The organism is Rhodocytophaga aerolata (genome assembly GCF_030503435.1).
Classification (GTDB): Bacteria; Bacteroidota; Bacteroidia; order Cytophagales; family 172606-1; genus Rhodocytophaga; species Rhodocytophaga aerolata.
Genome location: NZ_JAUKPO010000009.1, coordinates 1 through 115,343, shown reverse-complemented (window position 1 = coordinate 115,343; position 115,343 = coordinate 1). Strand labels below are relative to the sequence as shown.

Genomic DNA, 115,343 nt, shown 5'->3' with positions numbered 1-115,343 from the left:
AAAATCCATATTCCACCAACTAAATTAAGGAAAACGCGGATGTACATATCTAGGACATAGATTAAGGAGTTTGCTCTATTTTTTCAACCAGATACAAATAAGGTTGTATTAAATGATGTATAAATATTTTAGTATCGCTATCAGGAAATTGCTGAAAATAGGCTTCGTCTGGCTGCAGGACAACAAAAGTACCTGTGCGTACATAATGATTGGAATCTACAAAATCCGGCACTTTTATCCCTTTTAGCTGAGATTTAACAAACCGGGAGGTTTTTCTGCCCAGGTATTTCTGGTACCTCCGTTGGGCTCTTAAGGTATGTTTGGTTAACTGTGAATACACATGGTTAAGTACTACCTTTCTGGGAAAAGATTGCTTTTTTATCCCCGCTTTGGCATTCTTAAATGGATTAGTCTGGTTAAAGTCATTCACTGTCTGAATAGAGATAGGAACTTCCGGCACCCAGTCGGCAGCATTGACTACGGTAAAAGCCCACCCTCCCCGCGTCCGTTCTTCATAGTCGTAGGCGTAATACAGGTTACCTGGTTTAGGGGCTGCCATACAATAGGTTTTTAGCCGGATATCAGCGGGCAGTTTTCCGGTTTCCCTCAAATGATACAGATGCGAAGTAAGCAGATAGGCCAGTGCTCCACCCTGGCTATGGCCCATAATCAGAAAATCGCGGACACCTGCCTTGTAGCAGGAATCTATTTTAGGCAACATATCCGTGGCCAGAAAACCCATTCCAATCAGCCATCCCACATGTACTGCTGCTTTAGGATGGGTAGCCAGTTGATAGTCGAAAGTTAGCTTTTTACTTAATGTAATAGATCCGTTGGCCGGCACCATAGCCGCATAAAAATTCTCCAGCCAGCTTACCGGGTCTGTGGTAGTACCCCGGATATTGAGAAGGGCAATATTGTTTTGCTTGCCTGTATATAATTCCCACCGGTTTTCCAGACCCATCGTTGGGGAACCGTATACCCGCTTAAAATCTTCCGATTCAGGTATACCCTGGTAAAACGTAGAATCTCCCCACCTGGAAAAAACCTTCAGCAGTTCCATACATTCTCGTTTATCAAACCCCGGTTGCAGGTTTTGTGTGTAAGAGGTAATAGATACTAGCGTAAAAGTCAGATACAGAATCAGTGTTTTTTTGTACATAGGTTGAATAGTTAAAGTCCGTAGATAGTGGTGAGGCGTTGTGGAAAACTATTGAGCAAAAGCAATAAGAAGACTGCAATAAAGGCCGCCTGTATTAACCTGGGGGCCATCTGAGAGACGTGTGTTCTGGGTTTTCCAGACTTGCGCTGCCAAGGGTAAATAATAACCTGCCCGTAAACCCAATACCAGGTTCTCTCCCAGCTTGCTTTTACCAACTGCTTTTCTGGCTATTTGCAACCCGGCATTTGCCATAAACCCATTAGCAGCCGTATGTAGCTGATTAGGCTGACCGGCGAAATAGCCGCTAAACGAAGTACTGGCAGGCTCCTGTTTGGCTACACGTACCCCAAACCAGGAGTATACTATACCCCCATAGGGAATAAGCTGAAAGGTGCGGTTATTTATAATGGTGAGGCCTATGGCTGTGCCTGCTTGCGTTGCTCTTACCCAACTGCTTCTCCCCCCTTCACTATTGGTTGCTGTATAAGAAGACAGCGTAAACAGCGTGGCAATAGGAATTTTTGGAAAAATAGTGTAAAACCCTCCCCCTCTGCTAAAATATACATCCCTCACTGGCAAGAATCCTTCTTGGCTGAGAACCTCATTTAACGCAGAAGTAGTAGGTATCTGAACTCCAACAACGCTATTTAAGTAGAGTATCTTATTGTCGCGTTCAGTGGATTGTGCCTGTACACCAAAGAAGCCTAAGCTGAGAAGAATACACCCAACTATAGTTGTTGGCAAGGATGGTTGCATAATCATCGGATACGTTATGTAAAACAGCTTTATGCCCTTACCTAAGCAAGGCCATCATTTTCGTAAGGTTACCGAAAGAAGACTAGCAGAAACAGGGAGAGTACAGGAACATAGCTGTTTCAGAAGACATAGGTTGTAGAATGGCAAGATAGGTTGGTATTCGTACCTATGGCATACACACTTTATGGATTGGCTTTCGTAAGTTTCATTAACTCCTGTCCTTGAGAAAGCAAGGTTAATACTCCACCATCTAGTTTAAAGTTGGTGACTTTATTTAGGGCATCCATAAATGCATTTTCTCCATTACCCGGACATGCCATTTTAGTTGCCGCCAGCTGGCTAAAACTAATTTTGTTGCCATCTTCAATGGTTAGCGGACCAGAAAGATTATTGCATCCATTATTTCCACTTACCCGCTTGGCAGCAGTATCAAATTGCAGAAATGGCAGTTTATTGCTGAACAATTCGCCTAAATTGCTTTGCCCGGCAAGCGATTGAAGCGCCCACTTGGCATTTAATAGATTCATCATGCTTGCCAGTGAATTTTTAGAAGTTGTGCAGGAGGAGGTAAGCAGAGCCAGTGTGCACAGCAACAGAACAGACTTTTTCATAGGTTAGTGGCATGTTTATAGAAAGTACTGCAGGGAATTACTGTCTGTAAAAAGCAGACCAAATATATAACTACTTTACTAACAGAATGTTTTACTACAGCCTAGACTTGCAATTATTCTTATCAAAATCTGCCCTAGCCTACTGTTTACCCATCAGCAAGCAGCTTCCCTCGTATTCAGATAAGTTCTGTTTAACACATAGCTATTCTTCTATGGAGCCTACATTCATTCATACTTTAAGGGACAATCACCTTTAAACTATTGGACAATATTTTCACCTCCAGTTTATCTACAGTGTCGACCGGCTCGCCATCAATCTGGATGAGTTCTTTTTCTAGGTTAAGAATTGTGGCATATTTACATTTAAATACATTGCTGTAGGGTGAGTTGTTAATATCTGCCTGGTACATCTGGTACAAAATATTAATGCCTGCGGTTTTAGGAAACTCTGTTAAAATACAAATCTCAAAAATACCATCGTCCACTTCTCCATCCGGATTGATCGTAGCATTGCTTCCGAACATATTGGCATTGGCTATGGTCACCATAAATGCCTTTCCTTTGAAATAATCTTTATCGGTTTTTATTTCATACTCCTTTGGCTGATAGCCTACATATTCTTTCATCAAATTCCAGGCATACGCACCTGGCCCCCGCCTGTCGCCTTCCGAAAACCGCTTAACTATCAGGGCATTAAACCCAATATCACTCAGGTGTAAAGAGGGTATTTGGTTAATTCGTAAGGTATCTATTTCGGCTACTTTAAACTGGCTAAGTACAGTTAATGCTTGTTCAAAATCTTGTGGAATTTTCAAATCTTTCGATAGACCATTGCCAGATCCCTGTGGAATAATGCCTAAAGGAATATGTTTGTTAATAAGCATGGTCCCCACCAGATTCACTGTTCCATCTCCCCCTACAGCTACCACGGCATCTGGCTTTTCTACTGCACAAAGATCAAGAATCTGCATATCGTCAGCCTGGCCAGTAGTACGGTAGATGGTGCAATCGATACCTTTATGCAAACAGAATCCCTGGATACTTACCTCTGTATCGTTTTTATCAAGCCCTCCGGATATGGGGTTGATAACAAATACTAATTTTTTTGGTGCTTTTTGCATAGTTTACCTGCCGTGGCTGTTAAGAAAAATAGGAATTGAAATATAGCTAAATAAAAAATTATCGTCCATCTATACGCAAGCAATTTTTATAAGTTAAGCTTTCTATAGGGATGAAAATAATTTATTATTTAACAGGGGGTTAAAAGAGATATAAACAAAAAACCATGCAATTCTGCATGGTTTAAATCTGAATAAACATAGCTAAATTTATATAGGAGAGTAGGAAAACTAAGGCAGGCAAACAATAGCTTTTCTCCTGAAGTTGGCCATTCCTCCCTGACATTCTGCTGTATTGCAGAAATACTTATACGTTTATGTTTACACTATGGCTTTGTAGGAAGTAAACTGCTTTTTCTACCAAGGCCGAATCTATCTGGTTTACCTCTTTGCCTTTTCCAATTCTTTCAAGTAAGGTAATTGTCAGGCGGCCACCCAGATGTTCCCGGAATTCGGACAATCCTTTAATAACAGCCAGCTGTGAAACTTGCTGGGCATTTTCTTCTCTTTGCAACAGCACTGGGTCAAATAGCTGAAAGCCTATTTCTTCCATCACTTCTATTATCTCATTTAATTCATCCTTTGTAAGCATGCCTGCCAGGTAAGCATACGCACAATCCAGGGCTATGCCAATAGCTACAGCTTCTCCATGGCGTAACTGATAGTTGGTTAACTGTTCCATCTTATGAGCAGCCCAGTGGCCAAAATCGAGTGGCCTGGCTGAGCCCATCTCAAAAGGATCGCCCCCCGCAATATGATCCAGATGCATCTGGGCGCAACGGTGGATGAGGTATTGCATGGCATTCATCTCGCGGTTGGCCAGAGCTTGTGCATGCGTTTTAATAAACTGCCAGAAATGAATATCTTTTATCAGGGCAACCTTTATAGCTTCTGCAATACCAGAACGCCAGTCGCGGTCATCTAACGTAAGAAGAAAGTCAAAATCGTTGAGTACAGCAAAAGGGGGAGCAAAGGTGCCTAAAAAGTTTTTCTTATGAAAAGCATTTATACTGTTTTTCACCCCTACGCCGGAATCATTCTGCGCCAGCACCGTAGTAGGAATTCGTACCAGCCGCACTCCCCTATGCGAAACAGCAGCAGCAAAACCCACCATATCCAGAATAGCCCCTCCACCAATCCCTACAATATACGAATGCCTGTCTATACCATACTCATTCACGGCTTGCTGGATTTGCTCTACCAGCGAATAATCTGTTTTACAGGCTTCTCCTCCAGGCATAATAACAGGCTTACCGCTCAATTTGAACACCTGCTGATAGTGTTGCACATATTTTTCTATATCTGCTACTAATTGGGGATGATGTGCTGCCACGCCACTATCTACAACAAAAAATAATTTGCGGGGAGTGTTGTTACCGTCTTGTAGAAATATTTGGCTGAATAATGGATTGTTGAGATTAAATATTCCATTGGTAAAATGAACAGTGTACTGAAAGGGAACACTGAATTTCTGAACTATAGGCTGCATGTATGGTAAAGTCTATCTGAACTTAACAAATGGGTATGAATGAAACAGCAAATATTAAATTAAAATTCTATTTATGTATAAGTGATACACGAATAATAGCAAAAATACGGAATCTGGTTTTGGTAATACCCGCAATGTATATGCCATTCATACATGGAGAAATTTGCCGGCACCTGATAAAAATAAACCTAACAGACAAACTCGTCCTGTTAGGTTTATTCGCATTTTATAATTTTTTACCAATTACTTCAAAGAGATTGTCTGACTCCTGGCTGGTGTCTGGTTGCTGTTGTGGAAATATATCCAGTTCAGGTTTACAGCTCCTTGTTGCCCCTGGTCAGCTACATATACTATATAAAGATCATGTTTGCCATTTACAGCGCTGATCGGCGCAGTTCCCTCCTGCCACTTATTTTCTGTTCCTGGAGTTAATGCTATACTTCCAATAGCTTGGCCGTTTTGCTTATCTAAGCGTACTTCCAGTTTACCACTTGTATTTCTGGCGTAATAGCTAAACGTAAGTTTGTTTACCTCTTTCAGGTCTATCCCTTTGAAGGAAATGTATGCATTATTACCCATGCCAGTTATGGCAGGTTGCCCGGCAAAATTTCCTTTATTAACTCCCTGAGCAGCATCATAGTCTTCTACCTGCACTTTTGGATGACGCAATATAGACATACCTCTACCCATTAGCGGGCCTACTTCTTTGGTACCTTTGTCTGTATAATAAGCAGAGATTACGTAAGAACCTTCTTCCCCTTTACCCACATGTTGATTAGCTGTGAATGTACCTTGTGGGTCCAGACTGGTTTTGGCTGCCTTCTCGTTGGCTAATGACAACACATAATTTACCATTTCTTTGGCATCGGCTTCGGATAATTGTGGGTGGGCACTCATGACGTTTTCGCCCCATACTCCTCCTCCGCCATTTATTACTTTTCTGGCCAGACGGTCTACAGCGCCTTTGTCATTCTGATACTTTTTAGCCACATCAATATAGGCCGGGCCGATGGACTTTTTATCAATCGCATGACAGGCTTTGCAATCACTTTTGTTCATTAAGAGTGATCCTGGATGAACGGCGGTAGGCGCTTCAGCATCTTTCGTCTGATGGCCCAGTACCTCAATCATATCTTTCCCCTGTGGCAGATAATCTACATATACTTTTACTTTGGACGGATCAACCCCTGATTTCAGGTTGCCATCTTCTTTATCCGTTACCTGCACATCATAATTAATGGTGGCATTGTCCCAGAAAAACGTACTATTGCCGGCAGTATTCACTGCAATTACCGGTGTGCTGTTGCCTACTTTAATAGCAATATTGGCTACAGAACTTTTACCTTTGGCATCGGTTACTGTCAGGCTGGCATTATACACTCCTGGCTTGTCGAAGGTGAATTCCGGATTTTGCTCATTTGAGGTAATGCGTTTATCTGTGAAGCGCCAGTCGTAACTAAGTTTGTCCCCATCGTCGTCGTAGGTGCCTTCGCTGGAAAACTTCACTTTTAACGGAACAGCTCCGGCATTTTCAGAGGCACTGGCTACAACTACCGGTGCCCGGTTACCCCGGATATACTCAACTTTTACCAGTTTGGCATTGTCATTTGCTGCAAACCAGTTGCTTCCATATTCCAGAATGTACATAGTGCCATTTTTATCAAAGGCCATGTCGCTGGGCTTTTCAAATTTCAGGTGGGAGGCAACTGGTTCCATCTTATCAAAATCGCCGTTTTCTTTCAGCGTTACTGCCATAATCCATCCCCGCATCCACTCATAAATGAGCAGTTTGCCATCGTAATATTTTGGAAACTTCACTTCAGAATCGGCATTAAAATCGTCATAATAATAGGTGGGGCCTGCCATGGCTGTACGTCCACCAGTACCTACATCCGGAAAATCTGGGGAGACATCATACGGATAATAAATAAAGGCTGGCTGTGCCGGAGGCAAGTTTTTTCCACCAGTATTGTTAGGAGATGTATTCATTGGGGCTTTAGGGTCATGTGCCTGGCCAATTTCACCGGTAGCAAAGTTTACCTTGTGGTAGGCTTTGTTGTTGCCCACAAAATACGGCCAACCAAAGAAGCCTGCTTTCCGTGCCTGATTAACTTCATCGTGCCCACGTGGCCCTTGTGTACTGTCTTTTCTGGCATCTGGTCCTACATCACCCCAGTATAAATAGTACCGTTTGCTATCGATGGCAATCCGGTAAGGGTTACGCATACCCATACCATAAATTTCAGGTCTGCCTTTGGAGCCATCTTTAGGAAATAAGTTGCCATCGGGAATAGTATAACTTCCGTCTCTTTCCGGATGAATTCGCATTACTTTTCCACGCAGGTCATTCATGTTGGCAGACGATTTTTGTGCATCCCAGGCACTTCTGCCAGGACGTTCATCGGAAGGAGAATACCCGTCGGAGGCAAAAGGGTTAGTGTTATCCCCAGTGGAGATAAATAGATTTCCATAGGCATCAAAGGCCAGAGAACCACCGGAATGGCAGCACTCGTCGCGCTGGGTAGCAATTTCCAGAACAACCTTTTCAGAATCCATATTCACTGTATAATCTTTGTTTAAAGTGAATCTGGATACATGCTGCTTTGGTGCACCTCCCAAGGGAGAATAGAACAAATAAACCCAGCGGTTGCTGGCAAATCCTGGATCTAAGGCAATGCCTAATAGACCATCTTCTGCTTCTTTACCACCAGTATATTTGGTGTTGACTGGAATTTCTCCGACCACTGTTGTTTCGCCAGAAGAAGGATCATACATTTTTACTTTGCCTTTTCTTTCCACAAAAAATACGCGGCCATCGGCGGTAACATCCAGCTCCATTGGCTCATCCAGATTAGCTGTTAACTCTGTTTTCGTGAAGCGATTCTGCTCCGGTACCTGGGTAGTTTTCGCCAGTTGATAGTTTAATGGTTCGTTGCCACCCATCACGTAGGTAATCCCTCCCAGCAAATGCTTCAGAAACTGAGGATCTTTGTAACTTTCAGCTGTATGGCCGCCTGCTGTATAATAGGCTCTACCCCCATCAAACTCATGATACCAGGCAAAGGGATGTTTATCTCCATTTTTTCCGCCTTTGTAGGTTTTTTCATCCAGGTAAGCAAGTACTTTTACGTCCGGATTGATGGATTTAAAATTATACCACTCATCAAAGCGTTTCCATTCTTTGGGCAAATCTTTGGTAGACGGATGGTTGCTATCTACAACACGGATAACGGCATTTTGCTGTTCCGGATGGCTTTCAAACCAGGCTCCTGAGAGTTTGTTATACCAGGGCCAGTTATATTCGGTATCGGCTGCCGCATGTACCCCCATAAATCCGCCTCCGGCTTGTATGTAGCGTTCAAAATTAGCTTGTTGTACAGCATTCAAGGGATCGCCGGTTGTGTTCAGAAAGACAACAGCACTATACTGCTTGAGATTGTTTTCCGTAAATTTTTCAGCATCCTCTGTGGTATCTACTTTAAAGCCATTTTCAGCACCTAGCTTTATAATAGCAGCTATGCCATCTGGAATGGCCTGATGCCGGTAGCCGGTTGTTTTGGAGAATACTAATATTTTGGGTTCTCTTTTCTCCTCCTGATGGCAAGAGGCTAAACCAAAGATCACTAGCACTGCCGTTAGCAGATGCAGATACCGCAGGTTACGGGAATAGGTAAATTTTAAATAAAACATAGTCAGAAAGTTACAGCAGTAATTAGTAATTGATCGTTTAATAGAAAACATCTATCTGTTTCAACCTATAAAATTACGACAAAAGCTTAGAAATTTTTAATTACTTCTGACATTTGTTATATTATTTTTACTAATTAAGCCATTATAGTAGGAAATAACAGATCTACCCAATCCTGCAGAATATGTTATAAGTAATGATGCTGTAGCTTATTGTATAATATTTCTTTCAGCTTTTGCAGCACCACACCTTTGTTTTCCTCCCTTCCTGTACCTCTCCTTAAGTAGTATACATCGCTGCATACGCCTTCTGGATGTGGTTTTAGGATGTCTCTTGGCTAATGGGCTTTCAAGTGAATCTTGCATATCACACACCTTTACTAAAGATTTACAACTTTTACTGGCTATTTGCTGTATCAAGCAGCAGGAGCTGATACTCAGAAAAGAAAATCAGCCTTGCTAATTTTCAATGAAACGTATCTTCCTATCATGTGTATTGGGGCTGTGCCTATTTCAGTTTAGTGTTGCACAGATGCATACGAACAAAATTACTACGCAATGGCTAGGCTGGTACCATCTGGAAGGTGTACTGGATATATCTCCCAAATGGCAAACTGTTCTGGAACTGGAAGACAGGCGATTTCAATATGTCAGCAATGAGCATCAATATTTTAGCCGTTTTCAGCTTACTTACAAACTCAACAAAGTGTTATCTGCCGGAGCAGGATTTGCTTATTTTGGGCAGGAGGCTGATTCGTTACGGTCATTCGACGATCCCTTAGGCACCGAGCTTAGGCCTCACCAGCAGCTAAGCTTTGAAAAGGAAAACAACCGTCATACGTGGCTGTTCCGTCTCCGGCTGGAAGAACGTTTTTTACGGGATATCACCGCAGTTGAAATAGACAATACGTATAGCTTAACTTTCCGGCTACGGTTGCGGCCGGAGTGGCAATTTACATTGATTAAACAAAAAAAAGACGATGCCTCGCTGGTAGATTTTACGTTGTACGACGAATTTATGATCCAGGCAGGCAACGAGGCAAATCTGTTTAACCAGAACAGGCTGTATGGAGGATTTATTTATTCTCCATCAAAATCTGTCACCGTCGAAGCAGGCTATCTCAATGCCTTTCAGTTACGTGATTCCGGAGATGCCTACTGGAGCCGCCATATTATCCGGCTGGGACTCATTTTTCAGTGGCAGCTTCATCCATAAAAACTTATGACTACATTGCTTTTTACATTAGCAGAGATAGTTGTTGTAAGCCGTTACTCTAGTAAGCTGTAACTAAATCAGTCGATGAGCAACCCGGAAGTTTCCAGATCAATACAGTTTCTTATTCTTTGTAATTTCCCAGTCCTGAAATACCTGCAAGGCTTCTTGTCTCAGCAGGGGTTCCATGGGAATATGCCTTTCTTCAATGGGAAGATCCAGTTCACAGTAAATAAAATCATCATTAAAGCCAATGGTTGCCGCATCTTTCCGGGTATTGGCATAATAGATTTTCCGGATTCTGGCCCAGTAAATGGCACCTAAGCACATAGGGCAAGGTTCGCAGGAGGTAAACAAGATACACTCTTCCAGGTGAAAAGTTTGGAGCGTGGCGCAAGCGTTACGAATAGCTACCACTTCTGCATGGGCCGTAGGATCGTTGGTGAGCAACACCTGATTGGAGCCTTTACCCACTACCTGAGTATCTTTTACGATGACAGCGCCGAATGGGCCGCCTTTGCCACTTTCAGCACCTTCTCTGGACAGGCGTATAGCCTCCCGCATATATTTCTCTATCTCTTCTTTAGTCATGCTTGTTAGTCGTTAAGTACTCCATACTCTTTGCAAATATTTCTATATTTACAGGAAAATCCACCGGATGCGGCAATCATTTTTATACTTTCTGATTATTCTTTGTATTGGTATTCATTCGTGCGCAAAGAAAACCCTCAGCCCTGCTTCTTCAACTGAAGAACTTCATATTTTGTTAGGCAACCCCAGTAAAGCTACTGCAGATCCGGCCAATAGTGAAAATTTTCTGGTCATCCGGCCACAGTATGCCCTATCCTATAACAGCGCCAGAGGTACTGCCAACTGGGTAAGCTGGCACCTGAATGCTACCTGGAAAGGCACCGTAAAACGGCAGGATAATTTCCGCCCAGATCATACCCTGCCAGACAGCTGGTACCGGGCCACACCGGGCGACTATACCAATACTGGTTTTGACCGGGGCCACCTCTGCCCTTCCGACGACCGCGATAAAAGTGAAGAAGATAACCAGGCCACTTTTCTGATGAGCAACATTGTACCGCAAGCGCCCAACAACAACCGGACTACCTGGCGTAACCTGGAAGAATACTGCCGCACATTAATTGACAGAGGAAATGAACTATATATAGTGGCAGGGGTGTATGGCCGTGGAGGCAGCGGATCTAACGGAGGAACAACCAATACCCTTGCTTCCGGTAAAATAACCGTGCCTGCCCGATTCTATAAAATTATAGTCATACTCCCCGAGGGAGACAAGGATGTAAGCCGGATATCGTCCTCTACAAGAGTCATTGCCGTGGATATGCCTAATAAACAGGCTGTAGACGAACAGCCCTGGTCCGAGTACAGGGTATCTGTAGATGATATAGAAAAGGCTACCGGCTACGATTTTCTAAGCAACCTTCCGGCAGCACTACAACAATCCCTGGAAGCTAAGCCAGACACAGAGCCGGTACGGGCCGAGTAATTCATTCTTACTGATAGCAAATCACGTTCATATACTTATGCAAAAAAAAATTATGCTGCTGGGCTCTGGTGAACTCGGCAAAGAGTTTGTAATCGCTGCTAAACGACTTGGCCAGTATGTAATTGCTGTGGATTCTTATGCCGGTGCACCGGCTATGCAAGTAGCCGACAGCTTTGAAGTGATAGACATGCTAAATGGCACAGCACTTGACCGGATAGTAGACCTTCACCAACCGGATATTATTGTACCTGAAATTGAAGCCATCCGCACGGAGCGTTTTTATGAGTACGAGAAAAAAAATATCCAGGTAGTGCCCAGTGCCAAAGCAGCCAACTATACCATGAACCGGAAAGCCATACGCGACCTGGCTGCTAAAGAACTGGGTGTTCGTACGGCTAAATATACCTACGCTGGTTCCTTAGAAGAATTAACAAAAGCAGTTTCTTTTACCGGATTGCCTTGTGTGGTAAAACCGTTAATGTCTTCCTCAGGAAAGGGGCAGTCGGTCATTTATACAGAAGCCGACATAGCCAAAGCCTGGGAAATAGCCGCCACCAAAGGCCGGGGCGATTATACAGAAGTAATTGTAGAAGCATTCATTACGTTTACTTCTGAAATTACCCTGCTTACCGTAACACAGAAAAACGGCCCTACCCTCTTTTGCCCGCCTATTGGCCACCGGCAGGAAAGAGGCGATTACCAGGAAAGCTGGCAACCTACCGCCATTACGCCTACCCAGCTGGAAGAAGCCAAACAAATGGCCGGTAAAGTAACCAACGCATTAACAGGTGCTGGCATCTGGGGAGTAGAGTTCTTTCTGGCGGATGATGGTGTATATTTCTCCGAACTTTCACCCCGTCCGCATGATACTGGCATGGTTACCCTGGCAGGCACCCAGAATTTATCTGAGTTTGAGTTGCATGTACGGGCGGTTTTAGGTCTGCCTATCCCGGAAATTACGCTGGAAAGAACGGGGGCAAGTGCCGTTATTTTGGCGCATTCCGATGGCATTACTCCTGAATTTACCGGTTTAGCGGAAGCATTAGCCGTACCCAAATCGGATGTACGCATTTTCGGCAAACCTATTACCAGACCCTACCGGCGAATGGCTGTGGCACTGGCCTATGATCAGGCAGATATAGATCCTGCTGAGTTAGTGGAAAAAGCCAAAGCCGTTGCCGGAAAAATTTCTATAAATGATAAACAAGCTTTTTGAAATTTTGGCGACAGCTGGCAGTAAAATATGTACATTAGGGAAAATGCACCAGAGGCCCACGCAAACGGTGCGGCTTCGGTGAGGCATTGCGACAAGAAGGCCGGTTGACCTGGGACTGGTGTTATGCCTTGGCTTAGTTTTTATTTATCAACTTGTTGTAAAATACTCAATTAGCAATTCGTTGCCCCTCTTCCACCTTATCCATCCCCTTTTCAATGGTGTTTTGTTATCAGTGTAGCTTTCATCACAGTAGTCTGCTGTGTAAATTTCTATCCAATCCCCTTTCATTGATTTTACACCAAAACAATCTTCTCCTTGGTACTTTATCTCCGCCGAGTTGTCTGTCGGTGAAGACCTTATTTTTTGGTGATTGGTTGGTAGCCTTTTTACCCCAAACATCCCCTTCAAGTAATTCTCCCAAGTGTTGAAAGTCGTCATTTTGCTATTCTTCAGCCAATACCTCTCTCCATTTTCTTGGTTGGTGATTACTTGGAACCAACCCTCCTTATTTACTACACATCGAAAAATAAATGAGGAATAATCCAACCACAATACTTCTGGTTTTAACCAATTCTTTTGTTTGTCGAGTTCTTTGATATTCCAACTGTTAATTGTCTTGTCGTTGAAGAACTCAATGGTTTTTGAAGGCGCTTTGTCAGTGATATTTTTATAAAAATGTAAAACTGTTTTGTCGTTCAAGTTGATAGAGACAAGTCCCAATCCAAGCTCTGTTTGTGACCACAGATTGGTTGTCAATAAAAGCAATAAGTTAACCAATAATATTTTCATCTTTTAGTTTAGGCATGATGTACGATTGGTGATACTTTTTGGTAAAAATATTTTTCATAAACTCTATTTCTTCTTCTAAAGCTGCGCAAAGCTTTTAAAAAGAAAAATACAATGCTGTTAGCTATAAACTACTAGTAATTGGTATAGCCTAATATAGCATATGGAACGGTTCTACAAAAAAGTCAAACAAACGTACATTTTTAATTAAGATACTCTTGTACTATTTTCTGTAGAAATAATTTATCAATTAATAGAAGTATAGCATGCTGATTTCGAATATATTGCAGTTTCTCCTGACCATATGTTTAGAACAACATACTATAGCTTCTGCATAGCTCTATTCCTGTTATGCCTTTTCAATTCTGCTTCTTTACTGGCACAAACCCGGCTTGGTTTGCATGTAACCTTAGAAGAACTTTCTGTTTGGAAACAAAGGGCCTTAAATGGACCTTATAAAACCCGGTCAGATGTATCCGCCAACTCCCCTGACGACTGGACAAGAATTGTAAATAATACCAATGCGTTCAAAGCAAATCCGGCTGCTTACCGCTGGCAAGGACCTACCCTGTTCGAAACCTCAGGTACTTTTACCGGGGCAGTAAAGAAAGGAACCGGTGAGGATGTCAGGCTTAGCAATGAACCCAATGGCAATACCCTGGGCTATCACATCCGCGATGCTGCTTTTGTATGTATAGTAGATGAAAACCGCGCCGACAGGGCAATATTGAAAGCTACTGTAAAAGCGGAATTATTGCATGCCACAACCATACCCACGCTTGACCTGAAAAATACTACCCTTTGGCCTGCTACCTATTTCCGCGATATTAATCCTTTGTTTCAAATCGTAAACTGGTTCAATAATTATTTACACGCCTATGACTACATAGAGATATCGGATAAGCTAACCGGAGAAATAACCTTTACGTCAGATGAAAAAACCCGCATACATACCTGGCTATTGGCAGCAGCAGCATTTGCCCAGAAAGAGCAAGACTGGGATGTAAACAGAAACTTTATCAACCGTAGTAGTTCCAGTCCGGATGCAGCCTATACGGTTGCTGCCATTCAATATCCTGTCCAGCGGAACGGCCTGAATCTGACCACTCACTATACTGCAACAGGTCCCGGCCATACCATTTATGGCTTGATGCAAACTTTTAACAACCGCCGCATGGCTTGCTACCGGTTTGCTGCAATGGTTGGGATCAAGGTAGGTAATACGCAACTGATAGATGCCGCCAAGAGATATGTCAAAGACTGGATAAAATATTCCGTATTTACAGATGGTGTGGTAGGAGAAATGGAAAGATGGAGCAATACCATCCCTGACTTAGGCTGGGGATACGCAACCAGTGTAGCCGCCCCTGCCCTCTCAATAGTAGATGCCTTAGCCCGTACAGGCGACCTAAGCTTGTATGAGTATAGTACCAGTATTGGCTTGTATGGTACCGAAGGAAGCAATGGAGAAACAAAAAATCTGTACAAGGTATTGAAGATGATGTATGCTATTGCCGCTAAACAAGTGTTCTGGTATGGGACAAACATCGCAGAAAATGCCAGCGCCGCTTACTTGATAGATGGGCAGACTGACACCTGGAAAGCACTACACGATGTATGGCTGGCTATGGGCAATCTGCGGTTTAAAGATAACAACATTAAAGCCATGTATATGCGGCAAGGCCCGGGCATTACTCCGTACTGGACTTATCCGGAAGTAAACGGCAAGCATCTGGTATGGACAGGAGACTGGGGTATCTATCCTGGCTTGTTATTTATGTACGGACAAATGGAAGACAAGGTAAATCCTTATCCTGGTACTGGTCCACAACCAGGTACGGGTACTATTGGAAGGGAATACTGGAATACTATTGCTGGTACTACTATTAGTGCTATTCCATTGAATACACCGCCGTCCGGCACTCAGATTCTCACACTTTTTGAAGGACCCGTAAATGCCGGAGACAATTATGGAGCCCGTATCAGGGGGTATGTGCATGCGCCGGCAAGCGGAAATTATATTTTCTGGATTGCCAGTAACGATAACAGTGAGTTATGGTTGAGTCCTGATGAAAGCCCTTTCAGTAAGAAGAAAATAGCCTTAGTTAAAGGAGGAACCAACTCCCGGGAGTGGACCAAAAGCAATACGCAGAAGTCTGCTAAAATAGCGTTGCAGGCAGGAAAAAAATACTATATAGAAGTTCTTCACAAAGAAGGAACCGGTATAGATAATGTTGCGGTAGGCTGGCAATTACCCAACGGTATCCTGGAAAGACCCATTCCTGGCATGCGGTTATCGCCTTTCTTAGCTTCCCCTGCTGCCAGAATAGCCGCTTCTGATGCAGAAGAACAAACAGTTACTCCCCCACAAGTTTACCCAAATCCTTTTACTGATGTACTTTACCTGGAGACCGTTCCCGATAATGGCGAGTTGCTGATTACTATTTCAGATATATTGGGGAAAACGTATTCTCAGCAAAGAATCCAACCTTCCAAGACCCGTACACCACACGATTTATCCCTGGCAACCAATGGTTTAACACCTGGAATATACTTTCTGGTTGTAAAAGATATGCATGGCAAACGTAAAACATACCGTCTGATCAAAAGTAAGTAACCGCACCATGAATAATTGGCAGAATACTGCCCTGTTATGTATACCGTTGGAAAATTTAAAAGGCTCCAATCATCCATAGTATTTTCCGCTTGCGTAATTCATCCGCCTTTTCTGTAGAATATCCGGTAACTTGCCACTACTGGAACTGTTCTTGAACGAGCGGACATAGCTTACAAACTAGTAAGCCCTTTGCACAAACATTCCCCTGATAAAATACGAATACAGGAGATATTGTTTTGTTAGCGGGCAGGATAGAAAAACTAGTTGAGTGGCTATACTACCAGCATATTTGCAAAAGTAAGGAGGCAACCAGTCATTCGCTGCATAGCTGGCTAGCACTTAACTTTTGAACAGTATTAACCAATATTTAACACATGAAAAAAATTGTAATGAGTTGCTTGGCTTGCATGACAGCCATCACCATGGCCCTAGCCGACACCGGAAAGCCTGAGAAGAATCTGTATCAGTACTCCATAGATTTAACCAAGGTGCAAAACGACCAGCTTACCGTAAATCTGATTGTGCCGGCCATGAAGAAGAAGGAAGTAGTGTATTATATGCCCAAGATAGTGCCCGGTACCTATGCCAACTATAATTTTGGCCGATTTGTCTCTAACTTCACCGCCCGCGACAAAAAAGGAAAAGTGCTGCCTGTAGAGAAAATTGATGAAAATAGCTGGCGTATAAAAAATGCCAAAAACCTGAACCGCATCAGCTATGATGTACAAGATACCTGGGATACCGACATCCGTGAAGATTTTGTGTTTGAACCCGGAGGCACCAACATTGAGAAAGACACCAATTTTGTACTGAACACCCACGGTTTTTTTGGATATATTGACGACCTGAAACGGGCTAAGTATGAAATAAACATCACCAAACCAGACGGGTTTTATGGCTCAACTTCCCTAACCGCTGCCAAAACTAGCAACACACAAGATGTATATGAGGTAGGTTCTTATATGGATCTGGTAGATGCTCCTATGATGTACAACCGCCCGGATACTACCGTATTAAAAATAGGCGGAGCCGACATTCTGGTTTCTGTTTACTCTCCCAACAAAGTAGCTTCTTCTAAAGAAATAGCCGCCAATATTGATGAAGTACTGAATGCCCAGAAAGAATACCTGGGTGGCCAGTTACCGATTAAAAAGTATGCATTTATCATTTATTTGTTTGACAAACCAACAAAATCCGGTTCCATGGGAGCCCTGGAGCATTCTTACTCTTCTTTGTACACCTTACCGGAAGCCCAGCCGGAGTACCTGGCTCAAACTGTACGGGATGTATCGGCTCATGAGTTTTTCCATATTCTTACCCCATTAAGCATCCACTCGGAAGAAATCCACAATTTTGATTTTAACAGCCCTAAAATGTCCAAACATTTATGGTTGTATGAAGGCGTAACTGAATACTTTGCAGGCCATATGCAGGTGAAACATGGGATTATTGATGTGCCTCAATATATAGGCATGATTCAGGAGAAAATGATGGCTGCCGAACAATTTAATGATACCTTGCCGTTTACGGTGATGAGTAAAAATGCCCTGGATATTCACAAAGACCAATATGGCAATGTGTACCAAAAAGGAGCTTTGATTGGCCTGGCACTCGATATTAAATTACGGGAACTATCTCAGGGCAAATATGGCCTGCAGAATCTTATGCAAGACCTGGCCAAAACCTACGGCAAAGAAAAAGCTTTTAACGACGATGAATTATTTGATCAGATAGCTAAGCTTACCTATCCGGAGATACGCACGTTTTTTGCCAAACATGTAGAAGGCAACGAACCCCTTCCATTGAAAGAACTGTTGAGCAAAGTGGGTGTTACCTATGAGCCAAATTCTGTAACCAAAGGTGTTACCTTAGGAAATATGGAAGTAAATTTTAATCCCGAAACACAACGCCTGGTAGTAACCAATACCGAGCAACTGGATCAGTTTGGCAAAGAGATGGGCTTTAAAGAAGGCGACGAATTTGTAGCATTTAATGGCACAAAATTAAGCATTGAGAACATTCAAAAGGTAATTATGGATTACATGATGAATGGAAAGGCTGGTGACGAAGTAACTATGCTGGTAGCCCGGAAAGATGATCAGGGCAAAGAAAAAGAAGTGAAGCTACGTGCAAAAGCCATAGAAACTGAAAAGCAACAACGCCATGTGTTAAAACCAGTTGAAGCGCCAAGCGCTGAACAAACAGCCTTACGTAAAGCCTGGCTACAACCCTAAGAAATAAACTGACTAGCGAATGGCGAATGAGTAATGCTGAAGCCAGTCATTATTCATTCGTCATTATGCATCTCTCTATACTATGCAATTAACCATTACTAATCTATCTAAAACGTATTCGAATGGTGTGCAAGCTTTGCGGAACATTTCGCTGAGCATCCCTCAGGGTATGTTCGGATTATTAGGTCCCAATGGCGCCGGAAAATCCTCCCTGATCCGGATACTGGCCACGTTACAGGAAGCCGACAGCGGAACCATTTTTTTAGGGGAGACAGATGTATTAAAACAGAAAGAGGCTGTACGAAAAATACTAGGTTACCTACCACAGGAATTTGGCTTGTATTCGAAAATAAGTGCCGAAAGTTTTCTCGATCATATTGCCTATCTGAAAGGCATTATCCGGAAAAAAGAACGCGAAGAAACCGTAAAAGCCCTGTTACATAAAGTAAATCTCTACGACGCCCGTAAGAAAAACCTGGGCACCTACTCTGGCGGGATGAAACAACGGTTTGGCATTGCACAAGCCCTGATCGGACACCCCAGATTAATAATTGTAGATGAACCCACTGCCGGCCTCGATCCAACCGAACGGAACCGTTTTCATAACTTGCTTAGTGAAATCGGCGAAAATACCATTGTCATTCTATCTACGCATATTGTAGAAGATGTTAGCCACTTGTGCAGCAATATGGCTATTATTTCCAGAGGAGAACTACTCATCAGTGGCCAACCCTCCCAGATTATTGACTCCATGGAAGGTAAAATATGGAAAAAAACGATCCTGAAAACGGATCTTCCAGGCTATCTACAAGAACATAAGGTAATTTCAACTACACTATTGGCCGGCAAATCGGTTATACATGTATACAGCGACGACCGTCCTGATGATACCTTCCTGCCGGTAGAAACCGACTTGGAAGATGTTTATTTTACAGTTATTTCAGATAAAACGAATGTGATGGCTCTTTGATCTATTCATTTATACGGGCTAGGTAATTTTTCACAAATGTTATTGATTTTATCTGGCTAATATTATAAAAAATCGTAGATTAATGCAGTATGTTCAACACTTTTTATATGCATAAGCTACTTCTTAGTATAAGTATTGTATTTTTCCCTCTCGTGTATATGAAGGCTCAGGTTGAGAAAACCTATTATATTATTAAAAGTGGCCAGATACCCATAGAAGTTATTCCCAAAGCGGACCAAACACGATATTCGGAATTTAGAGATGGGGTTGTTCAGTATTTAAATGGAAGAACAGAAGCAGGAAAATTCAACTATAATTTCCTCTACAAAGAGATGCACTATATCAATGCCGCAGGGGATACTATCGTGCTGCGCAATAATGATCCGGTAAAAACAATAAGCATCGGCGAAGATCAATATTTTTTACTATTCGGACAAGGGTATATAGAACTGCTTACCGCTACTTTTCCCATTGCATTAGCCCGTACAGAATCTATGTCCGTTATTTTGGGTGGATACCCAACTTCCAGGTATTCCAGTGAGAATACATATATAGGCGAACCCCCTACCCTTAGGCAGGTGTACCACCATAGATCAGATAATTTAATGAGAGTTTTGAAGCGGGCAGATTATATATTTATGGACCGGAACCTGCGGTTTCACCCGGCAAAGAAGGCCATCTTATTTAAACTTTTCCCGGAAAAACGGCGAGAAATTCATGAATTTATTAAAAATCACCAGATCAATTTCAATAACCCTGCCCATTTACAAAAGGTAATAGAATTTACCGCCCAGGCAGTGGAAGCTACCCATCCATAAGAAAATATCTTGTAATTTTACTGCGCCAGACGTATTGTTCTGTTCTATACTAGAAACCTACTCCATACAGAAAAAATTTGCTTGAATTTATAGATGCATCTGCATAAATGGTAAACCAGATTATCTCATTTGAATTAAAGTATAGGAGCAAACGGCCGGCTACTTATATTTACTTTCTTATCTTTTTTCTGCTACCCTTTCTGGCGATGGTTTCCGATGTAGTGCAAATTGGTGGAGGCAACGGCAGGTTATATAAAAATACCCCGTTTATCATCAATAACATGGTCATTATCCTGAGCATCATTGGTACCGTGGTAGCCTCTGCTGTTATGAGTGTACCAGTTTACCGGGATCTGGAGCAAAAAGTACACACCTTTTACTATACCTTCCCTATCAACAAAACCCAGTACTTATCCGGCCGGTTTATTGGTTCTTTTTTAGTATTACTATTTATCTTCCTGAGTGTTGAACTGGGCATTTTTGCCGCTACTTTGTGGCCCTCACAGCCAGACGATCAACTGGTTCCTTTTCAATGGCAAGCCTATTTACGCCCCTTCGTCGTATTTCTGCTACCCAATCTGCTTTTTACCGGAACTATATTTTTTGCACTGGTAGCCCTTACCCGCACCATTATGGCAGCCTATCTGGGAAGTGTTGTATTTTTGGTAGCTTATCTGATTGCATTGGACGCAGTGAGCACTCTGGAAGATCAGTGGATGGTAGCCCTGATTGATCCTTTCGGCATATCGGCCAGTGAATATGTAACCCGTTACTGGACAATTGCAGAGAAAAACACGGCCTTGCTTCCTATTGACAGGCTTATTTTACTCAACCGGCTCATCTGGATTAGTATTAGTTTGTGTTTGCTGGGCTTAACCTACCTCCGGTTTGATTTATCGTTGCTAACACGTGCATCTGCTAAAAAAGCCAGTAAAAAGCAGGAAAAAGAGGTAATCAGCATTCAATATGAAAATGAGATAGTACTGCCCAAGGTTAAAAAACGGTTTCATTTATTTGCCAGTTACAGAAAACTGATTTCCTTAGCTGTACTTGAAACAGTAGCCATCCTGAAAGATATATACTTTATTGCCATCCTGGCTGCCGGAGTAATTTTTCTGGGAGTAGATGCCTATTACAGCAACCGTATTTATGGTACCCCTACCTATCCCCTCACCTACCTGGTACTGGCCATAAAAGAGTTTAATTTCATTTTATTTGCTGTCGTCATCACTATTTTTTATGCTGGTGAACTTGTCTGGCGCGAAAGAGTTACCAGAGTTGCTACGTTTGCAGACGCATTTCCAGTACCTAACTGGCTATCGTATGGGTCCAAACTTCTGGCGTTGTATGCCATCTGCTGTATCTTATGTATATGCATAATGGTAGTAGGGCTAGCCACCCAACTTCTCCAGGGATATACGCACCTTGAACTGGACTTGTATATAAAGGAGCTTTTTTTGCTCACCTTGCCCTTCTATCTCATGCTGGCAACCTTCAGCTTTTTTGTGCAGGTGCTCGTCAATAACAAATTTATCGGCCACTTACTGGTTATTTTGCTGTTCATAATCAATACCCTTGTATTGCCTCAGCTGGACTATCCTCATCATCTCTACCGGTTTGCTACCCGTCCGGATTATATTTATTCGGATATGAACGGGTATGGACATTTTAGAAAATCTTTGTTCTGGTTTACCTTATACTGGAGTGTTTTTACAGGGATTCTGATAGTTGTGGGTAATGTTTTCTGGAGAAGAGGCACCGACTTGCGGCCACAATATGGATTAATGCCATGGGCTACTCTCTTCTTATTAGGTGTATCCTTTTGTGCGATCGGAGGATATATTTACTTCAACACCAATGTACTCAATGCGTATTACAGCCCTGGCGATCAAAGTATATTAGCGGCGGACTATGAAAAGCAATACAAACAATACCAGCATGTTCCCCAGCCACGTATTACAGATGTAAAGCTACAGGTAGATCTTTTTCCGGAAGAGAGGCGCGTATACATTCAAGGCACCTATATTTTACAGAATAAAACCAACCGTATAATCGATTCATTGCACATCAATACTGGAACCGAGGCCGATCTTCATTCCAAAATAAAGTTATCTACCCTGCAACTAGACAATAAACCAGGCCGCAATATCCTCACAGATAACCGGGTGGGCTATTATATTTACAAACTTCCACAGCCTTTGCAACCTGGTCAGCGCATCACTATGCAGTACACCTTAGAGATGTATACCCTCGGTTTCCGTTCGTCTACTGAAAATAACCAACTGGTGAAGAACGGCACTTTTTTTAACAGCAATTTACTGCCCAGCATCGGATACAATCCAGATGCCGAGCTGGCTGGTAATACACAAAGAGAAGATCTGGGCCTGCCTGCCAAAGAGCGGATGGCCAGTGTAACCGACAGTGCTGCCTTGAAAAACAACTATATATCGCGGAATGCCGACTGGATCACTTTTGAGGCTACCCTTAGCACTACACCTGACCAGATAGCCATTGCTCCCGGATATTTACAAAAAGAGTGGCTGGAAAATGGAAGGCGGTACTTTCAGTATACAATGGATGCCAAAATGCTGAACTTTTATTCTTTTTTATCTGCACATTATCAGGTAAAAAAAGATGTATGGCAACCCAAAGATACCTCTAGCAATCAGGTTAACATCGAAATTTACTACCACCCAGGGCACGAATACAACCTTGGCCGGATGATTAAATCTGTTAAGCAGTCTCTGGATTATTTTACGCAGAATTTCAGCCCTTACCAACACCGGCAAATACGTATTATAGAATTTCCAAGGTACGCAACGTTTGCCCAGTCTTTTCCTAACACCATCCCCTATTCCGAGTCGCTGGGCTTTATTGCCAGAGTATCTGACAAACAAGACGATATAGATTACCCTTATTATATTACGGCACATGAAGTGGCGCACCAGTGGTGGGCACATCAGGTAATTGGCGGGCATGTACAAGGAGCTACATTCCTTTCCGAAAGCCTCTCCCAATACGCGGCTTTAATGGTAATGGAAAAAGAGTATGGGAAAGAGCAAATGAAGCGGTTTCTTCGCTATGAACTAGACAACTATCTTACCGGACGTAGTGCCGAATCTGAAAAAGAATTGCCGCTCTATAAGGTAGAAAACCAGGATTATATTCATTACAACAAAGGCAGTTTGGCCATGTATACCTTGCGTGATTATATTGGTGAAGACAAAGTAAACCAGGCATTGGCAGCTTTTATTAAACAAACTTCTTTCCAGGAACCTCCTTATACCAACTCCCTGGAATTGCTAACATTCATTGAAAAAGCAACGCCCGATTCGCTACACTATCTGCTTACAGACTTATTTAAGGAAATCACCCTGTACGAAAACAGAGTAACGGATGCAACCTATCAGCACACCGGAGGAAATAAGTATAAGGTAGCCTTACAAGTAGAGGCAAAAAAACTGATAGCCGACAGCCTCGGATATGAACGTGAAACTGCGCTGAACGATTGGATAGAAATAGGTGTATTTGCGGAGGAAAACAGCAAATCCGCACGTGGACAGAAGCCCCTATACCTGGCAAAACACCGCCTTCATGCCGGAAGTAACAGTATTGAAGTAGCTATAGAAGGAAAGCCGGCAAGAGCAGGAATTGATCCTTATTATAAACTCATCGACCGCAATCCGGAAGATAACACGCAGCCGGTAAAGCTTAAAAGAAAATAACCCTGTAAGCCATGCAGAAATTTCAGGCCGATAGTCCTGAAAAGCCAAAATAAACCTTTAGTTTTGGCATTTACCTGAGAATTTTTAAACTTTTATAGAAATTCGTTTGCGGCGTTCACTGCAGATTCCAGTAAATTTAACTTTACTACCCATATGGCTCAGACAAAACCTATGAATACTTTTTCGTTGGAACACTCTTTTGCGCGGATCAAAGAAATACAACAGTTGCTACAGCAGGGAGAAGTACCCTTTGAAGATTCCCTGAAATTATTTGCAGAAGCTGAAAAGCTGATCCATCAATGTCAGCAATACCTGAACCAGGCTGAAATTACTATTCAGAATTTAATTGAGGCGGACAAAGAGTAAACGCTTAGCTTACAGCTTCACTTTTCTTAAGGAACAAGCGCACTGGTAGAAAAAACAACCAGATCCCGAGTGCTGCTAGTCCTACAATCAACACCCATGAATAATCTGCCGGAGCGGCCCCGTCTGCGTTGTTTAATTTCAGCAGAATAATTAAGCAAACAAACAGCAGGGTATTGCCGATAAACACAAAACTATTGATCCAGTTACGCACCAACGACAAAAACTCAAAACGGCTCTCTTTATCAGCCAGCCAGTAGTGGCGCTTAGGCATTGGAAACAATTGTGCCGGCACAGAGAAGATGAATTTAGCGGCTAAGGAAAGCAATACATTGAATAGCACAATAAAAATACCCCCGACATAAAACAACACAGACTTATCAACATATTCATCTGCCTGCCCTGCGGAGTTAAAATGAATAGCCACCGGATTGGGTAACCGATAATAGGCCAACAGCAACATACCCACAAAAGCAAGCAGCGAAAATATTTTTAGAAACCGGATTAACAAGTACGTACCTTTCATAAATGGCTTTAACAAATAAATGCTCCCTAGTAGGAATAAGTAGTGCAAAAATCCGAAGTTCTATCCACAATTCACAGTAAACAGCTATACAAATTGACAATCTACCTTAAAATCTCCCGTAGCTATGACTTCAGGCGTATACGATAAGCTTCTATTCCCTTCATTCCAGAACAGGATGTTACTTACCATATGGCATAACATTAGGTGAGTAATGTGTAGGATTTCAATTACAAAAAGATAGATTAATAGAATTGATTAGACAAAGGTAGATTTAGGTTAACTAATTTTCTTTCAGCAAGGTGTTGGTAACAGGCAGAAGCCTTGTGCAGAGCAGAAAATGAATTAGCCCTGCAACTCTTCAGAGGAGATAATACCGTAGGAAATGTATCTGGACTCCAGAAGAGTGGTCAGCAATTTGTAGCTTTTTTTAGGAATATACACACAAGCAATCTCCTGCTCTTCAATCTTGCGGGATAGCATGGTCAACTGGCGGCTGATGTCTTTATTTTTCTCCAGGTCTCTTTTCCAGACCATTACTTTTACTTCCTTCAAGGGAGTCATACGTTATTTACCTGATTCAATATACACACAGACGTAGTAAAGCAGGAATGTGTTTTAATAAACTCGCATTTATATAAAAACAAGCAGGTAATTTTCTTTTAGAAAAAAGTATATTTTCGCATTGGTACAAGAAACAAGCATGGCCGTATTACGATCCGGAATTTAGAAAAGAAGGCCCATCTCCAGTACCAAGGGCAGAATTTTGTCCATTTTTGTACGGGTACAAGGGATCGATGCTATAAATAACTACAGCCAGGGAGTGGCATATGCAATAATTGTAATACCAGCGTAAAAACGAGAAAAAAGGTAAGAATTCTGGAAAGAATATAATATATTTAATTAAAAGCAAGTAACATTTACGTGAGTCCACCTATGCCATTGAATAGTTTTAGTAAAGCAAAGGAGCAACACGCTGCCAGTGAAGAGGCTGTCCGGTTAGCTATCTTAGGCAGTTATGATATTCTGGATACGGCTCCTGAAAAAGAGTTTGATGCTCTTACTAAACTTGCCGCCTATATTTGCCATACCCCTATTGCTTTCATTACCTTGATTGATAAAGACAGGCAATGGTTTAAATCTTCTGTTGGGATGGATGCCACGGAAGTAGCCCGTGAAATATCTTTCTGCCAGCATACGATTAGAAGTAAAGCAACAATGGAAGTACCAGATGCGCAACAAGATGCCCGCTTTCAGAGCAATCCTTTTGTTACCGGCGATCCGCATATACGCTATTATTGTGGGGTTCCGCTTACCTCGCCTGAAGGGTCCAATATTGGGTCTTTGTGTGTTATTGACCTGGCTCCTACTACTATTTCTGAACACCAGAAACAAGCCCTGCAAACCTTAGCTGGTGAAATAATGGCCAGGCTAGAGCTTAGACGCCAGAAAAAACAACTGGAAGTAGAAAAAAAGAAACTGGCAGAAAGTGAGAAACGCTACAAAGCCCTGGTAGACAATAACGAAGGCTATATTTTCACCCATGATTTGCAGGGAAAACTTTTATCTGTAAATCCTAAAATGGCCCGTGCCTTAGCTTACAAGCCTGAAGAACTACTTGAAACCAATCTACAGAACCTGCTTACATCCGATAAAGGTTCTTTCCATAACTATTTACTCCAGATACAGGAGTCAGGCATAGCTAATGGCATATTGCAGATAAAAAATGCGCCTGGAGAAGAAAAATTCTGGGTTTACCGCAATTTCAAGTATACCGATGATGAAGGAAACTGTTATGTCATTTGTTCTGCTCAGGATATTACAGACAAAGAGATAGCACAGCAACTGCTGGAAAAAGCAAAAACTGAATTGGAACTAAAGGTAGAAAGCCGTACCAAGCAACTACTGGCACTGAATACAACCCTTACCAAAACAAAAACAAACTTAGATACTTTTATTTACCGGGCCTCACATGATTTACTGGGCCCGCTTTGCTCGCTGAAAGGCTTACTAAATGTTGCACGCCAGGATCATGAAGCCCCGAATCACCATGAATACCTGCGATTGATGTACCATACGGTGGAGAAACTGGAAAACATCCTGAATAGCTTATTGAGCTACTCCAATAATACTCATTACAGCCTGCTTAACAAGCCTGTTGATTTTCAGAAGATTGTGTCAGAAAGTATACATGCCTGCACCCATATTGACTTTTATAACCGCATTCAGTTCCAAACAGATATTAAAACGGATGGCCGTTTCTGGTCGGATGAAGAAAGAATACGCGTTATATTTAAATGCCTCATTTCCAATAGTATCACTTTCCAGAATTTCTCTTCTGTTTCTCCTTTTATCAAGATTTCCGTTTATAGTGATGCACAAAAGGCAACTATTCATATTCAGGATAATGGAATTGGAATTTCGGCTAAAACGATTGCCACCATCTTTGATATTTTTTCAAAATCTGCTGTATTGTCCAAAGGTCCGGGCCTGGGTTTATTTATTGTGAAAGAAGTAATCAATAAATTGAACGGCACTATTGAAGTTACCTCCACCGAAGCCGAAGGAACCTTATTTGTCATAAACATCCCGAATAAACGGCTTGAGTGTACGGCTCAGGAAACTTCAGCTGTTACGTGAGCAAAAGTAGAGTCCAATTCAGGTTTACAGAGGGTAAAATAAAACGTAGATCCTTCGCCCAACACAGACTCCACCCATATTTTGCCGCCATGGCGCTCTACAATTTTCTGGCAAATCGCCAGACCCAAGCCTGTTCCTTCGTATTCGTTGCGGGTGTGCAAGCGCTGAAACGCACCAAAAATTTTAGAGGCATCAGCCATATTCATGCCGATCCCAGTATCGCGGATGCTAAAATGCCAACCATCAGGCAGTACGCTTCCGCTTATTTCGATATGCATCGGCTTATGAGATCTGAATTTAATTGCATTGCCAATCAGGTTTTGAATGAGCTGCGTCATTTGCGCCTGGTCTGCGTGAATAACCGGCAAGTTATCATAAACAATCACCGAACCAGTGTCAGCGATGCGTTTGGCCAGTGAGCCAAGCACTACCTGTATCACATCCTCCATCGGAAACTCCGTTACCTGAATCTTTGCCGAATCAATTTTAGAGTACTCCAGCAGATTTTTTATTAATTGCTGCATACGGCTAATAATACCCGGAACCAACGTTAACAGCTTTTGCATCTCCTCATCCGAAGTGATACCGGCCTGATAATTCAGCAGGGTAACCAGCCCCGATAATGTATTTAAGGGTTCCTGTAAGTCATGCGCCGCTACATAGGCAAACTTTTCCAGTTCACTGTTAGAATCTTTTAATGCTAGTGCCTTCTGTTCCAGTTTTTGCCGGATATTCTGTAATTCGGTAATGTCCAGAACAAAGCTGGCTCCTTTGGTATAATAGCCGGAAAGAAATGCAGAACCTAGCAAGACTGGTATGCGCTTTCCATTTTTGTGAAAAAACTCTTTTTCGGTCGTTGTATTTGCACTAGCAGATAAAAAGATTTGCAGTGCTTTAGGGTTGAGCTCTTCCCAAGGGACTGGTGTAAGATGCCGCCAGTTAACCTCTCCGGCCTCTAGGTTCTGCCGGGTATAGCCCAGCATCTTCAGAAAATAATCATTGGCATGCGTAATCTTTCCTAAAATGTCCCAGAAAATAATCCCCACAGTGTCTGATTCAAACAAACTATTCATCTGCGCCTCTTGCTCTTTTACCTTTTCTTCTAAAATAGATTGTTCGGTAACGTCCATAGCAGCACCAAATAGCCTATACGGAAGTTCATTCAAATACTCCAAGGGTCTGGCATACAGCTGCACGTACTTTTGTTTTCCTGAAAGAAACCGGATGGGAATGGTTATCTTAAAATCGGTACGCAAACTGTGGGCTCGCTGTGCATGGCGGATTAGCTTGTTCCAATCTTCCGGGGAAACCAGTTCTTTAAAGAACGAAACCTGCGGAACCGGATCATCTTTTCGCCTGTCGAATATCTCATACATCATCTCCGACCATTTTAGCTGCTGATTTTCCGGATAATATTCCCAAAAACCAAGTTTGGCCAGCTGCTGGGCCTCCTGCAAATTGGCTGTAAAATGCTCTACATCTTGCTGTAATTTTACTTGTTCGCTAATGTTGCGGACAATACATAAAATGCGGAGAATACGCCCGTCTTTTTCCGGAAGGGGGGTTCCCGTAAATTCATAATGCTGTCCCAGGATTGAATCAGTAAAAGTGATGGTTTCACCTTGTAATACCCTGTCCAGGTTTGCATACAAGCCGTTCAACTGGTGCTCATTATTCACAAATACGGCGGCGGTTTTCCCTACAAATGCATCAGAAGTTAACCCTCTTTCCCGCATACTTCCCCCTTCAGCGAATATAATGGTAAACTGATGGTCCAGGATAAATATATTTCCTTTGGGAAAATGATGTGTAATGGCTCTGTATACTTGGTTACTTTCTTCTAAAGCTTGTTGGGTGGTAAGCAGTTCTGTCTGGTCTTGGGCAAGTACATAAAACCCGTTAACCGTGCCATTAGTTATGGATGGAAGCAACAATATCCGCAGAAAAGCCTTTGTCCCCTGCTTAAGTACCTGTTCGGTAAACTCTGTTTTTTCGCCACCAAGGGCTTTTTTGTAATAGGATTTATGTTGTTCGTATAAATCATCTCCAGCCACTTCATGCAGCGTTTTGCCAAGCATATACTCTTTAGGAATACCGAACCAGGTTTCATAATTCTGGTTTACAAACCTGTAGTATTCTTTTGCATCTACAAAAGAGATAAGGATGGGTAAGGCATTGGTAATATGCTGCAACTGGGTTTCTTTTTCCTGTAGAGACGATTCAATTTTTCTAAAAGAAGAGATATTGATAGCAGCCGTCGTAATTCCGGTAACTTCCTGCAACTCATTCAATACCGGGTCTATGGTAAACAAATACGTGAAGGTGCCTGACGGGTGGCTGAATGAAATTTCGTGCTGTTCGCCAAGCCCTTGCCGGAGTACCCGTTTTTTTATGGGAATAATTTTATTGCTGAGTGCCTTGGGAAATATATCTTCATCTGTTTTTCCTAGTGCCTCTACCCCTTCAAACTCATCTTGCTGGTTGTAAAAATAGGTATAGTTTAAGTGAATATCCTGGTTTGCTAATATAATGGGAGAGTTTCTGGTAGCCGCTTCCAGCAGGCTTTGTGTTTTTCGTAAGCCGGCCTCCAGTTCTTGCTGGCGGGTAATATCTTTCCCTACACTGACCGTGCCTTCCAGAAGGCCCGCAGAGTTGTAGATAAAGTTGATAGAAAGTTCAACACATTTTGGATTACCTTGCTTGTGCTGCTGTTCAATCTGTCCAGTCCAGAAATCCTTTCTCGGCAAACCCTCAGCAGATACTGCAGAATATACGTTTGTATCGCTGAGTTGTAAAAACCCTGAGATTGGTTTCCCGATTACCTCTTCTGTACGCCATCCAAATAACTTTTCGGCTTCATGGTTCCAAGAGAGAACATTAAATTGTGCATTGGTAGTAAAGACAGCAGCAGGCAGATGTTCCAGAAGTTGTACCTGGGACAAAACCTGTTTATCAAAAAGCATGTATGCAGTTAGCTAGTATATCTTGTAATATTAAAGGGTTAATAAATTAATGCCTGGCTATTTATCTTTAGATGTTCAGGTGGTATGGATAAACAGCCTTTTCATAGCAGAATCGGAAAATTTTAGTTAACATTTTTTTAAATATACAAAAAATTTATATGCTTCCATGCAAGGCTAATTTATTCAATTATTTTTATTTCCAGAGCTCTAAGCAACTCTATAGATTAGTTGAGACATGCATTAAAAGGCACGACACAAGTACTAAGTTCAGTAAAGTATTACTGCAATAAATAGAGGATAATCTTTTCTAAACCAGGGTCTTATCTTGTTCAGCAGATAGAGTTGAATTTAAGGGCTCAGTTCCTTTTTGTAAGGCAAGCGCATTTTTCACTGGATCAAACTCTTTCTCACTTTTAGCTACTACAATGGTAGCTACGCCATTCCCGATTAAGTTCGTAATGGCTCTGGCCTCAGACATAAAACGGTCTACTCCTAAAAGTAAAGCCAGGCCTTCTACCGGCACCACCTGCAAGGCAGATAAGGTAGAGGCCAAAACAATAAAGCCCCCTCCGGTAACAGCGGCAGCCCCTTTAGAGGTTACCATTAAAATACCGATGATGGCTATTTCCTGGCTCAGAGTCAGGTCTACATTGAAAACTTGTGCCAGAAAAATAGTAGCCATGGCCAGGTAAATCGTGGTACCATCCAGGTTGAAAGAATAGCCTGTTGGGATTACAAGCCCTACTACTGGCTTAGAACAGCCAAATTTTTCCAGCTTATACATCATTTGTGGCAACGCGGCTTCAGAAGAAGAAGTGCCTAACACAATAAGTAACTCTTCTTTAATATAGACCAGGTATTTCCACAGACTGAACCCATATAGGCGGGCTATGATGTTTAAGACCACAAATACAAACAGAAACATAGTTAGGTAGACGGTGAGCATGAGTTTAGCCAGCGGAATCAGTGTATCCAGGCCATACTTGCCAATACTAAAAGCCATTCCTCCAAAAGCACCCAGGGGGGCAAGTTTCATGACAATGGCCAGAATGTTGAAGAATATTTTTGATAATTTTTCAAAAAAAGCGATGATGGAATGTCCGGCACTGCCTGCTTTGGTAAGGGCCACGCCAAACAGTACGGAAAAGAATAATACTTGCAGAATGTCTCCATCGGCAAAGGCTTTTACCACATTGGAAGGCACAATATGGGTAATAAACTGAACCCAGTCTATTTCTTCTGCCCCTTTTTTATAAGCAGATATATCCCCACCTCCTACTCTGGACGTATCTACTCCAACCCCAGGTTTGGTCAGGTTGGCTACTACCAACCCGATGAGTAAAGCAAAAGTAGTGACCACTTCAAAATACAACAGGGCTTTGCCTCCTACCCTGCCTACTTTCTTCAGGTTGCCCATACTGCCAATCCCCAGCACAATAGTGAGGAAAATAATGGGGGCAATCACCATTTTTATCATATTGATAAACGTATCCCCAATGGGTTTGAGCCTAGTCCCTACTTCCGGAAACAGTGCCCCTACAAGTATACCCAAGGTGATCGCTACGAGTACCTGGAAGGTGAGGTTCTTGTACAATTTACGCATGAACAAAATTCAATAACTAGTTACGCTAAAAGAGACTGCATTGCCATATTATATTGTATGCCTTTATCTGGTGTACGATGGCTTACTAGCCATAACCGGGCAAAGGGGTAACTTTCCAAGTTACTGAGAAATACTATAAGAATAAACCTTCCCGCAACTTTTGCTGTTCATCTTCCATAAACAGTTTGTTCGACGCAACTGCTTTACTGCCTATTTTTCTTATTTTTGCAACCTCAATTTTCGCATATAGTATTTTGGACACGCCTGTTATTCTGCTGGTTACCCCTCCCCTGACACAAATTAATACGCCGTATCCGGCCACAGCCTATATTAAAGGGTTTCTTTCAACAAAAGGCTTCACCGTGCATCAGGCTGATCTGGGAATAGAACTGGTACTGAGCTTATTTAGCAGAACTAACCTCCGGAAAGCCTTTGCCATTGCCAGCCAAGCTGAATCTGCGATGGTTCCTGCTTACAAGCGTATGCTCCATCTGGAAAAAGATTATCTGCAAACGATTGATACGGTCGTCCGCTTTTTGCAAGGCAAAGACAATACAGTTGCTAACCGGATTGCTTATGGCGGATACCTGCCCGAAGGCAACCGTTTCGCCGCCCTGGAAGATATGGACTGGGCTTTTGGCAGCCTGGGTGTAACCGACAGAGCTAAATTTCTCGCTACACTTTACCTGGAAGATCTGGGCGACCTGATAACAAACTATGTAAGTCCGTATTTCGGATTTAGCCGTTATGCAGAAAAGCTAGGATTATCGGCTACCAGCTTCGATCCCATAGAAGGGGCCTTGCAACAGCCATCCAACCTGACCGACCAGTTAATGGAAGAACTGCTCGACAAGCATATTCAAACGGCCAAACCAGATTTAGTTGGTTTTACTGTTCCGTTTCCTGGCAATCTGTACGGGGCTTTGCGTTGCGCTAAGTTTATAAAAGAAAAGTATCCTTCCATTAAAACAGTAATGGGTGGTGGATACGCCAATACTGAGCTTCGCACCCTGAAAGAACCTCGGATATTTCAGTACATGGATTATATTTCCCTGGATGATGGCGAAAGTCCTTTGCTGCGGGTTATTGAACACTGGCAGGGCAAACGTCCGAAAGAACAGTTGCACCGGACTTTTATGCTGGAGTTAGGGGAAGTAACCTATTTTAATGGCTGTCAGGATAAAGACATTGCCCATACAGAAGTAGGTGTACCAGATTACACTGGCCTGCCATTAGATAACTATTTATCTGTGCTGGAAATAGCAAACCCTATGCACCGGCTCTGGAACGATGGCCGATGGAACAAACTGACCATTGCGCATGGCTGTTATTGGAAAAAATGTTCCTTCTGCGATATCACCCTCGATTATATCCATCGTTACGAAACAGCGCCTGCAGCCCTTTTAGTCGATAGAATTGAACATATTGTGGCAAAAACCGGGCAAACCGGATTTCACTTTGTTGATGAAGCGGCACCTCCTCTGGCACTTCGCGATCTGGCCATAGAGCTGCTCCGGCGGGGTACCAGCATCACCTGGTGGACGAATATCCGTTTTGAAAAAACCTTTACCCCAGACCTTTGCCGGCTGCTGGCCGCCTCGGGTTGTATTGCTGTATCCGGCGGACTGGAAGTTGCCTCCGACCGCTTATTGGCCTTAATGGAAAAAGGTGTAACCATAGATCAGGTTGCCAGAGTAACGCATGCCTTTACAGAAGCAGGCATTATGGTGCATGCGTATCTGATGTATGGTTTTCCTACCCAAACCGCTCAGGAGACTATTGACTCGCTGGAAGTTGTCCGGCAATTGATGGAGCAAGGGGTTATACAATCCGGTTTCTGGCACCGCTTCTCTATGACTGCTCATAGCCCTGTCGGAAAAAATCCGGCGAAATATGGGGTTGTAAAAGTAGGTCCGGAAGAAGGTTTATTTGCCAATAATGATCTGATCCATGAAGACCCGAAAGGGTGTGATCACTCCCTGTTTAGTGAAGGCTTAAGCAAATCTATGTATAACTTTATGCATGGGCTTTTCCTGGATGAGCCTGTAAACTATTGGTTTCCATTTAAAACTCCCAAGACCACAGTTCCAAAAACGCTGATTGCCAAAGCTATTGCTACACCTGCTAAAAGTGACCTGATGCGGCAAAACAGCCGGGTAGTATGGGTAGGAAATATGCCGGAATTCACCCTGATTCAGGAACAGAAAAAAGACAAGTTCCGGGAAAAAGGTTTGCTTACGTTCTTTGAAAAGACAGAAGACCTGGAGATTAAAGTTACGAAGGAAATAGGGCAATGGCTGCTGGCATCCTTTCCCAGAATGCTGGCAACTTCGGAACAGCCCATACTACTTAAAGATCTGATACAAACGTTTCCAGCTTCTGAAAGCTATTCCTTTGAACTATTTCTGGAGAGTCATGCCTGGAAAACCCTCAGAAGCAAAGGATTACTGATTGTATAAACAAAAATGCCCGTAGGTCCATCCTACGGGCAAACTATTTATTTGTCAATCATCCTTACCCATTACCTAAGGTTTGCCGTATTTTTTCGGCAGTGGCGGCCAGTTCTTCCTGGCTCAGTTTGAGTTTAGGTTTACTGAAATTAATGTCGTTCATAGTATTGAGTGGAATCAGATGCACATGGGTATGCGGTACTTCCAGGCCGATAACGGCAACTCCAATACGCAGGCAAGGAACAGACTTGGCTAAAGCCGGTGCAATCTTTTTTGCAAATAACATAAGCCCAGTATATGTATCATCATCCAGATTAAAAATATAATCTACCTCTGCTTTGGGAATAACCAACGTATGCCCCACCGCCGCCGGATTAATATCCAGAAAAGCCAGATACCGGTCGTCTTCTGCAATTTTATGACAAGGGATTTCTCCGTTAATAATTCTGGTGAACAAGGTGGCCATTTTGTACTGATTAGTGGTGAATGATTACTATTTAGACAATAGTCATTAATCATTTATCTGTCAATTTCTACTACTTCAAAGGTCATCATGCCGGCAGGCACTTTAATTTCAGCGGTTTCGCCAACTTTTTTGCCTAGCAAGCCTTTTCCTATCGGTGACTGTACAGAGATTTTACCCGACTTAAGGTCAGCTTCTTCTTCAGAGACTAAGGTATAACACACGGTGGTACCGTTTTTTTTGTTTTTAATTTTCACTTTGGATAAAATAGAAACCTGGGAAGTATCTATCGTGGATTCGTCCACTATTCGGGCATTGGCAACCACCTCCTCTAACTTAGAAATTTTCAATTCCAATAAGCCTTGTGCATCTTTGGCTGCATCATATTCTGCATTTTCGCTTAAGTCTCCTTTATCCCTTGCTTCTGCGATCTGCCGGGCAATGTCAGCCCGCCCTCTAATTCTAAGTTCATTCAGCTCATCTTTTAGTTTTTGTAAGCCTTCCTCAGTGTAATACGAAATTTTGGATGCCATATGGTTAAAACCGTTTAATATGATACAATAAAAAAGAACGGCAAATTTGATTTAGCCGTTCTACAATACTACAATCTGCAATTGATAGTTGTAGAAAATCAATCAAAACCCGAAAATTGTTTATCAGAATAAGTTATCAATTGTATTTTCGATTTTGGAAAGTTAAACTTACTAATTATTGCCTAACATGGCAAGTAGTGCCTACAAAATTTATAAATTTTTCATTTAATAGTTTAATATTCAGACCACCGTTTTTAGCTGGCACTATTGCTTGCGTATACAAGATAAACTATGGATTCTACCTTAAAAATTATTTTTATGGGAACACCAGAATTTGCTGTTCCCAGCCTGGAAATATTACTACAACATAACTACCCGGTTGTGGCCGTTATTACCGCACCCGACAAACCTTCCGGCAGAGGGTTAAAGCTAACCCCATCGCCGGTGAAGGAAGTAGCTGTAAAATATCATATTCCGGTGCTTCAACCTACCAACTTAAAATCGCCGGAATTTATTGAAGAGCTTAAAAGTTACGGAGCTACCCTGCAGATTGTGGTGGCCTTCCGGATGCTGCCGGAAGCGGTCTGGAATATGCCCGAAATAGGCACATTCAACCTGCACGCTTCCCTATTGCCCCAATACCGCGGTGCCGCTCCCATTAACTGGGCAATTATCAATGGTGAAACGGAGACTGGCCTTACTACTTTTTTTCTGAAACATGAAATAGATACAGGCAATATTATCTTTCAGGAGAAAGAGCCTATTTATGAACACGATACTGCCGGCAGATTATATGAACGGTTGAGGCAAAAAGGTGCCCGGTTAGTTTTACAAACGGTACAGGCCATAGAATCAGGCACGTATCCGCAGATTCCCCAGCAGCTTGGTGAATCTATTAAAACAGCTCCCAAAATTTACAAAGAAACCTGTGAAATTAACTGGAACCAACCTGCTAAAAAAGTATATGATTTTGTCAGGGGCCTTTCTCCCTACCCTACAGCCTGGACTACTCTTCAGGATAAGTTTTATAAGATATATGCTATAAAAGGTATTTCTTCAGAAAACAGTATGGCAACGCCAGGTACCATAGTTACCGATTCTAAGGAATACATCCGGATAAGAACCCAGGATGGCTGGGTAGCTATTGACGAACTGCAACAGGAAGGGAAGAAAAAAATGAAGACAGCAGAGTTTCTACGGGGAAATACCTTGTGAGGCAGACTAGAGAATTGAAAATCATACTAATCCATTGAGCTATTTAATCAACCCATTTTCTATATGCAAATAATCCTTGTAGCTGCCCATGCACAAAACCGGGTAATTGGTAAAGACAACGACCTGGTTTGGCGCTTGCCGAAAGATTTTAAACACTTTAAAGAACTTACCTTAGGCCATCCGATCATTATGGGAAGAAAAACGTTTGAATCTCTGGGCAAGCCCTTGCCAGGACGGACTTCCATAATTATTACCCGCGATGAGCAGTACCAGCAGGAATCCTGTATAGTCGTACATTCCCTGAATGAAGGCATACAGGAAGCCAGAAAACTGGATGAGGAAATTTACGTCATTGGTGGCTCGCAGATCTATGCCCAAGCATTGCCTCTGGCCAATAAGATGTATTTAACCGAAGTGAAAGCTGCCCCGGAAGGAGATGCTCTGTTTCCGGAGTTCTCCAAAAATGAATGGAAAGAAACGGCCCGTCAGTCGTTCCCCAAGGATGAAAAACACGACTATGCCTTCGACTTTGTAACCTGGGAAAGAGTGAACAATGAGTAATGACTAATGAGTAATGAGTAATGAATAGTTATTACTCATCAGTCTGATCCATCACTTTCTGTCAATAATTAGTGACCGACCGTTTCAAAGCAGTGACCGGTAGTTATAGCCTGTAGCTGAATGTTTGGATACTATACTTCAGATAAAAATTCGTAACTTACTATACACGAATTTATTTTACCTAAGCAAACTACTTATTCTTAAACTCTAAGGGTTTAGGGTTATAGCTATGATAACCAAACTTTTACTATATTACTCCTTCTTCCTCTGGCTTTTTCTTTCCACGCATAACGCACGGGCCCTCTCCTACCAGCAATCCCAGCCAGTTGCAGCCGATACATTAAAAACCGGTAGTGTTAAAGGCAGAATTACCCAGGCGGATAATGGTGAACCGATTCCCTTTGCTAACGTATTCCTGAACAACAGCACAGTAGGCACTACGTCCGATGAGCAAGGATATTATACCTTACCCGGTGTTCCGCTGGGTAATTCCGAACTCATTGTTTCTTATGTAGGCTTTACCCCTTACAAACGGGCGCTCCGCACAGAATCTATATCTACCCTTGAGTTGAACATCTCTCTTTCTCCGGTTGAACAAGTGCTGGGCGAAGTACGGGTACAAGCAAAGCAAGATAAAACCTGGCAACGGCTTTACCGCCGGTTTGAACGGAATATACTGGGCGAAACGGTTAATGCACCTTTATGCAAAATATTAAATCCCTGGGTACTTGAATTTAACGAAACTGAAAGCACCCTGACCGCCACAGCCACCCAGCCATTGGAAATAGAAAACAGAGCACTGGGCTATAAACTAATTTATTACCTCAAACAATTTGAACTGAGCAAAACCGGCGCCCTGTACCTGGGTGAAACCAAGTTTGAGGAACTGAAAGCTGAAAATACCCGGGAAGAGCAACGATGGAAAAAGAACCGCCGGGATGCTTACATGGGGTCTATCCGGCATTTCTTTAAAAGCCTGATTGATAATACCTGGGAAGCGGAAGGTTTTCTGGCCTATAAGGTAGAACGTGATCCGATAGAAAATGTACAATCCATGCACCGGTTTTTATCGCAGGAAACCGGAAACACACTGTCAAAACTTATCCCGGCGAAAGTATTGTTTCCCGGCCCATTCAATTTTGAGAAACGAATGGTATTTCCGGGTAAAATTGAAATTATTTATATCAAAGCAAACGACCGCAATTCTCCGTACAAAGATGCGCCATTTCAGGTATCGAGAATACGCATCAGAAAGGCCTTTATTGAACTCAATTCCATGGGACAAGCGTATGATCCCTCCTCATATGAATTAACCGGATATCTGGTGAAAGAAGGCGTAGCCGATATGCTCCCCTTTGATTATTTGCCTGCCGGTAGCCTTGCTGCACAAGATGCAAATGCTGTGGCAGCAACTTCCTTTCTGGATAGCTTACAAGCCAGATTGGTTCGATGGAACACTTTGCAGGCTGAACAAAAAATCTACTTGCACCTGGATAAAAACTTCTATGTAAGTGGCGAAATGCTATGGTACAGTGCCTACCTGGTAGATGCCAGCAGCCATGGCTTGTATCCGGAAAGCCAGGTAGCTTACATAGACTTAATTTCTCCGGAGGGGAAGCAGATCAATCAGCAAAAGATTAAAGTAATAGACGGGAGGGCAGCAGGAAACCTGGCTCTTCCCACACTGCTGCCTACCGGCGTATACAGACTGAGGGCCTACACTAACTGGATGCAGAACGCTGCGCCAGACTATTTTTTCGACAAACCGATTGAAATTTATCATATCCACCAGAAACAACCTATTGCCACACAAAATCTTGCTCAAACAACTAGTAAAGCCCTGGCTGTACAGTTTTTTCCGGAAGGAGGCAATCTGGTCCGGAATATAGCCAGCCGGGTAGGTTTTAAGGCACTAGGTCCGAATGGAAAAGGGCTTGCCATAAAGGGGACTGTCATGGATGAGGAAGGAAATAAAATAGTTTCGTTTGAAAGCAATGCTCTGGGGATGGGTAGTTTTTATTTTAAGCCATTGCCAGGCAAAAAGTATCAGGCAGTTTGTGAAAGCACAGCCGGAAGTCTGATTACTGCTTTGCCTGAAATACAAGCTGAAGGCATTACCCTTACTGCTTCTCTGCCTGATTCCGGAAAGGTAGAAGTGAAAATCCTTAGCTCCAGTAAATACAGGCAGGAAACCATAACACTGGTTGGCCAGACTAGGGGAAGAATTTACTATACCCATGATGAAAAATTAACCAATGGTGTTGCATTTATAGAAATCCCTATAGCAAAGTTTCCGGATGGCATTTGCCAGCTTACCCTTTTTACGTCCGAAGGGAAACCTTTATGCGAACGTCTCCTTTTTGTGCATGATAACGGAACAGAAGTTTCAGTGAATCTGCAAGCCAACCAGGAAAAATACGAACCCCGGGAACCGGCTGAAATAGAACTGACTTTTAGCGATGCATCCGGAAACCCAGTAGCCGCGACGGTATCTCTGTCGGTAACCGATGCGCAGCAAATTCCGCCCGATAGCACACAAGAACATATCCTTTCCTATTTGCTGCTTACCTCTGATCTAAAGGGATACATCGAATCCCCAAGTTACTATTTTCAGGGCAATCAGGTTGGCCGCCCGGAAGACCTGGATAATCTTTTGCTGACCCAGGGATGGCGTAGATTTACCTGGCAACCGATTATCGCAGGGCAACGTGCGCCAGTTAGCTACGCCAACGAGAAAGGCTTGGTAATCAGTGGGCAAGCCCTTACCACTTCCCGGAAAAAAGTACTTCCTTTAAGCAACACCAAACTAACATTTATTCCAATCGACACTTTGTATTCCATGCCTCAGGAAACAACCACCAGAGCCGATGGCCGCTTTGTACTACCTACTTATGATTTTATGAATACAGCTACGGTAATGTATGAAGCAAAAGATGCCAAAAGCAGAAAAACGGAGGCTACCCTTCAGCTGGATACAATGCTAATTCCTAAGATTATGCCCCCAAAGTTTCCGGTAAAAAACTTAGACGTAACAAGTTATGCCTTGACTTATATTAAAAGTGCCAGAACCCGGAGTCAGATAGATAGCGCCTACGCCATGTTCGACACCAAAATGCTGGAAGAGGTAGTAGTGAAAGGTAAGAAAGTTACGCCGACACCCAGTGAGTCTGCCGGAGTACACCGCCTTCATAGCCAAGCCGATGATGTATTGATTATTGATGAAAAATTTCCAACAGCTTCTAACATTTATGAGTTGTTTTCAGGCAGGCTGGCAGGTGTACAAGTGACCAGAGATGCCGAAAATCCCAATGCCTACAATGTTAAGATACGCAATGCTTCTTCGTTTAATTCTTCAACACAACCCCTTTACCTGATGGATGGTATGCCCATTCAGGATTTGGAAGGAACAGCTTTGATGAGTTTTAACCCTATGGATGTTTCCCGCATTGAAATACTGAAAGGGGCCAGTGCCAGTATGTATGGTGTGCGGGGAGGCAACGGCGTAATTGCTATTTATACCAAAAAAGGGAAATTTTCGGCCCAGATGCCCACGACCGAAGGGATGAAAAAAATTCAGGTAACTGGATTTAATTATCCCAGAGAGTTTTACTCACCAGACTATGAAGTAGAGAAAGAAGAAAACGTAAAGCCAGATCACAGAGCTACCTTATATTGGGAGCCGCTTCTTTACACGGATGAAAATGGCAAAGCCAACATATCTTTTTCTAACTCTGATGTTACAAGTACTATGGAAATCCGGATTGAAGGCATCTCAGCTACTGGACACCCCATTCTAAAAACAGTTATTCTGGGGAAATAAGCCCAGGCAACAGACTTTTATTCAGGGCAGATGAGTATACCAGCTGCAAATCGGCCGGCCCGGTTGCCAGATTTTCTGGCAGAAAAAAACTGATCGCTTTGCTGATAGGTACAAATGCCAGCCACTTCAATAGAGGTGGGCTGTACACCCAAGTTTAGCAACTGAATGCGGTTAGCCTCCCACAAGTTAAAATAGCCTTTTCCTTCTCCATTCTGGTTAGAGATTAAATTAGCCTCTTTCCCAAAAGTTTGCAAAACGGCTTCTATCACCTCCTCTCCTATCTGATATACTTCCGGACAAATAGAAGGGCCTATTCCAGCAATAAGGTCAGCAGGCTTTGTTCCAAACTCTTGCTGCATGGCCTGCACCGTAGCCGTCACTATTTTGCCTACTGTTCCCCGCCATCCGGCATGCACCGCACCCACAGCCTCTTTCACCGGATCGTACAACAGGATGGGCACACAATCAGCAGACATGACACAAATACATTGACCAGGAGAATTTGTTACTAAGGCATCTGTATCGGTTAAAGAAGCTGACTGGGTGCCTGGCTCTACTTTTTTTACGTGAATGCTATGCGTCTGGGCCGGAAAAAAAAGTTGCTCTGGTGAAATGCCCAATGCATACGCCAGCCTGCTGCGGTTCTCTTGTACATTTTCCCTGGTATCGCCTGCCCGGAAACTCAAATTAAGTGACCCAATTTCTCCTTCACTCACCCCTCCAGAACGCCCTGATATAAAATGCTTTATCCCTTTGTGTTGAGATAAGTTATGGAATTGCCATAATTTCAGGGAATCGGTTGTTTGTTGTATCATTGGAAGCTGGTTTATTCTTGCTGTGGTGCAAATATATTAATGAATCTGTTTGTATACTGCTTTTTACCTGCTACATTAAACAAAAAGCCTGAACTGGATACTTCAGGCTTAGGCGGTACAAGAAAGCGGAACTATTAATTGATGATGTTTTTTTCAATACATGCCCGTAACATAAAATTCACTTTCACAGCCTCTTTTACCCGGATCATGCCCATCATCACTACTGGGGGCTCCAGATTAAAATCACAGATATTCAGCTCCAGGCCTCCACTTAACAAGCGTTCTTCCCCATTTCTGCTAATGCTGACTGGTATTTCATAGGTTTTTGTAACACCGGCCAGGGTAATTTCCATTTCAGACATAGCTTTTTGTAACTGGCTATCGGCTAGTTGTGCTTTTGTCAGCCGGAGCTTTAGCAGCCGTATAGTGGCAGTAGGATACTCTTTTACCTTCAGAAATGTTTGCAGGTCCTGATTCATCTGCGAAGGACCAGCTTTAAAATACATAGTTTGCAGCAGGATGAAGGCGTTAGAAAAAACCAGGCCATCCTTCTCCTGCCGTACATATACATCCAGTACATCGGGCTCTATGGTTTGCGTGTACTTACAGGTAAACTGACTGATGTTGGTCCGGCCTACGATGGATAACTTACTCTCATCGGAAAGTATAACCCGGTAACTCTGCTCTACTGGTGCGTTATATGGAAGAAGATGCGCAGGCAAAATTCCTTGAGGAATAAATAGCAGCAAACAACTCATGGCAAAATGGATCGGATTCATGGGTAAGGTATCTACTGGTAAAATAAGAAGTCCCTTCTTGCATTGTTCTACACCTTGGTTGTAGCCTCTGCCGGAAGGGACTTTGAATTAGGTAAACGAGTATGTCTCTTTCTGGTTAGAAGCCAAGTACTGCTTCGAACATCAGGCCATTGAATCGGCCTCCGTGGCGAATGTCAGATGGCAGGAAACCTTTATATTGCTGATCTACATATTCTACCTTAGCTAAGATATTTTTGGTTACGAACCATCCGCCAGATGCCTGTACCCGGTTAATAGTAATGGGGGCAGTCATATCTTTTAAATTGCTTTCTACGGTGTTGTAGCGGCCACCGATAAAGAAACGTTCACTGCCTTGTGGGAACCGGTAAATGGCTTCGGCTGAATACTGTTTGGTTTCCCGGTTGGCAGGTTCGCCATGGCCTCGGCCGGAAGCAAATTCCAGGTTACCAAATACTTCTAATCCGCCAACTTTCACGAATGGGTTCACCACAAAAGCCATCAGTTTATCTGCATATCCTGGGCTGAATCTACCGGAAGTGAACTGGGCACTGGTAGTGGCATTTACATTATCCATCACCAGGTAATATCTGGAACCTGTTCTATCTCCGCTGTATAAGGTATTGCTTACAGACTTTTCTTTGCCATATACAGAACCAGTCAGCCGTACTCTCAGCTTTTCATTCAATTGTTTGTCATAGCCGATTTTACCAATATAGGCGGGAGAACGTTTTTCAGGTTGAGTAATGTCTCCTTTTACTTCCCCACCTGTAATAGAACCCATAGCCAGGAAACCATTTTTCTGATAATATACTTCTCCCCCAATTTCTGTTGTAAACGCATCCAGGATCAGGTTTTCAACAAAGGGATTATACACGGCATTGCCATTATCAGATCTTCTGAAGTGAGCATCGCCATAGTTTATTTCCATATGTCCGATACGGATGGTTACGTTCTCCATAATTTTATCGGCCAGGGCACTTTTGAAGAAAGGCAGCTTATCAAATTGAATATAGCCTCCTTTTACCCAGGTTTCCTGGTGGTGGCGGGAAGAAAGATACGTAGCCAGGTGTACACGGATACCATCTTCCAATTGAGCATCTATAATCAGGTTGGCCGTTGCTAAGTTAAAGCCATTGCCGATCCGTTTAAGCTCATTCAGGTTAACCCCGTTCACCACATTTGCTTCAGCCTGGTTGCTGTGACGCAAACCCTGAAACTGCTGCGTGAAGTGGCCGCCTATTCTTACCCGCTGATCGGTAAAGCCAATAGTATCTTGTTTGGATGTTTCAAATACATTCACGCCGCGCTGATCATACGGTCTCCAGTATTGCAGGTCTCTTTGCTGTCCCATAGCTACGCCTCCAAATGACAAGGCGGCTGCTAACATATATAGGTTTCTCGGTTTCATAATGGTAAAGATTAAGAATGTGTAGAATATGATTGTTTGTATCTGATAAGGTTGCGTTTATTTCCTTTGACAATTCAAAATTGGGGTAGAAATGAAAACTTTTTGATGAGCAATATCAGCCTTGCCTATGATCTTGGTAATCCTTTAAACTATTCCACCTATGCATGTCTTAGCTACTGCCAAACATGTATACAATAAAAAAGCTCAGCCTCTTAGTGGGGCTGAGCTTTTTTATTGTATGGAGTTGTTGCTAATTTTTGGCTTCATCTTCCTCTAGCCACTTTTGCAGATTTTCTTTCTGATAGTATAGCAATTCATATTGTTTCGTGAGTAAAGTTTCCCGCTCCAGTTGTAGCAATTCCATCGATTCTTTTACTTCATGTAAGCTTTGCTGTAATTGCAGCGCCCTTTTTCGGCTGATAGCTACATCTTTTTTCAACCTAAAATTGGCATCGCTCAGGTCGGCAATACCTTTCTCCGAATACCAGATAGATATTTTATGAATAGCATAATATGCAAGCAGCATACTACCAACAGAAGCAAGTATAAGTAATACCATAGATAAGTGAATGATGGTGACGCCTATAAATATCCTGACCTGGGCCAAAAGTGAATACACAGCTACTACTTTCAATATACGTGTACTTTTTGCGTTAAACAATAGTGTATGTTTGACGTTTATTCTAAAAATTTACCTAATGAAAAAATTATCTATATACATCGTCTACCTTTTCCTGTTGTTAGGAAATTTATCTGCCTGCGAAGCAGTGGATAAGGCAACAGAAGAAACCCCTGATCCCACGCCCACTGATACAACCTCGGCTATCCTGGAAATTACTCCCCAGAAACTATATGAAGACTTTAAAAATCCCTGGGGTATGGCCTGGCTCCCAGACGGGCGGTTGCTGGTAACGGAAAAATCCGGAGAGATCCTGGTTTTTAAAGAGGATAAATACACCGGCGAAAAACTTTCCGGTGTTCCCAAAGTATCGGATGCCGGCCAGGGTGGCTTGTTAGATATTAAACTACACCCCAACTACCAGAGTAACGGATGGATTTATATTTCTTACTCAAAACCAGTACAGGGAGGTGCCACCACGGCCATTGCCAGATTTAAACTGCAAGGCAATCAGGTAACGGAATTCAGCGACATTTTTACAGCAAAACCCTATATTTCTGCAAATTTCCACTATGGCAGCCGGATTGTTTTTGATAAAGACAATTTCCTGTTTTTCAGTGTAGGGGAAAGAGGAACCCAGCCTAAAGTACAGGAACTGAACAACGACCATGGCAAAATTCACAGAATTTTTGATGATGGCCGCATTCCGCAAGACAACCCATTTTCCGGGCAAGCAAATGCCAACGCCTCTATCTGGACTTACGGCCATAGAAATCCGCAAGGCATGGTCTACGATGCGGCCAATAACCTGGTATGGGCTGTAGAACATGGCCCCAAGGGAGGCGATGAGCTGAACCTGATTGAAAAAGGAAAAAACTATGGATGGCCTAAAACTTCGTATGGCATTAATTATGATGGCAGTGTGCTTACCCCCAACCAAGAACTCCCTGGCATAGAGAACCCTGTGCGGTACTGGGTGCCCTCGATTGCTCCCTGTGGTATGGCTATTGTAACCAGTGATAAGTATGCAGCCTGGAAAGGAAACCTGTTAGTGGGTGCTCTGGCTCACCGGCATATTGCCCGTGTACAGTTGAACGGTACTAAATACGTGGAAGAAGAAAAATTACTTGCAGATATGGCCAGGTTCAGAAGTGTGGCTCAAAGTCCGGATGGATACATTTATGCCATTACGGAAGGTCCGGGACTGTTATTAAAATTGATGCCTAGCCAGCAAGGTGCTGCTACAAAATAAGCTACTCTTACTCATCATACGCCGGGACCCTCCTCCCGGCTTTTTTATTTATTTACTCCCACAAATATATTCCCCTACTTGCCTGACCGGCAAGGACTAACAATTTATTTTATAGGAATTTACAGGGGATGATTAGCAATTTCTTTCAATTTTTTCTAATTTTTACACAAACAAAGCCACCTGTAATTATTCATGCATGCCTGACTTAACGCTATTCTGTTCTTTATTCCGCAAAAACAGCTTATTCACCTTCCATCTGCATGAACACCTAAGAAAAGAAAACATTAGTAAACAACGTGTCAGGCGTATCATTCAAACTCTGTTGTCAATAGGCAGGCATGGCTGTTGTATAGGTTTGTTGGTTGTTTTAAGCCTACCTATGGTGATGGCCCAATCAAACAAAGCAGGACGTTTGTCTATTGTTGTACAAGACCAGAATACCCGTCAGCCCACAGCCGTCCGGGTGAAACTTACCCAAAACGGCTATGCTGTTAAACAGTTACCAGCTAAGGCAGTAGCTATTATGTATGGGTTATGGGACCATGCCGATGGGTATGGATTTCAGCCCGATAGTTCTTTTTATGTAGAGGGCAGTTTTCAACTGGAACTGCCTGCCGGAAATTATCAGCTACAACTTGCCAAAGGGAATGAGTACCTCTCTCAAACCCACAGTATCCGGATAGAAGCAGGAAAAACGTTTAAACAAACGTATTCCCTCAGCCGCTGGATTGATACACCGAAAATGGGGTGGTACTCGGCAGATGGACATATACACATCCGGCGGTCTCCCAGAGAAGATTCCTTGCTCGCTACCTGGATTAAAGCAGAAGATATACACGTGGGGGTAATGCTTAGAATGGGAGACTTTTGGGAGATTTACTATCCGCAATATGCCTATGGTGAAAAAGGAATATATCAGCAGAAAGACTATATGTTTGTTCCAGGGCAGGAAGATCCCCGGACTCCGGAACTAGGCCACGTTCTTTCCCTCGGCGCCTCTGACAGAGTCCGTATGAAGGAAGATTACTATTATTACGATAAAGTATTTGACAGTCTGGGAATATTGGGAGGCTTAAATGGCTATGCCCACGGGGGAGACTCCTTTCACGGGTATCGGGGATTAATCTTAGATGGCTTGCGGAAAAAATTAGATTACCTGGAAATTCTTCAGTATTGTGCTTCCTCCCAGCCGCTGATGCAAGAAAACTATTATCATTTATTAAATATGGGCATACCCATAACAGCCATTGCCGGCTCTGATTTTCCCTGGTGTGGCCAGGATCATTCAGGTGGGAAGCCAGAAAATTCAGCTCAGATAGGCAATGTCCGTTTTTATACCTATACCGGAGCAGAATTTAGTTACAGCCGCTGGAAAGAAGGGTTACGTAAGGGACATACGTTTGTCAGCAATGGTCCTATTCTGGATTTTAAAGTGAACAACCATTTGCCCGGCGATAAGATAGAGGCAGAAAAAGGGCAAATGCTTACGATTACTGCACAGGCTTTCGGCCACTCTTCCCAACAACCTTTGGAGGCACTTGAAATTGTGAGGCATGGAAAAGTACTTGCCCGGGTAACCGCCAAAGACCTGAAGCAGACCTCTGGCCATCTCACCCTGGAATTAAAACTTCCGGCAGAGCAGGGAATCTGGCTGGCGGCCCGGTGTTTTGCAGAAAATAATGGGGTAGCCCATACCACACCGGTATATGTGTCGGTGGATGGAAGAGGTTTCCATGACCCTGCTACGATAGCCCATTATATTGGCCTAAGTGAGCAATATTTGAAAGAGCTGGAAAATGAGATTCAGCATAAATCTGATAGTGTGGAATATCAGGCGTGGCGGTACCGTTCAGGATTGATGCTACGTATAGCCGAAGTACGGCAAATTTTGCAGACTATGCGGGACAGAAAAGAAAAGTCAGAATAGAAGCCCAGGCACATTTCCAGACTTCTATTCTGACAGGTAATCCTTAAAAATTTGTATCCGCTTTTTTCAGGTCCAGCTCTTGTATCCAGATATTGCGGTACAACACGTCATGGCCCTCTGCTTGTAGTTTTATTCCGCCTGGCTTATCCGTAATGCCTTTTCCTCCATCATTGCCGCCATCCATGCCAGAGTTAGGTCCGCCCCAAACCTGGTTTATTTCCTGATTGTTGTGCACTTTTTTCCCATTGAAATACATGGTTAGCCTGGCTTTCTCGGTACGTTTTCCATCTTTAAAACGGGCCGCCCGGAATACAATGTCATAGGCATTCCATTTGCCCACCCCATTGTAGGCATAGTACGGAGAAGGCGACTCATTAATAACAGCAGCCATTCCATGAGAGGTAGTATCCCCATCCAGTACTTGTATTTCGTAGCGGTTTTGCAGGTAAACCCCACTGTTGCCGCCAGGGTTGGCAATATAAAACTCCACATGTAAGCGGAAGTCTTTAAACTCTTTCTTGGTTACAATATCTGCTGCGCCATATTTGCCACCTGCTCCTGCCGGATCATTGCTGCTCATGGTGGTGCCTTTATCCACCGGATCTTCCACAATCTGCCATTTTATGGGTAGGCTGGCCGCTAACCTGGGGCCTTGCCAGTAGGTCCATTTGTCGTCTAACATTTTGCGGCTTCCATCAAAGAGCACTTCTGCCCCTTTGGGCGCTTTGGTACCAACACCTACTTGTGCCGTACTATGGGTTACAAAGCCTACATTGATCGCAAGAAAAAACAGGGAGGCCAGAAACGTAGCAGGCCATTGTATCATTTTTATGTGCATATAACTGTTTTGGGGGTTATGAATGTAAAAAGTGAAATCTGAGTAACGTTTACTGAATGCAAGCTACAAATATGCAGGAAATTATAGTCTGTCAACAATCTTTCATAAAATAATCCAAAAGCAATTACCTATTGCTGCAAAATAATCCTCCGGTAAGCAAACAAGGCTGGCGTACCATTATCTTTCACTTCACAGATAATATGTATTGTTTGATTAGCATCCAATGTTGGCATAGTGAACGAAATTTCATCAGTTGTGGGTGTAGCAAGTGGTAAGTCTCCTTTATAGCCGCCAGCTTCCTTGTACACAAACCAGCGGTAACTCACCGTATGATTATCCGGGTCAGTCGTACCCTTGGCACTTAGGCGTACAGTTTCTCCGGCAGGAAACTTTGCAGTGGCTACTCCTTTGCTTTTATTTCCATTCAGTACTACTACCGGATTATGGTTGGCTTCTTTGAAGGTTGCAGCAACACACCAATCCATACGGGCGGCAAAATCGTGCTGGTAAGCTTCCCGCCATCGCCAGATAGTAGCCTGGTCTGAAGCTACTTTACGGCCATCTTCCAGCGTAACTTCATCTACGGAATTGATGGTATTCGTCCATATTTTGCCTTCTTCTGCATAGGATTTAAAGTAATCGTACCTGCCACCCCAACCGCCATATCCTGGGTTTATAGCACTGCCTAAGCCATTGTTAATCAACCCTAAAAACGAGGGAGTATCGCCTTCCATAATATATTCTACTTTTGGATAGAGGGCTCCCAAGGGACCATGATTCTGGCTGATATGGGTCGATAACCAGGGATTGTCCACCAGTTCAAATTTATACATAGGGCCATTTTTATAAAACCGGTCTCCCGAAATACCTGTCCAGGTAGCTCTATAATACTCTTTGGAGCTTTCTGCACTCGGGCTTACAATATATTGAAGGTCCGGAAAGTTAGTCCGTATCCAGCGGCCGGAATCATCCTGGTCGGAAATGGTATAGACTCTTAGCTTAGCCACAAACGTTGCAACTTCTTCTTTGGTACGAGTTTGCTTTACTTTCCATAAGGCTTGTGCCAGACAGTTTGCGCCTCCCCATACGCTAATCCAGAGAGGGCGGCTGTCTGCGATATCTGCCCGTTGAATTAGTAAGTCTGAGCCTTTAGAATCTTTCCCTTCTCCTACTCCTTCCTGACCATAGAGGGGCAAGTGGGTGGTAGTGATGCTTTTGAGATAGGCCTCTGTGGGATATCCTTGGGCATGTTTTTCTAAAGCAGGTCTTACTTTACCATATGCACTTAGTAGTTCTTCTATTTTGTCTTGCCTTACTTTGTTTTTCAGATGTACGGAGGTAGTTGCTACTAGACCTTCTATATCAAATTCATTGGCATACACCAGAAACCGCACCAGCGATTGCTGATCATCTGGTTCATTGGTAATATCTGTCAGCACAATAATGCGCTGCTTGCCTGGGTCCGTAAATTGTAATGAAGGCTGAGCAATAAGATAAAAAGTAAACAAGTAGCAACACAGGAATAATAGGGTTCTCATAAAGGAATTAGGTTGATAAACAAAGAATGTAATACCATCTCACTCAGCTGATAGCAGTATTCTCCGGTAAGTTACCAGAGAGGGCGTACCATTATCGTGTACCTCCAGAATCAGGTGTAGGGATTTGTCTCCTATATCTTGCGGAAGAGTAACTGTTTGTAGAGCCGCAGCTGGGTTTGCTAGTGAAATATCTCCAGTATAACTGTTGTGGGTTTTGTACTGGTACCACTTGAACGAGAGCTTGTTTCCATCCGGATCTGTAGAGCTAGAAGCATTCAGATTGACAGAAGCTCCAGGTTTGGTTTTGATAGATAGTATTTTCGTTGTTTTATCTTTATTTACCTGGGCTATTGGTTCATGATTTACTTGTTTGGGATCTTTGGTAGAATACTTTAGCCGGTTGAGAAAATTATTCTTTACATGCGGTATCCAGCGTTCCAGTTCAGCCTGCTCTACCTGGCATGTATGAAAGTAGTTGCCGGGAAAAGCTTCGCTCATCGGTACAAAACGGCTTCCCCAACTGCCCTGTGTGGGCTTTAAAGGATTATTTAACCCAAATCTGGCACTCAGCAAATAAAGAAAAGCGGGCGTATCACCCTCTCCCCCATGATCATACAAATCGGACATTGGTCCATGTCCATTCACTTCTGTTTGTTTCATCACCCGGATATATTTCCAGAAGTGGTTGCCATCATACAAAAACCAGCCTGGTTGCACCCTTTCTCCTTCATACGTGGAGCGTACTGTGCCCATATTCAGGCATTTGGTATCCTGCATTTTATCCAGATCCAGCATATAATCAAAGGTAATGTCTTGCAGGTGAATGCTGAACACATGCAATTTGCTCAGCAGTTGTTGATATTTCTCCTCCCCTTGCCGCTGCCTGTACCGGTATAATGCCTGCATGAAGGTAACAGGCCCGCCCCACATCTGTACGAAAATGGGCCGATTATCGGGCTTATCAAACACCTGTTGCAAAAACTCACTGCCTTCCGAATCTTTGGTCTCTCCGTTTGGTGTGTTGCCTTCTCCAATCCAGTCGGCAAAGCGGATGTCACCCCAGGAACTTTCTACGTACCGTTCAGCAATTTTTCCGGCAAACTTCTTTTCATTCGTCAGCCAAAGAATCGGTAAAGCTCCCCGCCCTTTCTTGGTAATTCCTGCCAGCTTTTCATAGGTAGGAAACTGGGCATCGTGTTTTTTCAACTGATTGTATTCTTGTTTATATGCACTCAAAATGGATTGCACTTTGTTCCAGGGACCATCCTGGTTATAGTTGAAATCCGGCAGTTGCTGAGTTACAATGATTGCCTCTGTATCAAAATAGGGTGTATAATACAAGTACCGGATTAGGGAGTTGCCATCATCATGCGTCATGTCGGTCATAATCACGACGCGGTATTTTTCCTGTCCCATCAGATTGATAGAAAGCAACCAACAACAACAAAAAAGCAGTAACTTTTGCAGATGCATAAATTGAAGGAGTTTAAATGGTATACAACGTTACACAGGCACTACCTGTCCCACAGCCGGAAGCAGCAGCTTACTGGTAATCTGCTTATTTTCGTTCAGTTGCCTGATAATGCGGGCTGGTTCTAGTAAGGGCTCATCAGATAAATCAAACGTTCCATAATGCATCGGTAACAAGTTTTTAGGTTGCAGATCGTTACTTGCCCGAACAGCTTCTTCCGGATGCATGTGGGAAGGCCCCATAAACCAACGGGGAGCAAAAGCCCCAATACCAGCCAGATAATAGTCTACTTCACCAAAAAGCTCGCGTACTATTCCTACATGTTTTCCATAGCCACTGTCGCCACCAAAATATATTTTTTTGTTGTTACATTCAATCAGAAAGGCACCCCACAAGGTAGTATTGGTATCGGTAAGCCCCCGCCTGGCCCAATGCCTGGAAGGCAAGTAATAAATACTTAATCCGGCAGTTTGAAGGAAATATTGCTGGTACCAGCCCGCAGCCTGTATTCGATCGGAACCTGTCCACTTCTTAAGCAGTAGATCCAGACTGAGTCCGCAGAGCCAGGTGGCTCCAGGGTTTTGCCCAGCCAGACGTTTTATACTAGTTTCATCACAATGGTCGCGGTGGTCATGGGAGACCAGAATATAGTCCATACCTTTTAAAGTTTCTGCTGGAAAAGGTAAGTCAGTGTATCTTTTCATCAATACAGATGGTGATTCCAGCACTGGGTCAATCAGTATTTTTGTCCCGTTCAGCTTCATCAGAAAAGAGGCATGACCCAGCCAGGTGAAACTATTGTCAGGTAACACATCCGGGGAAGTATGTTTAATCACCTCTAGCCTGCTGGTATCATTTTTCTTTTCTTCTTTGTAGGGGTTTTTCTCCGTTTGCCACTTGAGTACATCGGCAAACTTCGGCCAGAATACATATTCTTCATTCACAAATAACCCTTTCTGGTCCAGCGGTGTACCTGGCCACTCTTTGGAGGAAAGCAAGGTTTTTAGCTCGGGATTGGAAGTATACCTGGTAGCGGTGGGCATATAATTTTCTGCTTTGTTGTAAAAGTACACCGATGGAGCTATGGCCAGGCCAATGCCTCCGGCAGCTACCCGGCGTATAAGTTTTCTCCTGTTCATCCTACATTTTCTCTGGTTATTTCAATGCCTCAAACAGAATTTCTGCCGGATGCATGGATTTTCTGCCGGTACCATCTTTTATCTGGTGCCGGCAACTGGTACCTGGTGCCGCAATGATTACGTCTGCCGGTTGTTTCCGGACAGTTGGGAACAAGACCAGTTCGCCTATTTGCATAGATACCTCATAATGTTCTTTCTCATAGCCAAACGAACCTGCCATACCGCAACAGCCAGAAGGGATCAGGTGTACTTCATAATTAGCAGGCAATGACAAGGCTTTTTTCGTGAATGTAAGGGAAGATAAGGCTTTTTGATGACAATGCCCATGCAGTTTAATCAGCCGTTTGGCATCAGTAAACACCTCTTTTGTTATATGCCCTCGGTCTATTTCCCTGGCAAACCACTCATCGAACAGAAAGGTGTGCGTAGCCAGGCGGGAAGCATCCTCTCTACGTTCGGGAGGCATCAGATCCAGGTACTCATCCCGCAGGGTTAAAATAGCCGATGGCTCTATTCCGATGATTGGCGTAGCATCACTTACCAGACCTTGCAGCATGCCTACATTCTGTAATGCAATGAGTTTTGCTTCTTTTACTAAACCTTTAGATAAGTAGGTACGGCCACTTTCCAAATGCTCTGGTAATTCTACCTGATACCCCAGTTTCTGTAGCAGCAAGATCATCTTCTGGCCTATTTCTACATCGTTGTAATCAGTAAATTCATCGCAGAAAATATATACTTTACCCTTTGGCCGCGGCCCTGTGTTTTTCTGGTGATGTTTTTTCCACCAGGCACGCAGCGTAGTTTTATGCAGCAGCGGCATGGTCCGGTCCGGGTGAAATCCAACAGCCATATTGGCTGCCCGGCGCAAGGCTGGGTTGCTGAATATAAAGTTATAAGACCAAGGAGCCAGGGAAGCTTTTTTCATTTGCTTGGTAAAATCAGCCACCAGCCTGGACCGCATAGATACGCCGTATTTCTCCTGATATTGCTGCATAAACTCTGCCTTCATTTTACCCACATCCACACTCGATGGGCATTCAGATTTGCAACCTTTGCAAGACAAGCATAAGTCCAGTACATCTTTTACCTGTTCCATACTTACCCGTTCTACATTGGTAGCCTCGTTATTGGTATAAAAATGCCTCAACATGTTGGCTCTGGCCCGGGTAGTATCCCGTTCGCTGCGGGTGGCCATAAAACTGGGGCACATAGTACCTCCAGTGATGTGTGTTTTGCGGCAATCGCCTGATCCACTGCATTTTTCGGCTAAGTGCAAAATTCCCTCCTGCTCTGAAAAATCAAGCGTTGTTGGTATTTCCCGCTGCGGCTGATCTTGTTCATACCGTAAAAACTCATTCATAGGCGGCGTATCCACAATTTTGTTGCGGTTGAATACGCCTTTAGCATCGAAAATCGTTTTAACCTGTTTGAACAGTTCGTAGTTTTTTTCCCCCATCATAAAGGGGATAAACTCACCCCGCAGGCGGCCGTCTCCATGCTCGCCGCTTAAGGAACCATTGTATTTTTTTACCAAGGCCGTCGTCTCGGCCAGAATAGTCCGGAATAGTTTTTTTCCATCCGATGTTTTCAGGTTGATCATGGGTTCAACATGCAATTCCCCGGCACCGGCATGGGCATACATGGAGTAGGTAACATTATGGCTCTTGAGTAAGGCTTCTAACTCAGCAATATAGGAGGGCAAATCCTGAGTATCCACGGCACAATCTTCTATCAGGTTTACTGGTTGCGTATCGCCAGGCAGGTTGCGCAACAAACCCAGGCCTGCTTTTCTCAGGTCCCATGCCCGTTTAGATTCTTCTCCTAGCAAAATCGGATGTGCATAGCCTAACCCTTCTTTTTTCAAATCGGCAATTAAGGCATTGGCTTTGGCTAGGAGCCCAGTGGCTGTATCATCAAAAAACTCCACCATCAGAATGGCTTTAGGTTCCCCTTCAATGAAGAAGCGGTTTTTTGATTGCTCAATATTGGTTTTGGTAAACTCCAGCACAAAGTCATCTACTAGTTCGGAGCTGGAACACTGATGCCGCAAGGCCACCAGATTGGCCAGTAATGATTCATGCAGGCTGCGGGCATGTACGGCTACCATGCCCGCTTCTTTGGGCGGCAAATCAAGCAGTTTCAGCTTAGCTTCGGTAACAAAAAACAAGGTACCTTCTGACCCGGCAATTAGCTTGCACATATTAAACGTTTTGCCTTCCCGGAACTCTACCATCTGGAGCAGACAATCCAGGGCATATCCGGTATTGCGTCGGGTAATAGAGGCCTTAGGAAATCCTGTTTTAATGGCTTCTTTATTTTCGGGTTTGCTAAGCAAGGCATAAATCCCCTGGTAAATTTTGCCTTCCGCTGTAGTCAGCCGGCATTTTTCCAGAAACTGCTCCTTAGTTAGTTCACCAAAAACTACCTCACTGCCATCTGCCAGAAATCCTTTTACTTCCAGCAGATTGTCTCTGGTGGCTCCCCAGATAATAGAGTGCAGCCCACAGGAGTTATTGCCTATCATACCGCCGATCATGGCCCGGCTGGCTGTGGAAGTTTCCGGGCCAAACATCAACCCATACTCCTTTAAATACGCATTCAGGTCGTCGCGGATAACGCCTGGTTGTACCTGTACCCATTTTTGGGCTTTATTTACTTCCAGAATGCTTGTAAAATACTTAGATATATCGGTTACAATACCCTTCCCTACCACCTGACCAGCCAGAGAGGTGCCCGCTGCCCTAGGTATTAGTGTGATGGATTGTTCGCTGGCGAAGCGTATTAGTTGTTGCAGGTCTGTTGCGGTTCTGGGAATTGCCACTGCCAGGGGCTGCTCCTGATAAACGGATGCATCGGTGGCATATACATTTTTCATTGCCAGGTGGTGTGTGGTATCCTGATAATAAAGTTCTCCTGAAAATTTATCTCTTAACTGGTCTAACATCTTTAAAAAATAATTTATTAAAACTACATAGAAAGCAGCAGACCTGGAATATTTTGTTCGCAGACTTACGATAAATAGCTCCTGGAGAGAACAAGGGTTATCTTTGCTTTCTTCTGCTGTAAGGGTACCTAGCTATTTCTTTCACATACGTAGCTAGTGTGCTATGAATTTAGCCTGTATTGCTAAATAATACAGCATATAGATGCAACCTTTTTCGGAAGCCAATAGAATAAGGGGTAGACCTTACTACATAACTATGCATCACTCCTTTGTCACTACCTATACCCAAAAGCTGCAGAAACAAGTATCTGTTGTCGTACTAACCTTGTTTTGCTGTAGCCTGGCTGCCTGTGGAGGCATGTCATCGAAAAATGGCTATACATTTTCTGAACCTTCCAAGAAAATTAAACTTGCGGTTGGGGAAATTAAAGAAATCCGCCTGACCAGCCAGCGGGACAGCACCTGGCAGGTAGCCAGTTCTTCTGAAAACAAGGAAATTGTGGATGTAACCGATAAAGCAGATACTACCGAGGAAACTACTACCAGCACCGTACCAGACAAGGGCAACATGGTTTTTCTGGTAAAAGGAGTGACTCCCGGAAGTGTTAAAATTTCCTTCGCCGAAAAGCAAAAAGAAGAAGAAGGGCCAGGCCGCATTCTTAAAACTTATCAGGTAGAGGTGGTTACCAAGTAAACGTCTTTTAGAAAAACCGCTGCTGCAGATACCAGCAGCGGTTTTTGTCATTGATTTCATACCGGATTATTACCTGTTCTTACCTATCTATTTCCTTAGAGCAATTGTTTAAGTTTTCAGCAATCTGGCATTGGCGCTACTCGCTACGCAAAGACTTGACAGGATTCATCAGGGCAGCTTTGATGGATTGAAAACTGACCGTCAACAAGGCTATCAGCAAAGCTAGCACCCCGGCCAACGCAAAAATCCACCAGTCTAAATCTATACGGTAAGCAAAATCTTGCAGCCAGTTGTCCATCGCATACCAGGCTAAGGGGGTGGCTAGCAGCAAAGCCACGGCTACCAGCTTAACAAACTCTTTAGACAAGAGCAGCACTAGGCTCTCTACACTGGCTCCCAAAACTTTGCGGATGCCAATCTCTTTCTTCCGTCGTTCTGCTGCATAAGCTGCTAAGCCAAACAAACCCAGGCAAGCCACAAAAACAGTGATACAGGTAAAGATCCATAACAAAGATTTAAGTTTATCTTCGGCTTTGTACATCTGCTCAAAGCTTTCATCCAGAAAGCGGTATTCGATCGGATAGTCGGGAGAGAACTTATTCCATACAGCTTGCACATGGGGTAAGGCAGTGGCCATATGAGCCGTTTTTAGCTTTACGGCTACTTTCCAGTAGGCTTCCGGATAGATTTGTAGTACGGCAGGCTCCATTTTATCATACAAGCTTTTAAAGTGAAAATCCTTTACCACCCCTATCACTTTCCCTCTTTTTACCAAGTCTGGTTTCCGCCAGGTATTCCAGAGTAATGTTTGCCCAATCGCTTGACTGGCAACAGCATATCCTAACTCTTTGGCAGCGGTTTCATTAATGATATAAGCAGCATCTTTATCAGTGGACATCTCTTTGGAAAAATTTCTGCCGGCTACTAATTGTAATCCCAAGGTGGGAATATAGTCGTGGTCTATCATTAGCTGTGTTGCCTTTAGTTTTTTCTCCACTCCTTCCACAGGGGCTGTCATTAAGCCATCGCCAAACATATCGCCCGGAAAACCATAGCCAATGGATACGGAAGAAACAGTGGATGATTTCAATAACTCGTTCTTAAAAGTTTCATAGTTGTTGAACATGTTATCACCACGCATGGGGAAAAACAAGATCTGTTCTTTTGTAAATCCCAGGTTTTTGTTGTGCAAATAATTTACCTGAGTAATAACCACAATTGCGCTGATGATGAGCAGTACCGACAGAGAAAATTGCACGACTACCAAACTATGCCGCAGCCACGGTGTTTTTCCCAAGTTAGTCTCTCCCACCACATTTCCTTTCAAGACGCGAACTGGCTGGTAACCGGATAGGACTAGTGCCGGATAGAAACCTGCCAGTATACCCACAGTTAAGGCTAATAGCAAAAGAACAGGCGGCATAAGCGGATTGGTAAATAAATCAAAAGAGATCTGCTTTTCGGCAAAACGGTTGAGAGAAGGAAGAAATAAATAGCTAAAGCAAGCCGATAAAATCATACTGATAAATGCCAGTAGCACGGTTTCACTGATGTATTGTACCATCAACTGTTTTCTTGTGGCTCCTACCGTTTTCCGTACCCCTACTTCTTTGGCCCGCTGCAAAGATTTGGCTGTCGCCAGATTCACAAAATTAAAACATGCGATCAGCAGAATAAACAGCGCAATAATGGTTAAGGCATTTACATAGGTGATGTTGCCCCGTACAGCCATATCATATTTAAATGAAGCAGAATACAGGTGTATGTCATGTAACGGTTGAAATACAGGCAGAAACGTAGAAACTTCATCCTTAAGATACGGCTGGGTATATTGCCTGAACTGAGTCTCTAAGGTAGCTACATTCGTACCTTCTTTCAATTTTATATAGTTATTATGGCTATAGGTACTCCAGCTTTGCAATTGCTCAGCAGATAATCCGGTTGCCGACATAGGTAGAATATAGTTTACCTGAAGATGAAATTTGGGATTACTTGCAAAAACCCCTGCTACCTGAAAGGGCTGCTTATCCATTAGAATTTGTTTACCAACAGGATTTTCGTTTCCAAAATACTTTTGAGCCATTGGCTGAGAAAGCACAATAGAAGTCGGGCCATCCAAGGCTTTTAATGAACTACCGAAGGTAAAAGAGAGTGGAAAAAAGTCGAAAAAAGTAGAATCCGCGAAAATTCCTCTTTCTTCATAAGCCTCCCTATCCCCTACCTCAAACAACTCTTTTCCCGAATGATTCAAGACCCGTAACGTACTTTCCACCTCTGCAAAATTTTGCTGCAAAATGGTAGGAAATACCGGAGGAGTAGTAGCAATAACACTGGTTCCTTCATTGTTGTCCACTTGATAATACACCCGGTAGATGCGGTCACCTGCAGGCACAAATTTATCAAAGCTTCTCTCATCCTGCACAAACAAAGCTATCAGCAAACAGGCTGTTAAACCTAGGGTGAGTCCTAAAATGTTGAGAAAGGAAAAGCTTTTGTGGCGGATTAAATTCCGGTAAGCTATTTTGAAATAATTACGGATCATATCGAAAAAATTTGCTTGTGAATAATCACTGTATGTTGGATAAAGAGATTTTTTAGCTTTAGGTAAGGGCCGCAGAAAGGTCAGGGCTGTCCACAGGTAGCGGCCGCGGGCTTTGCCTTCACCCATTTCTTCTACCCATTGCCCATAGAGCTCATGCAAATCGCCTTGTACCTCTTCAAACTGCTCTTCGGGTAGCCGCCACTGCAGAAACTTGTCTATCCATGGCGGTGGCAGATGCCCTTTACTATCTTTACTCATAGATGCCATTAAATCTTTGCTACACACTTTGCAAATGGAAACTTTACTCGCTGCGTAAAGACTTGACAGGATTCATCAGGGCAGCTTTGATGGATTGAAAACTGACCGTTAACAAGGCTATCAGCAAAGCTAGCACCCCGGCCAACGCAAAGATCCACCAGTCTAAATCTATACGGTAAGCAAAATCTTGCAGCCAGTTGTCCATCGCATACCAGGCTAAGGGGGTGGCTAGCAGCAAAGCCACGGCTACCAGCTTAACAAACTCTTTAGACAAGAGCAGCACTAGGCTCTCTACACTGGCTCCCAAAACTTTGCGGATGCCAATCTCTTTCTTCCGTCGTTCTGCTGCATAAGCTGCTAAGCCAAACAAACCCAGGCAAGCCACAAAAACAGTGATACAGGTAAAGATCCATAACAAAGATTTAAGTTTATCTTCGGCTTTGTACATCTGCTCAAAGCTTTCATCCAGAAAGCGGTATTCGATCGGATAGTCGGGAGAGAACTTATTCCATACAGCTTGCACATGGGGTAAGGCAGTGGCCATTTGAGCTGTTTTTAGCTTTACAGCCACTTTCCAGTAGGCATCTGGGAATATCTGTAAGACGGTGGTTTCCACTTTATCATACAAACTATTGTAATGAAAATCTTTCACCACCCCAATTACTTGACCTTGCTTTAATGAATCTGAGTTCTCTGCTCCCCATACCTCCCACCACAAAGTCTTGCCCAATGCATTATCAGGCGTTCCAAAACCCAGTTCTCTAACGGCTGTTTCGTTGATAATATAGGCAGCATCTTTGTCAGTAGACATCTGTTTAGAAAAGTCCCGGCCAGCTATCAATTGAATATCCAGGGTTTTTACATAATCATGGTCTACCATAAGCTGAATGGCCCGTTGGGAAACCCGTTTGCCCTCTTTGCTTGTAATGATGTTATCGCCTGCCACCATATCGCCCGGAAAACCATAGCCAATGGATACGGAAGAAACAGTGGATGATTTCAATAACTCGTTTTTAAAAGTTTCATAGTTGTTGAACATGTTATCGCCACGCATGGGAAAAAACAGGATCTGTTCTTTATTTATGCCCAAATCCTTGTTATGCAAATAGTTCACCTGCCTGATCACTACCATAGCGCTTACAATAAGCAAAACGGATAAGGAGAATTGCACCACCACTAAGCTATGCCGTAGCCAGGGTATTTGGCCAGGCTTTGAATCAGCCATACCTGCCCCTTTCAACACTTTTACTGGCTGAAACCCAGACAAGACCAATGCCGGATAAAAACCTGCCAGCACTCCTACTCCGATGGTGAGGATAAGCAACAAAGGTAATAACAGCGGATTAGTAAAGAGGTCAAAAGTGATCTGTTTTTCAGTAAAGCGGTTAAGCCAGGGCACAATCAAAAAGGTGAGAATAACCGATATACTCATACTAATAAATGCCAGTAGCACGGTTTCGCTGATGTACTGGATAATCAACTGTTTTCTTGTGGCTCCTACCGTTTTCCGTACCCCTACTTCTTTGGCCCGCTGCAAAGATTTGGCTGTCGCCAGATTCACAAAATTGAAGCAGGCAATCAGCAGAATGAACAGGGCAATAATGGTCAAGGCATTTACATAGGTAATGTTACCCCGTACAGCCAGGTTATCGAACTTGAAGTCGGAAGAATATAAATGAACGTTGTGTAAGGGTTGAAACCTGGGTAAATACGTAAAACTAGACTCTTTGAGAATGGGATGAACATTCTCTCTAATGTAGTCTTGGAATTTGGTTTCCAGGGAACTGATCGTTGCATTTGGTTTTAGTTTCACATAGGTATTGAATTGTTGCCATCCCCAGCTTTGCATCCGTTCCTGTGGGATGCCGGTTATGCGTAAAGGAAGAATATAGGTAAGCTGTAAATGGAATTTGGGGTTATTTTCAAAAACTCCTTTAACTTGAAAAGGCGTTTTATTGCGGGAGATTTGTTTGCCTATGGGATTTTCTTTCCCAAAATACCGCTCAGCCATTTCCTTTGATATAATGATAGACGTAGGATCGTCAAATATGCCAGTAGTGGTTCCATAAGCGAAGGAAAGAGGGAAGAAGTCAAAAAAAGTAGAGTCAACGGCAATACCGCCTTCCTCATATATCTTTTTATCTCCGGCTTCAAAAAGGTCTTTACTTTGTAGCTTCAATAAGCGCAGAGCTTTTTCTACTTCCGGAAACTCTTGGGGTAAAGTAGTAGCAAACCTGGGAGGCGTACCAGCCGAATTATTAGTGCCTTCATTATTGGTGACCTGAAGGTAAATCCGGTATATACGGTCGCCTTCGGGAATGAAGGTATCGAAGCTTTTTTCATCCCGTACAAACAGGGCTATCAGCAGGCAGGCTGTCAACCCCAGGGTAAGCCCTAGGATATTGAGAAAGGAAAAACTTTTGTGGCGGATCAAATTCCGGTAGGCTATTTTAAAATAATTACGGATCATATCGAAAAAATTTGCTTGTGAATAATCACTGTATGTTGGATAAAGAGATTTTTTAGCTTTAGGTAAAGGCCGCAGAAAGGTCAGGGTCGTCCACAGGTAGCGGCGGCGGGCTTTGCCTTCACCCATTTCTTCTACCCATTGCCCGTACAACTCGTGCATGTCTCCTTGCACTTCTTCAAACTGCTCTTCCGGCATACGCCACTGCAGAAACTTGTCTAGCCATGGCGGTGGATGATTCAAATTTTTCATAGAACAGCCGGTTGAATGGGTTTGGAGATTAATTGCCATAAATCTTCCCGTACCTGGCGAATCTCCGACAGAATGTTCATTCCGTAGGTGGTAATGGTAAACAGCCTTTTTCGGCGGCCTCCTCTTTCTGCGGTTGCCCCACCTACTGCAGAGCTTACCAGGCCCTTTTCCTCCAGGCGGTAAAGGGCTACATGTACCGCACTCAGGACTACACTGCGGCCGGTACGTTCTTTGATATCTTGCGTGATGGCGGCTCCATAGGCTTCGCCATGCATGTGGGCTACAGTGAGCAGTACGAGTTCTTCAAATTCTCCCAGGTAGTTTCGGTTCATAAAAAAGGAAGGGATTATCTTCACATTTGCTAAACAAACCATTTGCCAGCTCTGAAAAGGAGCCTAATTTCTATCGGGGGGCTTTATTCTGAATAAACCAAGGAACAATAAGTGTCCGGAAACGGACAGTAGGCCGTTCATATTTGGTACAAATTTTTTGTTCAAACATACTATTTGCTACTGCTGACATAAAAAAAGCGTAGCCTGTTGGACTACGCTTTTTTACTTTTCAAATTTTACAAATTCTTATCCGGCATTTTCCTTCAGCATTCTCCGGAGGATTTTACCCACGTTGGATTTGGGCAGATCAGTCCGGAACTCTATGTGCTTTGGAATTTTATACCCGGTGAGGTTTTCGCGGCAATATTTTTTTAATTCATCTTCCGTTAAGTCAGGCTCTTTTTTTACCACAAATATTTTTACTGCTTCTGTTGACCGCTCATCTTTGATACCAATGCAGGCAACCTCTAATACCCCTGGATGTTTGGCCACCACATCTTCTATTTCATTGGGATACACATTAAACCCGGAAACCAGAATCATGTCTTTTTTGCGGTCTACAATTTTAAAATAGCCATCCTCGTCCATAATGCCGATATCTCCTGTTTTGAACCAGCCATCTTCTAGTACCATGGCAGTTTCGTCTGGGCGGTTCCAGTAGCCTGGCATCACTTGTGGCCCTTTGGCCCATATCTCCCCTCTTTCGCCAATAGCTGCTTCGGTGCCATCAACTTTTACAATCTTTAATTCTGTGTTAGGCCAGGGTATACCAATAGAGCCTATTTTACCTGTTCCATCCACAGGATTGCTGCTCAACACTGGCGATGTTTCAGAAAGTCCATATCCTTCGCAAGCCGGACAACCAGTTACTTTTTTCCACTTTTCAGCTACGGCATTTTGTAAAGCCATACCTCCGGCAGACGTAATTTTTAAGTCGCTGAAATCGCAGGTAGCAAAATCCGGCTGGTTTAACAGGCCATTGTACAGGGTATTTAATCCGGTAATGATGGAGAACTGGTACTTTTTCAAATCTTTAATAAAAGCCTTCATATCCCGCGGATTGGTAATCAGCACGTTGAGGTAACCGCTTTTCAAGGCACTTAACGCATTGACGGTTAATGAATAAATATGATATAAGGGAAGAGCCGTAATCATAATATTATTCTTAATCTTATTCATCTGCGGCAACATCCAGGCATAATTCATTTCAACATTGGCCACCACGTTCCGGTGAGTAAGCATTGCTCCCTTCGATACACCAGTAGTGCCGCCGGTATATTGAATATAGGCTATGTCAGAGCTTTTCAGGCTTACCGGTTTCAAAGCTGATCCATTGGCAGCAATTGTTTTGCTAAAGGGTATTGCTCCCGGCAAGTTATAAGCAGGCACCATCTTCTTCACATATTTCACTACACTGTTGACGATAAACTTCTTTGGAAAACCCATCATATCGCCAATTTCTGTCACAATTACATGCTTGATGTCTGTCTTAGCAATAATTTTCTCCAGATTCGAAGCAAAGTTGGCCAGTATCACAATAGCTTTTGCTCCCGAATCCTTGAATTGATGTTCCATTTCCCGGGGAGTATACAGGGGATTGGTATTTACCACTACAAGCCCTGCACGGAAAGCCCCATACATAGCTATGGGATATTGCAACAAGTTGGGCATTTGTATGGCCAGACGGTCTCCTTTTACCATCCCTAAGTCGTTTTGCAGAAAAGAAGCAAAATTCCTGGACAGCCGGTCCAGTTCGCCAAAGGTAATTTGCGTACCCATATTGGCAAAAGCAGGTTTGCCGGCAAACTTCTTAAAGCTTTCATCCATCAGTTCTACCAGAGATGGATAGCTATCTGGGTTGATTTCCTTGGGAACACCTTTGGGATAATTATTGAGCCATATATGCTTTTTAGACTGGGTATCAGACAAGTTCGTATCCATAGATTTATGAGTAAGAGTGAAGTCTATCTTAGACAGGTGAAATATAACGATTTTACAATAAAATATAAAATTATTTAGTGCACAAACTTACCTAAACCTATCAGGTAGATGAATAAAGGGGTTTACTCTCTTTCTGTGCCCAGGGTTATTCCTGTTGCAAATCTTGCAAAGCAGTTTTAAGTAAATTAAGCACCTGTTTTGCTTTCTCTTTTTCCTTTACGAGCATACTTACGGTATTTACCTTTTCTGTTTGCTTACTATCCAGATCATTTTTTATAATCAATGGTTTATTCTCCTTGGTAAATGCCTGCACTTCATACCACCCCGGATTGCCTTCCCGGAGTTTTCCCTGGCCAATAGTATATTTTTTCTCCACCAAACGCAAAGTAGCCGGATCAATGGCTTGCAGGTTAAACTGATAAGTATACTGGCTGCGCAGCACATACGCCTCACAGAAAAGCTCGGTATAATTAACATAATTTACAAAAGCCGAATCGCCATTAAACTGCACATGATTAATAAAAGAGTTTTCTTCCAGGCAAACTTTAGAATCACCGGGGTTAATCCGGTCGATAGCAATGAATACTTCGCCTTCCGCTTTTATAATGCCTTGGATTTGCTGAAGGTTATCTTTACTACTTTGTGCGATAGCAGAAGGAACAACAAGCAAATTGACTAGAACTACTAGTAAGAGATGAATATAGGTCATGTAAATTTCATTCCAATGTACATACGGGTAACGTGTTGCCAGCTATATAAATTCACGTATTTAGTAAGGCTATTCCTGTACGGGAAATCCTATCTTTGTAGCTTTCGCAGGTAACTCCCATAGCTGCGGCATACGATAGCGCATGAGTAGAACCCACACTGAAACGATTGTAGAGCTGACAGAAGCCAGTTTTTATCACCGGCAGCACTTGCTTTTCGATCAACTAACCTGGCAAATCAGGAAAAATGAACAATGGGCCATTATAGGTCCCACAGGTTCGGGTAAAACCAGTTTAATAAATGCACTTACCGGAAAATTTATACTCCGGCATGGACAACTCTCCTATCCTTTCCTGGAACAATACCGGCCAACGCCGGATAGTTACTTACCAGTGAATGATTTTATTCGCGTAGTCTCTTTTGGAGAAGATTCCGCCTTACTCAATTATGCCAATTTTTATTACCAGCAGCGCTTTAATGCAGCCCAATCGGAGGGTATTATTACGGCACAGGAGTTTCTGGAAAAAGGCTTGTCTGAAGACCCGGTGGCAAGTGAAATAAATCAGGTTTGCCGCTTGCTGGGAATAGAAGAAGTATTACCTCTGGAGTTCATTAAATTATCTAACGGACAGACCAGAAAGCTCCGGATTGCGAAGGCATTACTCGCGAAACCGTTGGTATTAATCCTCGACAACCCATTTATTGGATTAGATACAGCCACAAGAGCCGATTTAAACCAGATTATCAACCATCTGATTGAAACCGGTACACAAGTCATTCTGACTACTTCTTCTGAAGAATTTCCGCAAAAGATTACGCATATTTTAGCGCTCGATAATTTTCAGATTAACCGAGTATATACCAAAGAAGAGTACCTTAAGCAACAATTTAATGAATATCCCCTGCCTGATGGTGAAAAGATACTACCAACTCTTTCGCTTCTATCACAACCAGAACCTGATTTTACCATAGCTTTCCAATTTACAGATGTATCAGTGAAATATGGTGATAAACCGGCTTTGCAACATATCAACTGGACAGTGAAAAAGGGGGAAAAATGGGCTTTGTTAGGGCCGAATGGTTCCGGTAAATCTACCATTCTTAGCCTGATCAACGCCGATCATCCGCAGGCGTATGCGAATACGATTGTCTTGTTTGATAAAATCAGAGGAACTGGCGAAAGTATCTGGGACATAAAGAAACGAATCGGGTTTGTGTCGCCAGAGTTGCATCTGTATTTCAAACAGCAAATCCCTTGCTGGGAAGTAGTTGCTACCGGATATTTTGATACTTTATACTTAAACCAAAAAGTTACTGATAGTCAGAAAGATAGTATTCAGAAACATTTCGTTTTTTTTCATCTCGCAGATCTCATGGAGCAAAGCTTTCAGAGTATTTCATCCGGTCAGCAGCGCATTGTTTTGCTTATCCGTTCATTAATTAAGCAGCCGGAAGTTATTATCTGGGACGAACCTTACCAGGCACTGGATGCGTACTATATTAATCTTTCGGCAAAACTTCTGCAAATGTACTGTACACCGGCTACTACCCTGATTTTTGTTAGTCACTACAGCCACGAAATTCCTACGTTTGTTAACAACTATCTGGTATTAGACCGGGGTAGAATTAGCAAACTGGCATATACAGCTCAGTAGTTTTTCTTGCTAGCTGGATTCTCTTGGAAAAGTTCAAGTATTTGATTCATTTTGTAAGCTTATTTGACCTTTCCTTTTCCAGTATTCTATGAAGAAATTTCTACAGGTGTGCTTTTTCCTGGTAGGCATACCCTATGTTCAGGCGCAACAAGCCTTACAAACGCCTGAACAATATTTAGGCTATCCGATTGGCACTCAGTTTACCACACATGATAAAATACTCGATTACCTGGAGTATCTATGTAAACAGGCTCCTGCTAAATGCAAAATGCAGACCTATGGCTCTACGTATGAAGGCCGGCCGCTCGTTGTTGCCTTTGTCTCCACAGAAGCCAACATTAGCCAGTTAGAAGAGATCCGTACCAGCAATCTAAAGCGGGCAGGTGTGCTTTCCGGACAGCCAGCTGGTAACCAGCCTGTGCTTGCCTGGCTAAGTTACAATGTACATGGCAATGAATCTGTTTCGTCAGAGGCCGTTATGCAAGTAATGTACGATGTGTTAAATCCGCAAAACCAACAAACCCAAAGCTGGCTGCAAAATACGGTATTGATCATAGATCCTTGCGAAAATCCGGATGGACGCGAAAGATATGTGCAGTGGTACAAACAAACTGCCGGACAGCCTTCTAATGTTTCGCCGCAAGCCTGGGAACACCATGAGCCCTGGCCTGGAGGTCGTCCTAACCATTATCTGTTCGACCTGAACCGCGACTGGGCCTGGCAAACACAAAAAGAAACCAAAGCCCGGATTGCTCTTTATAATCAGTGGCTTCCACAATTGCATGCCGACTTTCATGAAATGGGTGTAGAGGCTCCCTACTATTTTTCTCCGGCTGCCAAGCCCTATCATCAGGATATTACTGCCTGGCAGCGTCAGTTTCAGGACATTATCGGCGAAAACAACCGCAAATACTTCGATGCCAATAACTGGCTGTATTTTACCCGCGAGCGGTACGATCTGTTCTACCCGAGTTACGGAGATACCTGGCCCACGTTCAATGGTGCTATCGGCATGACTTATGAACAAGGCGGTTCCGGACGAGCCGGCCTGGCCATAGCCAGAGAATCCGGAGATACGTTAACCCTGGTTCAGCGGGTAGCCCACCACCATACAGCTAGCCTGGCCACCATTGAAGCTATTGCTACCCGCAGTACACAAGCTGTTCAAGAATTTGAAAAATACTATACTAATGCCCGCCAGAAACCCATAGGCACCTACAAAAGTTATGTAATTAAAGCCAGCGGCGAGCCAGCTACCCTTGGACCCATTACGCAATATCTCCAGAACCAGGGAATTACCTTTACCTATGCCAGCAAAGGATCTTCAGCCAAAGGATTTAGTTATACTACCGGCAAATCAGCCTCATTCAACATCCAGGAAAACGACATCCTCATCAGTGCCTATCAGCCAAAGTCAACCTTACTCAAAGTGTTGTTTGAACCTAATCCGGTACTGGAAGATTCTTTAACCTATGACATTACTTCCTGGGCCGTCCCTTATGCGTTTGGGGTAGAAGCCTATGCTCTTACCAGCCGGCTGCCTGAAGGGAATAAAGAACCCAACGTAGCTGGAGCAGCGGCTAATTCTTCCATTACCAAACCTTATGCGTATGTTGCCAAATGGCAAACCAGTGCGGACCTACAATTTCTGGCATCACTGCTGAATAAAAAGGTGAAAGCCAGGTATACAGAAACCCCTTTTGAAGTGAACAGACAAACTTTTCAGCCTGGCTCGTTAATTATTACCCGTACTGGCAACGAGGCACTGGGAGATACTTTTGATAAACTAGTAACGGAACAGGCAGCAACATTCAAGATAACGTTAACGCCAGTAAGTAGTGGATTTGTCACCAAAGGTTCGGATTTTGGTTCGTATAGTGTACGGGGCATAAAAGCGCCCAAAGTAGCCGTTCTGGCCGGAGAAGGCATTTCTTCCTCCGCTTTCGGCGAAGTATGGCACTATTTTGAACAGCAGATAGGCTACCCGATTACCGTTATCCGGACAAGTTATTTTAATACAGTTCCGCTTTCAGAATTTGATGTGCTGATTCTGCCGGCCGGTTCCTACAATAGTTTTTTCAACGACAGGTCAGTAGCAGGTTTGAAAGAATGGGTTCGCGCCGGGGGTAAACTCATTGCTATGGAAAGTGCAGCCTCTTTCCTTGCCGGAAAGTCAGACATAGCTCTGGCTAAGAAAAAAGCTACCCAGGTGGCTGCCATTAAGGATAAAACGGCTACTCCCTATGATACCTTGGCCATATATGGCAACCGGGAACGGGAACAGATCAACGAAGAAGTACTAGGCAGTGTATACCGGATAACCTTAGATAAAACGCATCCACTCGCTTTTGGCTACAACGGCACTTACTTTGCCCTTCTTCGCGAAGCTCCAGGCTATGAATTTATGAAAAGCGGCTGGAATGTAGGAATACTCAAAAAAGATGGCTACATCAGTGGCTATGTAGGCAAAAAAGCCAGGCCCAATTTGCAAGATGCCCTTATTCTAGGTGTACAGGATTTAGGCAAAGGAACCATTATCTATATGGCTGACAATCCTTTGTTCCGCGGATTCTGGCAAAGTGGCAAGCTACTATTTGGAAATGCTGTATTTCTGGTAGGAAATTAACTCAAGCTTAGCTTATACAGTCAATTCATATATAAAAGAACAAGCACAAATGCTTGTTCTTTTGTTTTAATACCCTTCCTCTATTCCTAAACCGAATAGAGCAAAATCATACTTAACGGGGTCCGTAGGGTCGAGCAGGCGAAGGTTCTGGGTAAGTTCCAGGGCCGTAAGCCAGTCGGTTTGTTTGCGGCTAATTAATCCTAACCTGCGGGCTACCCGGTCTACATGTACATCGCAGGGGCAGACCAGTTGAGCAGGACGAATGTTGTTCCATATGCCAAAATCCACCCCATTTGTATCTTTCCTCACCATCCACCGCAGAAACATGTTCAGGCGTTTACAGGCCGAGTTAGCAGCCGGCGTAGAAATGTGTTTGCGGGTACGGGCAGGTGCATACTCCAGGCTGAAAAATAAATTGCGGAAGCCTTTTAATCCATTCTCTATGGTTTGGTCACCTGGTTGTATGAACTGTACGAAGCCCTCTTCCAGGGAAGAATAGGTCTTATAAAATTCCCTGAAAAAAGCAATAAAATACAGTGTATCCGTAGCATTAAAAGTACGGTGTTTGAAATGTAAAAACCGTTTTAAATCTTCTTCCTGGTGATTGATGATAAAATCATAAGGGGCATGATCCATCAGGGTGATTAACTCCCGGCATTTATTAATAATCGTTTTGCGTTGCCCCCAGGCTAAGACAGAAGCCCATAACCCGGTAATTTCAATATCTTGTTTTCGGCTGAAAAGATGTGGGATGCTAATGGGGTCATTCTCAATAAATGCCGGCTGATTGTATTGCTGTACTTTTTCGTCGAGGAAAGCCTGAAGATTATGCAAGGATAAAATGAATCAATCGGGGAGTAGAAAATATATAAACAGTCATCCATCACATTACCTGCAAAAAGCAAATGTGATGGATGACTATAGAATGCGGTGGAGTAAAATCAGTGGTGGTGATGATGTGAATGGGCCGCTTTACGTCTGACTGAACCTAGTTCCTGCCCATTTTTTTTACCGAACAGGCGGATAATGGCAAAAGCCAGCCTGGACAAGTTTGAAAAAACGAGCAGAATCCCTGTAAAAACCAGTGAAAATATGACCAGAACCGGATAGAATAAGGCAAACAGCACATTCCACAGGTGCTTAAGAATTACAGGCGGTTGAGAGATCTGAGACATAGACTTTAAGTTGAAAATATATTGCTTTGGAAACGTGAAAATAAACTAACGAGATGGATAATTTTTACATTTTCACCTCACCTGATTGATTTACGGCATATACGATAGTTCTACCCGGAAACGTTTGTCCACTGCGGCTAAACGTTCATAGGCTTTTTGCGAAATCTTCACCACTACCTTATCGTTTGCGCCAGTATCAGGCAGTTTACCTATCACTTTTACAAATACACTTAAATCATTCATTTGGTTTCGAATCTGCATAATAGTTCCGACAGGTGCCGTGCGGTGCAGAGCTAAAAACATGTCGCTGCTGCTATTTCCGGCAATTACTTCGGCTAATCCGCTCTCTACTTTTTTCACATAGCCGCTGGTATTGGATATGGTATAGCTAGTATTTTCTACTGGTTTCTCTTCCTTTTTTGGGGTACCCTTTTCAGGACGGGTAGTTTCGGTTTTTGCGTTGGTCGTTTGCGCAGCCACCGGAGCCGTTTCCGGTTCTTCGATGAATATGTCTTCTTTGGTTTCCGGCTTATTGCTTTCGGCAACATTAGCCGGTTGTTCTGTGCTTGCCTGGGCTACCGTTTCTACGGTCGTCTCTGTTGGCGCAGGGGCATTTGCCGGAGCTTCTAGTATTAACTCCTGCCCTACTTTTAAATTATCGGCCTTCAGATTATTCCATTTACGCAAATCCTCAATAGCGACATTATACATTCTGGCAATAGAAAACAACCCTTGCGATGCTTCTACTACGTGCACCTTTTGGCCGGCAGCATTGGTAGAGACAGTGGGAGTTTTCGTATTGGCGGCTGTATTTTCAGTAACAGTAATTGCTTGCGTGGAAGAGGAAGCCGCCTGGCCGTCTCCGCTGACAATCAATTCCTGGCCAAGGCTTATTTCGTTAGATGCCAAATTATTCCACTTTTTTATGTCTTCCGATGTAACATTATACATTCTGGCAATGGCATACAGGGTTTGGGAAGCTTCTACGGTATGCACTTTTCTTCCGGCTACCGAAGGTTTAGCCGAATACGGTACGCGGATCACGTCGCCTAATTTCAGCCCACTGTCACCTAACGAATTCTCTGCTTTGATGGCATCCACGGTGGTTCGGTATTTCCGGGAAATAGAGCTTAAAGTTTCGCCGGCCTCTACTTTATATAATACCAGCACTTTATTCCCTTTACGTTCTACACCAATAGAATCTGCTGGCATACTCATAAAAGCATTGGCAGTGAGAGAAGGTAAAAAGAAAGCACTAAAAGCAGCAATAGTGAAAAAAGAAGGAAGGAATTTATAACTCATATGCAATTAAATCTTTTTTGTCTTTAACAACGATCAGATACTGATGGATGATAAAAAAAGTATCTAGTCCGATACCTGGAAGCTGTGAAGCCAGCCTTTCATGCAGCCGCACATTTCCTTCTTTATCGAGTATTAGTAAATAATTGGTTAGGTTTTTATGTTCGTAAATATAATAAGAAATACTGATCAGTTGCTGAAATTCTGCATAATCAACGGCTTTTTGTGGCTGCAGACCCAGTTTATGATGTATAAAAGAAACAATGCTGCCAAAATACGTATTTTCCTGCGTATAATGGGTTGGAAGCAATAGATAGGGCTGAGCCGGAGAAGAAAAATCATCTAGTTGTACAGGCTCTATCCTTGATACTACTTCACCCGTAGCCAGCGACAGCAGTTGAAAAATAGACTCACCTTCAGTGCCCTGCACAGCTAAAATGCCTTGCTCTGTTAAGCGGAGAAAACTATGTTGTGGTTGTTGCCAGCGGATAGTACCTGTTGGCAGATCAATAGCAATAATGCCTTTGGTTTGTGGCTGCTGCGGGTCGGGATACAACTGCACTAGCAGGGTATCTGTCTGAATAGTTGTACCACTCACCCACCATGATTCGGGCAACTCCAGATAATCCCATTGTAAACGGCCTGACCGGATATCTACAGCGGCAAAGTTCGCCTTTCGTGTCTGGCCATCGCGGATCTCAGCCACAAGCCAATGTTCACTGGCCAGCATCCGCCAGATATTGCCTGGCAGGGTAAAGGAAAAGTACGATGATAATTTTTTTACCAAAAAATTTGTTGTAAGTTAAAGTAATTCAAGCGTAGATAGATTACGTCTTCTGATTTTGACACCCGCGGTTTAATATACAAAGGGCTTGCAAAAAAGACTTTTTGGTTTACTTCTACATCTTTCTATGGCAATTTACATGCTTATTGGGCTATGAACAACAGTTTTACAAAATGTTTGCTGATTATTTATCTGCTGGTAGCGGCCTTTAGTTCCATGGCACAGCCTGCTAAGGTGCATGTATTTGTGATGGAAATACGCGACCAGATAGACCCACGCATGACCAGGTATGTAAATCTGGCGCTGGAGGAGGCAACCAAAAGCAAGGCTGACTACCTGCTCATCAACATGGATACCTACGGAGGCACCCTGAACGATGCCGATATGATCCGGGCCAAGCTACTCAACTTTCCTAAACCCGTAATGGTGTTTATTAATCCGAATGCCGCTTCTGCCGGAGCCCTGATTTCTATTGCCTGCGATAGCATCTATATGAGTAATGGCGCAAGTATTGGGGCAGCAACTGTGGTTAATGGTGCAGGAGGAGAAGCCGCTCCTGATAAATACCAGTCGTATATGCGTTCGCTGATGCGGTCTACAGCAGAGGCCAATGGCCGCAATCCCCGCATAGCCGAAGCCATGGTAGATCAAACCATTCAACTGGACAGTATTAAGCAGGAAGGGAAAGTAATTACCCTTACCACAACAGAAGCCATCAAATACGGTTTTTGTGAAGGACGCGCCAACTCTATTGACGAAGTATTAAAAGAAAGCAATATCAAAAATTACCGCATATCTACCTACGAACTCTCTACAGTTGAAAAAATTATTGCTTTATTCTTGAATCCCTTTATCAGCGGACTGCTGATTCTGGCAATTATTGGGGGTATTTACTTTGAACTGCAATCCCCGGGAATCGGCTTTCCGCTACTAATTGCCATTGTAGCGGCCGTGCTATATTTTGTACCCTATTACCTGAACGGGCTAGCAGCAAACTGGGAGATTCTTGTTTTCTTTATTGGCCTGGTATTGCTTGCCGTTGAAATGTTTGTACTGCCAGGTTTTGGGGTAGCTGGGGTAGCCGGACTGGTCTGCATTTTTGGGTCTTTAATTCTGATTATGGTAGACAACGATTGGTTCGATTTTTCCCGGATTCCTGCCTATTCTCTGCGTGATTCGCTAACGGCTGTGGGCATTGGGATGATGGGAGCTATTCTGACTATCATTTTCGGAGGGGCGAAGTTTGTAAAATCTGAGCGGTTCAAGAAAATGACCTTGCAACACAAACTGGACAAAGATCAAGGATATACCTCTAATTTCCTTGAAAAACCCATGGTTGGCAGAACCGGACAAGCCTATACGGTGCTCCGCCCCAGTGGAAAAGTTATTATTGAAGATACCATTTACGATGCCTTTACCCGGGGAGATTATATTGACAAAGGATCTACAATAGTAGTAGTTGACCAGGAAGGCTCTTCCATAAAAGTCCGCAAAGTACAGGAATAATGGCTGTTATTGAACTGGATACCTTAATTAACGCACCTATAGAACGTTGTTTTTTGCTGTCCCTGAGTGTAGATGTGCATACGCTTTCTACGGCACATACTCAGGAGCGGGCTGTAGCTGGGATCATGTCAGGTCGAATGAAACTGGGAGATACGGTAACCTGGCGGGCAAGGCATTTTGGTATCTGGCAACAGCTTACTTCTAAAATTACAGCCTATCAATACCCCACTTACTTTTGCGATGAAATGATTAGTGGAGCTTTCCAAAGCTTCCGGCATGAGCACCATTTTATCCAACAGCTAGCTGGTACGCGTATGAAGGATGTTTTTTATTTTGAATCACCCTTGGGTCTGCTCGGTAAACTGGCTAATGGTCTGTTTCTCAAATCGTATATGTCAACTCTATTAGCTCAACGGAATCTGGTTATCAAAAAAGTGGCAGAAGGGAATGAATGGAAAAAGTTTACTTAAGAAACTTTTTGACTGTACGTGTTGCAAATAGAGCAAGGTATCTATAGAGAGGGTAATTTTTTTCTCAAACTATACAGAAATAGTAACCATGTATGCATTTATCTATTTTGACTATACCCACTAGCCTTTGTCTGCTATTTTAGGCTATATGCCCTATCACTATCCAATTTATTGGCACATTCTTTTACCTTTGCCAAATGACAACAATCCTTGGAATTATTCCTGCCCGTTACGCATCCACCAGGTTTCCCGCAAAAGCCCTGGCGCTGATTAATGGCAAAACGATGGTTCAGCGGGTATACGAACAGGCCCTACAAGCCAGTGCTCTTCAACAAGTAGTAGTAGCCACCGACCACCAGCTAATTTATGATCACATCCGCCAGATTGGTGGGCAAGTAGTAATGACCAGCCCGGATCATCCCAGTGGTACCGACCGTTGTTTTGAAGCCTTACAGAAAAGCCATTTTTCTTGCGATTACGTGATCAATATACAGGGCGATGAGCCGTTTATTCAACCCGAACAGATCAATATTCTGGCTGAATGCTTAAAAGATTCGCAAACGGAAATTGCCACTTTGGTAAAAAAGATAGAAGACCTGCAAACATTACTAGACCCTAATAAGCCCAAAGTACTGTTAAACACACGGGCAGAAGCTATTTATTTCAGCCGGCAAACCTTGCCCTATATCCGGGGGGCAGAAAAAGAACACTGGCTGGAGAAGCATACCTATTACAAGCACATCGGCATGTACGCCTACCGCACCGATGTATTAGCCCAACTTACACAATTGCCAGTTTCCAGCCTGGAGAAAGCCGAAGCTCTGGAACAACTCCGCTGGCTGGAAAACGGCTACCGCATACAAGCGGCCATCACTCCTTATGATACCATGGGCATAGACACGCCGGAGGATCTGCAAAAGGCTTTGGCTGCGATGCAATGAGTAATAAGGCTGCTTGGGTTTTTGAATCAGGAACAATCAACCTGGTTCAGCGTATGCTTACAAGCTTATGGTAATTTCTTTAGGGCTGCTTCCATCCAGTCTTCGGGAATTTGTTTGAGGGCTGCTTTTAGCTCTTCTTCCCAGAGGGCAGAAATCTGTTCCAGGTCTTTTTTTTCGTAGCGGTGTTCCACCATGTTAAAGGTATTTTTCTTATACAGCACCACATCTATGGGGAACTCTACATCGTTGGCACTTACCCTGGTAGAATCAAAAGACAGGAAACCAGCCTTTAGGGCAAGGGCCATGGAAGAATCACTGTTAAGTGTGCGGTTCAGAATGGGTTTGCCATAGCCGGAATTTCCAATAATCACAAAAGGTGATCCATGGTCCAGCTCTACCCAGTTTCCTTCCGGGTACAATAAAAACAACTTATGTTCTTCGTCGTCTTTCAGCTGCCCGCCAACAATAGTATTGAGGTTAAATTTCAATCCGGATTTTTCAAGGGCGTGGCGGTCTTCGTGGCTTACGCGACGTACTTGCTCACCCAGGGCATTTACGGCTTTATATAGGCGATTAAACCCCTCTCCTTCGTCTACCTGTTCCTGAAAGTAAATAAGGGCTTTATCGCGGATAGACCGTAATCCGCTGGTCATAATGAAAAGAGAATGGAGGTCTTTTTGCTCGACAAAAATTTTCTTTTTAACTGTGGTATCGGTACCGGAAGTAATGCGTGTATCGGCAATAGCCACGAGTCCGTCTTTCACCTTTACACCTAAACAATATGTCATAAGTCTGATGCCTGAATATTTTTAAGCTGCCAATGTACTTATTCAAACGTAAAATTCATACAAATAAAGCAGATAGTTGGCAGATACATTGGTTAAGATTTCATGCTGTTTTACTCGGTTATTACTACTATGTGGAAACTAATAAGCTATTTGTGTATCAGGCAGTTGCACCTAAAATTTACACCACAATCAGATAAAAACTTTCATCCATTACTTATCTGATGTACACAATTTTACGTTAAAGTTAAGTAAGTTAGCAAGCTTGGGCTATTTTGAAATTTCTGCCAATGTAGCAACGCCTTATTTTCCTACACACCACTTTTTGCATGTATGTATCGCGAATGCAGGCAGCCAAGCACAGCCTGCCAGATGTTGAGCCATCACAAGTAGCTGACCGGCAGAAACGAATTCTGATCAGACAAGCAAATAAATCTGGTCTGTTGTTAAATACTAGTTACGACCCCGTTAATTACTATGAATAATGATATAAAAAATGAGTTGCCTATCCCTGAAAATGAGCAGGAAAGGTTAGAAGCTCTTAATATATATTCTATTTTAGACACCTTGCCGGAAGAAGAATACGATGCCATTACCAAACTAGCTTCTTATATATGCCAGGTACCAATTGCCCTTATCAGCTTGATTGATAGGAACAGGCAATGGTTTAAATCCAGAGTAGGCATGGAAGTGCCGGAATCTCCCAGAAGTATTTCTTTTTGCCAGTACGCTATTATGGGCAGTGACATTCTGGAAATACCCGATTTGCAGCAGGATAAACGGTTTGCTACTAATCCATCCGTTACCACCTATCCTCATATCCGGTTTTATGCCGGAGCTCCGCTGATTACGCCAGACGGATATGCCTTAGGAACCCTGTGCATATTAGATACAAAACCACATACTTTACATGCAGAACAGCGAAATGCCTTGCAGACTCTGGCAAAATCCGTAGTAACCCAGCTGGTATTGCGGGAGCAGAAAAAGAAGCTCGAAGAAGAAAAAGAAAAAGCCCTGCAATCGGCCAGAGTGAAAGAACAGTTTTTGGCAAACATGAGCCACGAAATCCGTACACCGCTCAACGGCATTATGGGTTTAACGAATCTACTCCTCGCCTCACAGCTTTCCGGAGAACAACATACATTTCTCACCTACATTAAAAGTTCTGCAGACAATCTGCTCGGTATTGTCAACGACATTCTTGATTATTCTAAAATCGAATCGGGCAGTATGGCTCTTCAGGCAGTGCCTTTCAGCCTTCAACAGCTTTTTAAAAGAGTTATTGAGTTATTCAGTGCCAAAGCCGACCAGAAGGGCTTACAACTCATAGCCTCGTATGCGGATGAAATACCAGATACCCTCATCGGCGATCCCGTAAGACTCCAGCAAGTATTGAGTAATATTATTGACAATGCCGTTAAATTTACTGAATCGGGCAAGATTACGGTAAGCGTTGATAAACATTCGCAAGACGAGCAACAGATTACCTTGCTTTTCACGGTACAAGACACTGGAATAGGCATTGCAGAAGACAAGGTAAAGGATATATTTGAAAGCTTTACGCAAGCTGATAACAAGAATAACCGCAGATATGGAGGTACAGGTCTTGGACTAGCCATTGCCAAACGTCTGGTAGAAGCTCAGGGAGGCAAAATCTGGCTAAGTAGCCAACCTGGCAAAGGCACGAATTGCCAGCTTTTACTCTCGTTTCCGATGGGGACTCACTCAGAACACAGAGCTACTTCTCAATCTCAACAAACAGAAAAGATCATCCGGGTGCTGGTAGCCGAAGATAATGAAGTAAATCAGCTTATTATTGGTAAAGTACTCAGAGATGGTAAATTCAGGTTGACATTTGCCACTAACGGCGGACAAGTGCTGGAGCAACTTTCCCAGCAGGCATTCGATATAATCCTGATGGATATACAAATGCCTGGCATGGACGGGTTTGAAGCCATTAAACGCATCAGGAATTCTACAGAAGCTTACCACAGTATACCCATTGTTGCACTCACAGCCCATGTACAGAAGGAAGAGATTCAGGAATATATCGTAGCTGGTGCCAATGACTGCCTTCCCAAACCTTTTCAACCCGATGTATTAATCAGCCGGATAGAACAACTGACTAGCCAACAATAAACCAAAAAGAAAGGAATGAAGACCGCAGAAGGTAATATCTTGTATAAGATACTACGTTTCTTCCGTTTCTCATTCCTTTTCACATATGTAATAAATTACTTGCTAGTTTCCTGAAGGAGAATTACTTACCAAACATCCCCCCTAGGCCACCCAATCCGCCAAGTCCTTTTTTGAGCATATCGCCCATACCACCCCCCAGGTCACCGCCTAGCATACTGGCAATATCCCCATCCGATTTTCCGGCCGTTTGCGACTGAAATTTACTGAGAATAAAAGGTACAGCAAAGGTAGCTACCTGTTTGGACATGGCTTCCGGTAAACCCAGTTTGGAGATCAAGCTGCCAGCATACTGGTTCACAATATTGGTTACAATAGGATTGCTGGCTGTATTTCCGCCTTTCAGCATACTCATCAGTCCGCCTATATTTCCGCCAGTAGCTTCTTTTTGTAAGCCGCTCAGAATATTATCTTTGGCAAGATCTACAGCTGGCCCGGCTTTGTCGGCGGTCAGGCCGGTTTTCTGGGTTAATAACCCTGTCAGCTCACCTTTCATTGAATTAATGGTTTCCTGAATCATACTTTAGGATGTTTAAATGGTTGTAAATAAAATAAGTATTATACTATCTTCTGTAACGTTATTTTTGCTTTCCTATGATAGTTCTTCAACAGAAATATGGCGGAATTGTTCGGTTAGCTTTTACTTTGTCTGGCTTCCTGAGAGCTTTATGCGTTGGCAAAATTATTTTCCTCAACTTTCTTAAGATTGACTACCTGCTTTTGAGGCAGGATTGTTTATTTTGCAGAGAAATGGCAGATGAACTTATAAAACCAGATCTATTGTTTTTCAACCGTTAGGTTGCACCAACAATCATAGCGGTTCTGGCATTTGCCTTTTAACTGAACTTTTTATTATGAACATACCCATGAAAGAAGAGAGAAGTCTGAACTTTCTCGAAGAAATTATTGAAAATGACCTGAAAGCTGGCAAATATACAAGTATCGCCACCAGGTTTCCGCCAGAGCCCAATGGGTATCTGCACCTGGGCCATGCCAAAAGTATATGCTTGAACTTTGGCCTCACCAAACGGTATGGCGGAAGAACCAATTTGCGTTTCGACGATACTAACCCGGTTACTGAAGAAACCGAGTATGTAGAAAGCATTAAAAATGATGTGAAATGGCTGGGTTTTGAGTGGGCCGAAGAGTTGTATGCCTCCGATTACTTTGACCAGCTGTATGAATATGCCGTAAAGTTGATTAAAAAAGGCCTGGCTTATGTAGACGACAGCACCAGTGAGGAGATAGCCAAGCAGAAAGGCACGCCCACTACGCCCGGTACCGATAGTCCTTACCGCAGCCGCAGCATCGAAGAAAACCTGCGGTTGTTTCAGGAGATGAAAGACGGCAAATACAAGGATGGCGCAAAAGTATTGCGGGCTAAAATCGATATGGCGCATCTGAATATGCACATGCGTGACCCGATTATGTACCGCATTAAACATGCCCACCACCACCGCACTGGCGATAAATGGTGTATTTATCCAATGTACGACTTTGCCCACGGACAAAGCGATGCTATTGAAAACATTACGCATAGCATTTGTACGCTGGAGTTTATACCTCACAGAGAGCTATACGACTGGTTTATCCGGAATCTGGAAATTTTTCCATCCAAGCAAATAGAGTTTGCCAGGCTGAATCTGACCTATACGGCCATGAGCAAACGTAAACTGCTGCAACTGGTGAACGAAAAACATGTAAATGGATGGGACGACCCGCGTATGCCTACCATTAGCGGCATGCGCAGAAGAGGCTACACGCCAGATAGTATCCGGGAATTTTGTGACAAAATAGGGATTGCCAAACGGGAAAATCTGATAGATGTAGGCTTACTGGAATTCTGTGTACGGGAGCACCTGAATAAGATTGCTACCCGACGCATGGTGGTGTTTGAACCTGTAAAAGTGGTAATTACCAATTATCCGGAAGGCAAGGTAGAAATGATGGAGAGTGAAGATAATCCGGAAGATCCTAATTCAGGCAAAAGGCAAATGCCGTTCAGTGGTGAGTTGTACATAGAGCAGGAAGACTTTATGGAGAATCCACCGAAGAAATATTTCCGCTTGTCTCCAGGTCAGATGGTCCGCTTAAAAAGTGCCTATATTATTAGATGTGAGGAAGTTATTAAAGATGCTTCAGGCCATATTTCTGAAATCCGTTGTACCTACATTCCAGAAAGTAAGAGTGGCTCAGATACCAGCGGCATTAATGTAAAAGGCACGTTGCATTGGGTAAGTATTCAGCATGCCATACCAGTAGAAGTACGGCTATACGACCGCTTATTTAAAGTGGAAGATTTAGCAGAGGCAGAAGGCGATTTTAAAGATCATATCAATCCGAACTCCCTGCAAGTACTGCCAGCCGTTTATGCGGAACCTGCCTTGAAAGAGGCCAGGCCAGAAGACCGGTATCAGTTCCTGAGAAAAGGCTACTTCTGCATTGATCCGGATTCTACAGCAGATAACCTGATCTTTAACCGGACAGTTACCTTGAGAGACACCTGGGCCAAGGAAGCAAATAAGTAACTAAAAACCTGTTAGGATGAGAAACCTAACAGGTTTTTAATTTACCCCTGAACAGCAGCACGATCATCGGCGAATTACTAAGGAATCTTGACAAACTATTTTATATAGAAAATCAATATGCTTTCTCCAGCTTCCATCCAACAGTTTATTGAAAAAGGGTTTGTAAAAATTGAAGGTGCCTTTTCCAGAGAGCTGGCTGCTCAGGGACGGGAGATTTTATGGCAAGATACTGGCTGTGATCCGGATAACCCCGCCACCTGGACCCAGCCAGTGATCCGGCTTGGCGGATATGCACAGCCACCCTTTGCCCAAGCTGTAAATACCCCTCAACTCCATCAAGCATTTGATCAACTGGTGGGTGTGGGCCGGTGGCAACCAAGGAATAGTCTGGGTACGTTTCCTGTCCGTTTTCCAAGTGCGGAGAAGCCGGGAGATGATGGCTGGCATGTGGATGCTGGCTTTCCCGGAGAAGATGCAAATGATTTTTTCAACTGGCGGGTAAATATATATTCCCAGGGAAGGGCGTTACTTATGTTATTTCTGTTTTCAGATGTAGGTAAACAAGAGGCACCAACCCGTATTGCAGTGGGTTCACACCTGGAAGTAGCTAAGCTGCTGTTACCTGCCGGAGAAGCAGGTATGTCATTTATGGAACTGGCAGGAAAAATCTCTATAAGCCAGGAGTGGCCTGTGGAACTGGCTACCGGAGAGGCAGGTACCGTCTATCTATGTCATCCTTTTCTGGTACATGCAGCGCAGCCACACCAGGGCAAACAGCCCAGGTTTATGGCTCAGCCTCCTCTACTACCAGCCGGGCCTTTTATGCTTAACAGGGCTGATGGAGCCTATTCACCTGTAGAACAAGCCATCCGTTTAGGAATAAATGTATAAAATATACCTGTACAATAGTTACATATTTGAAATACGTTAGTATATTTGCCCAATCACTTTTCTGTAGCATCTGCACAACTACCTTTAAATTTAGAATTTGTTGCCTTTTACCTATTTATCTCCGGTAGTTGAACTACCGGAGATAAATGAAGGCACTTAAGAATACCTTCTGCATAATTATGCACCATATGGGTTAATGTATATTTTTTTGCAGCTACTTTACACCCTTCTACTAATTGCTCTCTTCTGGCTTCATCTTGCATAAGTTGACTTACTTCGTAAGCATACCTTTCCACTGTATCTTCTGTCATGACGCCATTCACCCCATTTTCCAGGTACTCAACCTCAGGGCTATGAAAAGGAAAGTTTGTCGTAACGGTAGGTGTTTGCTGGGCAAATGAGTCTAATACGGCCAGTCCTAACAAACCCGGCATCAAAAAAAGCCTGGCTATCTTAAAATACTTTACCTTCTCTAAGCCAAACTTTGGGCCTACATAATGCAGCCACTCTCTGGTAGAAGCTGCTTCTTTTACTACGCTTGCCTCTACCCCAGAGCCTACTACTATCAGGTGAAAATCTTTGACTTGCGCCCGGATCAAATCAGCGGCCTTAATCAAAAAATTGATCCGCTTTTCTTTGTAAATACCTCCCACATACAGACCTATATTATCGGATTGGATGCCTAATTCGTTTTTTAACTCCTCTGCATCAGAAGCCGTAAGTGAATTGTATTGATTCGTAAGTTCGGTAGTATCAATAGCGTTTTGTACCGTAGTGATTTTATCTCTGGGAAAGCCGTTTTCTGCCAGAAATTCTTTTACCTGGCTTGTATAGGCAAACCACCAGTCGCATCGGGTAAGAAAGGCTTTTTTAAAGGTATTCCGGAAATCATTTGGATTAGCCTGCCGGTTAAGTCCATGTCCCCAATAGGCTATTTTATGGCCTGAAAACAGCCGGCGTACCAGCAACAGATAATTAATGAGGTTTTTATTGGCCTGCTCTACAATCACTAAATCTTTGCCTGGTAAGTAAGGAAGGCTGGGTTGCCAGTAAAGCTCCGTATTACCCAGCTTGATTTCCTGAGTATCAATATAGGTGGCCCATTCCAGGTCGGCTTCGTCATTTTTCTGAGATTGTATATCCTTTCCGTACACCAGACTTAGTTCTACGCCGTTGGCAGCCAGGGTAGTCCGCAGTTTATTAAAAAAATCAATTCTGTAGTGGGGTAATAACCGTTGTATAATTAATACTTTCTTCATGACCGTAGATTGGGACTATGCACGTTGCAATGGTTACCTGTAAAATTCTGCTAAACGTACTTTATTTTCAACCTGTGCATGCAAAGCAAAACGCAAACCTGGCAAAAGAGTTATCGGCAGGTAGCTATATAGTCATCAACTACTCGTAACTTTTTCTCTTATAGCCAATCTGCCGGATTTTATCTTTACATCAAAATTACTGAATGTTAAGGCTCTCAGATTACTTTACTGATAAGCAGGTCTATTACTTCAAAAAGGATGAGTAAAATAATAATCCACTCCAGGCGGTTGCTTTCGCGGTGTTGTAGCTGATCGGTGAAAAGAGCCAGGTTGTCCTGTACAATTTTGAGTTCATAATCCAGCTCCCGGAAACGCATATTGATGTCGAATGTATCTCTGAGACCATGATCTAGCTTGCTGAGAAACTCATTTTCCCACACCGAATCTGGTGAATTAAACACATACAGGTTATCAAAAATATTGTTTTTTACGTTCAGGGTCCGGCCAATGTACTTCATCAGGTTGGTTTTGGAGATGCGGATTTTGCCGTATTTTTCCAGCTCATCGGTAAATTTGCGGGTACTATCCAGCACTTCACTTCCCATTTTTTCATAAAAGTCCATGGCAACCGACTGGGCAATATTGAGAATAATAATTTTTACCACATTTTCATTCCACTCCGGCACAGATACGGAATTGTAGCTGAAGGTGAGTCTGGCATTTGGGTTATAATCTACCAGCAGATCTTCTTTATAATCGCCATCTACTGGTTTTTCGGTATAGTTTTTCAGGAACTTGATAAAATCACTTTTCTCTACGTCGCTGTAGCCTACAAAGCCGACTACCCCATAATTGAGCACATACAAAAAGCGGTTGTTTTCCTGGGCATAAAACGCTTCGAAAGCACTGGCCGAATGCGGCGTACCAGTAAATTCAGCCCTGAATTTTTTTACATTAATCTGCTCGGCAACCAGGAATGTTTCTACCCGTAACATATAAAATAATTTACTTGCAAATTAATGCTTTTTAGTCAAAGCTTGCGGATAAAAACACATCTGGTCGAGTTGATAACCTTACTAAACAAGCCTTGACTATTGGTAAAATGCCTGTAAAATTGTATATTTAGCCACCTGAGAACTATTTTTGCAGGTATTTTGGTTCAACGCTTATAAAGTTCTAGATATATATGAAGAAATTAGTTATTCTCTGTTCAGCCTTATTTACTTTTACTTTTGCCGCACAGGCCCAACAAACTGGTTTGCCGGTTTCCGATGACCAGGCGGCTGTGGAGCAAACAGCTAATACGCCATTATACAAAGAACGCAAAAAGACATCTTTTTTAGAGAATCCCGACAAAACGGATTTCGATCTGCAGATAGGAACCAGTGTCGGTACGAATTTCCGCAATGGAAGCTACTGGAGCAATTATGCTGCGCCAAGTTTGAGGTATAACCTCCACCCCAGGTGGAATTTGAGTGTGGGTACTATGTTTGTAAACACCCAGTTTAATTCTCCAATGATGGCTTCTGAAGGTGCCGGTACCGGACGGATAAATAACTTTCAGACGTTTGTTTATACGCAGGGACAATATATGGCGAGTGAGCGTCTCCGGTTAACTGGTACCGCTTTCTATGAACTGAATCAATTTAGTGGCCCTGCCCTCCGGATGAATCCACAGGCTACCAACTTAACTTCTAAAGGTGCTTCCATTTATGCGGAGTACAAAGTTTCGGAACATTTTTCTATTGGCGCGGGAGCCCAGATATCTAATGGCAACAACTACCTGAGAAACGGATTATACGGTAACCCTGGAATTTACACACCTGGAATGCCCTTCAACTCAATGGGAGCCTGGTAAAAAATGTTGGCAACTAAAAAATAAAGTAACAACCCTCTCTAATTTTAACTTGGGGAGGGTTGTTGCTTTATGACCATCTTTCAATAAAGTCCGCATCAGTACAAACAATCAGCTTTTCTACGGCAGTATAGCCCATTTCATGTAAGAATCTACCATAGCGGTTTAGCAGACGCTTATCTTTTTCTTCTGGGGGGCAGGAAGTAAATTTTATGATATACATGGTATGCTGGAGCAGCACTACCCGGTCTGGCACTTGCAGGTTTACTGCTTGTTTACAGATAATATCTTTTGTAGAAATAAGCATTGCTTTTCTGGAAAAGAGCGGCTGTAACAACTCATTCTGCAACAGGGCCTGGACTTTAGTCATAAAAAGTGCTTCTTCTGCAGTTTCCAGCAAGCCTTCTTCAGACAAGGTAGTTAGTATTTTTTCCAGTTCATCGGCATACCTTAGCTGGCAAAGAGCATAGCTTACTAAATTGGGTAAGTCTTTTTTCTGGTCAAAATTTTCCAGATCAAACACCGTGGATGCTTTGCGGCTAAGCCTGGCTTTTTCTTGCCAGTCGGTGCTGATAATCTGGTTCAGCAGAAAATCTTGGTCTTCAGCCGCCACTTCTCCCTTTCTTTGATTTTTATTGCCTTCACAGATTGTATACGCATCTTTTCCGGTCTCCCAAATACCCCTATGCTTCAGATACTGATATAATAAATAGCTCACAGTAACCCGTCCTTTTTCTGTTTTCCTCTCAAAGTCATCTTTTTTTGCGAGTAAATACAGCCGATCGGCTGCCCGGGTAAGGGCTACATATAAGGTATTTAAACTTTCAATGAATACTTTTTCTGATTCCTTCTCAAACTGGCCTTTCAAGGGTGTACGGCCCAACTCTTTTACCGGCGAAACAGTAGCCATGCTGATTGGAATAGACTGAAGCTGTAAGGTGCTATGATCCAGTTGTTCGTTTTCCAGGCTTAGCCAAAGCAGATCGTTTTTGTTATGCGAAAACTCCCAGTCGGCAAAAGGCACAATTACTACCGGGTACTCCAATCCCTTGGATTTGTGAATGGAAGAAACCGTCACCGCCTGCCAGTCTTTGGGTGTGTTAATGCTGATGCTTTCCTTTTTCCGTTCCCAGTATTCCATAAAATCAGCCAGATGGTTGCTTTGCTTGATGCTGAACTCCAGCACCACATCCAGAAACCGGAACAGGTATGGCTGTTGCCTGGGCTTATCAAATACGTGCAGCAGGTGTATGAGTTTTTCTGCCAGTTCATAGATGCCAGCCTGTTGCAATTTATAGGGTTCCAGGGCATATCCTTTGTTTGCCAGATACTCATAAAGCGGCTCCAACGAAGGGCTTTCCAATACGTTTTTTACCTCGTCGATAGTGGCATCTGGCAAGGTTTGCAAAATATAGGTATGAAACAGGTGTAGCGCTTCGTAGCGGTACAGCACATGGTCGGGCAGGCAAATTACCCGGAACAGGGCAATAAGCAATTGAATGGAAGGAGCCGATTGCAACACCAGAGAATCCTGTGAAATTACTTCTATGTTATTCTCTTTCAGAAAAGTAGCAACCAGTTTTCCGGACGTGTTACTGCGGTTGAGGATGGCTATATCCCGGTATTCGTAGCCAGCGGCCAACGCATCCTGTATAATGTTCCAAATAGCTTCTAAAGTAAACCGCTGATAGGGAGATAACGCACTGACTGTTAGTGGAATTATGCCTTCTTCTGTCCGTTCTATAAACCGTACCTCAATATGGCCGCCGGTTTTCGGATTGGCTGGTGTCTGCTGCTCGAAGTATGCATCATAGACATCAGCTAATAAAGCTCTTTCTTCTTTGTAGAGTTCTACCAGCAAGCGGAAAAGCTCGTTGTTGAAAGTAATAATTTCCTTGGCACTGCGGTAATTAGTGTTGAGTTGCTCAGCCAGCAGCGAGTGTTCAAAGGTTTCGTAGCGGAGCTTTAATAGTTCTGCCTGATCGTGCCTGGCCACCAGTTCGCGGAAACGTTTCTGGGTAAGAAAAACAATCTGCTCCATTTCGCCACCCCGCCAGCCATAAATGGCCTGTTTGGCATCTCCTACCAGCATATTAAAATGCCCTTTGGCTACACTGTTCTCTACCAGTGGAAGCAGGTTATTCCATTGCAGCACCGAGGTATCCTGAAATTCATCAATTAAGATATGGTTGTATTTTTCTCCCAGGCGTTCATAAATAAAAGGGACTGGTTCCTGCAATACAATGTTGATGATGGCTTTGTTAAAGTCGGAAATATGCACCACATTTTTTTCCTGCTTTATCTGCGCCACTTCTTTGTTGATCTCATGAATAACCGATAGTTTATAAAAATGCCGACCAATCGCCTGCATCAGCATATATTCCCCTTTTAGCTTTTCAATCGTTTTATAATAGGTGAGAAGCGTTTCAGATATAGCATTTACTACTTTGCGTTGGGGTTCCTTTATGGCTTTGGGTGCCCAGTCAGCATTTTCAATTCCATTTTTAAAAGCATCGGTAGGCTCCCAGATAATGCGGCTTTCTACGTCTGCGTTAATTTTGTCGAAATAGCCAAATATCCCATTCATGCCTCCTACAAAAGACTTATTATCTAAGCCATTACTGGCAATTAGTTCCAGGGCTTCATCAGCCAGGGAAGCGACCTGTCCTTTTAGCAATTCTCTGGATTCGATCAGCTGTTTATTTATCTCCTTAAAGTCTTTCAGACTCAGCGTTTGTAGTTTATTTACCGCTTTAAATACTTTCTCATTTAGCAAGTGCAGCCCGAAATTAGCCAGGTCGCCAGACAAATTATTCCAGCTTTTGCCATCTTCGGCTTTTTCCAGGGCATATCCCTCCATTAACTCCGACAACAGGGTTTCTTCCTCCTCTCCTACTCTCTCCAGGAGCCGGTCTACCGCATTGTCCAGCAGTTCGGCTGCTTCCATGTCTACCTCATAGTTGAAGGGAATATTTAATTCCTCGGTAAAAGCACCTACCAGGCGGTTAACAAAACTATCTATGGTGCTTACCGCAAAATCAGAATAGTCGTGAATAATATTGCGGAACACCTTGGCCGCCCGTTTACGCAAAATGCCAGCAGTTACTTTCTCCTGATTACTATGCTGGTTGAGTTCCTCCACCACTGTTTGTAGCAACAGCACGTTGGCTGCCCGTTTGTTTTCAGGTAACGCAGCCTCATCCGCAAACCCTTTCAGTGCCAAAAGTATCCGTTCCTTCATTTCATTGGCTGCATCGTTGGTAAAAGTAATGGCCAGTATCTGTTTGAAATAGGCGGTATTATCCGTTTGCAAAGCCAGTTTCAGGTACTCTTTGGTAAGCGTATAGGTTTTGCCTGACCCGGCAGAAGAAGCATATATTTTGAAAGGATATTGCACGGATAAAGGTTGGTTGTGCCTAAAATAACAAACTTATCAACAAAAGAGTAAAAATACGGTATGTTTGTTAGGGTATTTAAGGAAATATATATCCGATTTACTTTTTTTGCCAGACACTCCGTTAGTAGATTCCTTGCTTATGAAACCACCTGTAGACAATTTTTCTAAACAATCTGCCCAGTATTCTTTGTACCGGCCCAGGTACCCGCAAGCGTTATATGAGTTTTTGTATAGCCATATCTCCGGCAAAGAAGCTGCCTGGGATTGTGGCACCGGTAATGGGCAAGTAGCAGTAGAACTCTCCAGGAGAATGACGCATGTATGGGCGACAGATATTAGTGAAAACCAGCTTAAACAAGCCCCTGCCATTACCAACATTACGTATATACAAACCAGGGCAGAACAAACGGATTTTCCCTCCAATACATTTAACTTAATAACCATTGCGCAGGCTATACACTGGTTCGACTTTGAGAAATTTTACCAGGAAGTCTACAGAACTGCCAAGCCTAATGCTCTAGTTGCTGCTTGGGGATATGGCTTACTGCATATAGATCCCCTACTAGACCCTATTATAGAAGCATTTTATAGTGACCAGATTGGCAACTATTGGGACAGTGAGCGGAAATACATTGATGAAGACTACCAAACCATTCCTTTTCCATTTAAAGAAATACCTACCCCTATGTTTGCTATCGAAGTAAACTGGAATTTACCGGAACTGGAAGGCTATTTCAATACCTGGTCTAGTGTGCAGAAATACATGGCGAAGCATCAACACAATCCGGTTACACCATTTATTGAGCAGCTCCGAGCCCACTGGCAAACACCTACTGACAGAAAATCAATCCGTTTTCCGGTATTTATGCGGGCAGGCAGAATAGTGAAATAACACCGGATGCGTAAGGCACATTGAAGCAAGGAAGACGATAAAATGATTGTTTTTAAGCAGATATTTCGCGTAATTGGAGATAGATTGTTCCATCAAACTTTTTAGCCTTGAACCGGATAGACAGACTTACGGCCATACTTATTCAACTACAAACAAAAAAAGTAGTAAAAGCTCAGGAAATTGCCGACCGCTTCAACATCAGCTTACGCACTGTGTACCGCGATATACGTGCCCTGGAAGAAGCCGGCGTACCCATTGGTGCAGAAGCTGGCATTGGCTACTTTCTGGAAAATTATCACCTGCCTCCAGTTATGTTCACCACTGAAGAGGCCAGTGCCTTGCTGCTGGGAGCCAAGCTGATAGAAAAAATGTCGGATCAATCCATTAATAAAGAGTTTAATTCGGCTTTGTATAAGATAAAATCGGTATTGAAGTCAGCAGATAAGGAACATGTAGAAGACCTGGAGAACCGGGTACAGGTATTGAAGCCAGTGAAATCGCAAGTATTCTCAAACGATTTTCTGACCACCATTCAGCAAGCCATTGTTAAGAAATGCACCTTACTTCTGGAATATTTTTCTTACTACAACGAAGCAACCACCAAACGCGAAGTAGATCCTATCGGCATTAGTTACTATGGAGAAGGCTGGCACCTGATCGCTTTCTGCCATCTTCGGCAGGATTACCGCGATTTCCGGGCCGACCGGATTATTCAACTAACGAATACTGGCCGGATGTACAAAACTCAGCACCTTTCGCTGCAACATTATTTTCAGCAGTATGGCACCCCTCAGAACCTGGAAGAAGTAGTAATCCTTTTCGACCAGCAAATGTGCCGGTTTCTGGGAGAACAAAAACATTTGTACGGCTACCAGTCGGAAGAGCGGCAGGGCGAAAAAGTTAGAGTTGTTTTTAATACGGCTTACCTGCAATCTATGGGAAGATGGCTGCTCAGTTACGGAAATGCGGTTCAGATTGAAAAACCGGAACGCCTGAAAGACATCATGATAGATCTGGCTTCAGAAGTTCAGAGCCACTATCTGCATCAGGAAGTAGAGAATTTGTAGTTTACATAAGATAAACAACCCTCTCATAACCAATTAAATTTGTGAGAGGGTTGTTTATTTTATTAGCATTTCTCTTTCTAAAAAACGTTGTATTACCTCAAGGCGGCTGCATTTACCCGACTGGGCGTATCCTTTCCGGCCACAATACTGCTGGCACTTTGGGCAATTGCCCGGATTACTTGTGTCATATTAGCAATATCCAGAGAATCGTATTCGTCGTCTACACTGTGGTAACGTTTGTCAATATCAATCTCATCGGTGGAGATGCTGTGTGCCGGTACGCCTAATCTGGCTAAGGTGGCATTGTCGGAACGGTAAAACAGGTCCTGGTCCGGATATGGGTCAGCATGGAAGGTAAACTGTGTACCATCCAGGTTCTTTTGCAGGATTTTACCAAAGTCAGATTTCTCATAACCGGTAATCCAAGCTGTGTTTTTTCCGAATTTTGAAGGTTTGCCAATCATTTCAATATTAAACATAGCCACTACCTTTTCCGGGTCCAGTTGCTTAGAGAAATATTGCGAACCATAGCCGCCAATTTCTTCGGCTGTAAAAGCTACAAAAATCAAGCTACGGGCTGGGGCTTTTTGTTTCTTAAAATGTTTAGCCAGGGTAATTACGGCAGTAGTACCGGACGCGTCATCGTCGGCACCATTGGCTATAGAATCTCCATCCACTGGTTTTAAAATACCTATATGATCGTAATGTGCTGAAAAAACCACTTTCTCGTCTTTTTGCTTTTTTCCAGGAATTATGCCCACCACATTGCTGATCTGAGAGGTTTGTACCTGGTTAGTTACCTTTACCTGATAGCTGGCAGGCTCGGCAGTTTCATGCAGCACTACTACCAGTGACCCTTGTTCTGCAGCCGTACTTGCCAGACTCGTATTCCCTTTGCCAAAATAATTACGGTATTTGGTAAAAATATCCTGATGAGCCGGGTTGATCAATACCAACGTGTTTTTGTGAGCTTTCATTAACTCACCCATTTTCTGAGAGTAGCTATCCTGGGCACCAATACTTACTACATCAATAGCTGCACCGCCAGATTTTTGCCATTGCAAGCCAGGCTGGTCGGTTATAATAAATACCTTGCCCGGGTCAACGGCCTGATCGTTAATTTTAACTTCAGGCGTGCCCGGTTTTATGCGGTTTACAGTAAAGGTTTGTTTATAGCCCGACAGGCCAGGCAGGGTTTTCAGGCCAATGGCTTTAAATTCTTTTGCAATAAAGTCTGCTGCTTTTTCCGAAGAAGGTTCAAAGGTTTTTCTTCCTTGCATGTCATCGGCTGACAAGGTTTTTATCAGACGGTCTACATAGGCTTGTTCTATGCCCTGCTTTTGGGCAAAAGCCGCACCTGTGAATAGGAGCAGAAAAATAAGGGAATATACCTTTTTCATACAATTGGTTTTTACAAACATAGTATCTGGAAGGCAGAAAAGAAAACATGGTATCTTGGTCCGGAAACTTTATTTCCTGCTTTCACCTTTATCAATTTAAGAAGCCTTCAAGTGTTCTCTTACATGCTTCCCCATCTTTATCTGTTATTTCTTCATGGCAATATTCTCCAGTTTTTTGAACAATGGAAAGGGAAATGGCAGCCGCCGTTCCGACAAAGATAAACCCCTCACCTTCCAAGACAGAATGGGGGCTTTGCGTAACCTTCCGCAGTTTTTCCGGCTTGTATGGCAAACCAGTCCGCCGATGTTTGTCGGCAATATTATACTCCGCATCGTCCGTTCAGCCCTGCCAGTGCTGATGCTCTACCTTGGCAAGTTGATTATAGACGAAATTGTACAGGTTACGCAGCTGCCTGCCCCCCGTGACCTGAGTTACCTCTGGCAACTGGTGGGCCTGGAACTGGTACTGGCTATTGTGTCCGATGCGTTAAGCCGGGCTATTGCCCTTTTGGATAGTTTATTGGGAGATTTGTTTGCCAACCAGACATCTATCCAATTGATGGAGCATGCCGCCAAACTAGACCTGGATCAGTTTGAAGATTCTACGTTTTACGATAAACTTGAACGGGCCAGGCAGCAAACGCTGGGCAGAACAGTTTTACTAGCCCAGGTACTGGGGCAAGTACAAGACATGATTACCATGGTTTTTCTGGCTACCGGTCTGGTGGTGTTTAATCCATGGCTGATATTATTGCTGGTACTGGCTGTGGTTCCTGCATTTTTAGGGGAAGCGCATTTCAACGAAAAAAGCTACTCGCTGGTACATGGCTGGACACCTGAACGGCGGGAACTGGACTATTTGCGGTATACTGGTGCCAGTGATGAAACAGCCAAAGAAGTGAAGATATTTGGTTTGTCAAACTTCCTTACCGACCGGTACCGTAGCTTATCCACACAATATTACCATGCAAATAAGAAACTGGCTGTAAAACGGGCCTCGTGGGGTAGTTTATTTGCTGCTATTGGCAGCGCAGGCTATTATGGAGCCTATGTTTTCATTATCTGGCAAACGGTAAGCGGCAGTATTACACTGGGTAGTTTAACTTTTATGGCGGGTTCCTTCCGGCAATTACGGGCTTTGTTAGAAAGCATGCTCAACCGGTTTGTCAGTGTATCACAGGGAGCTTTGTACTTGCGTGATCTGTTCGACTTTTTTGAGATACAGCCTAAAATTAATTCTCCCCAAAAGACCCGGGCATTTCCCCGGCCAATTAAACATGGGTTTGTATTCGAAGATGTAGGCTTTAAATACACCAATTCGGATAAGTGGGCCAACAGACATTTATCTTTCCATTTACGAGCTGGTGAGAAGCTAGCCCTAGTCGGAGAAAATGGTGCAGGTAAAACTACGTTAGTCAAGTTGCTTGCCCGTTTATATGACCCTACAGAAGGACGTATCCTGCTGGATGGCTATGATCTGCGTGAATATGATTTAACTGAACTACGGCAGGAAATTGGTGTAATCTTCCAGGATTTTGTAAAGTTCCAGATGACGGCCTCTAATAATATTGCCGTTGGCCGGATTGCCGATAAAGAAAATAAAAACCGAATAGAACACTCTGCTCACCAAAGCCTGGCCGACACGGTAATTGACCGATTACCTGGAAAATATGAGCAGGTACTGGGACGCCGGTTTGCCAAAGGCGTAGAACTATCCGGAGGCGAATGGCAAAAGATAGCCTTAGGCCGCGCCTATATGCGTGATGCACAAGTGTTGATTCTGGATGAGCCTACAGCAGCCCTGGATGCCAGAGCAGAGTATGAAGTATTTCAGCGGTTTGCAGATCTTACGAAAGGAAAAACAGCTGTATTGATTTCTCACCGCTTCTCTACCGTGCGCATGGCCGACCGCATATTAGTATTAGAGAATGGAGAGTTACTGGAAATTGGCAGCCATGAAAATTTACTGGCCAACGATGGCCGCTACGCAGAGTTATTCCGGCTTCAAGCCAGAGGTTATCAATAGAAAAGGTGTATGTGTAGGGTGGTAGAGTAGCAAAAAATTATTTAATCCAGCAGCATAGGCAGTTGATTCGCTTCTATTTGCAAATAAATACTACCCAAACCTTCTGCCTGATTATAGGCTTTAATAAAGTCGTTTTTAATGCCCAGGTAAGTCATTATCTTTTCAACATTCACACCCTGGATGGTACGCTGGCTGTATATTCCTCCGGCAGGAACAAAGCTGAACAGCTGGTAACTGTACTTTTTTTCACCTTGCTCGGAATACGAACCATGAATACGCAGAAATGCATAATACTTGCATAACGTTTCGAATGTCCTGTAAGGACTGGGAAGACTGGAGATTATTTTTGCTACCATACCCCGTAAAAATATTACATTTATCCCAGTTTTTCCAACATTTTAACTAATTATCCATAAAATGTATTTTATTTAAATAATAATATTCCTTTTGGCAGGCAGGCTAAGCAAATTACTAGAGTAAGGACATGTAAGGAAAGTGTACCTGAAAAAAGTGAAGTAAGTTTTAGATCAGAAAGAAGAAACAGCTTATTGAAATGTTTAGAATAATTCCTGGAATTACATTTTACGCATGCGATTTTTTTCTACGTAAGGTTACTTGCCAGATAGGTTTGCAGGGTATAGAAAAGCATTGACTAAGTTTTGGGTTGAAGAGATGAAGCAAAAAGAGTATTTAGGCTGTGTAGAGGTTCAGGTATACCCTTATATATCACCTGCTTCCGGCTGAAAATAAGCTGCCTACACCATGTAGTCTATTCAATTTGGAAGGCTTGCTAACAGCAAAAAGCCTGGCTTATGGGCTCAGGCTTTTTGCTGTATAAAATAACGATGAGTTGGTAGGGTGAGATCTGGAAGATCCGTTGAAGACTAGGTATCTCTTATTTTCCGGTATTATTCTTCATCTTCCAGCACTTTTTTATTTGCCGGACGTTCGCTGATAAACCGGATGATCTGTTCAAATACGTATTTCTTTATTTCTTTTTCTAATTGCTTATTGTTAGCCAGCAAAGCAAACTGAAGTTTCAGCGAAATAGCATACAAGCTGATTTTAGTTACTCTGAACTCAATGGTGCTGTAGCCAATCAGTTTAGCATAGGCTCTTAGGCACTCTTTAATATACAATTCCATTTCCGGCACATGGCAACCCTGGTCCTTCTGTAATTCAAATTCCATGCTTACCTTATATCCATTATGCTTGGTGTAATTCACGACATCGGTGGTAAAAACAGCATTGTTGGGAACAAAAATCAAGTCGTTGTCCTCATTCAACATATGTACGTTGATAAGGGTAATATTGACGATTTTACCTTTATGCTCCCCTATCTTTACATCATCGTTGATGGACAATTGATCTGAAAACATCAGAATCATGCCGTTGATCATGTTCGAGATATAGTCTTTAGATAACAGGGCTATGGCAGCAGCCACGATACTAATGGATGTGAGAAACTGAATAATTCCCACATTAAAAAGCACGAACAACGAAATAATAAGGGCCAGAAACGATAAGATGGATGAGATCTTATTGATGCCAATGATAAAATTATCTTTAAAATCTTCTTGCCGGCGGTTTTTCTTAATATACCAGTAGACCAGTATTAGTCTGCTAAAAGTAATTACCAGGCTGGTGGTAATGTAAAAGAGAATTGCTCTAATAATGCGGCTGGTTACGCCATTTAAATAATCAAGCAGCTGGTAGTGAAATGTAATATAGAGAACAGCAATAAATCCTACTAGTTGCAGGGCAAAGAGAAGCCGTTTCCTGCTTTCTTCCGCAGAAATTTTTTCAAAACGTATTTTCAGGATCTTACTTTTGGAATCCATGAAGGGTAAAGGAAACTGTGTGGTTGATCACAAAAGTAGCTATAAATTGATCTTGCGTGGACGATTATTTATTGCTATGTAATAAAGTAACAAAAGTCACTCCGGCACTCATGGGAAGATTTTGCCTAACGGTGGTTACCTTGGCAGGGAAGCCAAAACTTCCGAATAAATTATCCCTATTCAGGCATTCAGGGGCTATTTTTATTCTTCCATTGCTTTCCCTTATTTGTAGGGATAATGTAATATAGAAATAAAAAAAGCCACCCGGGCAGGCAGCTTTTTTTATTCTACTAAATTATTACAATCAGATATTTCTGTTCATAGCATTCAGGTCTTCAAATGCTTGTTTTAGTCTGGCAATAAAGGTTTTCTCGCCTTCACGCAGCCACACTCTTGGGTCGTAATACTTTTTATTCGGGCTATCTTCGCCTTCCGGATTACCAATCTGGCCTTGCAGGTAGGCTTTTTTGCCTTCATAATAATTCTTAATGCCCTCCCAGAATGCCCATTGCATATCGGTATCAATATTCATTTTTACGGCACCGTATTCGATGGCTTCTCTGATCTGGTGTTGAGGTGAGCCTGACCCGCCATGGAACACAAAATTAACCGGGGTAGCCGAATTTAAATTATATTTTTTACGGATAAATTCCTGGGAGTTTTTCAGAATCTCCGGACGCAGGGTTACGTTGCCTGGTTTATATACGCCGTGTACATTACCAAAAGCCGCTGCCACCGTAAACCGGTCGCTTACCTGGCCAAGTTCTTCGTAGGCATAGGCTACGTGTTCAGGCTGGGTATACAGGTGTGTGCTATCTACTCCAGTGTTGTCTACGCCATCTTCCTCACCGCCGGTTACCCCTAGTTCGATCTCCAGTGTCATCCCTAGTTTACTCATGCGTTTGAGGTAGGTTTTGCAAGTCTGCACATTTTCTTCCAGCGGCTCTTCTGATAAGTCGAGCATATGAGAGCTGTATAAAGGTTTGCCGTGTTGTTTATAAAACTTTTCTCCGGCATCCAGTAAGCCATCTATCCAGGGCAGCAATTTTTTAGCTGCATGATCGGTATGCAGAATTACTGGCACTCCGTATAATTCAGCCACGGTATGTACATGTTGTGCACCGGAAACAGCACCTGCAATAGCAGCCTTTTGCTGATCATTAGACAATCCTTTTCCGGCAAAAAATTGAGAACCGCCATGGGAAAACTGAATGATTACCGGAGAATTTACCGCTTTGGCCGTTTCGAGCACAGCATTTACTGAATTGGTACCTACCACATTTACGGCAGGCAATGCAAAATTATTTTCGTTTGCATAATTCAACAGTTCATGTACCGCATCACCGGTTAATACACCTGGCTTAAACCTTGAAGCAACTTGAGTCATAAGAGTAATTATTAATATTATTTTATCAACACTATCTAAATAACACAGGTTTACAAAGCCTCTGCTATTTTGTCTCAAGTATAGCTATAAAAGCAGAAAAAAACCATTAAACCGCCAGATAATAAAACCAGATAACTTTTTTCCATCATTTAAAAGAAGTGAAACCATATTTAGCTATACAACCGTTTATCAGAATTTGCTTATCCGGGATTGGTTATAGATAAAATGTAAAGTAATATTGTACGTCTTTTAGTAGAGGAGGCTTACTGAGATAGTGAAATAACAAACAATTCATTCTTTTCAGCGTACAGCCTTAAAGAATAGTAACGCAGACCCAACGCAATAACGTTTTAGACATGGATTTCTCCAGCATAGTTGATTTTTTTAAGTTCTTATTAGACTCTGAAGAAATAATTCAATATGGGGGCCTGGCTCTGATTGTACTAATTGTGTATGCAGAAAACGGGTTGTTTTTTGCCTTTTTTCTGCCTGGCGATTACCTGCTTTTCCTGGCAGGGTTATTTGCCAGTTCCGGCCAATTAAATTTCCCGATTACCACTGTATCCTCTTCTATTGTTGGAGCGGCAATCTTAGGGAGTTACACCGGATATTTATTTGGGAAACTGCTGGGAAAAAATCTGGATACCCGGAAAGATTCTCTGTTCTTTAAGAAGCGGTACATGGATCAATCGCGGACGTTTTTTGCCAAATATGGGGGCAAAGCCCTGATACTGGCCCGTTTTATGCCGATTGTCCGCACTTTCTCAACCATTATTGCTGGGACTGTGGGAATGCCTTTCCGCACATTTACATTATTTAATGTTGCCGGAGCCCTGGCCTGGGGTATCTCTTTGCCAGTTGCCGGCTATTATCTGGGCGAACGTTTTCCTCAAATTATCAACTATGTAGAATACATTATCTTGTTTTTTATTGGAATTACTACCGTAGCCCTTATCCGTACCTTTATTACCATGCGCCGTAACCGAGCTGGTGGACAAACAAAAAGCTCTGTTGAGAAACTCTAGTCTATCCTGGATACATATATAAGCAAAAAGCCTGTCATGATTTATGACAGGCTTTTTGTTGTTTCTACTATCTATTATTGCAGCGTACCAGCAGAAGCAATTGGATCTGCCTTCCCATCCGGGTCGCCTTGCACATATTTATCTATGGTTATTCTACCCTTCAGCAACAATATACCGGCTACGTGTGGAGTAGCCATAGACGTACCACTAATTGTGTTGTAGCCTCCACTCTTCCAAGTAGATTTGATTCCCACACCGGGCGCACAGTAGTCTACCGGTGGGTTCCCAAAGTTTGAGAAGGAGGCCCATTTATCCCCGCTTCCCATGGCAGAAACTGTGTAAATATTGCTGCCATTTACCCGGCCAGGCGAATGGTTGCTAGTATGATCACTCTCATTTCCTGCAGCCAGTGCAAAGAGAATTCCCTTCGCTGAAGCCCGTAGAACAGCATCATCCAGGGCTGTAGAAACCGGACCTCCCAGACTCATATTGGCTACATCCCCTGCTTTTCCGTTGGCAGCTACATAATCTACCCCTTTAATTACCCCAGAATACGAGCCACTGCCTTGTGAATTTAGCACTTTTACGGCAGCTACTTTTGCCCCTGCGGCTACACCAATAACACCGGTACTATTATTTTTGGCTCCGATAGTTCCGGCTACATGTGATCCATGTCCATTAAAATCATTGGGTGTGTCTGCATCCCGGCCGCTAGTGATAAATGTAACACTTCTGGAAGCATCTACATTTAAGTCCGGATGGGTTAGGTCTATTCCAGTATCGATCACCCAGGCTGTTTTACCGCTTTGTGAGGCATCTAGGCCTCCTTTTACCCTGGCAATACCCCAGGGAATTTCCTGGCTTGTGCTACCCCCACCGCTGCTTCCCGGTTTAGCTAACGTAACTACCTGGTCTGGTTCTATATAAGCTACCCGGTTGTCATTTTTCAGCGCCTTTACTTCCTGAGCAGACAAGGTGGCTGAAAAACCTTCCAGGGCTTTTCCATACACATGTTCTATAGCATTCTCATTGGCTCCGTGTGCTTTAAGCAAACCGGCACCTCTGCCTTTCACTTTTACTAATCGTTCCTGATAGGGAGCCTCTGAAGAAATAGTTGGATCAGCTTTGAGTACAACAATGTATTTATTACCAGCTTTTTCTGCACTTACTCTTGCCTGTGCGGAAGTAATGTCTGGCGCTACATCAGTTGACGACGGCTCACTACATGCTGTTACAGCTAAGGCTACTGCTGCAACAAAAGTACGGGAAAAGCTTCTTACAGAAGTTACCTGTAATCCTATTAAAGGTTTACGCATAAAGTAAAAAAGTTAGTGGTTAAAATTTGTGTTACTTGGTTTAAAGAATGAACAGATAAAAATAGTTGGTCATATGGCCCCTTAAATACACTTCCCACGACGGAAGAAGGGATTTAGCCAGAATACAGCAGAGGACCAGACGATCCAAAGCCGAATAGCAAACTGCTGGGTAATTTTTTTATCAAATAGGTAACGGTTACTTGCCAATTAATTTATAAAGGGACAGGCAAAACCTGTATTTTTAAGAAAAAACAGGTTTAAATCTACTAAAAAAGTTTGCACTATTTCAAACAAACAGTAGATTGTTTTTTCATTTTCAATAATTTATTCTAAAAAATTCGGTTAATTAGCTAATTATCAAATACTTTTTATTCATGTATCTACACCAATTAATTTTTCCTGTAGTCACCAGAACAGACGCAAAGCAACCATGCGGTTCTTTTGATACATTAGAGTAGTTGGGTAAAATTTATCTGGAGGGAAAATATATTTATTATAATATTTACAATATTTTTTTGATATATAGGATATTCTGGCTTTATTTGTTTTTAATTCAAATAAAAATGCCAAAAGGTACCGTTAAATTTTTTAATAACTCAAAAGGATTTGGGTTTATTAAGCCCTCTGATGGAGGTGAAGATGTTTTTGTTCATGTAAGCGCTCTTGCTGAAGAGATCCGTGAAAACGATCAGGTAAGCTATGAGGTAGAGATGGGTAAGAAGGGAAAGAACGCTGTAAAAGTAAAAGTAATTGACTAAGAATTTTTAAAGTTAATGCAGATTATAACTATACCCATTTATATAGTATTGTTTATACAAATCTAGTCTTTAACATTCGTAGTAAATTTGACTAAAAGCCGGGCAATCACCCGGCTTTTTTATTTTAACATTTTCCATTTATCGTTTATCGCACTATATTATTTTTCCATAGTCATTAGAACTGCTAATTTTTGCGGTACCCTGTCTCAATACTTTTTCATAGTTGTAATGACATATAAAGGCTCAAGCCCCCTGTTTCTGTTTAAACTGGTAAACTATGGTATTAAGTGCAAGAGTTTAGGCAACATTAGTTTCCCTCCTTTTCAACAATTCAGTTCCGGTTAATGGTAAAATTTATGATAGTTTTAGTCGAATCTGTCTTCTTGTTACAATGGATCTGCATTCGTGTCAGATAATGTGGCTTGAGGTTACACCGATTGTGAAATAGCAAGCGTCCTACCCATACCCTACAGGTTAATTACTTCCATATTCTCTATCGGGTGTTGGCCGGTAACCAAGGTAAAATTGAGATTTTTGAATTTTGAAAACAGCTCCTCAAAACTCATTTCCATTTTAAATTTGTGCACTAGCAATTTGCCTTTTTCATCGGTTTGTTGCTGCATTTGCTTATCTATGGCATATAAGGTAACCACTGGGAGGTGTTGGATAAATACTCGCAAGGCTACGGCTTCAAAACGCGTAGGATCATAAATAGCCATTCTGGCAGCTAATGCATTCAGGTTTTCTCCCTCGGGCAAGTTTACGGAAACAACGCCGATTAAATCGTCGTAACGGGTTTCGCTGGGCGGTAACTGGGAATTTTGCATAACGTCTGTTTATCTGGTTTTAGGTATGTTACGCAATTTGGATATAGACCGATACGCCAGCTAGCAAAATTTATCTATTCTTTTCATTTTACCTGCTTTTTTATGGCAATTAAGGAATCTGGATGGGTACTTCCACTTTTGTATGGTCCCACATCAGGCGCATATGCACGGTGTTGCTGGAAGGTTGTGGAAAATCGATTGTAAATACTTCTGTTACTTCAGCTGTTGAGTCTGCTTTTGCCTGAACACGCAAAACATCTTTCGTTTCGTCATAAGTAAATGCTCCCCATTGCTCAAGCGTACTATTTAAAATTACCGTCCAGGTATCTTTTTGTGGAATGGTAAATAACGTATAGGTACCTGCTTGCAATGGTTTGCCGCCAAATTGTACGGGGCGGCTAAAGGTAATTTCTGTAGCTTCGTTTGCCCCGGTCCGCCATACTTTTCCATACGGTTCCAGCTCCCCAAAAATAACCCGCCCTTTTTTGGAAGGCCGGCTGTAGGTTACAGATATCTGAAAGTCGTTTTTCTGAAAGCTTGTGGTAGTTTCCGGACTGGCAGATTTGGTGAAAGTACGCAACCCAAAGTATCCGGCTACCAGAACTACTACGAGTATGGCAATAATGATTAAAATTCTTCTCATACGATATAGGGAGTTAATGTATTTATTTTAACGGGTACATACATTCAGCAGAATGGCGCTACCTTAGCTGGTCAGAGAGATTTCATCTGTTAAGGAATCAATTAGTTTACCACTCTGGCATTTTAAGATGCGTGCCGGATGTTGTTTAAGAAAATTATGGTTGTGTGTTGCCATGAGCACAGCAGTGCCGCTCCTGTTAATCTCCATAAACAATTGCAAAATCCCTTCCGATACTTCCGGGTCCAGGTTTCCGGTGGGTTCATCGGCAAACAAAATTTGTGGCTCATTCAGTAAGGCACGGGCAATAACTACGCGTTGCTGCTCACCTCCGGAAAGTTGATGTGGCATTTTTGTTCCGATAGCCCCCAACCCTACCCGCATTAACACTTCTGCCAGCCTGGATTTTATCCGGGCACTGTCTGTCCAGCCGGTGGCACGCATCACAAACAACAAGTTATCCGCTACAGAGCGGTCGGGAAACAGCTGAAAATCCTGAAAGATTATTCCTATTTTCCGGCGTAAAAAAGGAATGTCAGCCCGTTTGATTTTTTGTATACTATATCCGGCTACTTTCATTTCGCCTGAACGTAAAGGCAGATCCGCATACAAGGTTTTTAACAGGGAACTTTTGCCGCTTCCTGTCCGGCCAATCAAATAAACAAACTCTCCCTTTGTAATCTGAAAGGTTACTTTTCCCAATACAGTCTGATATTCTTGCAGGATATAGGCATTCTGAACATCTACTACTGGTTCTTCAGAAAAAACACTCATGTTTAATACGATGGTTAAAGGTCACATGGAATACTCAGATTCTATATAAATATGGAAGTAAATATAAAACCGTAGGCAGTTCCTGTCACAATTCTATTTTTTGTAATTTACCAAAGGGCAAGTTGCTGATTAATTCCTGCAAAGCTGCCTCTTTTCCTTCCAGACCATATTTATCCATATTCTTCAGAGGCCTGTCGGCACGAAAGTAGGCAATCAGCACAAAATTTTCGTCACGTAACTGAATGTAATCCGGAATTTTAGCTTTTCCTTTTACTTTTATTATATACATAGATTCATTTGCCTGGTTAATACAGCACTTACCGGCAGGGAAGCAAGTAAGCTCACAGCAAAGGTAACAATTCCCATCAATTAGTTAGTGAAGGACAACAATCTGTTCCCTGGTTAAAAACCAAAGCAAGAAAAAAAGAGGGTATACAAAGATGTAAAAAACAGAGAAGCTGGGTCGAGTAGCAGGAAGGATGAGGGATCAAACCCTATAAAATAAAAAAGCAAACCAATATCGCACCGCTACAACTATTTACCTTTGCTTGCTTCCGCACCTGGAGGAGTTCAATAGGAGCTGGTCGTATTGATTTGCCCTGCAAACTTAGCATATTTTCTTTATTTGGAAAAGGGAAAAGCATTTTTTGTAAAATATATTTGTGCATCCCCCTGGTTTTTTCCTTACTTTACAGCCCCATCCGTACCGTAAGAATGCTTAGCTGCTGTAAAGCAATTTCTTACAGACGGATGAAGTTATATAGCTACTGAGTATAAACTTTTATTACTATCCATGCCCAATCCTTTCTTACAAAACAAGATTTTTTCTGTAGTGCCTTTTTTTGGCAAGCTATGTATGTTGGTAATGCTGATGTCTTTGATTTTTGCGTGTAGTGGCGATCCGGAAGATACCCGGATTCTGGAAGCTGCTCAAGAATATGCAAAAACCAATTCTGATATTGAAGTAAATGTAGAACTGGAGGAAGTAGTAGATGAGTATGCCAGAGTACACGTAAGCCCGGCAGACCCCGGGCAAGCAGATGAAGCCATTATGTATCTCAAAAAAACAAACGGCCGGTGGGAAGGCCTGGCCATTGGCACAAGTTTTTCTCCGGATGATTACCAGTCTCTACATATTCCCGAAAAAATCAGGTAATTTTCTTCCTACGCTTCGCATGCTTCAAAACCAGATTTAGTAGCCGCAGAATACGGCTAAATGATAGGATATATTAAAATCTTATTTCAATCTGTGTGGGTAATGAATATTGAATAAGACACGAGAAGTGATAGAGAAAAGCCGCCGCTACTCGTTGCATGTATGCTTAGTTAACGAGTAGCGGCGGCTGATATACTTTCTGCAATAAATGGTTGGACTGTTAGAAATATCCCTGTTTTTTCCGGTCTTCCATGGCTGCCTCTGAACGTTTGTCATCGGCGCGTGTCCCTCTTTCCGTTACTCTGGCAGAAGCCACTTCCTGGATAATTTCCTCCAGGGAGGCAGCACCCGACTCCACGGCTCCTGTACAAGTCATATCGCCTACGGTACGGAAACGGACCTGGCGTTCCTCATATTGCTCGTTGCCAATAAGGGTAATATAGTCTGACTTTGCCAGCAACATTCCTCCCCTATTAACAATCGTCCGCTTATGCGTAAAATATATGCTGGGTATTTTTAAGCCTTCCATCGAAATATACTGCCACACATCCATCTCCGTCCAGTTACTTAGCGGAAACACCCGGAAATGTTCGCCGGCTTGTTTTTTTCCATTAAATAGATTCCATAATTCTGGGCGTTGGTTTTTAGGGTCCCACTGTCCGAATTCATCCCGGTGAGAGAAAAATCTTTCTTTGGCTCTGGCTTTTTCTTCGTCGCGGCGGGCACCTCCAAAAGCAGCATCAAACTTAAATTCTTCAATGGAATCCAGCAACGTTATTGTTTGCAGCGAATTCCGGCTGGGGTTCAGGCCTTTTTCTTCTACTGCCCGTCCTTTGTCAATGGAGTCCTGCACTGACCGGATAATCAGATTAGCCCCGGTTTGGGCTACCAGTTCATCCCGGAACTGAATAGTTTCTTCAAAATTGTGCCCGGTGTCAATATGCATCAAGGGAAAAGGGAATTTAGCAGGCCAGAAGGCTTTTTGCGCCAGCCGGACCATCACAATAGAATCTTTTCCACCTGAGAATAGCAGCACCGGTTTTTCGAACTGGGCAGCTACTTCCCGCATAATAAAAATAGCTTCGGATTCTAATTGTTTTAAGTGGGATAGATTATAGGATTGCATGTATATAACGTAAGTAAGTTACTAAGTAATGGGTTAATGGGTAGCTTTCAGGGTAATTTTAGGTAGTATTGCTGACAATAACTGATTCGATGAGGCTGATAGTTCCTGTTTATCTGTCCGGATTTCGATAAAAGGGCTTTGCGGCTCTTCAAATGGCGAATCAATGCCAGTGAATTGTTTGATTTCTCCGCGTCTTGCTTTGGCGTATAATCCTTTTACATCTCTCCGTTCACACTCCTCTATTGGGCAATTAATAAATACTTCCAGAAAATCATCTGCCCCGATAATGTTTCTGGCTATGTCGCGGATTTCCCGTGTCGGACTGATAAAGGAACAGATGGTGATAACTCCGCAATTAAGAAATAACTTAGCGGTTTCTGCTGCCCGGCGAATGTTCTCCAATCGGTCTGCCTCACTGAAACCCAGGTTATTGTTAATGCCAGTACGCAAATTGTCGCCGTCGAGCAGCTGCGTTAAAAAGCCTTGTGCGTGCAATTGTTTTTCAACTTCTCTGGCCAGTGTACTTTTGCCTGAGCCGGATAAACCCAGCATCCAGAGTACGGTGGCTTTCTGGCCGAGCAGGGTTTCTTTGTGCTGCCTGCTTAATATCGTATCAAATATGGGATGTATGTGTTGCAAGGTATTCAAATTAAAAAGGCAAAAGTATCAAAAAAAGCCAACAAGCAAACCTGGAAATACGAAAATCTGGAAATAGGTATCTGACAGACAAGCCTGCAAGTAAGGGAGTAGCCAACCATCCGCGTATTTTTTTATTTTCAAGCAGGCAAAACTTTTAGAATATGTTTTCATTTCTGTAATTTACCGGGCTCTTGCTAAGCCAACTCATTTAGATCAGCAACAGGTATATGACAACCCAGGTAGATGTATCCATAGAACCCATTAAACAAATAGCTATCGAAGCAGGCAGAAAGATCCTGGAAATCTATGAAAAGTACGCAGATTTAGAGGCTATTACAGAACGCAAAGCTGATAATTCTCCCTTAACTCTGGCAGACCAGGCTTCTCATACCATTATCTCGGAAAGATTAATGGCTTTATATCCGCAAATTCCCTTGCTGTCGGAAGAAGGCAAGCATACAGCTTATGAGATTCGCAAAGAATGGGACAGGTTCTGGCTGGTAGATCCCTTAGATGGCACAAAAGAGTTTATTAAGCGGAATGGAGAGTTTACCGTTAATATTGCTTTGATTGAGAAAAATGTACCAGTCCTAGGTGTTATTTACGCACCAGTGTGGAATCTATTGTATTATGGCATACACCATCTGGGGGCTTTTAAGGAAACGCCAGGACAGACGCCGGTAAAGTTGCAGGTAAACAACAAACAAAACTTATTAACCGCTGTGGGAAGCCGTTCTCACGCAGATCCGGCAGAAGCCGAGGTGCTGAATAAATACGATATTTCCGGAACCACCAGCATTGGCAGTTCCCTGAAATTCTGCCTGATTGCCGAAGGGAAGGCCGATATTTATTACCGGCATGGCCCAACCATGGAATGGGATACAGCCGCCGGACAATCCATTGTTACCGCGGCAGGTGGACAAGTGCAGGATGCTTCAGGAAATATTTTCACCTACAATAAACCATCTCTGCTAAACAGCAGTTTCCTTTGTCAGGGTTTTTAACCTATTCACTGTATATGCCCATAGAATTACGCCCGACAGCTGATGGTTCGCATACATTATACAACACTGACCTGGATGAAACGTACCATTCCATTCATGGAGCTGTGCAGGAATCGATGCATGTGTTTATAAAAGCGGGGCTGGATTATTTATTGGAAGTAAAAAAAGACATATGGGTGCTGGAGGTAGGCCTGGGTACTGGCCTAAATGCCTGGCTCACCATGAACCAGGTATTGCATAGCGATGCCAGAATTCATTATGTAGGCGTTGAGCCTTTTCCGGTAGAACTGGGTGTCATCGAAAAGCTGAATTACCCGGAACACCTGCATAGCAGCGAATACCGGAGCCGGTTGTTTTACCAGCTACACAAAGCAGAATGGGAGAAATTTATCCACCTGACCCCTGAATTTGAACTTCGCAAAATGCCGTATACCTTAGAAGATTTCCGTAGCCAATGGATTTTCGATTTGGTTTATTTTGATGCCTTTGCTCCTTCCAAACATCCCCAAATCTGGCAGAAAGACATGCTGCAAAAAATTTACGACATTACGGCACCCGGAGGAATTTTATTGACCTATAGCGCCAAAGGACAATTTAAGCGTGATTTAAAGGAAGTAGGCTGGAAAGTAGAAACGCTGCCGGGTCCACCAGGTAAACGGGAAATGGTGCGGGCTGTGAAACCCATCATCTAATACAAGATGCAGTAAATACTTAGACAAACTCCCACACTTTTTCCGGTGTAACACAATAGTCCATTTTATAGTCGTACTGATCTATATCTGCTATTTGCGGTACCGGGGCTTCTATTGACAGGCCAACTTTAATTACAGCTGGCTTGCACCGTTGCAAATACCGGTCGTAAAAGCCTTTGCCATAGCCTACGCGGTATCCTTGTTCATCAAACGCCAATAGTGGCAAGAGAATCATATCCAGTTGAGAGGCGTCGACAACCTGACCGTTTTCAGGCTCCGACATGCCCCATTTGTTGGTTTGTAAAGCTATACCAGGTTCATATACATAACTTCCCATAGACAAGTTTGGTATATCTGTTTTGGGAATGACTAGCTGTACGGACGGATAATTTTTTGTTATCCGCTGAATAATAGGCCAGGTGTCTAGTTCTTGTTGCCTGACAATGGGCAGAAAAATATGCAGGTACCGTACATCGGCTAACATGAACCTGGCAAAGAAATGGGTAGCAATCTGCAGGCTCTTCCACTGTATTTCTTCGGCCGTATAGCTTTTGCGTTTTTCCAGAAATAATTTTCGTAAATCAGCTTTATTCATCTTCCGTCAGCATCTGAAAACGGTAGTCGAAGGGATCAAATACTTCCAGTAGATTATCAATAAACTGTGGATTATTCAGGCAGAAGTTCAGGAAATTGTCTGTCCGTTCCTGCAAACCACCATTGGGAAACAATTTGGCTTTTACATTCAGTAGTTGAGTAATGCCCGTCTCCTGGTTTTTCTCTTCCGCTTTTTTCAACCGTTTTTCTACGTTTTCTAGTGATTTAACAGCTTTCTGTTGCTCCGCTCTTATAAATCCTTCCAGTGTTTTATCTAATTGCAGGGCTTTGGCTACTAACAGATCAAAGGCTTTGGTTATCAACTGCTGCTCTTCGTCTACAGTTACTGGGTCAGTTACATTTTTTTCTACAAATACTCTTTTTAGAGCAGTTTCCTCAGTAAATAATTCTTCTGGTGTTATACCCAGCTTCTCTAGTTTTTTATGGTACGTTTTCCCTATAATCAACGCAAAATTTCTGGGCATTAGCAGAGGAAAATCTACCTGTAATGTGCCAAATAACTCTTTCAACTGCAACCAGTAAATGAGCTCTGCCGGGCCGCCAATATAGGCCAGGTTAGGCAATATGGTTTCCTGAAAAACCGGCCGCAGCAGTACATTGGGGCTAAAACGTTCAGGATGAGTTTCAATGAGTTTCTCTAGTTCCTGCCGGCTGAACTTCAGGTCGGTATTCAATACTTCAAACCCATTGTCTGTACTGACAATCCGTTCACGTACCCCTTTATCCAGGTAAAAAAAGTTGATCTGCCGGGGATTTACCTGTGTTTCGTACCCTAGTTCTGTCAGCTCATTGGAAGTTTGGGTAACTTTATGATACGTGGTATGTTCAAAAATATCCTGCCGGATTACCTCTCTGAACTGGGCTTTTAACCGGGCATCGTCAGCATCTATACAAAGCAATCCCTGTTCACCAAACAGCTCGTGCGCCCAACATCGGGTGGCATCTGCCAAGGTTTTATGCTCCAGATAAGCTTTTTCAAATAACGCCGTTTTTTCCGGCAATTCGTCCAGAATCTGCTTTAGCTCCTGCGTCTGCATTCTTCCGACCGCACCGGTTTGCTGGCTTTCCCAGGTATATTTTTTCCCGAACAAATAGAAATAACTTATCTCTTCAAAATCATGATCTTCCGTAGCCATCCAGTATACTGGCACAAAATTGTAAGCCGGGTATTTTTGTTTCAAGGCTTTTGCCAGATTCACGGTCGTCACCAGTTTGTAGATCAGATATAAAGGGCCACTAAAAATGTTGAGCTGATGGCCAGTAGTCACCGTAAACGTATTTTCCTCCAACAACAAGGCAAGCTGCTTTTCAGGAAACGGCGCAACAGACGTATATTGCTCAGAAAGCACTTCATGCAGTACTTCCCGCTTGGCCTTGGCAAAACGTTTCTTTTCTAACAGCTTCGCAAAATTTTCAATACTCGGGTAATGGGTATAGAAAGGAGAAAGAGAAGGATGGTGTGTTATATAATCAGTAAAAAATGTATTGAATTGCTTGGTATCTGTCAGGTTGATTTTTGTAACGTTCATCAGAATGGCTTGTGTAGGTATGCCTGCAAATATAGAAAAGATTTACATGACTGAAACCGACTTTCAGAAAGCCGTAGGTTTACTGGCAGGTACGTCTAATACATAGTTGCTTATTCAGCGCTTTTACAAAGGAACGTGTCTGGAGTACTTGTGGCTTGTATACTTCCTGCACTAAAAGTAATCCCTGTCAGTTTGTCAGAAATGTAAGGTATTGGCAATACTTTTGAAAAGCTACTGACAGAATCAACAGATAACAAACGATTATGGCAATTACAGAAGAAAAAGGGACCATTTCCATTCATACCGAGAACATTTTTCCGATCATTAAAAAGTTCTTGTATTCAGACCATGAGATATTTTTACGTGAGCTGGTGTCGAATGCCGTAGATGCTACCCAGAAGTTGAAAAGACTATCGTCTATTGGTGAGTTTAATGGAGAGCTAGGCGAACTAAAAGTAACAGTAAAGCTCGATGAAAATGCCAAAACAATTACTGTCAGTGACAATGGCATTGGTATGACGGCAGAAGAGATAAAAAAATACATTAATCAGATTGCTTTTTCTGGTGCTACAGAATTTGTGCAGAAATACAAAGACAAAGGAGAAGATCAGCAGATTATTGGGCATTTCGGCTTAGGCTTCTACTCTGCCTTTATGGTGGCTGAAAAAGTGGAAATTATTACCAAATCTTTCCGGGAAGATGCCGAACCAGCCCGTTGGGTAAGTGCTGGAACCACTGAGTTTGAAATAACCCAAACTACGAAAGAAGAACGGGGCACGGATATCGTGCTGCATATTGCCGAAGACTCTAAAGAGTTTCTGGAAAAATTCCGCCTCCAGAATATCCTGGATAAATATGGTAAATTCCTTCCGGTACCTATCGAGTTTGACGGAAATGTTATTAACAATACGGCTCCTCTCTGGACCAAATCTCCTTCTGAGCTGAAAGACGAAGATTACCTGAAGTTCTATAAAGATCTGTATCCGATGTCAGAAGATCCATTATTCTGGATTCATCTGAATGTAGACTATCCATTCAACCTTACTGGTATTTTGTACTTCCCGAAAGTAAAAAATGAATTGCACCTGCACAAAGATAAAATTCAGCTATATTCCCGTCAGGTGTTTATTACTGATGAAGTAAAAGATGTAGTCCCAGAGTTTTTGATGCTGCTGCATGGAGTTATTGATTCTCCTGATATTCCGCTGAATGTGTCCAGAAGTTTCTTGCAGGCGGATGCCAATGTAAAAAAGATCAATGCACACATTACCAAAAAAGTAGGCGACAAACTACAGGAGCTATTTAAGAATGACCGAAAGTCGTTTGAAGATAAGTTTGATCATATTGGCTTGTTTATTAAATACGGAATGATTACCGATGACAAGTTCTATGACAAAGCCAAAGATTTCTGCCTGTTGAAAAATACAGAAAGCAAATTTTATACACTCAATGAATACCGGGAACACGTTCAAGCCAACCAGACAGATAAGGATGGCACAGTAACCTTCCTTTACACTTCTGATCCTGGTAAGCAAGATGCCTATGTTCAGTCTGCTAGAAAACGCAGCTATGATGTATTGAAACTGGATGGGATGCTGGATAGCCACTTTATTAATACCCTGGAACGCAAGCTGGAAAAAACCAACCTGAAACGGGTAGATTCTGATACCATTGATAAGTTAATTGATAAAGGTATTGCCAATGAAAGTGTACTTTCAGAAGATGAAAAAACAAAGCTGAAGGAAGTTTTTGAACACACCTTGAATAATAAAAATCTGACCTTCAGCGTAGAATCCCTTCCCGTAGATGAGTTGCCTGTCACGATTACCTTGCCAGAGTTTATGCGCCGCATGCGGGATATGGCAGCTAACGGCGGCGGCGGAATGGCTATGTTTGGAGAAATGCCCATGAATTATAATGTAGCTATTAATGCCAACCATACCTTAATTAATAAAATTTTGAAATCGGAAGATGAAGCCGAAAAAGCTAAACTGGTAAGACAAACCTATGATCTGGGATTACTTTCTCAGAACATGCTTTCCGGAGCAGAACTGACTTCATTTATTCAACGTACCTTGGAGCTAACCAAGTAAAACGCAGATTTCCCAATAAAGCTAAAAAGGCTGCCCTTAAGGCAGCCTTTTCTTTTTGCATCCATTTTTATTAATTAATCAAATAAGTCTTCTTGCCGCTCAATCATCAGAATACCGGCCTGGGAAACAATAAAGTACTTCTCCCCTTCATACACTAACTCAATGGCACTTTTTTGCAGGAATATGGCCAGGTCACCTTCTTTTACCTGCAACGGAATATACTTTACTTTTTCTTCCGGCTCCCGCCAAAGTTCATCTTCTTCACCAGCCATAGGTATCGGATACCCCGGTCCCACCTTCATTACATAGCCACTTTGCACTTTTTCCCGCTCCTGCACGCCGGGCGGCAGAAATAACCCACTTTCCGTCCGCTCATTCGGGGTTTTGGGCTTTATCAGCACCCGGTCGCCTACGATAATCAGTTTCTTTAGTTTATTTTGGGCTGTAACTTCCATTGACAAATCTGCTGTTTATGTATATAAATTAATTACTATCTTGATTTGCTTGATGGATGCAAAAATCAGGCTAAGACGGAGTTCCTTCCACTCCCGGCCAATATGACAGCATTACCGGATGATAGTTTTAGTTACATCGCACCTAACAAAATAGCCACATTACCTATGGAAATTTTTCTACCTCATCAGATTGTTTTAGTCAAAATCAGGAATGAGCATACTGTGTTTTATTTTTGGCAAGCAACTGCTTTACCGATAAAATATGCAGCCAGTAGGCCACTGGTACCACAAAGGCAGGTAGCCAGACAAAAGGCACCTCCGCTACAAAGGTATTGGCAGGTTCGTTCATAAACATCCGGAAAGGTACCGGGGCTGACAAGATGGAAACCACAACTATATTTAGGAGCAAAAGCAAACCCATGATATTCCATCCGATGGCTACTATGCGGGGCCATTTTTTACGGGTGAAACAATAATAGGCGAACACCGGAGCCGTTAACCCTACCAGAATATCATAATTACGTCCTTCAAAAGTCATCTGCACAGGAATGATGTTGTCTAGAAAAGCCATCCATAAAATAATTTCCATTCCTACACGAAAAGATTGCAAATACACTAACCAGCTTTCAGGAATTTGCCTGAGTAAATGAGTAAAAGTCGGCGAATTTGCCAGCCAGATGATAAAGAGAAGAGGTGGCAACAAAAGTACAGGCAACCTGGGCGGCATCGCAGAAAATTGCATAAAAAAGCCGTTAGCTGCCAATATACCTGTAAAAGCAAACCAACCAATAAAGCCACACAGGGTGTATATAAATAAATTTCTCTTCCTACTTTGCTCCCACGCTACTTTTTGTAATGCATATTGCAAGCCGTACATCAGCAGGCCAAAAAGTATAAGCACAAGCAATACAAACAATACTTTTGCGATTGTATAAAGATTAGTTTCCATAACATTAGCGTAAATTTTATACTACAATACTAGCTTGCCGGGGCTAAATTTCAGTTGACTAAAATTGCTATTTTTCTGGAAGTGTTTTCCATCCGGTAATGCACAGGAGCATACCCAAAGCGCTGATGGAACAAACGGCTAAAAGAACTACTATTCTGAAAACCTAAAACTGTGCTGATCTCCGTAACCGGCAACTGGCTGTGTTTTAACAATTCTCGGGCTTTTTCCAGCCGGAGGGTTAGTAAAAATTGGTAAGGTGAAAGGCCGAATACAGCCTTGAACATGCGCAGGTAATGAAACTTAGACAGACAAGCAATCCGCGCCAAGTCATCCAGACTGATTTCCTCCGAGTAATAACTGTGCAAATAATTCAAGGACAGGCATAAACGTTTGTATACTTCTACCTGGGTAGATTTTTTTACGGCAACCAGTTTGTGTACTTGCCTGGTTATCGTCTGGTGCATTGAAAGCAAATACACCAGCACCTCTGTCAATTGCTCTTCCAGTAGCAAAGCATTCTGCCATCCTTGCCGACTATGACAATAGATAGCTGCCATCAGACTTTTGAAACGATCGTCTTTAGGATATAACCGGTTGTAAAACGCTATGCCAGCAGAATGCTCGATTTGTGGATTATCTGTCAGTTGTTCCGGAGAATGCTCCAATCCGGCGAAAACTTCACTTACTAATTTTTCCCCAAAGTGGATATTAAATGTTTCGGTATGTGTATTTTCAATTTCCAGGGTATAGGGTTGATACTGATTGGTAAGAAAAAAATAACCAGGTTCTATCCGCACTAGTCCTTTCCCAACCCCGCACCGGCTCTCCCCTCTCATATTCATAAAGAGAGATAAAGTCCCTTTAATATCCGGACGGTACTCTCTTTTCCCAATAGCATGAATCACCACATTCGGCCAACCAGTTTTTTTGAACTGTTCAGCTTCAATCTGCTTTTTTAGCCATTGTAAGTCTGGAAAATCTTTGCGGATCATAAATTTCTCTACAGACGGGAAATAAGCTTTACCCAACAATTACTTACTTTTACTAAGGTAGCGAAGTGAAAGCACACGGCAAGTACCCCTGGCTTAAGAATTTTGATCCAGGAAACTTATACAAGGATTTTGTTAGTATATATTATTTATGTTAAGTAAAATAAGCATGCAACCCAGTCGGACAATAGATTTGAATGCAGATGTTGGCGAAAGTTTTGGTGCATATCAGATGGGCGACGATGAAAAGCTGCTTCCATTAGTAAGTTCTGCCAATATTGCCTGTGGATTTCATGCTGGTGATCCCTCGGTGATGAAAAAAACAGTAAAACTGGCGTTAGCCAATAAGGTAGCCCTGGGGGCTCATCCTGGTTTGCCCGACCTGCAGGGGTTTGGCCGCCGGAATATAGCTATTTCCCCTGAAGAAGCTTACGACTTAGTACTATATCAGGTAGGTGCTTTGTGGGCTTTTGTAAAGGCGGAAGGTGGAGTACTTCACCATATAAAACCCCATGGAGCCTTGTACAACATGGCCTCTGTTGATCCTATGCTCGCCCAGGCAATTGCAGAAGCGGTATACAAACTAGACCCTGAATTGATATTATATGGCTTATCTGGCAGTGAGTTGATTAAAGCAGGAGAAAAGGCAGGCATACGGACCGCCAGCGAAGTGTTTGCCGACCGTACCTACCAGCCAGATGGCACTTTAACCTCCCGCAGAAGTCCTCATGCCCTTATTACTGACCCTAATGAAGCCATTAAGCAGGTAGTACAAATGGTGAATGCAGGGAAAGTGCGGACACTTTCAGGCGAAGAAATATCCATAAAAGCAGATACCATATGTATTCATGGGGATGGGCCACATGCCCTGGATTTTGCCAGGCATTTGCACGAACAATTCGGGCAGGAAGGAATATATATCCAAGCTTTTAACTAAGCAAAATTACCGGTAGAAACTTTTTCTTGCCGCTTCACTAAATTCATCCTGGCTAATTGGATTTTTTGCCGGAAAAGATTAACTTCTCGTATAAATCACCGGAATCCATTTCTTCCTATGCGTTCAAACCATTAACCTGTTACCGCCATGCAAACTTATGTCAAATCGATTATTTCAGCCCTGTTAACGTGTATCCTTTTATTTACTGGCTGCAATTCTACCAAACTGACCACCAACCATAAAGAAGGGGATTTGCCTACGTTTGACAAGGCTTTTATTATTATTAACAACTACAATGAAACTAGATTTTACCGGAATCTGGTAACAGAGTTGAGAAGAGAACTGCTGTCAAACACCATCCGCAGCGAAATTCTGACGATAGACGAATTGTCCTTGAAAACAGAAGAAGATATTACCAGAATGATTGCCGAATTTAATCCGCAGGTGGTCATGGAATTTAAAGAGCTGCGTAAAACCACTACCCCGTTAGTAATTCCGGATATGTATACGCCGCTTATGGTTAACGATGGGCGTGTTTGCCTGATAGAAATCAAAAACTATCAGACGAATGAAATCATCTGGAAAGGGAAGCTAGTAACCGATGAATTGTGGAAAAGCAAACAAGCCGCCCGAAAATCTATTCATAAACTGTTCGAAGCGTTTACAAACAGCAACCTGATTTCGCTCCGCTGAAAACTCCTGCTGCTTCTCTTCCCTTTATAGAACCTGTTTAAACTTTTAAGAATAATTATAACAAGTGCGTTGGCCCGGAAAAACAGCGGGGTGTGCGTAAGCCTTGAGAGCCGAAGCATTGTTTTTCCTAGACTTTTTTTGTTACTTTTTTGTGGCAATGACAAAAA

The 115,343-nt window shown here is 42.9% G+C and carries 92 protein-coding genes and 1 other RNA gene (1 of these 93 running past the window's edge); 38 read left to right on the top strand and 55 right to left on the bottom strand.

Annotated elements, in window-relative coordinates; all coding sequences use genetic code 11:
* From Q0590_RS16955 to Q0590_RS16925, 7 genes are all read right to left on the bottom strand, one after another.
* On the bottom strand, positions 1-47 hold the start of the coding sequence (locus tag Q0590_RS16955) for a phospholipase A (RefSeq protein WP_302038768.1). The gene continues 862 nt to the left of window position 1, outside the view; the window shows 47 of its 909 coding nt (coding positions 1-47); it begins with the start codon at positions 45-47; its stop codon lies off the left edge, out of view.
* A 14-nt stretch (positions 48-61) separates the two neighbouring features.
* Positions 62-1,162: a lipase family protein gene (locus Q0590_RS16950; RefSeq protein ID WP_302038767.1), complete on the bottom strand. Its 1,101-nt coding sequence runs from the start codon at positions 1,160-1,162 to the stop codon at positions 62-64.
* Between the two features lie 48 nt (positions 1,163-1,210).
* On the bottom strand, positions 1,211-1,918 hold the full coding sequence (locus Q0590_RS16945) for a hypothetical protein (protein ID WP_302038766.1): 708 nt from the start codon (positions 1,916-1,918) through the stop codon (positions 1,211-1,213).
* Between the two features lie 182 nt (positions 1,919-2,100).
* On the bottom strand, positions 2,101-2,529 hold the full coding sequence (locus Q0590_RS16940; RefSeq protein WP_302038765.1) for an META domain-containing protein: 429 nt from the start codon (positions 2,527-2,529) through the stop codon (positions 2,101-2,103).
* A gap of 236 nt (positions 2,530-2,765) precedes the next feature.
* Positions 2,766-3,650: a diacylglycerol/lipid kinase family protein gene (locus Q0590_RS16935; protein WP_302038764.1), complete on the bottom strand. Its 885-nt coding sequence runs from the start codon at positions 3,648-3,650 to the stop codon at positions 2,766-2,768.
* A gap of 304 nt (positions 3,651-3,954) precedes the next feature.
* Positions 3,955-5,136 (bottom strand): 3-dehydroquinate synthase, encoded by a 1,182-nt coding sequence (locus Q0590_RS16930; RefSeq protein WP_302038763.1) that lies wholly within the window; start codon positions 5,134-5,136, stop codon positions 3,955-3,957.
* Positions 5,137-5,379: 243 nt separating this feature from the next.
* Positions 5,380-8,826, bottom strand: coding sequence for a ThuA domain-containing protein (locus tag Q0590_RS16925; protein WP_302038762.1), 3,447 nt, complete (start codon positions 8,824-8,826; stop codon positions 5,380-5,382).
* Between the two features lie 529 nt (positions 8,827-9,355).
* On the opposite strand from Q0590_RS16925, the gene Q0590_RS16920 reads away from it, so the two are divergent.
* Positions 9,356-10,039 (top strand): DUF2490 domain-containing protein, encoded by a 684-nt coding sequence (locus tag Q0590_RS16920; protein WP_302038761.1) that lies wholly within the window; start codon positions 9,356-9,358, stop codon positions 10,037-10,039.
* Between the two features lie 108 nt (positions 10,040-10,147).
* Here Q0590_RS16920 and Q0590_RS16915 read toward each other — a convergent pair whose 3' ends face one another.
* The gene (locus Q0590_RS16915) at positions 10,148-10,627 is read right to left on the bottom strand and encodes a nucleoside deaminase (protein ID WP_302038760.1); all 480 of its coding nucleotides are present in this window, start codon (positions 10,625-10,627) and stop codon (positions 10,148-10,150) included.
* 67 nt (positions 10,628-10,694) lie between these two features.
* Here Q0590_RS16915 and Q0590_RS16910 point away from each other — a divergent pair, with 67 nt between their 5' ends.
* The gene (locus tag Q0590_RS16910; protein ID WP_302038759.1) at positions 10,695-11,552 is read left to right on the top strand and encodes a DNA/RNA non-specific endonuclease; all 858 of its coding nucleotides are present in this window, start codon (positions 10,695-10,697) and stop codon (positions 11,550-11,552) included.
* Between the two features lie 37 nt (positions 11,553-11,589).
* Positions 11,590-12,768 carry a formate-dependent phosphoribosylglycinamide formyltransferase gene (gene purT, locus Q0590_RS16905; RefSeq protein ID WP_302038758.1) on the top strand — a complete coding sequence of 393 codons (1,179 nt, stop codon included), beginning with the start codon at positions 11,590-11,592 and terminating at the stop codon, positions 12,766-12,768.
* 147 nt (positions 12,769-12,915) lie between these two features.
* On the opposite strand, the gene Q0590_RS16900 is transcribed toward purT, so the two are convergent.
* A complete protein-coding gene (locus Q0590_RS16900; RefSeq protein WP_302038757.1) occupies positions 12,916-13,557 on the bottom strand; it encodes a hypothetical protein in 642 nt (213 codons plus the stop codon).
* Between the two features lie 394 nt (positions 13,558-13,951).
* Between Q0590_RS16900 and Q0590_RS16895 the strand changes: the two genes are divergently transcribed.
* From Q0590_RS16895 to xseB, 6 genes are all read left to right on the top strand, one after another.
* Positions 13,952-16,171 (top strand): PA14 domain-containing protein, encoded by a 2,220-nt coding sequence (locus Q0590_RS16895; RefSeq protein ID WP_302038756.1) that lies wholly within the window; start codon positions 13,952-13,954, stop codon positions 16,169-16,171.
* Between the two features lie 374 nt (positions 16,172-16,545).
* The gene (locus Q0590_RS16890) at positions 16,546-18,405 is read left to right on the top strand and encodes a M61 family metallopeptidase (RefSeq protein ID WP_302038755.1); all 1,860 of its coding nucleotides are present in this window, start codon (positions 16,546-16,548) and stop codon (positions 18,403-18,405) included.
* Positions 18,406-18,487: 82 nt separating this feature from the next.
* A complete protein-coding gene (locus tag Q0590_RS16885; protein WP_302038754.1) occupies positions 18,488-19,375 on the top strand; it encodes an ABC transporter ATP-binding protein in 888 nt (295 codons plus the stop codon).
* A gap of 158 nt (positions 19,376-19,533) precedes the next feature.
* On the top strand, positions 19,534-20,193 hold the full coding sequence (locus Q0590_RS16880) for a hypothetical protein (protein WP_302038753.1): 660 nt from the start codon (positions 19,534-19,536) through the stop codon (positions 20,191-20,193).
* A gap of 107 nt (positions 20,194-20,300) precedes the next feature.
* Positions 20,301-23,918: an ABC transporter permease/M1 family aminopeptidase gene (locus Q0590_RS16875; protein WP_302038752.1), complete on the top strand. Its 3,618-nt coding sequence runs from the start codon at positions 20,301-20,303 to the stop codon at positions 23,916-23,918.
* A 153-nt stretch (positions 23,919-24,071) separates the two neighbouring features.
* A complete protein-coding gene (gene xseB / locus Q0590_RS16870) occupies positions 24,072-24,284 on the top strand; it encodes an exodeoxyribonuclease VII small subunit (protein ID WP_302038751.1) in 213 nt (70 codons plus the stop codon).
* Positions 24,285-24,288: 4 nt separating this feature from the next.
* On the opposite strand, the gene Q0590_RS16865 is transcribed toward xseB, so the two are convergent.
* Both Q0590_RS16865 and Q0590_RS16860 read right to left on the bottom strand, forming a co-directional pair.
* Entirely contained in the window at positions 24,289-24,807 is a 519-nt protein-coding gene (locus Q0590_RS16865; protein WP_302038750.1) for a DUF1648 domain-containing protein, read from the bottom strand.
* 342 nt (positions 24,808-25,149) lie between these two features.
* Positions 25,150-25,368 carry a hypothetical protein gene (locus Q0590_RS16860; protein WP_302038749.1) on the bottom strand — a complete coding sequence of 73 codons (219 nt, stop codon included), beginning with the start codon at positions 25,366-25,368 and terminating at the stop codon, positions 25,150-25,152.
* 372 nt (positions 25,369-25,740) lie between these two features.
* On the opposite strand from Q0590_RS16860, the gene Q0590_RS16855 reads away from it, so the two are divergent.
* Positions 25,741-27,444 carry a sensor histidine kinase gene (locus Q0590_RS16855; protein WP_302038748.1) on the top strand — a complete coding sequence of 568 codons (1,704 nt, stop codon included), beginning with the start codon at positions 25,741-25,743 and terminating at the stop codon, positions 27,442-27,444.
* On the opposite strand, the gene Q0590_RS16850 is transcribed toward Q0590_RS16855, so the two are convergent.
* Positions 27,420-30,407 (bottom strand): PAS domain-containing sensor histidine kinase, encoded by a 2,988-nt coding sequence (locus tag Q0590_RS16850; protein ID WP_302038747.1) that lies wholly within the window; start codon positions 30,405-30,407, stop codon positions 27,420-27,422. The two genes, Q0590_RS16855 and Q0590_RS16850, sit on opposite strands and share 25 nt — an antisense overlap.
* Positions 30,408-30,714: 307 nt before the next feature.
* Positions 30,715-32,010: a dicarboxylate/amino acid:cation symporter gene (locus Q0590_RS16845; RefSeq protein ID WP_302038746.1), complete on the bottom strand. Its 1,296-nt coding sequence runs from the start codon at positions 32,008-32,010 to the stop codon at positions 30,715-30,717.
* A 254-nt stretch (positions 32,011-32,264) separates the two neighbouring features.
* Here Q0590_RS16845 and Q0590_RS16840 point away from each other — a divergent pair, with 254 nt between their 5' ends.
* Positions 32,265-34,469: a B12-binding domain-containing radical SAM protein gene (locus tag Q0590_RS16840; protein ID WP_302038745.1), complete on the top strand. Its 2,205-nt coding sequence runs from the start codon at positions 32,265-32,267 to the stop codon at positions 34,467-34,469.
* A gap of 55 nt (positions 34,470-34,524) precedes the next feature.
* On the opposite strand, the gene Q0590_RS16835 is transcribed toward Q0590_RS16840, so the two are convergent.
* Positions 34,525-34,926, bottom strand: a complete 402-nt coding sequence (locus tag Q0590_RS16835; RefSeq protein WP_302038744.1) for an HIT family protein — start codon at positions 34,924-34,926, stop codon at positions 34,525-34,527.
* A 53-nt stretch (positions 34,927-34,979) separates the two neighbouring features.
* A complete protein-coding gene (gene greA / locus Q0590_RS16830; protein ID WP_302038743.1) occupies positions 34,980-35,456 on the bottom strand; it encodes a transcription elongation factor GreA in 477 nt (158 codons plus the stop codon).
* 291 nt (positions 35,457-35,747) lie between these two features.
* On the opposite strand from greA, the gene fmt reads away from it, so the two are divergent.
* The 3 genes from fmt to Q0590_RS16815 all read left to right on the top strand — a co-directional run bounded on the left by fmt (position 35,748) and on the right by Q0590_RS16815 (position 41,052).
* Complete coding sequence (gene fmt, locus Q0590_RS16825) at positions 35,748-36,671, top strand: methionyl-tRNA formyltransferase (RefSeq protein ID WP_302038742.1); 924 nt, start codon at positions 35,748-35,750, stop codon at positions 36,669-36,671.
* A 63-nt stretch (positions 36,672-36,734) separates the two neighbouring features.
* Complete coding sequence (locus Q0590_RS16820) at positions 36,735-37,232, top strand: dihydrofolate reductase (RefSeq protein WP_302038741.1); 498 nt, start codon at positions 36,735-36,737, stop codon at positions 37,230-37,232.
* Positions 37,233-37,461: 229 nt separating this feature from the next.
* Positions 37,462-41,052, top strand: a complete 3,591-nt coding sequence (locus Q0590_RS16815; protein WP_302038740.1) for a carboxypeptidase-like regulatory domain-containing protein — start codon at positions 37,462-37,464, stop codon at positions 41,050-41,052.
* 17 nt (positions 41,053-41,069) lie between these two features.
* Here Q0590_RS16815 and pgeF read toward each other — a convergent pair whose 3' ends face one another.
* The 4 genes from pgeF to Q0590_RS16795 all read right to left on the bottom strand — a co-directional run bounded on the left by pgeF (position 41,070) and on the right by Q0590_RS16795 (position 44,613).
* Positions 41,070-41,867, bottom strand: coding sequence for a peptidoglycan editing factor PgeF (gene pgeF, locus Q0590_RS16810; RefSeq protein WP_302038739.1), 798 nt, complete (start codon positions 41,865-41,867; stop codon positions 41,070-41,072).
* A 134-nt stretch (positions 41,868-42,001) separates the two neighbouring features.
* The gene (locus tag Q0590_RS16805; RefSeq protein ID WP_302038738.1) at positions 42,002-42,646 is read right to left on the bottom strand and encodes a YceI family protein; all 645 of its coding nucleotides are present in this window, start codon (positions 42,644-42,646) and stop codon (positions 42,002-42,004) included.
* A gap of 115 nt (positions 42,647-42,761) precedes the next feature.
* A complete protein-coding gene (locus Q0590_RS16800) occupies positions 42,762-44,054 on the bottom strand; it encodes a hypothetical protein (protein WP_302038737.1) in 1,293 nt (430 codons plus the stop codon).
* Between the two features lie 250 nt (positions 44,055-44,304).
* Positions 44,305-44,613 carry a hypothetical protein gene (locus tag Q0590_RS16795; RefSeq protein WP_302038736.1) on the bottom strand — a complete coding sequence of 103 codons (309 nt, stop codon included), beginning with the start codon at positions 44,611-44,613 and terminating at the stop codon, positions 44,305-44,307.
* Positions 44,614-44,752: 139 nt separating this feature from the next.
* On the opposite strand from Q0590_RS16795, the gene Q0590_RS16790 reads away from it, so the two are divergent.
* Together Q0590_RS16790 and Q0590_RS16785 are read left to right on the top strand one after the other, a co-directional pair.
* On the top strand, positions 44,753-45,925 hold the full coding sequence (locus tag Q0590_RS16790) for a PQQ-dependent sugar dehydrogenase (RefSeq protein WP_302038735.1): 1,173 nt from the start codon (positions 44,753-44,755) through the stop codon (positions 45,923-45,925).
* Positions 45,926-46,310: 385 nt separating this feature from the next.
* Positions 46,311-47,852: a CehA/McbA family metallohydrolase gene (locus Q0590_RS16785; RefSeq protein WP_302038734.1), complete on the top strand. Its 1,542-nt coding sequence runs from the start codon at positions 46,311-46,313 to the stop codon at positions 47,850-47,852.
* A 43-nt stretch (positions 47,853-47,895) separates the two neighbouring features.
* Here the strand turns inward: Q0590_RS16785 and Q0590_RS16780 are convergent, their stop codons facing one another.
* The 5 genes from Q0590_RS16780 to Q0590_RS16760 form a co-directional block, all read right to left on the bottom strand.
* Positions 47,896-48,690, bottom strand: a complete 795-nt coding sequence (locus tag Q0590_RS16780) for a 3-keto-disaccharide hydrolase (RefSeq protein WP_302038733.1) — start codon at positions 48,688-48,690, stop codon at positions 47,896-47,898.
* A gap of 128 nt (positions 48,691-48,818) precedes the next feature.
* Complete coding sequence (locus tag Q0590_RS16775; protein WP_302038732.1) at positions 48,819-50,228, bottom strand: nucleoside hydrolase-like domain-containing protein; 1,410 nt, start codon at positions 50,226-50,228, stop codon at positions 48,819-48,821.
* Positions 50,229-50,267: 39 nt separating this feature from the next.
* Entirely contained in the window at positions 50,268-51,701 is a 1,434-nt protein-coding gene (locus Q0590_RS16770; protein WP_302038731.1) for a DUF1593 domain-containing protein, read from the bottom strand.
* A 30-nt stretch (positions 51,702-51,731) separates the two neighbouring features.
* The gene (locus tag Q0590_RS16765) at positions 51,732-52,838 is read right to left on the bottom strand and encodes an MBL fold metallo-hydrolase (RefSeq protein ID WP_302038730.1); all 1,107 of its coding nucleotides are present in this window, start codon (positions 52,836-52,838) and stop codon (positions 51,732-51,734) included.
* 16 nt (positions 52,839-52,854) lie between these two features.
* Complete coding sequence (locus Q0590_RS16760) at positions 52,855-55,785, bottom strand: FAD-binding and (Fe-S)-binding domain-containing protein (RefSeq protein WP_302038729.1); 2,931 nt, start codon at positions 55,783-55,785, stop codon at positions 52,855-52,857.
* Between the two features lie 256 nt (positions 55,786-56,041).
* On the opposite strand from Q0590_RS16760, the gene Q0590_RS16755 reads away from it, so the two are divergent.
* Positions 56,042-56,479 carry a protease inhibitor I42 family protein gene (locus Q0590_RS16755; protein WP_302038728.1) on the top strand — a complete coding sequence of 146 codons (438 nt, stop codon included), beginning with the start codon at positions 56,042-56,044 and terminating at the stop codon, positions 56,477-56,479.
* Positions 56,480-56,615: 136 nt separating this feature from the next.
* Here the strand turns inward: Q0590_RS16755 and Q0590_RS16750 are convergent, their stop codons facing one another.
* From Q0590_RS16750 to Q0590_RS16730, 5 genes are all read right to left on the bottom strand, one after another.
* Positions 56,616-59,279: an ABC transporter permease gene (locus Q0590_RS16750; protein ID WP_302038727.1), complete on the bottom strand. Its 2,664-nt coding sequence runs from the start codon at positions 59,277-59,279 to the stop codon at positions 56,616-56,618.
* A 43-nt stretch (positions 59,280-59,322) separates the two neighbouring features.
* Positions 59,323-61,998, bottom strand: a complete 2,676-nt coding sequence (locus Q0590_RS16745) for an ABC transporter permease (RefSeq protein WP_302038726.1) — start codon at positions 61,996-61,998, stop codon at positions 59,323-59,325.
* On the bottom strand, positions 61,995-62,330 hold the full coding sequence (locus Q0590_RS16740) for a PadR family transcriptional regulator (protein ID WP_302038725.1): 336 nt from the start codon (positions 62,328-62,330) through the stop codon (positions 61,995-61,997). Before Q0590_RS16740 ends, Q0590_RS16745 begins: the two co-directional genes overlap by 4 nt.
* A 246-nt stretch (positions 62,331-62,576) precedes the next feature.
* On the bottom strand, positions 62,577-64,271 hold the full coding sequence (locus Q0590_RS16735) for an AMP-binding protein (protein WP_302038724.1): 1,695 nt from the start codon (positions 64,269-64,271) through the stop codon (positions 62,577-62,579).
* Between the two features lie 145 nt (positions 64,272-64,416).
* Positions 64,417-64,980: a hypothetical protein gene (locus tag Q0590_RS16730; protein WP_302038723.1), complete on the bottom strand. Its 564-nt coding sequence runs from the start codon at positions 64,978-64,980 to the stop codon at positions 64,417-64,419.
* A gap of 142 nt (positions 64,981-65,122) precedes the next feature.
* On the opposite strand from Q0590_RS16730, the gene Q0590_RS16725 reads away from it, so the two are divergent.
* Complete coding sequence (locus Q0590_RS16725) at positions 65,123-66,634, top strand: ATP-binding cassette domain-containing protein (RefSeq protein ID WP_302038722.1); 1,512 nt, start codon at positions 65,123-65,125, stop codon at positions 66,632-66,634.
* Between the two features lie 88 nt (positions 66,635-66,722).
* Positions 66,723-69,260, top strand: a complete 2,538-nt coding sequence (locus Q0590_RS16720; RefSeq protein WP_302038721.1) for a M14 family zinc carboxypeptidase — start codon at positions 66,723-66,725, stop codon at positions 69,258-69,260.
* 66 nt (positions 69,261-69,326) lie between these two features.
* Here the strand turns inward: Q0590_RS16720 and Q0590_RS16715 are convergent, their stop codons facing one another.
* The 4 genes from Q0590_RS16715 to Q0590_RS16700 form a co-directional block, all read right to left on the bottom strand.
* Complete coding sequence (locus Q0590_RS16715; protein WP_302038720.1) at positions 69,327-70,094, bottom strand: TIGR02757 family protein; 768 nt, start codon at positions 70,092-70,094, stop codon at positions 69,327-69,329.
* 107 nt (positions 70,095-70,201) lie between these two features.
* Entirely contained in the window at positions 70,202-70,435 is a 234-nt protein-coding gene (locus Q0590_RS16710) for a hypothetical protein (RefSeq protein ID WP_302038719.1), read from the bottom strand.
* A 90-nt stretch (positions 70,436-70,525) separates the two neighbouring features.
* On the bottom strand, positions 70,526-71,737 hold the full coding sequence (locus tag Q0590_RS16705) for a LysM peptidoglycan-binding domain-containing protein (RefSeq protein WP_302038718.1): 1,212 nt from the start codon (positions 71,735-71,737) through the stop codon (positions 70,526-70,528).
* Complete coding sequence (locus tag Q0590_RS16700; protein ID WP_302038717.1) at positions 71,727-72,521, bottom strand: DUF4905 domain-containing protein; 795 nt, start codon at positions 72,519-72,521, stop codon at positions 71,727-71,729. Before Q0590_RS16700 ends, Q0590_RS16705 begins: the two co-directional genes overlap by 11 nt.
* A 150-nt stretch (positions 72,522-72,671) precedes the next feature.
* On the opposite strand from Q0590_RS16700, the gene Q0590_RS16695 reads away from it, so the two are divergent.
* From Q0590_RS16695 to kdsB, 3 genes are all read left to right on the top strand, one after another.
* Positions 72,672-74,024 (top strand): NfeD family protein, encoded by a 1,353-nt coding sequence (locus Q0590_RS16695; protein ID WP_302038716.1) that lies wholly within the window; start codon positions 72,672-72,674, stop codon positions 74,022-74,024.
* Positions 74,024-74,494 carry an SRPBCC family protein gene (locus tag Q0590_RS16690; protein ID WP_302038715.1) on the top strand — a complete coding sequence of 157 codons (471 nt, stop codon included), beginning with the start codon at positions 74,024-74,026 and terminating at the stop codon, positions 74,492-74,494. Before Q0590_RS16695 ends, Q0590_RS16690 begins: the two co-directional genes overlap by 1 nt.
* Before the next feature lie 197 nt (positions 74,495-74,691).
* Complete coding sequence (kdsB, locus tag Q0590_RS16685) at positions 74,692-75,435, top strand: 3-deoxy-manno-octulosonate cytidylyltransferase (RefSeq protein ID WP_302038714.1); 744 nt, start codon at positions 74,692-74,694, stop codon at positions 75,433-75,435.
* Between the two features lie 65 nt (positions 75,436-75,500).
* Here kdsB and Q0590_RS16680 read toward each other — a convergent pair whose 3' ends face one another.
* Complete coding sequence (locus tag Q0590_RS16680) at positions 75,501-76,223, bottom strand: proteasome-type protease (protein WP_302038713.1); 723 nt, start codon at positions 76,221-76,223, stop codon at positions 75,501-75,503.
* Positions 76,224-76,549: 326 nt separating this feature from the next.
* Here Q0590_RS16680 and Q0590_RS16675 point away from each other — a divergent pair, with 326 nt between their 5' ends.
* The gene (locus Q0590_RS16675) at positions 76,550-76,705 is read left to right on the top strand and encodes a hypothetical protein (protein ID WP_302038712.1); all 156 of its coding nucleotides are present in this window, start codon (positions 76,550-76,552) and stop codon (positions 76,703-76,705) included.
* Positions 76,698-78,359, top strand: coding sequence for a GAF domain-containing hybrid sensor histidine kinase/response regulator (locus Q0590_RS16670; RefSeq protein ID WP_302038711.1), 1,662 nt, complete (start codon positions 76,698-76,700; stop codon positions 78,357-78,359). The genes Q0590_RS16675 and Q0590_RS16670 overlap by 8 nt, the downstream gene beginning before the upstream one ends.
* A 121-nt stretch (positions 78,360-78,480) precedes the next feature.
* On the opposite strand, the gene Q0590_RS16665 is transcribed toward Q0590_RS16670, so the two are convergent.
* The gene (locus Q0590_RS16665; RefSeq protein WP_302038710.1) at positions 78,481-78,936 is read right to left on the bottom strand and encodes a hypothetical protein; all 456 of its coding nucleotides are present in this window, start codon (positions 78,934-78,936) and stop codon (positions 78,481-78,483) included.
* Positions 78,937-79,282: 346 nt separating this feature from the next.
* Here Q0590_RS16665 and Q0590_RS16660 point away from each other — a divergent pair, with 346 nt between their 5' ends.
* Both Q0590_RS16660 and Q0590_RS16655 read left to right on the top strand, forming a co-directional pair.
* On the top strand, positions 79,283-80,944 hold the full coding sequence (locus Q0590_RS16660; protein WP_302038709.1) for a glutamine--tRNA ligase/YqeY domain fusion protein: 1,662 nt from the start codon (positions 79,283-79,285) through the stop codon (positions 80,942-80,944).
* Between the two features lie 117 nt (positions 80,945-81,061).
* The gene (locus tag Q0590_RS16655) at positions 81,062-81,835 is read left to right on the top strand and encodes a phytanoyl-CoA dioxygenase family protein (RefSeq protein ID WP_302038708.1); all 774 of its coding nucleotides are present in this window, start codon (positions 81,062-81,064) and stop codon (positions 81,833-81,835) included.
* A gap of 107 nt (positions 81,836-81,942) precedes the next feature.
* On the opposite strand, the gene Q0590_RS16650 is transcribed toward Q0590_RS16655, so the two are convergent.
* Positions 81,943-83,094: a glycosyltransferase family 4 protein gene (locus Q0590_RS16650; protein WP_302038707.1), complete on the bottom strand. Its 1,152-nt coding sequence runs from the start codon at positions 83,092-83,094 to the stop codon at positions 81,943-81,945.
* A 215-nt stretch (positions 83,095-83,309) separates the two neighbouring features.
* Complete coding sequence (locus tag Q0590_RS16645; RefSeq protein ID WP_302038706.1) at positions 83,310-84,089, bottom strand: RMD1 family protein; 780 nt, start codon at positions 84,087-84,089, stop codon at positions 83,310-83,312.
* A 191-nt stretch (positions 84,090-84,280) separates the two neighbouring features.
* Here Q0590_RS16645 and Q0590_RS16640 point away from each other — a divergent pair, with 191 nt between their 5' ends.
* Positions 84,281-84,952 (top strand): hypothetical protein, encoded by a 672-nt coding sequence (locus Q0590_RS16640; protein ID WP_302038705.1) that lies wholly within the window; start codon positions 84,281-84,283, stop codon positions 84,950-84,952.
* Positions 84,953-85,019: 67 nt separating this feature from the next.
* Here Q0590_RS16640 and Q0590_RS16635 read toward each other — a convergent pair whose 3' ends face one another.
* Positions 85,020-88,346, bottom strand: coding sequence for a UvrD-helicase domain-containing protein (locus tag Q0590_RS16635; RefSeq protein WP_302038704.1), 3,327 nt, complete (start codon positions 88,344-88,346; stop codon positions 85,020-85,022).
* A 139-nt stretch (positions 88,347-88,485) separates the two neighbouring features.
* Here Q0590_RS16635 and Q0590_RS16630 point away from each other — a divergent pair, with 139 nt between their 5' ends.
* Both Q0590_RS16630 and Q0590_RS16625 read left to right on the top strand, forming a co-directional pair.
* Positions 88,486-89,238, top strand: a complete 753-nt coding sequence (locus tag Q0590_RS16630) for a class I SAM-dependent methyltransferase (protein WP_302038703.1) — start codon at positions 88,486-88,488, stop codon at positions 89,236-89,238.
* Between the two features lie 107 nt (positions 89,239-89,345).
* Positions 89,346-90,305, top strand: a complete 960-nt coding sequence (locus Q0590_RS16625) for a helix-turn-helix transcriptional regulator (protein ID WP_302038702.1) — start codon at positions 89,346-89,348, stop codon at positions 90,303-90,305.
* A 92-nt stretch (positions 90,306-90,397) separates the two neighbouring features.
* Here the strand turns inward: Q0590_RS16625 and Q0590_RS16620 are convergent, their stop codons facing one another.
* The gene (locus Q0590_RS16620; protein ID WP_302038701.1) at positions 90,398-91,705 is read right to left on the bottom strand and encodes a M20/M25/M40 family metallo-hydrolase; all 1,308 of its coding nucleotides are present in this window, start codon (positions 91,703-91,705) and stop codon (positions 90,398-90,400) included.
* Between the two features lie 154 nt (positions 91,706-91,859).
* Between Q0590_RS16620 and Q0590_RS16615 the strand changes: the two genes are divergently transcribed.
* The gene (locus Q0590_RS16615) at positions 91,860-93,731 is read left to right on the top strand and encodes an ABC transporter ATP-binding protein (RefSeq protein ID WP_302038700.1); all 1,872 of its coding nucleotides are present in this window, start codon (positions 91,860-91,862) and stop codon (positions 93,729-93,731) included.
* Between the two features lie 41 nt (positions 93,732-93,772).
* Here the strand turns inward: Q0590_RS16615 and Q0590_RS16610 are convergent, their stop codons facing one another.
* From Q0590_RS16610 to fbaA, 3 genes are all read right to left on the bottom strand, one after another.
* Entirely contained in the window at positions 93,773-94,087 is a 315-nt protein-coding gene (locus Q0590_RS16610) for a hypothetical protein (protein WP_302038699.1), read from the bottom strand.
* A 552-nt stretch (positions 94,088-94,639) separates the two neighbouring features.
* Positions 94,640-95,572 carry a mechanosensitive ion channel family protein gene (locus tag Q0590_RS16605; protein ID WP_302038698.1) on the bottom strand — a complete coding sequence of 311 codons (933 nt, stop codon included), beginning with the start codon at positions 95,570-95,572 and terminating at the stop codon, positions 94,640-94,642.
* Between the two features lie 304 nt (positions 95,573-95,876).
* Complete coding sequence (gene fbaA, locus Q0590_RS16600; RefSeq protein WP_302038697.1) at positions 95,877-96,959, bottom strand: class II fructose-bisphosphate aldolase; 1,083 nt, start codon at positions 96,957-96,959, stop codon at positions 95,877-95,879.
* Between the two features lie 356 nt (positions 96,960-97,315).
* Between fbaA and Q0590_RS16595 the strand changes: the two genes are divergently transcribed.
* Complete coding sequence (locus tag Q0590_RS16595) at positions 97,316-97,984, top strand: DedA family protein (protein ID WP_302038696.1); 669 nt, start codon at positions 97,316-97,318, stop codon at positions 97,982-97,984.
* A 74-nt stretch (positions 97,985-98,058) separates the two neighbouring features.
* Here the strand turns inward: Q0590_RS16595 and Q0590_RS16590 are convergent, their stop codons facing one another.
* On the bottom strand, positions 98,059-99,300 hold the full coding sequence (locus tag Q0590_RS16590) for a S8 family serine peptidase (RefSeq protein ID WP_302038695.1): 1,242 nt from the start codon (positions 99,298-99,300) through the stop codon (positions 98,059-98,061).
* Positions 99,301-99,863: 563 nt separating this feature from the next.
* Between Q0590_RS16590 and Q0590_RS16585 the strand changes: the two genes are divergently transcribed.
* On the top strand, positions 99,864-100,058 hold the full coding sequence (locus Q0590_RS16585) for a cold-shock protein (RefSeq protein WP_302038694.1): 195 nt from the start codon (positions 99,864-99,866) through the stop codon (positions 100,056-100,058).
* A 467-nt stretch (positions 100,059-100,525) separates the two neighbouring features.
* On the opposite strand, the gene Q0590_RS16580 is transcribed toward Q0590_RS16585, so the two are convergent.
* From Q0590_RS16580 to ffs, 5 genes are all read right to left on the bottom strand, one after another.
* Positions 100,526-100,885 carry a hypothetical protein gene (locus Q0590_RS16580; protein WP_302038693.1) on the bottom strand — a complete coding sequence of 120 codons (360 nt, stop codon included), beginning with the start codon at positions 100,883-100,885 and terminating at the stop codon, positions 100,526-100,528.
* Between the two features lie 109 nt (positions 100,886-100,994).
* Complete coding sequence (locus Q0590_RS16575) at positions 100,995-101,528, bottom strand: DUF2911 domain-containing protein (protein WP_302038692.1); 534 nt, start codon at positions 101,526-101,528, stop codon at positions 100,995-100,997.
* Positions 101,529-101,591: 63 nt separating this feature from the next.
* On the bottom strand, positions 101,592-102,299 hold the full coding sequence (locus Q0590_RS16570) for a cell division ATP-binding protein FtsE (protein ID WP_302038691.1): 708 nt from the start codon (positions 102,297-102,299) through the stop codon (positions 101,592-101,594).
* 85 nt (positions 102,300-102,384) lie between these two features.
* A complete protein-coding gene (locus tag Q0590_RS16565; protein WP_302038690.1) occupies positions 102,385-102,588 on the bottom strand; it encodes a fructose-6-phosphate aldolase in 204 nt (67 codons plus the stop codon).
* A gap of 214 nt (positions 102,589-102,802) precedes the next feature.
* Positions 102,803-102,900, bottom strand: an RNA gene (gene ffs / locus Q0590_RS16560) — signal recognition particle sRNA small type.
* A 192-nt stretch (positions 102,901-103,092) separates the two neighbouring features.
* On the opposite strand from ffs, the gene Q0590_RS16555 reads away from it, so the two are divergent.
* Positions 103,093-103,455 carry a hypothetical protein gene (locus Q0590_RS16555; RefSeq protein ID WP_302038689.1) on the top strand — a complete coding sequence of 121 codons (363 nt, stop codon included), beginning with the start codon at positions 103,093-103,095 and terminating at the stop codon, positions 103,453-103,455.
* A gap of 220 nt (positions 103,456-103,675) precedes the next feature.
* On the opposite strand, the gene cysD is transcribed toward Q0590_RS16555, so the two are convergent.
* Both cysD and cysC read right to left on the bottom strand, forming a co-directional pair.
* Complete coding sequence (gene cysD, locus Q0590_RS16550; RefSeq protein ID WP_302038688.1) at positions 103,676-104,581, bottom strand: sulfate adenylyltransferase subunit CysD; 906 nt, start codon at positions 104,579-104,581, stop codon at positions 103,676-103,678.
* 33 nt (positions 104,582-104,614) lie between these two features.
* A complete protein-coding gene (cysC, locus tag Q0590_RS16545) occupies positions 104,615-105,220 on the bottom strand; it encodes an adenylyl-sulfate kinase (protein WP_302038687.1) in 606 nt (201 codons plus the stop codon).
* Between the two features lie 227 nt (positions 105,221-105,447).
* Here cysC and cysQ point away from each other — a divergent pair, with 227 nt between their 5' ends.
* Together cysQ and mnmC2 are read left to right on the top strand one after the other, a co-directional pair.
* Positions 105,448-106,224, top strand: a complete 777-nt coding sequence (gene cysQ / locus Q0590_RS16540; RefSeq protein ID WP_302038686.1) for a 3'(2'),5'-bisphosphate nucleotidase CysQ — start codon at positions 105,448-105,450, stop codon at positions 106,222-106,224.
* A 14-nt stretch (positions 106,225-106,238) separates the two neighbouring features.
* Entirely contained in the window at positions 106,239-106,916 is a 678-nt protein-coding gene (gene mnmC2 / locus Q0590_RS16535; protein ID WP_302038685.1) for a tRNA (5-methylaminomethyl-2-thiouridine)(34)-methyltransferase MnmC2, read from the top strand.
* Positions 106,917-106,935: 19 nt separating this feature from the next.
* Here mnmC2 and Q0590_RS16530 read toward each other — a convergent pair whose 3' ends face one another.
* On the bottom strand, positions 106,936-107,511 hold the full coding sequence (locus tag Q0590_RS16530; protein ID WP_302038684.1) for a 5-formyltetrahydrofolate cyclo-ligase: 576 nt from the start codon (positions 107,509-107,511) through the stop codon (positions 106,936-106,938).
* Positions 107,504-109,060, bottom strand: coding sequence for a bacillithiol biosynthesis cysteine-adding enzyme BshC (bshC, locus tag Q0590_RS16525; RefSeq protein WP_302038683.1), 1,557 nt, complete (start codon positions 109,058-109,060; stop codon positions 107,504-107,506). Before bshC ends, Q0590_RS16530 begins: the two co-directional genes overlap by 8 nt.
* Positions 109,061-109,323: 263 nt before the next feature.
* Here bshC and htpG point away from each other — a divergent pair, with 263 nt between their 5' ends.
* The gene (htpG, locus tag Q0590_RS16520) at positions 109,324-111,153 is read left to right on the top strand and encodes a molecular chaperone HtpG (protein ID WP_302038682.1); all 1,830 of its coding nucleotides are present in this window, start codon (positions 109,324-109,326) and stop codon (positions 111,151-111,153) included.
* A gap of 74 nt (positions 111,154-111,227) precedes the next feature.
* Here the strand turns inward: htpG and Q0590_RS16515 are convergent, their stop codons facing one another.
* From Q0590_RS16515 to Q0590_RS16505, 3 genes are all read right to left on the bottom strand, one after another.
* Positions 111,228-111,608, bottom strand: a complete 381-nt coding sequence (locus Q0590_RS16515) for a co-chaperone GroES (RefSeq protein WP_302038681.1) — start codon at positions 111,606-111,608, stop codon at positions 111,228-111,230.
* 205 nt (positions 111,609-111,813) lie between these two features.
* A complete protein-coding gene (locus Q0590_RS16510) occupies positions 111,814-112,557 on the bottom strand; it encodes a DUF8737 domain-containing protein (protein ID WP_302038680.1) in 744 nt (247 codons plus the stop codon).
* 50 nt (positions 112,558-112,607) lie between these two features.
* Positions 112,608-113,549 carry an AraC family transcriptional regulator gene (locus Q0590_RS16505; RefSeq protein ID WP_302038679.1) on the bottom strand — a complete coding sequence of 314 codons (942 nt, stop codon included), beginning with the start codon at positions 113,547-113,549 and terminating at the stop codon, positions 112,608-112,610.
* A gap of 166 nt (positions 113,550-113,715) precedes the next feature.
* Here Q0590_RS16505 and Q0590_RS16500 point away from each other — a divergent pair, with 166 nt between their 5' ends.
* Together Q0590_RS16500 and Q0590_RS16495 are read left to right on the top strand one after the other, a co-directional pair.
* Positions 113,716-114,483: a LamB/YcsF family protein gene (locus Q0590_RS16500; protein ID WP_302038678.1), complete on the top strand. Its 768-nt coding sequence runs from the start codon at positions 113,716-113,718 to the stop codon at positions 114,481-114,483.
* Positions 114,484-114,630: 147 nt separating this feature from the next.
* On the top strand, positions 114,631-115,176 hold the full coding sequence (locus tag Q0590_RS16495) for a hypothetical protein (protein ID WP_302038677.1): 546 nt from the start codon (positions 114,631-114,633) through the stop codon (positions 115,174-115,176).
* The last annotated feature ends 167 nt before the right edge of the window (positions 115,177-115,343 follow it).

Excerpts from the sequence above, each read along its gene's own strand:
- Q0590_RS16935 (WP_302038764.1), bottom strand. The coding sequence starts at position 3,650 with ATGCAAAAAGCACCAAAAAAATTAGTATTTGTTATCAACCCCATATCC.
- Q0590_RS16705 (WP_302038718.1), bottom strand. The coding sequence starts at position 71,737 with ATGAGTTATAAATTCCTTCCTTCTTTTTTCACTATTGCTGCTTTTAGT.
- Q0590_RS16750 (WP_302038727.1), bottom strand. The coding sequence starts at position 59,279 with ATGAGTAAAGATAGTAAAGGGCATCTGCCACCGCCATGGATAGACAAG.
- Q0590_RS16735 (WP_302038724.1), bottom strand. The coding sequence starts at position 64,271 with ATGGATACGAACTTGTCTGATACCCAGTCTAAAAAGCATATATGGCTC.
- Q0590_RS16775 (WP_302038732.1), bottom strand. The coding sequence starts at position 50,228 with ATGAGAACCCTATTATTCCTGTGTTGCTACTTGTTTACTTTTTATCTT.
- Q0590_RS16910 (WP_302038759.1), top strand. The coding sequence starts at position 10,695 with ATGCGGCAATCATTTTTATACTTTCTGATTATTCTTTGTATTGGTATT.
- fmt (WP_302038742.1), top strand. The coding sequence starts at position 35,748 with ATGGATTCTACCTTAAAAATTATTTTTATGGGAACACCAGAATTTGCT.
- Q0590_RS16570 (WP_302038691.1), bottom strand. The coding sequence starts at position 102,299 with ATGAGTGTTTTTTCTGAAGAACCAGTAGTAGATGTTCAGAATGCCTAT.
- Q0590_RS16765 (WP_302038730.1), bottom strand. The coding sequence starts at position 52,838 with ATGAACAGGAGAAAACTTATACGCCGGGTAGCTGCCGGAGGCATTGGC.
- Q0590_RS16595 (WP_302038696.1), top strand. The coding sequence starts at position 97,316 with ATGGATTTCTCCAGCATAGTTGATTTTTTTAAGTTCTTATTAGACTCT.
- Q0590_RS16760 (WP_302038729.1), bottom strand. The coding sequence starts at position 55,785 with ATGTTAGACCAGTTAAGAGATAAATTTTCAGGAGAACTTTATTATCAG.
- Q0590_RS16785 (WP_302038734.1), top strand. The coding sequence starts at position 46,311 with ATGGCCCAATCAAACAAAGCAGGACGTTTGTCTATTGTTGTACAAGAC.
- Q0590_RS16800 (WP_302038737.1), bottom strand. The coding sequence starts at position 44,054 with ATGAAACCGAGAAACCTATATATGTTAGCAGCCGCCTTGTCATTTGGA.
- Q0590_RS16590 (WP_302038695.1), bottom strand. The coding sequence starts at position 99,300 with ATGCGTAAACCTTTAATAGGATTACAGGTAACTTCTGTAAGAAGCTTT.
- Q0590_RS16640 (WP_302038705.1), top strand. The coding sequence starts at position 84,281 with ATGAAGAAATTAGTTATTCTCTGTTCAGCCTTATTTACTTTTACTTTT.
- Q0590_RS16925 (WP_302038762.1), bottom strand. The coding sequence starts at position 8,826 with ATGTTTTATTTAAAATTTACCTATTCCCGTAACCTGCGGTATCTGCAT.
- Q0590_RS16940 (WP_302038765.1), bottom strand. The coding sequence starts at position 2,529 with ATGAAAAAGTCTGTTCTGTTGCTGTGCACACTGGCTCTGCTTACCTCC.
- greA (WP_302038743.1), bottom strand. The coding sequence starts at position 35,456 with ATGGCATCCAAAATTTCGTATTACACTGAGGAAGGCTTACAAAAACTA.
- Q0590_RS16605 (WP_302038698.1), bottom strand. The coding sequence starts at position 95,572 with ATGGATTCCAAAAGTAAGATCCTGAAAATACGTTTTGAAAAAATTTCT.
- Q0590_RS16650 (WP_302038707.1), bottom strand. The coding sequence starts at position 83,094 with ATGAAGAAAGTATTAATTATACAACGGTTATTACCCCACTACAGAATT.
- Q0590_RS16730 (WP_302038723.1), bottom strand. The coding sequence starts at position 64,980 with ATGACCTATATTCATCTCTTACTAGTAGTTCTAGTCAATTTGCTTGTT.
- Q0590_RS16575 (WP_302038692.1), bottom strand. The coding sequence starts at position 101,528 with ATGAGAAGAATTTTAATCATTATTGCCATACTCGTAGTAGTTCTGGTA.
- Q0590_RS16745 (WP_302038726.1), bottom strand. The coding sequence starts at position 61,998 with ATGAAAAATTTGAATCATCCACCGCCATGGCTAGACAAGTTTCTGCAG.
- Q0590_RS16495 (WP_302038677.1), top strand. The coding sequence starts at position 114,631 with ATGCAAACTTATGTCAAATCGATTATTTCAGCCCTGTTAACGTGTATC.
- Q0590_RS16805 (WP_302038738.1), bottom strand. The coding sequence starts at position 42,646 with ATGAATCCGATCCATTTTGCCATGAGTTGTTTGCTGCTATTTATTCCT.
- Q0590_RS16655 (WP_302038708.1), top strand. The coding sequence starts at position 81,062 with ATGCTTTCTCCAGCTTCCATCCAACAGTTTATTGAAAAAGGGTTTGTA.
- Q0590_RS16780 (WP_302038733.1), bottom strand. The coding sequence starts at position 48,690 with ATGCACATAAAAATGATACAATGGCCTGCTACGTTTCTGGCCTCCCTG.
- xseB (WP_302038751.1), top strand. The coding sequence starts at position 24,072 with ATGGCTCAGACAAAACCTATGAATACTTTTTCGTTGGAACACTCTTTT.
- Q0590_RS16845 (WP_302038746.1), bottom strand. The coding sequence starts at position 32,010 with ATGCGTAAATTGTACAAGAACCTCACCTTCCAGGTACTCGTAGCGATC.
- kdsB (WP_302038714.1), top strand. The coding sequence starts at position 74,692 with ATGACAACAATCCTTGGAATTATTCCTGCCCGTTACGCATCCACCAGG.
- Q0590_RS16515 (WP_302038681.1), bottom strand. The coding sequence starts at position 111,608 with ATGGAAGTTACAGCCCAAAATAAACTAAAGAAACTGATTATCGTAGGC.
- Q0590_RS16585 (WP_302038694.1), top strand. The coding sequence starts at position 99,864 with ATGCCAAAAGGTACCGTTAAATTTTTTAATAACTCAAAAGGATTTGGG.
- Q0590_RS16855 (WP_302038748.1), top strand. The coding sequence starts at position 25,741 with ATGCCATTGAATAGTTTTAGTAAAGCAAAGGAGCAACACGCTGCCAGT.
- Q0590_RS16875 (WP_302038752.1), top strand. The coding sequence starts at position 20,301 with ATGGTAAACCAGATTATCTCATTTGAATTAAAGTATAGGAGCAAACGG.
- Q0590_RS16675 (WP_302038712.1), top strand. The coding sequence starts at position 76,550 with ATGTATGTATCGCGAATGCAGGCAGCCAAGCACAGCCTGCCAGATGTT.
- Q0590_RS16690 (WP_302038715.1), top strand. The coding sequence starts at position 74,024 with ATGGCTGTTATTGAACTGGATACCTTAATTAACGCACCTATAGAACGT.
- Q0590_RS16710 (WP_302038719.1), bottom strand. The coding sequence starts at position 70,435 with ATGTCTCAGATCTCTCAACCGCCTGTAATTCTTAAGCACCTGTGGAAT.
- Q0590_RS16860 (WP_302038749.1), bottom strand. The coding sequence starts at position 25,368 with ATGACTCCCTTGAAGGAAGTAAAAGTAATGGTCTGGAAAAGAGACCTG.
- Q0590_RS16630 (WP_302038703.1), top strand. The coding sequence starts at position 88,486 with ATGAAACCACCTGTAGACAATTTTTCTAAACAATCTGCCCAGTATTCT.
- Q0590_RS16660 (WP_302038709.1), top strand. The coding sequence starts at position 79,283 with ATGAAAGAAGAGAGAAGTCTGAACTTTCTCGAAGAAATTATTGAAAAT.
- purT (WP_302038758.1), top strand. The coding sequence starts at position 11,590 with ATGCAAAAAAAAATTATGCTGCTGGGCTCTGGTGAACTCGGCAAAGAG.
- mnmC2 (WP_302038685.1), top strand. The coding sequence starts at position 106,239 with ATGCCCATAGAATTACGCCCGACAGCTGATGGTTCGCATACATTATAC.
- Q0590_RS16880 (WP_302038753.1), top strand. The coding sequence starts at position 19,534 with ATGAAGGCTCAGGTTGAGAAAACCTATTATATTATTAAAAGTGGCCAG.
- Q0590_RS16885 (WP_302038754.1), top strand. The coding sequence starts at position 18,488 with ATGCAATTAACCATTACTAATCTATCTAAAACGTATTCGAATGGTGTG.
- Q0590_RS16580 (WP_302038693.1), bottom strand. The coding sequence starts at position 100,885 with ATGCAAAATTCCCAGTTACCGCCCAGCGAAACCCGTTACGACGATTTA.
- Q0590_RS16790 (WP_302038735.1), top strand. The coding sequence starts at position 44,753 with ATGAAAAAATTATCTATATACATCGTCTACCTTTTCCTGTTGTTAGGA.
- Q0590_RS16510 (WP_302038680.1), bottom strand. The coding sequence starts at position 112,557 with ATGGAAACTAATCTTTATACAATCGCAAAAGTATTGTTTGTATTGCTT.
- Q0590_RS16720 (WP_302038721.1), top strand. The coding sequence starts at position 66,723 with ATGAAGAAATTTCTACAGGTGTGCTTTTTCCTGGTAGGCATACCCTAT.
- Q0590_RS16615 (WP_302038700.1), top strand. The coding sequence starts at position 91,860 with ATGGCAATATTCTCCAGTTTTTTGAACAATGGAAAGGGAAATGGCAGC.
- Q0590_RS16500 (WP_302038678.1), top strand. The coding sequence starts at position 113,716 with ATGCAACCCAGTCGGACAATAGATTTGAATGCAGATGTTGGCGAAAGT.
- Q0590_RS16850 (WP_302038747.1), bottom strand. The coding sequence starts at position 30,407 with ATGCTTTTTGATAAACAGGTTTTGTCCCAGGTACAACTTCTGGAACAT.
- Q0590_RS16620 (WP_302038701.1), bottom strand. The coding sequence starts at position 91,705 with ATGAAAAAGGTATATTCCCTTATTTTTCTGCTCCTATTCACAGGTGCG.
- Q0590_RS16900 (WP_302038757.1), bottom strand. The coding sequence starts at position 13,557 with ATGAAAATATTATTGGTTAACTTATTGCTTTTATTGACAACCAATCTG.
- htpG (WP_302038682.1), top strand. The coding sequence starts at position 109,324 with ATGGCAATTACAGAAGAAAAAGGGACCATTTCCATTCATACCGAGAAC.
- Q0590_RS16610 (WP_302038699.1), bottom strand. The coding sequence starts at position 94,087 with ATGGTAGCAAAAATAATCTCCAGTCTTCCCAGTCCTTACAGGACATTC.
- fbaA (WP_302038697.1), bottom strand. The coding sequence starts at position 96,959 with ATGACTCAAGTTGCTTCAAGGTTTAAGCCAGGTGTATTAACCGGTGAT.
- Q0590_RS16865 (WP_302038750.1), bottom strand. The coding sequence starts at position 24,807 with ATGAAAGGTACGTACTTGTTAATCCGGTTTCTAAAAATATTTTCGCTG.
- Q0590_RS16890 (WP_302038755.1), top strand. The coding sequence starts at position 16,546 with ATGAAAAAAATTGTAATGAGTTGCTTGGCTTGCATGACAGCCATCACC.
- Q0590_RS16815 (WP_302038740.1), top strand. The coding sequence starts at position 37,462 with ATGATAACCAAACTTTTACTATATTACTCCTTCTTCCTCTGGCTTTTT.
- Q0590_RS16530 (WP_302038684.1), bottom strand. The coding sequence starts at position 107,511 with ATGAATAAAGCTGATTTACGAAAATTATTTCTGGAAAAACGCAAAAGC.
- Q0590_RS16755 (WP_302038728.1), top strand. The coding sequence starts at position 56,042 with ATGCATCACTCCTTTGTCACTACCTATACCCAAAAGCTGCAGAAACAA.
- Q0590_RS16725 (WP_302038722.1), top strand. The coding sequence starts at position 65,123 with ATGAGTAGAACCCACACTGAAACGATTGTAGAGCTGACAGAAGCCAGT.
- Q0590_RS16680 (WP_302038713.1), bottom strand. The coding sequence starts at position 76,223 with ATGACATATTGTTTAGGTGTAAAGGTGAAAGACGGACTCGTGGCTATT.
- Q0590_RS16505 (WP_302038679.1), bottom strand. The coding sequence starts at position 113,549 with ATGATCCGCAAAGATTTTCCAGACTTACAATGGCTAAAAAAGCAGATT.
- Q0590_RS16695 (WP_302038716.1), top strand. The coding sequence starts at position 72,672 with ATGAACAACAGTTTTACAAAATGTTTGCTGATTATTTATCTGCTGGTA.
- Q0590_RS16555 (WP_302038689.1), top strand. The coding sequence starts at position 103,093 with ATGCCCAATCCTTTCTTACAAAACAAGATTTTTTCTGTAGTGCCTTTT.
- pgeF (WP_302038739.1), bottom strand. The coding sequence starts at position 41,867 with ATGATACAACAAACAACCGATTCCCTGAAATTATGGCAATTCCATAAC.
- Q0590_RS16770 (WP_302038731.1), bottom strand. The coding sequence starts at position 51,701 with ATGCATCTGCAAAAGTTACTGCTTTTTTGTTGTTGTTGGTTGCTTTCT.
- Q0590_RS16950 (WP_302038767.1), bottom strand. The coding sequence starts at position 1,162 with ATGTACAAAAAAACACTGATTCTGTATCTGACTTTTACGCTAGTATCT.
- bshC (WP_302038683.1), bottom strand. The coding sequence starts at position 109,060 with ATGAACGTTACAAAAATCAACCTGACAGATACCAAGCAATTCAATACA.
- Q0590_RS16670 (WP_302038711.1), top strand. The coding sequence starts at position 76,698 with ATGAATAATGATATAAAAAATGAGTTGCCTATCCCTGAAAATGAGCAG.
- Q0590_RS16920 (WP_302038761.1), top strand. The coding sequence starts at position 9,356 with ATGCATACGAACAAAATTACTACGCAATGGCTAGGCTGGTACCATCTG.
- Q0590_RS16645 (WP_302038706.1), bottom strand. The coding sequence starts at position 84,089 with ATGTTACGGGTAGAAACATTCCTGGTTGCCGAGCAGATTAATGTAAAA.
- Q0590_RS16820 (WP_302038741.1), top strand. The coding sequence starts at position 36,735 with ATGCAAATAATCCTTGTAGCTGCCCATGCACAAAACCGGGTAATTGGT.
- Q0590_RS16835 (WP_302038744.1), bottom strand. The coding sequence starts at position 34,926 with ATGGCCACCTTGTTCACCAGAATTATTAACGGAGAAATCCCTTGTCAT.
- Q0590_RS16565 (WP_302038690.1), bottom strand. The coding sequence starts at position 102,588 with ATGTATATAATAAAAGTAAAAGGAAAAGCTAAAATTCCGGATTACATT.
- Q0590_RS16795 (WP_302038736.1), bottom strand. The coding sequence starts at position 44,613 with ATGGTATTACTTATACTTGCTTCTGTTGGTAGTATGCTGCTTGCATAT.
- cysD (WP_302038688.1), bottom strand. The coding sequence starts at position 104,581 with ATGCAATCCTATAATCTATCCCACTTAAAACAATTAGAATCCGAAGCT.
- Q0590_RS16665 (WP_302038710.1), bottom strand. The coding sequence starts at position 78,936 with ATGATTCAGGAAACCATTAATTCAATGAAAGGTGAGCTGACAGGGTTA.
- Q0590_RS16930 (WP_302038763.1), bottom strand. The coding sequence starts at position 5,136 with ATGCAGCCTATAGTTCAGAAATTCAGTGTTCCCTTTCAGTACACTGTT.
- Q0590_RS16740 (WP_302038725.1), bottom strand. The coding sequence starts at position 62,330 with ATGAACCGAAACTACCTGGGAGAATTTGAAGAACTCGTACTGCTCACT.
- Q0590_RS16915 (WP_302038760.1), bottom strand. The coding sequence starts at position 10,627 with ATGACTAAAGAAGAGATAGAGAAATATATGCGGGAGGCTATACGCCTG.
- cysQ (WP_302038686.1), top strand. The coding sequence starts at position 105,448 with ATGACAACCCAGGTAGATGTATCCATAGAACCCATTAAACAAATAGCT.
- Q0590_RS16945 (WP_302038766.1), bottom strand. The coding sequence starts at position 1,918 with ATGCAACCATCCTTGCCAACAACTATAGTTGGGTGTATTCTTCTCAGC.